This is a genomic window from Marinobacterium aestuariivivens (assembly GCF_042661465.1).
GTDB classification, from domain to species: domain Bacteria; phylum Pseudomonadota; class Gammaproteobacteria; order Pseudomonadales; family Balneatricaceae; genus Marinobacterium_A; species Marinobacterium_A aestuariivivens.
Window position 1 is genome coordinate 2,504,329 of sequence record NZ_JBHSWE010000001.1, and the last position, 112,162, is coordinate 2,616,490.

Below are 112,162 nucleotides of genomic sequence, written 5' to 3' on the forward strand. Positions count from 1 at the left end.
TTCGCCTACGCCCCGCGCCCGGCGAAGCAATAATCGGAAGTGGCAATGGTTTCCGCCATCCCCGGCGGTACATGAACGGAAGCCGCCCATGGGCGGCTTCCGTGTGTTTGGCGGCAATGTCCGGGGCCTGAATGTCAGGCGGGTCGGCAGCGGTGACAGGGTTTCCTGGCGTTACTGCAACAGTCGCAGAATCTGGTCCTTGAGCTGCACCCGGCGCAACTTCATCTGTTCGTAGTTTTCATCGGTGGTAGGGACATTGCGCATCTCGAGACCGCGCACGCTGTGATCCAGCTTGTGATATTCGCTGGCAAGTCTGGCGAAGGTCGCATCTTCCTGTTTCAGCTGCCGGATGCGGTCGGCATACTGCGGAAAGTCTTGGTAAAGGCTGTGGTTTAGGTCGGACATAAAGCGCACTCCATCGGTTGGCCCGGTCAGTGCCGTCGGGACAAAACTCCCTGTAGTTAAGTCTAGGCCATGGATGGCCTGTGAGCAGGCTTTTTGCAACAAGACGGCAGGAGCAATTTTCTGCCTAGGCCATGGATGGCGGAAGGCCGCCCCGCGGAAGGCCTTCCTGCCTGTGGTCAGGCTTTTCATGACGGAATGGCAGGGAGCCGTTTTCTGCCGGCGTCGTTAGCGGCTTGCGAGGGCGCATCTCAAATAATGGTTCGGTCTATCCCTTAGAACATAATCGTCTTTGAGCGTCGACAGGCTCCGGTTGCCGGTACCCTAAGCTATAGCTATCGCCAGCACGCTTCCCGTCGAGGCGGGGGACAGGACCATGGACAAGCGACATTTCGACCCTGACAAAATCCGCAATATCGGTATTATCGCCCATATCGATGCCGGCAAGACCACCGCCACCGAGCGCATGCTCTTCTACAGCGGTTTCGCCCACAAGCTCGGTTCGGTCGACGAGGGCACCACGATCACCGACTGGATGGAACAGGAGCGCGAACGCGGCATCACCATCGTTTCGGCCGCCATCACCACCCAGTGGCGCGATCACCAGATCAATATCATCGATACTCCCGGGCACATCGATTTCACCGCCGAGGTGCAGCGGGCGCTGCGGGTGCTCGATGGCGGCGTTGTGGTGTTCGACGGCGTACACGGCGTCGAGTCCCAGAGCGAGACGGTCTGGCGTCAGGCGGGGCGTTACCGGGTGCCGCGCATCTGTTTCATCAACAAGATGGACCGTACCGGCGCCGACTTCGATCACGCTCTCCAGACCATCCGTGAACGGCTCCATGTCGAGCCGGTACCGGTCAATATCCCGGCCGGCGCCGAGCAGGCCTTTGCCGGGGTCATCGATCTGTTCGAGATGGCGCTGATCCGCTGGCCCGATGATCTCGGCGCCGAGCCCGAGCGCGAGGCGATCCCGGACGGGATGCGGGAACGGGCCGAGTCGGCGCGACGGCAGTTGCTGGAGGCGATCTGCGAGACCGACGACGGGCTGCTGGAGCGCTACCTGGGCGAGGAACCGGTCGATGTCCAGGAGTGGCGCGGTGCGTTGCGCCAGGCCACGCTGGACAACCGACTCTACCCGGTGCTCTGTGGCGCGGCGTTGCGCAATATCGGCATACAGCCGCTGCTGGATGCGGTGGTCGACTATCTGCCCTCGCCGCTGGATCGCAAGGAGGTGGTGGGCCACCACCCCCAGACCGGCGAGGAGGAGCACTGGCCGCTGCGCCTGGATGAACCGCTCTGCGCCCTGGTGTTCAAGACGGTGACCGATCCCTATGCCGGCCAGATGGCCTATGTCCGGGTTTACTCCGGCCAGCTGAAGAGTGGCGATCAGGTATTCAATCCCCGGCTCGGACGCAAGCTGAGGGTCGGTCGGCTGGTGCGGGTCTTCGCCGACCGTCGCGAGGATATCGACAGCGTGCCGGCCGGTGAGATCGATGCAGTGGTCGGCCTCAAGGGGGCGCATACCGGCGATACGCTCTGTGCTCTGGATCATCCTCTGGTGCTCGAATCGATCCAGTTCCCGGATCCGGTCATCAATATCGCCATCGAGCCCGTGGCCACCCGCGACCGGGACGAACTCGACCGTGCCCTGCATCAGCTGATGGAGGAGGACCCGACGTTTCATGTGCATGTCGACGAGGACAGTGGTCAGACCATATTGTCGGGCATGGGCGAGCTGCATCTCGAGATCCTGATCAATCGCATCGAGCGTGAGCATCAGGTAAAGGTGCGCAGCGGGGCGCCCCGGGTCACCTACAGGGAAACGGTGACCGAGCCCGTCAGCCGGGTCGAGGGGCGCTATGTGCACCAGAGCGGCGGTCACGGTCAGTACGGCCACGTCTTTATCGACCTGCGCCCGGGCGATCCCGGATCCGGTGTCGTCTTCTCGCAGCAGATCAAGGGGGCGTCATACCGGCCGGCTTTATTCCGGCGGTGCAGAAGGGGGTCGTGGAGGCGGCGCAGTCAGGCCTGATCGGTGGCCAGGAGATGACCGATGTCGAGGTCGTGCTGGTCGACGGCTCCACCCATCCGGTCGATTCCAGCGAGCTTGCCTTCAAGAACGCCGGCTTCCAGGCCTTTCGCGAGGCGGCGAGGCGGGCGGGGCCGCGGCTGCTCGAGCCGGTGTGCAAAATCGAGGTGGTGACGCCGCAAGAAAATCTCGGTGATGTGCTGGGGCAGCTCAATGCCCGCCGCTGCGAGGTGCGCAGTACCTCACCCCGCTCAGACGGCACCCACGATATCCAGGGCATGGTGCCGCTGGCCGAGATGTTCGGTTACGCCACCGACCTGCGCTCGGTCACCCAGGGCCGGGCACTCTTCACACTGGAGTTCGATCACTACAGCCCGGTACCGGCCAAGGTGCAGGAAAAGCTCAATCTTTCGTAAAAGTAGCAATGTAGGGTGGGTTACGGTGCGCCCACAAGCCGGTGCAAGCCGACATGAAGGCGGGATGCGCACCTAACCCACCCTACGAAGAACTTTACAACCTGTTCAGATCCCAGACCTCTTCCGGGGCGCAGCTGATCGGGCCGTGCAGTTTGTTGTGCATCAGCTGCATGAACTGGTCGAGGCTCAGGTGTACCAGGTGGCGGTGGTCGCCGGCTTCGATATAGATGTCGCGGTCGCCCGCGAGGGTATCGTCCCAGACCAGTTCAAGCCCGAAGGGCTGTCCCAGGGCCGGGATCGCGCCGGGTTCGCAGTCGCGGAACAGCGGGCCCAGTTCCGATTCCTTCGCCAGTACCAGGCGTCGCCCCAGCAGTTGCTCCACCTCGCTGATGACGAGTCGGTTCATCGCCGGTATCACCGCCATGACGTAATGGTCCTGGTCGTGCAGCACCACAGCCTTGGCGACTGCGCGCAGCGGCAGGTGCGAAGCGTGAGCCGATGCCACGGCCGAGGTGGTGTAGCCGTGCTCGATCAGGTCGTAGTTTGTGGTCTTGCGGTCGAGATAGTGGGTGAGGGTTGCGGAAACAGTCATCACAGCCTCCTCGGCAATTTGCCGTTTGAGCTCTGATGCAAGTATAAGCCACGGAGGGGCTGGCTGCTTTGGGAGGCGTATGGTCAAGAGAACAGGGGCGCCAGGTGGCGCCCTGTCGATTCAGGCGTTCTGGGCGATCTCGGCCCTGGGCAGCGGCAGGCTGGGCAGGCCGCTGCCGGAGGCTTCGATACCCGCCTGCAGCAGGCCGAGCACCCGGTCGTGTTCGCCCAGGTGCTGTAGGTTGGAGGCACAAGAAAGCGCAGAGTTCGCCGTCCTTGGGCGTCTCAGGCGTTCTGGGCGATCTCGGCCCTGGGCAGCGGCAGGCTGGGCAGGCCGCTGCTGGAGGCTTCGATACCCGCCTGCAGCAGGCCGAGCACCCGGTCGTGTTCGCCCAGGTGCTGCAGCAGACGACAGAGTTCGCCGTAGGCTTCGGCGGACGGTCGCTGGGCGATGCTCTGCTCGAAATAATCGACCGCCTTGCCCCAATGCTCGTTGCGCATCGACAGTCGGCCCAGGGCCAGCAGCAGCTCGGCATTGTCCGGGTGGTCCTTGAGCCACTTCTTCGCGCTTTCGAGCTGCTTATGGGGCTGCTCGCTCTTCAGGCGACCGTAAAGGTTCACCAGAGCGTCGCTCCAGTTGCGGTTGATCTGCTCGCGCAGCACCGGCTCCGCACGATCTTCTCCACCGAGGGCCGCCAGTTGTGCCACATACTGGCAAACCAGGGGCTCGTCGCCGTTCAGGCGCGTCGGCAGCGACTGCCAGGTCTTGTTGAGGGCCTGCAGGCGCGTGGCGTCCTCGGTTTCGGCCGGCAGCTGCAGATCCCGTTGCAGCAGTTCGCTGTAGCAGCGATGCTCCAGCTCGTTCAGGCGCACCTCCGGCAGAGCCTTCTGTTTGCGCAATTCGGGCAGCAGTTCACTCAGTGCCTGCCAGTCGCTCAGCTGCACCAGGCAGTCCTGCTGCAGGCGCAGCAGCTGGGTGTGTTTCGGCGAACGCTGACGCAGCGGCTCCAGGGTCTTGCGGCATGCGTCGTACTGGCCGCGCTCGAACTGCAGCTGGGCCTGTGCCAGTTCGATCGCCATGCTGGCATCCGGCGCCTGGCTGCGGGCCTGTTCGAGCAGGTCGTCGGCGCCTTTCTCGTCACCCTGTTCATGGGCGGCGCGGGCGGCGGCAAGGTAGTTGACCAGCGGCAGCTCGGCGTGGGGCGCCGCCTGGCCGAGATAGCGCTGGGCTTTCCACCAGTGGCCATCGGCCAGGGCGTTCAGCCCCTTGAGTGTCTTGCGGTGGGCGTTGCGCAGAGCCCGGCGCTCGTTCCAGTGGCGCAGCTGGGCAGTCGGAATCCGTGCCCGGGCCAGCAGGTTCAGCGCCAGATGGGCCAGCAGGAAGCCGACCAGCGCCACCACCAGCAGGACCCAGAGGCTGGTTTCGACGGTGGTGTTGTCATAGGCGACGAGGACGTAGCCCGGATCCTGCACCATCTTTTCGCCGACCCAGGCGCCGACGAACAGGATCACCAGTAACAGCAGGAGACGTCTTTTCATGTCAGGCGGCTCCTTCCTGCTTCAGCTTGGTCATCTGCTGCAGGTAATCCTTGAGGCTGTTGAGGGAGCCGGAGATATCGGGCATTTCGGGCGCCACCTGCAGCTGCCTGAGTTCGGCGATGCCGCGCAGCAGGGCGTTGGTGGTGGCGTCCTGGGGCTCGAAATAGGTATCGATCCAGTTCTCGGCCTTGTTCAGCGCGCTGTCGAAGGCGTTCTGCTTGCGTTGCAGTAGCGCAAGCTGGGCCTGCTCCAGCATCAGGTGCAGGTTCTGTTGCAAAAAGAAATGCTGCTCCGGCGACAGCAGCGGTTCGACCGGCTCGTCGCGGTGCTGCACCACGACCAGCTGTTCGAGCTTGGTCATGGCGCTGTGCCAGGACGCGACCAGGCCCTGGCTCCAGGACTCGGATACGCCTTCGGGCGTGATCTCCTCGAGCAGGCTAGGCAATTCGCGCTGATCGGTGACCGGAATCAGCCGCAGGTTGTCGACCTGGGCATTGAGGGCGCCGAGCTGAAGGAAGGCGCCTTCGGTATCGAGTCGCGGTACGGCTTCGAGGGCGGCGATATCGGCCGCAAGCGCCTTGCGCACTTCATAGATGGAGACGTCGTCGGTCTCCTTGAGAATCTGGTCGGCGGACTTGAGCAGTTTCAGGGCGCCGTCGGCGGTCTGCTCCATCAGCACGCGCTGGTTCGCCAGCCGCAGCAGGTATTCGACCTCGGCCAGCAGCCAGTCCTTGCGGCTGGTCTGCTGCTGTGCCGTCACCTGCTGGATGCTCTGGGTCAGGCGCTGCTGCAGCTGGTCGATGTTCTGCTTGTCGGCCTGGGCCTGATTGCTGAGCGTGCTCATCTGTTGCTTGACGCTGCCCAGCTCGCGGCTGATGGCGGAACGGCTGTCAGCCAGCGTCGAGTCGACCTGCTGATCCACCTGCTGCAGGGCTTGCTGTGTCTGGCTATGCCATTGCCAGCCCTGCCAGCCCAGGTAAGCGCCGCCGCCGAGAGCGACGACGGACAGTACCAGCGCGACCTTGCCGGGCCAGGTGGACGGCGGCTTGTCATTGGCGTCTTTTGAGGATTTGGCGTTTTTGGCGCCGGGTTTGCCGCTTTCCGGGGAGGGCACCTCGGTCGCCTGGCCATCGATGATCTCGGGATCCCGATTTTCTCTCTTTTTGTTCCCAGTGTCGCTCATCAGTCTTGTTCCGAGTCGTGTTGAGTCAACAGCGCCCCGATCATATTCCGGTCATCGGGGCCGCCGGCAAGAAGAATCCGTTTGAAACCAGCGCTGGCCGCCTGGGCCGCTATGCGCCGGCTCGGTACCACCAGGGGCACTGCTGCAGCCGTGCCAGCCCGGTGTTCAAGGTTGTGCCCGTGGTTGCCAGCCGGACCAGGTTCGTGAGGCTTTCGCCGCTGGTGATCAGGATAGCGGATAAGGCGCGGGCATAAATAGTACTTTCGAGATGGGCCGGGTCCGGCGTCGGGGCGCCACGCCGGTAGAGGCTGGCATAGTCGACCCGGGCACCGCGCGAACGCAGTTCGCTGGCAAGGGTGTCGCGTCCGCTGTCGCCGCGAAGGATCAGGATGCGCTTGTCGGCCACCTGTTGCAGCGGTTCGGCCCGCAGCAGGGCTTCGGAGTCGTACCCTTCGGTACTGTGATATGCCCGGATGCCATGGGCGTCGAGGGTAGCGGCGGTTTTGGCGCCGATGGCCAGCCAGTGTACGCCGACCGGCAGCTGTGGCCAGTAGTCGTCGATCAGTTCCGCGCCGAAGCGGGCGGCATTGGCGCTGACGAAGATCACCGCATGGTAGAGATCCAGATCCAGCACGCAGCGGCGCGCCGCGGCAAAGGCCGGATCGTCTTGCGGGATCGGCTCTATCTCCAGCAGTGGCAGCAGTACCGGCTCTGCACCGAGACGACGCAGCTCTTCGGCCTGGTCTGCGGCCTGGTGACGGGGGCGGGTGACCAGCACCCGCTGCCCGGCGAGTGGCCGTTCAGCCGTCATGCTGGTCGTAGACGTCGGCGAGAATGCGATCGGCGCCGGCGGCCAGCAGCCGTTCGGCCAGTCCGATGCCCAGGGCCTCGCCGTCTGCCGGCAGGCCGCGGACTTCGTCGTACAGCACCTGGGTGCCGTCCGGGCGGGCGACCAGACCACGCAGCCAGAGTTCGTTCTGGGCTTCGTTGAGCAGCGCGAAGCAGGCGATCGGGACCGGCAACCGCCTTCGAGGCGGCGGTTCATCGCCCGTTCCGCTTCGACGCACAGGGCCGTGGGCTGATGGTGCAGTGGCGCCAGCAGCTCGCGGGTGCGGCTGTCGTCGAGTCGGCACTCGATGCCGACTGCACCCGGCCGCCGGCGGGCAGGCTGATTTCGGCCGGGATTTCGGCGCGGATGCGCGCCTGCAGCTCGAGTCGCAGAAGCCCCGCCGTGGCGAGAATGATCGCATCGAACTCGCCGTCATCGAGCTTGCGCAAACGGGTCTGGACATTGCCGCGCAGGCTGCGTACCTCCAGGTCCGGCCGGCGGGCCCGCAGCTGCGACTCGCGGCGCAGCGAGGAGGTGCCGACCACGGCGCCGGCGGGCAGGGCATCGAGGCTGTCGTAGCGGTTGGAGACGAAGGCGTCGGTGGGCTTTTCCCGCGGGCAGATCACGGCAAGACCGAGGCCGTCCGGGAACTCCATCGGCACGTCCTTCATCGAGTGCACGGCGATATCGGCACTACCGTCGAGCATGGCGGTTTCCAGCTCCTTGACGAAGAGCCCCTTGCCGCCGACCTTGGCCAGCGGGGTGTCCAGGATCTTGTCGCCGCGGGTGGTGAAACCGACCAGTTCGACTTCGATGCCGGGGTGATGGCGTTCCAGTTCGGCCTTGACGTATTCGGCCTGCCACAGAGCCAGCAGGCTCTTGCGCGTGGCGATGCGTATCTTGTCTGTATTCATCGGACTCTCTTTCGGCTGACCGATGCCGCGGTCAGAAAGCGAATTTGACCGAATTGTACCAGATTGCTCCCGCTAGCTGGACCGACAAGGATCAAGCCTCCGTCACAAGTCGCAAAGATGCTATAATCCGGCGCAATTTCAGTACCCGATGGCCCGGGCGGCAGCCCCGGGGTCGCTTCAGTCAGAGGTTTTCCCGATGAGCAACAAAACCAACCAGCAGTGGGGCGGTCGCTTCAGCGAGCCGACCGATGCTTTCGTCGCCCGTTTCACCGCCTCGGTCGAGTTTGACCAGCGCATGTATCTGCAGGATATCCAGGGCTCGATCGCCCATGCGAGGATGCTGGCGGCGGCCGGGGTGCTGACCGACAGGGAACGTGACGACATTATCCGCGGTCTCGGCGAAATTCGCATCGAGATCGAGCGCGGCGAGTTCGAGTGGTCGATCGAGCTGGAAGACGTGCACATGAACATCGAGGCGGCACTGACCAAGAAGATCGGCATTACCGGCAAGAAGCTGCATACCGGGCGTTCGCGCAACGACCAGGTGGCCACCGATATCCGTCTCTACGTGCGTGACGAGATCGATCGCGTGCTGGCCGAGATCAGCCGCCTGCAGCAGGGCCTGCTGGGCGTGGCCGAACGCGAAGCCGATACCATCATGCCGGGTTTCACCCATCTGCAGACCGCTCAGCCGGTGACGTTCGGCCACCACCTGATGGCCTGGTTCGAGATGCTGAGCCGCGACTACGATCGCTTCGTCGATTGCCGCAAGCGGGTCAATATCATGCCACTGGGCGCGGCGGCCCTGGCCGGCACCACCTATCCGATCGATCGCGAGCTCACCTGCCAGCTGCTGAATTTCTCGGCGCCGGCCGGCAACTCGCTCGATGCCGTCTCCGATCGCGATTTCGCCATCGAGTTCTGCGCCGCCGCCAGCGTGCTGCTGATGCACATGACCCGGATGTCCGAGGAGCTGGTGCTCTGGACCTCGGCCCAGTTCGACTTCATCAACCTGCCGGATCGCTTCTGCACCGGCTCGTCGATCATGCCGCAGAAAAAGAACCCGGACGTGCCGGAGCTGGTGCGCGGCAAGAGCGGTCGCGTCTATGGGCACCTGATGGCATTGCTGACGTTGATGAAATCCCAGCCGCTGGCCTACAACAAGGACAACCAGGAAGACAAGGAGCCGCTGTTCGATGCCATCGATACCGTCAAGGGCTGTCTGCGCGCCTTTGCCGATATGGTGCCGGCGCTGGAGTCCAAGGCAGACAACATGCGCGCGGCGGCGATGCGCGGCTTCTCCACCGCCACGGACCTGGCCGATTACCTGGTGCGCAAGGGCGTGGCGTTCCGCGATGCCCATGAGATCGTCGGCAAGTCCGTGGCCTTTGGTATCGCCGAGAAGCGGGATCTGAGCGAGATGACCCTGGTCGAACTGCAGCAGTTCTCCGATGTCATCGGCGAGGACGTCTTCGAAGTGCTGATGCTGGAAGGCTCGGTTGCGGCGCGCAATCACATCGGCGGCACCGCGCCGGATCAGGTGCGTGCCGCGGTCGTACGCGGCCGTGAGCTGCTCGCCGGACGCGACGACGCGGAGTAAAACCTTGGGGCAATGAGGGATTCGGTGCGGTGCACTTCGTTTACCGGCACCCTGCATTTTATCCAACTCTGTAGGGTGCTGGTGAGCGGAGCGAACCGCACCGGGTGACAGGTTAAGCGTTACGCGTAACCTGTCACCCGTCACGCTTTTCCATTGAGCGTGATATCCACCATCAGGTCGCTGGCGATGGCCTCGAGGGCCTGCTGCAGCTCGTCGAGGTTGAGATCGGATGGCGCCAGCAGACTGGCCTGGGCCCGGAACAGCTCTTCGCCGGACATCGAGCCGGATGTCAGTTCGGTGGTCAGGCGTTCGACGTTGATATGGCGTGCCGCCAGGGCCTGGGCGATTTCTCGCACGATGCCCGGCTTGTCGTGACCGACCAGGTCGAGCTGGATCGGCTGCAGCGAGGCGGCAGCGGCCGCTTCTTCGCTGCGCTCGGCGGTAACTTTAAGGCCCTTTTCGTGCAGCCCCGCGAGCGCCTTTTCAAGCGCCTCGGCGTTCCCGCTCGAAATGCTGACGATCAGGATGCCTGCAAATTTCCCACCCAGCCGGGACATGCCGGATTCCAGCCAGTTGCCGCCATGGTCCGCGATGGTCTGGGACAAAAGCTCCACCAGTCCGGGCTTGTCCGGGCCGATGACGGTCAACACCAAAGATGTCATCATAGTTGTTCTCCTGATTGAGAAGGTGAGGCTGCGCCGACAGGCGCAACCCCGGTGGTAATCGGGCTGTCCCCCACCGGCGTCACCGGTGCCCGACTCTGATATCGAACGGAGTTTGTCGGCTTTCCGGGCAGGGTGCAAGGGAGGCTGCGCTTTAAGCTCCGCAGAGACAACCGCAGGTATCCAAAGTCGCGTGCTTTCGGGCGCGGAGAATCGAGGGTTTAGGGAAGACTATGATCGCGATGCTGGGAATGCTGTGGCCGGTGTTCGCGCTGCTGATACTGGGTGTGCTGGCACGGCGCTTCGACTTTCCCGGAGAGGCTTTCTGGCCGCTGGCGGAGAAGGCCACCTATTTCGTGCTCTTCCCGGTGCTGCTGGTCTCGCGGCTCAGTCAGGCCGATATTTCCGGCGTTTCGGTCGGTGGCATCGGTGCCGCGGTACTGTTGCTGCTACTGGTCGGCACGGCCCTCTGCTATCTGGTACGGCCGCTGCTGCGTCTTGCCGGGCCGTCCTTCACGTCGCTTTATCAGGGTGGCATGCGCTTCAACACCTATGTCGGTCTGGCGACGGTTGCGGCGGTTCATGGCGACCGCGGGCTGGCGATCTCGGCAGTCATTATCGCCTTCATGATTCCGCTGCTGAATGTGCTCTGCGTGCTGGTGCTGTCGTTTCATGCCGGCGGTACGGTGGGGCCCGGGTCCCTGCTGCGCAACCTGCTGCGCAATCCGCTGATTCTTGCCTGTCTGCTCGGGATGCTGCTCAACTACAGCGGTTTCGGCATGCCGTTGCCGTTGCGACCGGTGGCCGAGTTGCTGGGGCAGATGGCGCTGCCGCTTGGGCTGCTGGCGGTCGGTGCCGGCCTGAGCCTGAGGGCCCTGCGAAGCGCGGGGCCGGCACTGGTGGCGGCATCGACGATCAAGCTGCTGCTGTTTCCGTTGCTGGCGCTGGGGCTGGTCTGGCTGCTGGCGCTGGACCCGCTCAGCGGTGCCCTGCTGGTGCTGTTCGCCACCATGCCTACGGCCAGCTCGGCCTATATCCTGGCGCGTCAGCTCGGTGGCGATGCGCCTATGATGGCGGCGATCATCACGGGTCAGACCCTGTTGTCGGTACTGACCATTCCGCTGATGCTGGGATGGCTGTCCGGTTGAAACCGTCTCTTTATGGAGACTGTTTTTAGCAAAATCATCCACTAATGGCGATTCCCTGCAATCGGGACTCAAGAAGGTGACATAACCTGCCGATAAATGTGGAAAAAGTGAGCGGGAACTGTTGCATTCCCCCGCAATCTGGAAAACTACGTGCCAATCGGTTACCGGGTGTTCAGCTCCGGCGCCGGAAATTCTTCCCAGGCACAGACTCAACCCGAGGGTGACAGCGGCATATGAAAAAAGGTCCGGATCTGATAATGGTGATCGTTCTGGTCTTTCTCGTCGGCTCGATCATGACCGGCGTTTCACAAAGCGACATCCAGTTCGCGGCGCTGGTCGAGCAGGTTTTCAACAACAGCTGATTCGCCAGTCAGGCGACGGTTCCCGCCCTATTGCGGCAGCAGGCGGCCTGCTGCCGGATCGCAGCATCGAGGCGGGACGGCTGACCGCCATCCCTGGCCCAGGCAGAAAATTGCTCCTGCATTTGCTGCACACAGGCCATCCCTGGCCCAGGCAGAAAATTGCTCCTGCATTTTCCGTACACAGGCCATCCCTGGCCTAGAACCCGTAGTGGCCTGCGTCCGTCACGATGCCCGCAAGCGGAATGTCCCAGCTTGCGACGGGCAACTTCTCGACTCTCTGAAAATCATGCGCGAGTCCGATCAGGGCCGGTCCGCGTGGTCCCTTGCGCTGCTTGAAGCTGAAGGTGCGGTCGTAATAGCCGCCTCCCATGCCCATGCGTGCACCACTGCTGTCGAAGGCGACCAGCGGCAGCAGTACCAGGTCCAGGCCCCAGGCCGGGCGTCGCGGTGCCGCCACCATCTTGGGCTCGAGAATGCGGTATATGTTGCGCTGCATCGGGGTGTTTCGGCCATAGGGCACGAACCAGAGCCGGTTGTGGCGAATCGGGTGCAGTACCGGCAGGTAGGTGCGCTTGCCCAGTTTCCAGCAGTATTCGATCAGGGGGTTGGATCGATCTCGCCGTCATTCGGCAGATAGAGCGCGATATTGCGTGCCCGGTGAAAGCGGGGCAGGGAGTCGAGCTGGCGCAGCAGGGCGCGCGCGGCCCGGCGTTGCTGGCGTGCGCTCAGGGCGCGTCGGCGGCTGCGCATCTCTCGGCGCAATTGTTGGCGTTGCTTCGGATCGTTCTGGGACATGGATACAGGATCAGAAAGGGCTCCCCGGAGTGCCGTTACCGGTCGTGGCCCTGAACCCTAAGGTTCAAGGTGGCGGCCTTGGTTTGCGTCAGGCTTTCCGCTAAACGGACATGCTCACCGGCAATCCAAAAAGCCTCCATAGGTGTGCTTATCGGCTCGAGGGACGTGACCGACTGGCGAACACCCCAGGGAGTGAGAGTCATTATACGCGCTTGCTTGCAGATGTCAGGTCTTGAAATTTATGACGACTTTGCTAGGCGCGCATCCAATTGTTTGAAAAATAAACGATTTTTTTCGCATGAAGAAATTTCAGTCGTCTTGCTCCGCATCCGGACGGGCGCTGGCCTTCAGCGACGCATCGATCTTGTGGCCAAGGCGGCGAATCTGGTCTTCGATATGCTGGCGGCCTTCTTCGCGACTCTTGAGCAGCTCATGGGCGATATTGAGCCCCGCCATCACCGCGACCCGTTCCAGGCCGACTGTCTTGCCGTTGCCGCGGATGTCGCGCATCTTCTGGTCGAGGTAATCGGCCGAGGCCATCAGCTCCGCTTCGGCGCCATCGGGGCAGGCGATCATGTATTCCTTGTCGAGCAGCCGGATCGTAACCTTGTGCGGTTCGCTATTGCTCATGCATTTTGCTCCAGTGCCTTGAGTCGCTGAATCATCGCTTCGACCTTGCTTCGGGTCTGGTCGTTCAACTGCAGAAGCCGTGCCCGTTCGTCCTTGAGCACAGCTTCCTGCTGACGCAGGCGCTCATTCTCCTGCTCCAGTCTGTGGCAGTGGTCGAGCAACTGATCGATTTTCCGTTCCAGTGCGTTGAAATAGTGGTCGCTCATGCTCGGTCCCGACAAGATGGTCAATCCGGCAATATTAACAGCCCCCCAATGGGGGTCAATCGTAGGGTGGAATGACCGCCATGGATGGCGGGAAACCTGAATTTGCAGGAGCAACATTCGGGAGAGTGCCGAAGGCCCGAATTCCACCGGGACCACCATCTCTGCACGGAGGCACCATCGTTCGGTTGTGGTCTGACTGCGGTGTTTCAACGCCATCGGTGGAATTCGCACGCTCATTCCACCCTACGTTAACCACTCACATCGTTAGAGTTCACTTGCAGGGGCTGCTAGGATAGCAGCGACAATGAAGCACCCGATTGGAATCAAGAGTAAAGATGTCAGATACCGATAACCATCCCGATTTCGACGATATCGCCAACCTGCTCGTGACCGAAGGGGTCTTCGCGGTGACGCCGTCCGAACTTCATGGCCTGCTTTGTGGCTGCCTGGCCGCCGGCGCGCGCCCGGAGCCGGCAGCCTGGCTGCAGGCGGCGGCCGATCTGCTCGATATCGGAGCCTTTGCCCAGGAAGCATCCAAGGTGGGCCTGCTCGAGCTCTATCGCCTGTCACTGGAACAGCTGGAAGCGACGGATCTTGACTTCGAGCCGCTGCTGCCCGACGACGAACAGCTGCTGGCGCAGCGCGCCGGCGCACTGGGACGCTGGTGCCAGGGCTTTCTCAGCGGCTTCGGCCACTACGGCAAGCAGACCGACAGCTCGCTGTCGCAGGAGGCGCGCGAGGCGCTGAACGATCTTGGCCAGATCGCCCAGGTCGCGGCCGATGCCGACGACAGCGACGAGAACGAGGCGGACCTGATGGAGGTCCAGGAATACGTACGGATGGCGGCGCTGATGCTGTTTGCTGAATGCAATCAGGCGCCGGAGGACAGCAACGATGCCGCCGAGGCGGCGCCCCGGACCCTGCACTGATGAAACTGAAGCGATTACCGATCGAGGCGTTCGCAGACCGCCGTCGCCAGTTGATGGCGAGCCTGCCCCAGGACAGTGTCGCCATCGTGCCCGGTGCCAGCCTGGTGCGCCGCAACCGCGATGTCGAGTACCCTTTCCGCCAGGACAGCGACTTCTATTACCTCACCGGCTTCGACGAGCCCGATGCGGTGCTGGTGCTGATTCCCGGTCGTCCCGAGGGTGAAACGGTACTGTTCTGCCAGGACCGGGACCCGGAAATGGAGATCTGGAACGGCTATCGCGCCGGCCCCGCCGGTGTCGTCGAGCGTTTCGGTGCGGACGAGGCGCATCCGGTCGGCGAGATCGACGAGCGTCTGCCGGAACTGCTCGCTGGCCGCAGGCGGATTTGCTTTTCCATCGGCGCCGATGCGTCTTTCGACCGGCAGGTCCATGGCTGGCTCAATGCAACCAGGGGCAAGGCCCGCCAGGGGTGGTGGCGCCGACCGAGCTGCTGCTGCTGGACCAGTGGCTGCATGAGATGCGGCTGTTCAAATCGCCGGCCGAAATCGAGCTGATGCGCAGCGCCGGCGAGATTTCGGCCCGCGCCCATGTCAGGGCGATGCAGTATTGTCGGCCCGGCATGGCGGAATACCAGCTGGAAGCGGAGATCGCGCATCATTTCGCGATTCACGGCTGTCGCCATCCGGCCTACGCCTCGATCGTCGGCGGCGGTGCCAACGGCTGCATCCTGCACTATACCGAGAACCGCGACGAGTTGCGGGCCGGCGACCTCGTACTGATCGATGCGGGCTGTGAGCTGGACTATTACGCCGGCGATATCACCCGCACCTTCCCGGTCGATGGCCGCTTCAGCCCCGAGCAGAAGGCGTTGTACGAACTGGTGCTGAAGACCCAGCTGGCCTGTATCGACCTGATCCGGCCTGGCGTGCGCTGGAACGAGGTGCACGACCTCTCGGTACGGCTGCTGACCGAGGGGCTGGTCGAACTCGGCCTGCTGCAGGGCGAGCCAGACGAACTGATCGAGCAGGGCGCCTACCGGGAGTTCTACATGCACCGCCTGGGGCACTGGCTTGGCATGGACGTGCACGATGTCGGCGATTACCGCGTCGACGGCGACTGGCGCCCGCTGGAGCCCGGCATGGTGATGACGGTCGAGCCCGGCCTCTATGTCTCGCCCCATAACGAGGCGGTCGAGTCGCGCTGGCGCGGTATCGGCATCCGCATCGAGGACGATGTGCTGATCACCGATAAGGGCTGCGAGGTCCTGACGGCGGCGGTGCCGAAGACCGTGGCCGAAATCGAAAACCTGATGGCGGGTGCGCGGCGCGACGGATGAAAGAGCATTACGACCTGATCATCGTCGGCGGCGGCATGGTCGGCGCCAGCCTCGCCTGTGCGCTGGCGCCGGTGGCCGACAGCCTCGAACTCGATATCGCGATCATCGAGCCGGTGCCGCTGCGGCGCAACGGGCTCGACTATCAGCCCAGTTACGATGCCAGGGCCACGGCGCTGGCCTACGGCAGTCGCAGCGCCTACGAGCGCATGGGCATCTGGACGACGCTGCGCCGGCATCTCACGCCGATCGAACAGATACATGTGTCCGACCGCGGTCATTTCGGCGCCACCCGCCTGTCGGCCGCGCAGGGCGGGTGCCCGCTCTGGGTTACGTGGTCGAGAATCACTGGCTGGGGCAGGTGCTGCTGGAGCGTCTGCAGCAGCCGGATGCCGCCCGCATAGACTACCTGTGCCCGGCCGAAGTGGCCGAGATTCGCCCCGGCAGCGAACGCATGGCGGTGACCCTGAGTCGGGACGGGCGTGTCAGCCATATCGGCGCCGACCTGGTGGTGATGGCCGACGGTGGACGTTCGGAACTGCGCGAACGCCTCGGCATCGGCTATCACTATCAGACCTACGATCAGCACGCGCTGATCGCCAATGTGAGTCCGGACCGGCCGCACCGGGGGATTGCCTGGGAGCGCTTCACCGACCAGGGGCCCATGGCTCTGTTGCCGCTTGGCGATCAGCAGGGACGTCACCGTTGTGGGCTGGTCTGGACAGTGCCCGATGAAGCGATCGACGCCCTGATGACGGTCGATGACGCCCGCTTTCTGCAGCAATTGCAGCAGCGGTTCGGCTATCGCGCCGGGCGCTTTGTCGGGGTCGGCGAGCGCCATGCCTATCCCCTCAAGCTGGTGCTCGCCGAAGAGCAGGTCCGGCCCGGGCTGGTGGTGCTTGGCAATGCCGCCCATGCGCTGCATCCGATCGCCGGACAGGGCTACAACCTGGCACTGCGCGGCCTGGTGGCGCTGGCCGACCACCTGATCGAGGCGCGCCGCAGGACCCGGCCGCTGGGCGATCTTGGCGTGCTGCAGGCCTATCACGACTGGATGCGTCGCGATCAGCAGCGCACCATCGGCTTCAGCGACCGGACCATGAAACTTTTTCCAGTACCAATCCGCTGCAGGCGATGGGGCGTGATCTGGGGCTTCAGCTGCTGGATATCTGCCCCACGGCCAAAACCCTCTTTGCCCGCGGCGCCATGGGGCTCGACAGTCCTGCGCCGCAGCTGCGTACAGGATCGACCGGAGACTTCTAATGCGCGAAAAGAATGCCGATCGGGTCGCTTTCGGTGCAGGCACCGTTGGCGGCGGCCGGGCCGCCATCACAGCCGGAGGAACCTTGAATGCAGGAGTTTGATGCCGACCTGGTAATCGTCGGTGCCGGCATGGTGGGCCTGACGGCCGCTCTGGCGCTGGCTGACAGCGATCTGAAAATTCTGCTGCTGGAGAGCCGTGAACTGGACCCTGCGGCGCAGGTGGCATCGGTCCGGGAGCAGCAGGGCGCCGGTTTCGATCCCCGGGTCAGCGCCCTGACGGTGGCCTCGCAACAGATCCTGAAATCGGTGGGGGCCTGGCCGGCCATGGCCGCGCTGCGTCTGTCTCCGTACACCGATATGGATGTCTGGGATGGCGAGGGGACCGGGCATATCCACTTCAGTGCGGCCGAGCTGCATGAGGCCTGTCTCGGCCACATCGTCGAGAACCGGGTGATTCTGGCCGGGCTCTGTGACGCCCTGGCGCAACGGCCGCAGATCGAACTGCGCTGCGGCGTCGAGGTCCGCAACCTGTCGGAAGCACGTGACGCGGGTGCCGGCCTGTATCGCGAGCTGGAATTGTCCGATGGGCACCGGCTGCGGGCCCGGCTGGTGGTTGCGGCGGATGGCGCTCTGTCGCGCACGCGGCAACTGGCCGCGCTGCCGATGTGGGAGTGGGATTATGGCCACCATGCCGTCGTCACCACGGTGCGTACCGAGGCGCCAAACCGGGCAACGGCATGGCAGCGATTCACCGACGACGGCCCGCTGGCGTTTCTGCCGCTGCAGGATGGCGGTGACGATCACCTGAGCTCGATTGTCTGGTCCACCTCGCCGGAGCATGTGCGGGAGTTGCTCGGATACGACGATGCCGACTTCTGCCGCGTGCTGGAGCGGGCCTTCGAGCACCGCCTCGGTGCGATCCTGTGGAGCGACAACCGCTACAGCGTGCCGCTGCGTCAGCGTCATGCCAGGCGTTATGTCCAGGAGGCCTTTGCCGCCATCGGCGATGCCGCCCATACCATTCACCCGCTGGCCGGTCAGGGAGTCAATCTCGGGCTGCTCGATGCGGCGGTGTTGGCCGAAGTGGTGCTGGCAGCCGTCACGCGCGGCGATGATATGGGTTCGCTGCGCATCCTGCGGCGCTTCCAGCGTCGGCGCCAGGGTGACAACCTGTCGATGGCGGCGACCATGGAAGGCTTCAAGCGCCTGTTCGACAGCCGGCAGCCTTTGCTGGTTCTCGGGCGCAACCTGGGGATGAGCTGCCTGGACCGGCTGGGACCGGTGAAAAATCACCTGGTGCTGGCGGCGATGGGGCTGGCGGGCGACCTTCCTGCCCGGGCGCATCGGCCGGTCGGCGATTGATCTTCCCCCGGTTAGGCTTTACATTGTCGGCCTGCGGCGCCCGTCGGCGTTTCCGGTAGCAATAATCGATATCAGCTGGCGCTTTAGGCAAAGCGTCTATACTGGTGAAAATTGACGTTCCGAGCTGAGTCGGGGTGACGGAATCCCCTGTGTCGATTCCCGCACTGCAGCTGTCGATCCGGTATCACCGGTCGATCATAAAACCACCTGGTCCGAGAAGGGTAGGAAGCACAAATGAGTGACATCCCAAATGAGCTGAAATATGTCGCCAGTCACGAGTGGATTCGTGTCGAAAGCGACGGTACCGTGACGGTCGGTGTCACCGACCATGCCCAGGATTTGCTGGGGGATGTGGTGTTCGTCGAACTGCCGGGTGTGGGCTCCGAACTCTCGTCCGGCGACGAGGCCGGTGTCGTCGAGTCCGTCAAGGCGGCTTCCGACATCTATGCGCCCCTGTCCGGCGAAGTGATCGAAATCAACGAAGATCTCGAGGAGTCGCCGGAGCTGGTCAACAGCGACCCCTACGGTGACGGCTGGTTCTTCAAGCTGAAGCTCAGCGATACGTCGGAGCTCGACGATCTGCTCGATGCGGATGGTTACGCCGATCTCTGCGAGTCCGAATCCTGATCGGACCCGAAGAGCGGTCGTTGGAATATTGCGCTGTCCCGGCCCGCTGGCCGGGACAGTCATTTAGAAACCGGAACTTTTGGCCACTGATATGTCCCTGAATCGCTTATCCCTGAAACCCGGAGCCGAAAAACGCCTGCGCGGGGGCATCTCTGGATCTACAGCAACGAGGTGGACAACGATCGCACGCCGCTGAAGGGGTTTGCGGCCGGCGAACAGGTGCTGGTCGAATCGGATCGAGGCAAGGCGCTCGGCGTTGCCTATATCAATCCCAATACGCTGATCTGCGGTCGTCTGGTGAGTCGCGACCCCGATTATCCGCTCAACCGCTCGCTGCTGGTGCATCGTATCAAGGTGGCGCTGTCGCTGCGTGAACTCTGCTTTTCCGATCCCTGCTACCGCCTGGTCTACGGCGAGTCGGATGGCCTGCCGGGGCTCGTGATCGACCGCTTCAACGATGTTTTCGTGGTGCAGGTCTCGACGGCCGGGATGGAGGCTGTGATCGACGAGGTGGTCGAGGCGCTGCAGAAGGTGTTCCATATCAAGGCGATCCTGCTGCGCAACGACGGCAAGATGCGCGAGATGGAAGGGCTCGAAACCTATGTCGAGCTGGTGCATGGCGACATTCCCGAGCTCTGCCCGCTGACCGAAAACGGTGTCGAGCTGCTGGCGCCGCTGCAGCGGGGGCAGAAGACCGGGTGGTTCTATGACCATCGGGTCAATCGCGCGCGGATGCAGGAGCTGGTGTCCGGCAAGCGGGTGCTCGACCTGTTCAGCTATGTCGGAGGCTGGGGCGTGCAGGCGCTCGCCGCGGGTGCCGAGATGGTCAGCTGTGTCGATGCGTCCCATTTTGCGCTGGAAGTGGCGCGGGAGAATGCCCGCATCAACGGCAAGGAGGATCGCTTCGATCCGCTGCACGGCGATGCATTCGATATCTGCAAGGCGCTGGTGGCCGAGAAGGAAAAGTTCGATCTGGTGATCGTCGATCCGCCGGCCTTTATCCAGAAGAAAAAGGATATTCGCAATGGCGAGCGGGCCTATGGGCGCATCAACAACTTCGCAATGCGGCTGCTGAAAAAGGACGGCATCCTGATCTCGGCCTCCTGTTCGATGCATCTTCAGCGCGACCGCCTGATCGATATCATTCGCAGCAACAGCCGTGAGCTGGACCGCAATGCCCAGATCTTCGAGCAGGGGCACCAGGGCGCGGATCATCCGCTGCATCCCGCGATCCCGGAAACCGATTACCTCAAGGCGTTCTTTGCCCGGGTGCTGCCCGGCAGCTAAGGAAACGGGGTGGCGGGGCCAATCCGAATTCCGAAACACCAGGAGTTCAGCTTATGCAGTACCGCACGCTTGGCCGGAGCGATCTGAAGGTCAGTCGTATCGCGCTGGGTACCATGACCTTCGGCAGTCAGAACAGCGAGGCCGAGGCCTGGGAGCAGCTGGATTACGCCGTCGGGTGCGGCATCAACCTGCTCGACAGCGCCGAAATGTATCCGGTGCCGACCGCGCCCGAATACCAGGGCGAGAGCGAGGCGATCCTCGGCCGCTGGATGAAGGCCCGCGGCAACCGCCTGCAGCTGCTGCTGGCCACCAAGGTGACGGGGCCCGGCGAGATGTGTCGTTATATCCGGCCTGATGTCGGCCTGGGCCGCCACAGCATCCGCGAGGCGATCGAGGCGAGCCTGAAACGACTGCAGACCGATTATGTCGATCTGTATCAGCTGCACTGGCCGGAGCGTCAGGCCAACTTCTTCGGCAAGTTGGGGTATGATCCGGCGACCGGGGGCAGTGACGGTGTTGCCATCGAAGAGACGCTGTCGGCGCTGAAGGAGCTGGTCGACGACGGCAGGGTGCGTTATGTCGGGCTGTCGAACGAAACGGCCTGGGGGACGATGCGCTTCCTGCACCTCGCAGAGAGGCTCGGGTTACCCCGGGTGGTCTCGGTACAGAACCCCTACAGCCTGCTCAACCGCAGTCTGGAGGTCGGGCTGGCCGAAGTGATGCTGCGCGAGCAGGTCGATCTGCTGGCCTACTCGCCGCTGGCGTTCGGCACCCTGAGTGGCAAGTACCTGGATGACGCGCGCCCCGAAGGCTCCCGGCTGCAGCTCTACCCGAACTACCAGCGCTATCTGACGGCGCAGGGCAGGCCGCCACCGCCGCCTATGTCGCGCTGGCGCGGGAATCCGGCCTCGAGCCGTCACAGATGGCCCTGGCCTACGTCAACAGCCGGCCTTTTCTCGGCAGCAACATCATCGGTGCCTCGAAGATGAGCCAGCTGCGCAGCAATATCGCTTCGCTGGAGCTCGAGTTGAGCGAGGAGGTACTGGAGCGGATCGAGGCGATCCACCGCCGCTTCACCTATCCCTGCCCGTAGGCTGGGATGAGCCCTTCCCCGGAATTCGCAGGCTCATTCCAGGCTACGTCCTGCCGGCCGACACCCATCGATCTGCAATGCGATCGATATGGCGGGTTCCCTGAATACTGCTCCTGCGTTTTCAGGATTTCCACCATCCCTGGCGGTTTCGCGATGCCCATGCAAGGTGCGAAACCTTTCGGCTGGTTGCGATGCATCGCTCTACCCACCCGTCCGTGCCTTCGATTTATCCGCGTAGTCTTGTAGGGTGCCGTTAGCGGCGCGGCCGCGTAACGCACCGAAATGCGTTATCCGTCAATCAAGGCGCCTGTTTCATGTCGCCTGCGAGTCCCGCAGACTGATTACCGGCCAGCCACGTTCGACCGCGGTGTGTCTCAGGGGCTCATCCGGATCAACGGCAACCGGATGTTCCACGAGCTCCAGCAGCGGCAGGTCGTTGTGGGAGTCGCTGTAGAAGTGGCTGCCGGCCAGGTCCTGGCCGGTTTTCTGCAGCCACTGCTGCAGCCGTACAACCTTGCCTTCGCGGAAGCAGGGTATGCCCTCGACTTGGCCGGTATAGCGCCCGGCCTCCATGGCGGGATCGGTCGCCAGCAGGGCGTCGACACCGAGCCTGCGGGCGATCGGTGCGGTGACGAAACGGTTGGTGGCGGTGATGATCAGTAGAAAGTCTCCGCGTGCCCGGTGCGCGTCGAGCAACCGCAGAGCGCCGGGCTGCATCATCGGCGCCACCTTTTGCCGCATGAAGAGGTCGTGCCACTGCGCCAGTTGCCGCGGCGAATGCCGGGAAAGCGGCTCCAGCGCGAATTTCAGGAATTCGAGTATATCCAGGCTGCCGTCCTGGTACTGCCGGTAGAAGCGGTCATTGGTTTCGCGATAGCGCTGCGGGTCGACGATGCCCTGTTCGCAGATGAACTCGCCCCAGGCATGATCGCTGTCGCCGTTCAGCAGGGTATTGTCCAGATCGAAGATGGCGAGGCTCAAGGCGGCGCTCCGAGGTTGCGGTGCGTCACAGCATATAAGCCCGGCAAGTGTCATGCAAACGCCGCGAACTGCCTGATTTGAGCGGAGTTTGCGGATGGCGCGAAGTGTGGAACAATAGCAGCAAATAGTATCAGGATAACAACAGTGATTGATTCAGACGGGTTCAGACCGAATGTCGGCATCATTCTGGCGAACTCGCTGGGTCAGGTCCTTTGGGCGAGACGGATAGGGCAGGATGCCTGGCAGTTTCCTCAGGGGGGATCAATGATGACGAGTCCCCCGAAGAGGCGATGTATCGCGAACTGCACGAGGAGATCGGCCTGTCAGCGTCCGACGTCGAGGTTGTGGCGGTCACCCGCGGCTGGCTTCGCTACCGTCTCCCCAAGCGAATGATCCGGCGTCATTCCCATCCGGTTTGTGTCGGCCAGAAACAGAAGTGGTTTTTGCTGAGAATGCTCAGCGGCGACCATGCGGTATCGATAGACCATACCAGCTCGCCGGAATTCGATGGCTGGCGCTGGGTCAGCTACTGGTATCCGCTGGGGCAGGTCGTCTCATTCAAGCGGGAGGTTTATCGCAAGGCGATGAAAGAACTGTCGCCCAAGCTGGCCCGAGTCGTCGCTCAGCATAACGGCGGGTAACGTACGGGAGCGGGCGAGAAAGGCTCTTGATGTGATAGGGTGCAGTCTGCAGGGATGCAGACTGCAGCCGCGACCGGGTGCTGTCCCGGGTCCTCGGGCTCAAGGGCCGACCCGCTGGCGCGGTCCGGCGCTCATTATTATAACGATCACAGGGGTGGGAGATGCTTGAGACGCTGCGCAAGATCGTACAGGAGGTCAGCGCAGCACCGGACCTGGATACGGTGCTGGATCTTATCGTGCGCAGGATTCAGCGCGCGATGCGCACTCAGATGTGCTCGGTATACCTGTTCGACGCCAAGAAACAGCGTTATACCCTGATGGCGACCCAGGGGCTTAACAAGGAGTCTGTCGGCAAGGTCAGTCTTTCGCCGTCCGAGGGGATCGTGGGGCTGGTCGGCGCCCGCGCCGAACCCATCAACCTCGAGGATGCCGCGAGTCACCCCGCCTTCATCTATCTGCAGGGAACCGGCGAAGAACGCTTTCACTCCTTCCTCGGCGTGCCGATCATTCATCAGCGCGACGTGCTCGGCGTTCTGGTGGTGCAGCAGAAGGAGCGCCGCCGTTTCGACGAGAACGAAGAGGCCTTTCTGGTCACGGTGTCGGCGCAGCTGGCCGGGGTGATTGCCCATGCCGAGGCCACCGGCTCCATTCATATGGTCAGCGAGAATCACCAGACGATTCTCGAGAGTCGCTTCGAGGGTGTGCCGGCCGCGTCCGGCGTTGCCATCGGCAGCGGTGTCGTCAAGACGCCGCCAGCGGACCTCAGTGCGGTGCCTGACCGGCCCGCCGGCGATATCGAGGCCGAGATCCGTCAGTTCAACCGGGCCCTGGCCGCGGTACGGCGCGACATAAGAGTCGTCGGGCGCAGCCTTTCGAAACGGTTGCGGCACGAAGAGCAGGCGCTGTTCGACGTCTATCTGCGGATGCTGGAGGATAATGCGCTGGCCGGAGAGGTGGTCGAGCGCATTCGCCGGGGCAACTGGGCCCAGGGGGCGCTGCGGGATGTGGTCAAGGCCCATGTCCGCGAATTCAATGCGATGGAAGATCCCTATCTGCGCGAGCGGGCCACCGATATTCGCGATCTCGGTCGACGGGTGCTGGCCTACATGCAGGAGGCGGCGCCGTCCCAGATCGAATACCCCGACAATACCATCCTGGTGGCCGATGAGCTGACGCCGGCGATGCTGGGCGAAGTGCCGACCGACAAGCTTGCCGGCCTGGTCTCGGTGCATGGCTCCGGCAATTCCCATGCGGCTATCCTGGCCCGTTCGATGGGCATTCCGACGGTCATGGGACTGGTGGATCTGCCCTATACCCAGCTCGAGGGGCGGACCCTGATCCTGGACGGCTATTCCGGACGGGTCTATGTCAATCCCAGCGACGAAGTGCAGGCGGCCTACCAGGAGATCGTTCGCGAGGACCAGGAGGTTGCCGCCGGCCTCGAACAGCTGCGGGACAAGCCGGCCGAAACCAGCGATGGCTTCCGCATGCCGCTCTGGGTCAATACCGGTCTGATCGCCGATGTCGAGCGCTCGCTCGAGCGCGGTGCCGAGGGCATCGGGCTCTATCGCACCGAGATTCCGTTCATGGTGCGCGACTTCTTCCCCAGCGAGCAGGAGCAGATGCAGACCTATCGTGCCCAGCTCGCAGCCTTTTCACCCCGGCCAGTGACGATGCGTACCCTGGATATCGGCGGTGACAAGGCGCTGCCGTACTTCCCGATCAAGGAGGAGAACCCCTTTCTCGGCTGGCGCGGTATTCGCGTGACCCTGGACCATCCGGAAATCTTCCTGGTGCAGGTCAGGGCCATGCTGAGGGCTGCCGAAGGGCTCGACAATCTGCGTATCATGCTGCCGATGGTGACCAGCGTGCACGAGGTCGACGAGGCCAACCGCATGATCGACCGCGCGGTCCGTGAACTGCGCGAGGAGGGGATGATCACCGAGCGGCCGCCGGTCGGGGTAATGGTCGAAGTGCCGGCGGCGGTCTACCAGGTGCGACGCTTTGCCCGGCGGGTGGACTTCATTTCGGTCGGCTCCAACGACCTGACCCAGTATCTGCTGGCGGTGGATCGCAACAACCCCCGGGTGGCCGGGCTCTATGCGCCCTATCATCCGTCGGTGCTGCGGGCGCTGGAGTACATCGCCCAGGAGGCGCACAAGGAGAATGTGCCGGTGTCCATCTGCGGCGAGATGGCCGCCGATCCCGGTGGCGCCATCCTGCTGATGGCGATGGGGTATGACGTGCTGTCGATGAATGCCACCAACCTGCCGAAGGTAAAATCGGCGATCCGGGGCATCAGCTATGCCCGCGCCAGCGAATTGCTGGACCAGATACGCAAGATGGACGACGCCGAAGAGATTCATCTGCTGCTGCGCAGTACGCTGCAGGAGCTGGGTCTCGGCCAGCTGACCCGGCCGTCCATTCCCGACGGCACCTGATAACGCTTCGGCCGGGCTCTTGTGGGAGCCCGATATCCGGGCGAATGGGGCTGTGGCGATTATTCGCTCGCAGAGCGAGCTCCCACACCGATTTTCACGCCTGCAGCACCAATCACCGGCATCCTGAAACGATGGTCGCGGAATCCGGTCGGTCCATTCGCGTTGAAGCTCTGCTCGAAGAAGCGAGTGTTGCCGTCGTAATCCTGCAGGATCACGCTGGTGGCCCGGGTGCCGTATTCAGGTAGCTGGATAAAGCAGGAGGACAGGGCCCGCTCCCGTTCCAGGCCGATGCCGGTCTCCGGCAGGTCGGGGTCTGCGGCGAGGTTGCGGTCGGCCAGCAGTTCGGCCAGTGCCCGGGCTTCCAGGCCGGGGATATGCAGGGCGTCGGCCAGTGCGCGGCGAGCCTGTTGCAGCTTGGGCCAGGGTGTATCGAGCAGGGCGTTGCTCAGGCCGTAGAGGCCGGGCCGCAGTTGCTCCGGTCCATGGCCCCGGTTGGACAGATAATAGAGCCCCCGGGTGTCGCCGAGCAGCAGGTTGAAGCCGCCGAAGGCCGGGCCCTCCCTCTCGAGCTGTCGGCTCTGAGCCTCAGCGGTGTCTCCGTTCAGCAGAAAATCCCGTGTCAGGTGTCCGCGCGAGCGCAGGCCCGTTTCGCGGTGGCGGCCGTCACGATAGTTGGTGACGGCGCTCAGGCGCCCGTCGCGGTGCAGGCCCAGCCAGGTACCGCCCAGCTCGAGATCGCGACCGGCGAGAAGGCCCGGGTGTTCCGGCCAGGGAGCCAGGGGCTGGGTCGGCCGCCGGTAGAACTCGTCGCGGTTGGCGACGAGCACCAGGTTGTAGTGCGGATGGGTGCGGTAGGCAAAGGTAATCAGGCACATGGGGTGCTGTCGGTTCCGGTTATCTCATTTCATTGCGGGGTCAATCGCGCGGGCTTATCGGCTACTATAGTCGCCTTTGACTCTATCATGACAGTTGCAGGGATGCCCCTTATGCTACTCACCCTACTGATGTATCTGGTGCTCGGTGCCGCCGCTGGCGTGACGGCTGGCCTGTTCGGCATCGGCGGCGGTCTGCTGATCGTTCCTGTATTGGTATTCTCTTTCGGCCTGCAGGGCATATCGCCCGAAGTGCTGACCCATATGGCGGTGGCGACGTCGCTGGCGACCATCGTTGTAACCTCGGCCAGCTCTATACTGGCGCACCACAGGCTCGGCGCCGTGCGCTGGACGCTGTTCCGGCCGCTGGCGCTGGGCATCCTGATCGGTGCCTTTCTCGGCGTCAAGACCGCCGGGCAGCTCGAGGGCGAGGTGCTGCAGATGCTGATCGGCTGTTTCGCGCTGGTCGTAGCGGTGCAGATGGCCGTCGGTGTCAAGCCGTCGCAAACCCCGGGAACCGAGCCCTCCACGCCTTCACTGGGCGTTGCCGGCGGTGTCATCGGCTGGGCATCGGCGATCTTCGGCATCGGCGGCGGTACCCTGACGGTGCCCTACCTGACCTGGCGCCATGTGCGGATTCAGGAAGCGGTCGCCACATCGGCGGCCTGTGGCCTGCCGATCGCGCTGATGGGCGCGTTCACCAACGTCATTGAGGGGTGGGGGCACGAGGGGCTGGTCGAATGGAGTCTGGGCTTTGTCTATCTGCCAGCCTTTGCCGGTATCGTCCTGACCAGCCCGTTTTTCGCCCGGCTCGGCGCGCGCTGGGCCCACAGTTTGCCGGCGCCAGTACTGCGGCGGATTTTCGCGGTCTTCCTGGCACTGGTGGGGCTGCGCTTTATCGTCGGGAACCTGCTGTGATCCGGGCAGTCTGTTCTGGCTGACCGCTAACCTGTAACGAACGAGGAGTCCCCGATGTGGGTGCATGATATCGATCCGGTGGCCCTGGATCTGGGATTTATCCAGGTCCACTGGTATGGCCTGATGTATCTGGTCGGCTTCGCGGCGGCCTGGTGGCTGGGTACGTACCGCGCCAACCGTCCGGGGTCCGGCTGGAGCGCCCAGCAGGTCTCAGATCTGGTGTTCTGGGGCGCGGTCGGGGTGGTGATCGGAGGGCGCAGTGGCTATGTGCTTTTCTATCACTTCGATTATTTTCTCCAGAACCCGCTCTGGCTGTTTCATCTATGGGAAGGAGGAATGTCCTTCCATGGCGGGCTGATCGGGGTGCTGGTGGTGCTCTGGCTGTTCGGGCGGCATCACCGCAAGGGCTTTTTCGAAATGGGGGATTTCGTCGCGCCGCTGATTCCGATCGGGCTCGGTGCGGGGCGTATCGGCAACTTTATCGGCGGCGAACTCTGGGGGCGGGCGACCGATCTGCCCTGGGGCGTGATCTTCCCGCGCGCCGGCGACGGCGTACCCCGCCATCCGTCGCAGCTGTACGAGTTCGTGCTCGAAGGCGTCGTGCTGTTTGCGGTGCTCTGGTGGTTCTCGTCCAAACCGAGGCCGCGGATGGCGGTCTCGGGGCTCTTCCTGCTTCTATATGGCACCTTTCGTTCGCTGGTGGAGCTGGTACGCGAGCCCGATGAGCACCTGGGTTTCGTCGCCTTCGACTGGCTGTCGATGGGCCAGCTGCTGTCGCTGCCGATGATCCTTGCCGGTGCGTTTCTGCTGACTTGGGCCTACCACCGCGGCACGGTGAACTGTAGGTTGGAATGAGCGCAGCGAATTCCGACTTCCTTCCCCGGAATTCGCAAGCTCATTCCAGGCTACGGCGCTTGCATACAGTCGTGAGCGGATTTCGGTATAGAATAGCCCCTGGCCCAGACGTTCAAACGGAGTAGAGATGCAACAGTACCTGGATCTGATGCGCGATATTATTGCCAACGGCACCGACAAGGGGACCGTACCGGTACCGGTACCCGATCGCTGTTCGGGCGCCAGTTGCGTTTCGATCTGTCGGCCGGCTTTCCGCTGCTGACGACCAAGAAGGTTCATCTCAGGTCGGTGGTCTACGAGCTGCTGTGGTTTCTCAGCGGCAGCACCGATAATCGCTGGCTGCAGGAACGTGGCGTCAGCATCTGGGACGAGTGGGCGCTGGAAAACGGCGATCTGGGACCCGTTTACGGCAAGCAGTGGCGCTCCTGGGCCTGCCCGGACGGCCGCACCGTCGACCAGATTGCGGAACTGGTCGAGCAGATCCGTCGCAATCCGAATTCGCGCCGGCTGATCGTCAGCGGCTGGAATCCGGCCGACCTGCCGGACGAGGCCCTGAATCCCCAGGACAATGTGCGCAACGGCAAGGCGGCGTTGCCGCCCTGCCATACACTGTTCCAGTTCTATGTCGCCGACGGCCGGCTCAGCTGCCAGCTTTATCAGCGCAGCGCCGACTACTTCCTCGGCGTACCCTTCAATATCGCCTCCTATGCGCTGCTGACCCATATGCTGGCGCAGCAGTGCGATCTCGAGGTTGGCGATTTCGTCCACACCTTCGGTGACGTACACTTGTATCAGAACCATCTGAATGACCCTGCGATCGTCGAGGAGCAGCTCTCGCGTACGCCGCGAACGCTGCCGAAGCTGCGGATGTATCGCAAACCGCCGTCGCTGTTCGAGTATGAATTCGAAGACTTCGAATTCGTTGGGTATGACCCGTACCCGGGTATCAAAGCCCCGGTTGCGGTCTGAGGAGTCGAAATGAAACTTGCAGTTATCGTGGCACAGGCCCGAAATCGAGTGATCGGAATCGACAACCGGCTGCCATGGCATTTGCCTGCCGATCTTAAGTATTTCAAGGAAGTCACCTCCGGAAAGCCTGTCATCATGGGACGCAAGACCTTCGAGTCGATCGGGCGTCCGTTACCGAATCGGCATAATATCGTGGTGACCCGCGACAGCGGTTGGCATCATGAAGGTGTGAGAACCGCCTCGTCGCTACCGGAGGCCGTCGAAATGGCCAGGGCCTATGCCGAAGAAGCAAATGTTGATGAGGTCATGGTGATCGGTGGCGCCCAGATTTATGCTCAGGCATTGCCTCTTGCGGACATGCTTTATGTCACCGAGGTACAGTTGGAACCGGAAGGCGACGCCGTCTTTCCCGAACTGCTCGCGAGCGAGTGGGCGGAAATCGAGCCGCCAATCTACAGGGGGCGGACGAGCAAAACAGTCACGCATTCCGTATTCTGAAGTGGCGCCGAATCCGATAGCCGGTGCTCGAACCAGCCAGTTGGTGTCGAAGTCGGGCTGGTCCGATTTTGTTTGCTAAAAAGGACTTACCCTATGACGATCCGATCGTTGTTGTCTGTGCTGGCCGACGGGCAGTTTCATTCCGGGCAGGAGCTCGGGGCGCAGCTCAAGGTCAGCCGTAGTGCGATCTGGAAGCAGATTCGAAAGCTCGAGGATTTCGGCATCGAGATCTACAGCGTCAAGGGGCGAGGCTACCGCTTGCCCGGCGGGCTCGATCTGCTCGATGCCGATCTGTTCCAGGACGGTCTCGACGAGACCGTGGCAACGCAGCTCGGCGACGTGCGTTTCGAGCTGTCGATTCCCTCGACCAACCTGCTGGCGATGCAGCAGCTGCAGCAGCAGACCGGTCATGGTCACCTCTATGTCGCCGAGCAGCAGACGGCCGGTCGTGGCCGGCGCGGCCGCCACTGGGTGAGCCCCTTCGCCCGCAATCTCTATTTTTCGCTGGTCTGGCGATTTCCCCAGGGCGCCGCGTCGCTGGAGGGTCTGAGCCTGGCGGTGGGTCTCGGCCTGTCCCGGGGGCTCAGGCGCCTCGGGCTCGAGGGGTCGAGCTGAAGTGGCCCAATGACATGCTCTGGCAGGGGCGCAAGCTGGCGGGGGTGCTGCTGGAAATGAGCGGCGAAGCGTCCGGAGACTGTCAGGTGGTCACCGGGGTGGGGCTCAATATCGCCATGCCGGACGAGCTGGCCGCCGATATCGGTCAGCCCTGGGTCGACCTGCGACAGATCTGCGGCGTCAATCCGTCCCGCACCGCAGTGCTCGCGGCGCTGGTCAACGAACTGGTGCCGGTGATGACGGAATTTTCCCGTTACGGCTTCGAGCCGTTCCGTGACGAGTGGCACGCCCTCGATGCCTGCCGTGATCAACGGGTGTCGCTGAACTTCGGCCTCAATGCGGTCGAGGGGTCTGCCGCGGTGTCTCCGACAGTGGCGCCCTGATGCTCGAAACGGCGGCGGGCCTGGAGAGCTTTCATGGTGGCGAGGTGAGTCTCAGGCGCCTGTCATGATTCTGGACATCGATGTCGGCAACACCTTTCTCAAGTGGCGCTGCTCGGAGCCGGGCGGTATTGCGGTTCGCGGGCGTCTTCTGACCGAGCGGCTGAATGACGGCATGCCCGCCGGCTGGCCGGAAAATGTCGACCGCGTGCGTGTCGCCAGTGTGGCCGGTCCCGTTGTGGCAGCCCTGATCAGTGACTATTGCCGGAAACGCTGGGGGCTCGAGCCCGAATTCGCCCGGGCCGGTCGTCAGGCCTCAGGCGTGACCAACAGCTATTCCGAGCCGCATCGCATGGGTGTCGACCGCTGGCTGGCGATGCTGGCCGCGTACAATCTCGGGCAGGGAGGCTGCTGTGTGGTCGACTGTGGCAGTGCCATCACCATCGATTTCGTTGCGGCCGACGGCCACCATCTGGGGGTACATCGTGCCGGGGTTGCGGCTGATGGCGAAAAGCCTGCTGGCCAATACCGCCGAGGTGGTCGCCGATCGCCAGCTGGAACGGTTCGATCTGGCGCCCGGCAGCGATACCTCCAGTGCGGTGTTTCATGGCATCAACTTCGTGTTCGACGCCATCCAGCGGCAACTGCTGGAGCGGCTGGATCGCGACCATCCCTGCTGCCGGTTGCTGATCACCGGCGGAGATGGCGAGCTGTTCCGGCGTCTGGCCGGTCGCGGTGATTTTCTGCCTGAACTGGTGATGGACGGCCTGGAGTGGGTGTAGTCATGCTGCGCTGGCTGTTTCTGCTGCTGTTGCTGGCCAATACGGTGGTACTGCTCTGGGCGGCGCTGGTCAGGCCGGACCGGGTGTCGGAGGTAATCGAGCCGTTGCCGCGGGAGGGCGTTGAGCTGCGCCTGCTGTCGGAGCTGGCGCCGTCGGCCCTGCAGCGGCTTGAGCAGGTTCCGGACCCGGCCACGCAGGGGCTTTGTCTTGTCTATGAGGGTTTCGCCGACGGTTCGGGGGCGCGGCAGGCGGCCCGGCTGATGCGCAGCAATGGATTTGAGCCGCAGTTGCTCACCGAGCGCCGGTCCGAGCCCGAAGGCTTCGAAATCCTGCTGTCGGTGCCTACGGATACGAACGCTCGTATCGCGCTGATCGAGCGCCTGGAGGCGCTCGATGTGGTGCCGGAGAGCCGGCCCGGCGAGGCGGTGCTGCTGCTCGGCCGCTACCGGGATCTGGCGGTCGCATCCGAGGCGATGGCACGCTTCGCGGAGGCCGGGCTGGAACCGGAAATGCGCGAACGCGAACGCCTGGTCGAGCACTTCAAACTGCTGCTGCCGGCTGTTTCTGATCGTAATTTGTTCAATAAAATCAATCGTGTTCTGGAAAAAGCCCATCCCTCGATAAAAATTGAGAAAAAAGTTTGCGAAGGGGTTGCAAGCCCCGGGGGTGATCAGTAATATACGCCCCACTTCGACGCTGAGCCGGTATAGCTCAGCTGGTAGAGCAACTGACTTGTAATCAGTAGGTCCGGGGTTCGACTCCTCGTGCCGGCACCAGGCGAAAGCGGCGAAGTGACAAAATGATGGTGAGGTTCCCGAGTGGCCAAAGGGATCAGACTGTAAATCTGACGCGCGAGCTTCGGTGGTTCGAATCCACCCCTCACCACCATCTCCTCCTTGGTTATATTCCGGGAAGGAAACGGCATTAGGCGGGTATGGTATAGTGGCTATTACCTCAGCCTTCCAAGCTGAAGAGGCGGGTTCGATTCCCGCTACCCGCTCCAGCTGGTGTTATGCTCATGTAGCTCAGGGGTAGAGCACACCCTTGGTAAGGGTGAGGTCGGCGGTTCAAATCCGCCCATGAGCTCCAATTCAGACGAAGGGTAGATATAGAAATATGTCTACCCTTTGTCGTATTTGCCGCTCCGAAATTCTTTAACGTTATCAGGGACAATTCTGGTGGCCAAGCAAGCATTTGAACGTAGCAAGCCGCACGTTAACGTCGGCACCATCGGTCACGTCGACCACGGTAAAACCACTCTGACCGCGGCGCTGACCCGTGTTTGCTCCGAAGTCTGGGGCGGCGCTGCCGTTGCCTTCGACGGTATCGACAACGCACCGGAAGAGCGTGAGCGTGGTATCACCATCGCGACTTCTCACGTCGAGTACGAATCTCCGATCCGTCACTACGCGCACGTTGACTGCCCGGGGCACGCCGACTACGTCAAGAACATGATCACCGGTGCGGCGCAGATGGACGGCGCTATCCTGGTATGTGGCGCAACCGACGGCCCGATGCCGCAGACCCGCGAGCACATCCTGCTGTCCCGTCAGGTTGGCGTTCCGTACATCGTCGTGTTCCTGAACAAGGCCGACCTGCTGGCTGAAGACTGCGGCGGCGTCGATTCCGACGAGTACGCAGAGATGCTGGAACTGGTCGAAATGGAACTGCGCGAGCTGCTGGACCAGTACGACTTCCCGGGCGACGACACTCCGATCATCGCCGGTTCCGCGCTGATGGCCCTGAACGGCGAAGACGAGCACGAGCTGGGCACCACGGCCGTCAAGAAGCTGGTCGAAACCCTGGACTCCTACATTCCGGAGCCGGAGCGTGCGATCGATCAGCCGTTCCTGATGCCGGTCGAGGACGTCTTCTCGATCTCCGGTCGTGGTACCGTTGTGACCGGTCGTGTCGAGCGTGGCATCATCAAGGTCGGTGATCCGATCGAGATCGTCGGTATCCGCGACACCCAGACCACCACCTGCACCGGTGTCGAAATGTTCCGCAAGCTGCTGGACGAAGGTCGTGCAGGCGAGAACATCGGCGCGCTGCTGCGTGGCACCAAGCGTGACGACGTTGAGCGTGGTCAGGTCCTGGCCAAGCCGGGCACCATCACGCCGCACACTCAGTTCGAAGGCGAAGTCTACGTACTGAGCAAGGAAGAAGGCGGTCGTCATACTCCGTTCTTCAAGGGCTACCGTCCGCAGTTCTACTTCCGTACCACCGACATCACCGGTGCCTGCGAACTGCCGGAAGGCGTCGAGATGGTCATGCCGGGCGACAACGTCCAGATGTCCGTGACCCTGATCAACCCGATCGCGATGGAAGAAGGTCTGCGCTTCGCCATCCGTGAAGGCGGTCGTACGGTCGGCGCCGGCGTGGTATCCAAAATTATTGCATAAACAGTAATTTGGGTATTGCCAGCCTATAGGGATGCGCCTATAATACGCGTCCCTATTAAGCAGTAGGCCAGTGGCTCAATTGGCAGAGCAGCGGTCTCCAAAACCGCAGGTTGGGGGTTCGAGTCCCTCCTGGCCTGCCATTTCCAATCGGGAATGGCGTCAAAACTAGCGCAAGCTTGTCTTAGCTGAGGCTACAAATAGTGAACTCTAAAGCAGTCCCCGAAGAATCAAAGTTCGATGGCCTCAAGTGGCTTGTCGTAGTCCTGATCGTCGCGGCTGGCGTGGTGGGTAATTCACTCTATTCCGATCAGTCGCTCTTCTACCGTGTAGTGGCGCTGTTGGTGCTGGCCCTGGTGGCCGGTTTTGTTGCCTTGACGACTGCGAAGGGTAAGTCGTTTTTCAATCTGTTCAAGGAAGCCAAGACCGAAATCCGCAAGGTGGTCTGGCCGACGCGTCAGGAAACCCTGCAGACGACCCTGATGGTCGTGGTGGTGGTGCTGATCGTCGGGTTGCTGCTCTGGGGGCTGGACTCCCTGCTCGGCTGGTTTGTTTCTGGCGTAATCGGTTAAGAGGTTTATAAGGTATGGCAATGCGTTGGTATGTCGTGCATGCGTACTCCGGTTACGAGAAGCGTGTGATGAACTCGCTGAAAGAACGGATCGAACTGTACGGCATGCAGGAAAAGTTCGGCGATGTCCTGGTTCCCACCGAAGAGGTGGTCGAGATCCGCGACGGCAAGAAGCGCAAGTCCGAGCGCAAGTTCTACCCCGGCTATGTGCTGGTTCAGATTGATATGGATGACGATGCGTGGCACCTCGTGAAGGATACGCCCCGCGTTCTCGGTTTTATCGGCGGCACAGCCGACAAGCCGGCGCCCATTACCGAGCGTGAAGCGCAGGAGATTCTGCGTCGCGTCGAGAGTGGCGTCGACAAGCCGCGGCCGAAGACTGTCTTCGAGCCGGGCGAAATGGTTCGTGTCGTGGATGGTCCCTTTGCCGACTTCAATGGTGTGGTCGAAGAGGTCAACTACGAGAAGAACAAGCTCCAGGTGGCGGTGCTGATTTTCGGTCGCTCCACCCCTGTCGAGCTGGAGTTCGGGCAGGTCGAAAAGGCCTGATTGCCCGCGCAGAGATTCGGATGACCCTGGTCGTTTAGGTGCGGCCGGGGTTTTCCATTGTCGTAAATGGGGAGCCGCAAGGCGCTTGAACCCAGAAGGAGTAGCTTAATGGCTAAGAAAATCAATGCTTATATCAAGCTGCAGGTAAAAGCGGGCCAGGCAAACCCGTCTCCGCCTGTAGGTCCTGCGCTGGGTCAGCACGGCGTCAACATCATGGAGTTCTGCAAGGCGTTCAACGCCGCGACCCAGGGTATCGAGCCCGGTCTGCCGACTCCGGTTGTTATCACCGTATACAGCGACCGTAGCTTCACTTTTATCACCAAGACCCCTCCGGCGTCCATCCTGCTGAAAAAAGCAGCCGGTATCAAGAGCGGCTCCAGCCGCCCGAATACCGAGAAGGTCGGCACCGTGACGCGTGCTCAGCTGGAAGAGATCGCCACTACCAAGATGCCGGACCTGACTGCCGGTGACATGGATGCGGCTGTTCGTACCATCGCGGGTTCTGCCCGTGCCATGGGTCTGAAAGTGGAGGGTGAGGAATAATGGCTAAGCTGTCCAAGCGTCAGAAAGCGATCCGCGAAAAAATCGACGGCACCAAGCTGTACGCGATCGACGAAGCTGTGGCTCTGCTCGCCGAGCTGTCCACCGTCAAGTTCAAGGAATCCGTTGACGTCGCCGTCAATCTGGGTGTGGATCCGCGTAAGTCCGACCAGGTCGTTCGTGGTTCCACCGTGTTGCCGCACGGTACCGGCAAGACCGTTCGCGTTGCCGTTTTCGCCCAGGGCGAGAATGCCGAGAAGGCGAAGGCAGCCGGCGCCGACATCGTCGGTTTCGACGATCTGGCCGAGTCCATCAAGGGCGGCGATCTGGATTTCGGTGTCGTGATCGCGACTCCGGACGCCATGCGTGTCGTCGGTCAGCTGGGTCAGATCCTGGGCCCGCGCGGCCTGATGCCGAACCCGAAGGTCGGCACCGTGACTGCGGACGTCGAGACTGCCGTCAAGAACGCCAAGGCCGGTCAGGCACGCTTCCGTACCGACAAGAACGGTATCATTCACGCGGGTGTCGGCCAGGTTGGCTTCGAAGCCAACGCGGTGAAGGAAAACATCGAAGCGCTGATCGCCGACCTGAAGAAGCTGAAGCCGGCTTCTGCCAAGGGCGTTTACGTGAAGAAAGTGACCCTGTCCACCACCATGGGCCCGGGTCTGTCGATCGATCAGGCTTCCCTGAGCGCTTAAATCGACAATTGAAGGTTTTTTGAGGGTCTTCGTGACCTCTGAGACAGAGACGAAGGCCGTCAAAGACCGCAGGTGGTGTGCACAAGCCAGTGTGCTGTCGGTTTGATGTGCATCTTAATGGGATCACCAGCCTGCGCAGACGGTGAGATTCAGACCTTGGATCTATACCACCGTACTCGTGCCCCTCAAGTATGGGGCAAGCCCCTGAGGGGAGGTCTCTTGCGGAGGCGCTCCCTGCGGGGTGGTTGGTAAACAGTCGTAAGACTCAATCCAGGAGTAAATCGTGGCATTAGGACTCGAAGACAAAAAGGCGATCGTTGCCGAAGTCCAGCAGGCCGCTGCCAATGCTCTGTCCGCCGTCGTGGCGGATTCCCGCGGTGTTACCGTGGAGAAGATGACAGAGCTGCGCAAACAGGCGCGTGACAACGGTGTATGGCTGAAAGTCGTCCGTAACACCCTGGCGCGTCGTGCGGTTGAAGGGACTGCCTATGAGTGTCTGTCCGACACTTTCGTTGGCCCGACCATCATTGCTTTCTCTCAGGAACACCCGGGCGCCGGCGCTCGCATCCTGAAAGACTTTGCCAAGGGCAATGACAAGTTCGAGCTGAAGGCGGCCGCCTTCGAAGGTAGCGTGGTTGACGTTGCGATGCTGGCAAGCCTGCCGACATACGACGAAGCCATCGCCAAGCTGATGAGCTGCATGAAAGAAGCTGCAGCTGGCAAGCTGGTACGCACCATCGCTGCAGTTCGCGACCAGAAAGAACAGGAAGCTGCCTGATCCTGTCAGGTGCTTTTTTGAACGATTTAACGAGCAATCGCTCCAGATTATCAGGAACTGAATCATGTCTCTGACTAAAGAAGATATCATCAACGCTATCGCTGAAATGTCCGTAATGGACGTTGTTGAACTGGTTTCCGCGATGGAAGAGAAGTTCGGCGTTTCCGCCGCTGCTGCCGTCGTAGCCGGTCCGGCTGCCGAAGGCGCTGCCGCTGCTGAAGAGCAGACCGAGTTCGACGTTGTTCTGACCGCCGCTGGCGAGAAGAAAGTCAACGTCATCAAGGCTGTTCGTGCCGCTACCGGCCTGGGCCTGAAAGAAGCCAAGGAAATGGTTGACGGTGCACCGTCTACCGTTAAGGAAGGCATCAGCAAGGATGACGCTGAAGCACTGAAAAAAGCTCTGGAAGAAGCTGGCGCTTCCGTCGAGCTCAAGTAACGGCGTCTATGCATTCGAGCGGCTTAAGGCTGTTCAAAATGCTATGGCTGGTGGCAGATTGCCACCGGCCTTTTTCCGTTATTTATAGATAGCGATCACAGCTCTTGCGGAAAGTCATGCCCTGGGACGACATGGCTTTCCGCAAAGGCTGTAAAAGGCTGTAAATAGCGGTGATACAGACCGGAAGATCCTTCTGGGCTGCTTCGCAACTTGGTGCACAAGCTGGGGAACACTGATGGCTTATTCATATACTGAGAAGAAACGCATCCGCAAGGACTTTGGCAAATTGCCACAAGTCATGGATGTGCCTTACCTGCTGGCTATCCAGCTCGATTCCTATCGCCGTTTCCTGCAGTTCGGTGGAGACGCGGTCGAGCGTCGTGAAGAAGGCCTGCATGCTGCATTCAATTCGGTATTCCCGATTCAGTCCTATTCCGGCAATGCGGCGCTGGAGTATGTCGGCTATCGCCTCGGTGAGCCCGTTTTCGATGTAAAAGAATGCCAGATGCGTGGTGTGACCTATGCAGCGCCGCTGCGCGTCAAGGTTCGCCTGGTGATCTACGATCGCGACTCCAGCACCAAAGCGGTCAAGGACATCAAGGAGCAGGAAGTCTACATGGGCGAAATGCCGCTGATGACCGATAACGGCACCTTCGTCGTCAACGGCACCGAGCGTGTTATCGTCTCCCAGCTGCACCGTTCCCCGGGTGTGTTCTTCGATCACGACAAGGGCAAGACCCACTCCTCCGGCAAGCTGCTGTACTCGGCGCGGATCATTCCCTACCGCGGCTCCTGGCTGGACTTCGAGTTCGATCCCAAGGACAACCTCTTCGTACGTATCGACCGTCGCCGCAAGCTGCCGGCGACCGTTTTGCTGCGCGCCCTGGGCTACCAGGCCGAAGAGATCCTCGAGATCTTCTTCAACAACACCAACTGGAGCCTTGGTGACGACAGCATCCGCATGGAGCTGGTGCCGGAACGCCTGCGTGGCGAGACCATGTCGTTCGAAATCAAGGATCCCGAAGGCAACGTCGTGGTCGAAGCCGGCCGCCGCATCACCCCGCGCCACATCAGCAAGATGGCGCAGGCCGGCATGACCGAGCTGGAAGTGCCGATGGAGTACCTCTGTGGCAAGGCGATGGCGAAAGACGTCGTCGATCCGGCCACCGGCGAGCTGATCTGCCAGTGCAACGCCGAAATCACCGAAGACCTGGTCGGCAAGCTGCGCCGTGTCGGCATCGACAGCTTCGAAACGCTGTACACCAACGACCTGGACTGCGGTTCCTTCATGTCCGAAACGCTGCGGATCGACAATACCCGCAACCAGCTCGAAGCCCTGGTCGAAATCTACCGCATGATGCGCCCGGGCGAGCCGCCGACCAAGGAATCCGCCGAGGCGCTGTTCGAGAACCTGTTCTTCACCGACGAGCGCTACGACATGTCGGCCGTCGGCCGCATGAAGTTCAACCGCCGACTGGGCCGTGACGAGATCACCGGTCCCGGCGTGCTCGACAAGGACGACATTCTGGCGGTGATGCAGACCCTGATCGAGATCCGTAACGGCAACGGCGTCGTCGACGATATCGACCACCTGGGCAACCGCCGCATCCGTTCCGTCGGCGAGATGGCCGAGAACCAGTTCCGCGTCGGTCTGGTCCGTGTCGAGCGTGCCGTGCGCGAGCGCCTGTCGATGGCCGAGTCCGAGAACCTCATGCCGCAGGACCTGATCAACGCCAAGCCGGTGGCGGCCGCGATCAAGGAGTTCTTCGGTTCCAGCCAGCTGTCCCAGTTCATGGACCAGAACAACCCGCTGTCCGAGATCACGCACAAGCGTCGTGTCTCCGCACTGGGCCCGGGCGGTCTGACCCGTGAGCGCGCCGGCTTCGAAGTCCGCGACGTTCACCCGACCCACTATGGTCGCGTCTGCCCGATCGAGACCCCTGAAGGTCCGAACATCGGTCTGATCAACTCGCTGGCGGTCTATGCCCGCACCAACGACTACGGCTTCCTCGAAACGCCGTACCGTCGCGTCATCGACGGCCAGGTCACCGACGAGATCGACTACCTTTCGGCGATCGAGGAGAACAAGTACGTCATCGCCCAGGCATCCGCGGCGATGGATGCGGACAACCGCTTCGTCGACGACCTGGTCGCCGTGCGTCACCTGAACGAATTCACCGTCATGTCGCCGGACAAGATCCAGTACATGGACGTCTCGCCGCGCCAGGTCGTTTCCGTGGCCGCGTCGCTGATTCCGTTCCTCGAGCACGATGACGCCAACCGCGCCCTCATGGGCTCCAACATGCAGCGTCAGGCCGTGCCGACCCTGCGTGCCGACAAGCCGCTGGTCGGTACCGGCATGGAGCGCAACGTGGCCCGCGACTCGGGTGTCTGCGTGGTCGCCAAGCGTGGCGGTGAAATCGAGTCCGTCGATGCCGGCCGTATCGTGGTGCGCGTGCGCGACGAAGAGGTTCAGGCGGGCGACGCCGGTGTCGATATCTACAACCTGACCAAGTATGTGCGCTCCAACCAGAACACCTGCATCAACCAGCGCCCGATCGTGCGCCCGGGCGATGCGGTGGCGCGCGGCGACATCATGGCCGACGGTCCGTCCGTCGACATGGGCGAGCTGGCGCTGGGTCAGAACATGCGTATCGCGTTCATGCCCTGGAACGGCTACAACTTCGAGGACTCCATCCTCATCTCCGAGCGCGTGGTGCAGGAAGACCGTTTCACCACCATCCACATACAGGAACTGACCTGTGTGGCGCGTGATACCAAGCTGGGGCCGGAGGAGATCACCTCCGACATCCCGAACGTCGGCGAATCCGCGCTGGCCAAGCTGGACGAGTCCGGCGTGGTGCACATCGGTGCCGAAGTCGGCCCCGGCGACATCCTGGTCGGCAAGGTCACGCCCAAGGGCGAAACCCAGCTGACGCCGGAAGAGAAGCTGCTGCGCGCGATCTTCGGCGAAAAGGCGTCCGACGTGAAGGACACCTCGCTGCGCGTCAAGACCGGTACCGTCGGCAAGGTCATCGATGTCCAGGTCTTCACCCGTGACGGCGTGCAGAAGGACGAGCGTGCGCTGTCGATCGAGAAGAGCGAACTGAACGCCATCCGCAAGGACCTCAACGACGAATTCCGTATCGTCGAGCAGGCGACCTTCGAGCGTCTGGCCAAGGTGCTGGTCGGTCTCAAGGCCGAAGGCGGCGCAGGGCTGGGCAAGGGCGAGGAAATCACCACAGCTTTCCTGGCAGGGCTCAAGCACAGCGAGTGGTTCAAGATCCGCGTCTCCGACGAAGCCGTCGCCGAGCAGCTGGAACTGGCGCGCAAGCAGCTGGAAGAGCGCCGCGAGAACCTCGACAAGCGTTTCGAGGACAAGAAGCGCAAGCTGCAGACCGGTGACGACCTGGCGCCGGGCGTGCTGAAGATCGTCAAGGTCTACGTCGCCACCAAGCGTCGCGTGCAGCCGGGTGACAAGATGGCCGGCCGCCACGGTAACAAGGGTGTCATCTCGGTCATCATGCCGGTCGAGGACATGCCGTACGACGAGAACGGCGAGCCGGTCGATATCGTGCTCAACCCGCTGGGCGTACCGTCACGCATGAACGTCGGTCAGATCCTCGAGACCCACATGGGTGCCGCCGCCAAGGGGCTGGGTCGCCGCATCAACGAGATGCTGGAAACAGAGCGTGCCAAGGCCGAGCAGGCGCAGGAGGTCCGCGACTTCCTGGATCAGGTCTACAACGGCGACCTGGGGGCCGGCAAGGCGTGCCGCATCGAGTCCCTCGAGACCTTCAGCGATGACGAGATCCTGACCCTGGCCGAGAACCTCAAGGGCGGTGTGCCGCTGGCAACCCCGGCCTTCGACGGTGCCAAGGAAGTCGAACTCAAGGCCCTGCTGCGCATGGCCGGCCTCGACGACAGCGGACAGGTGACACTGTTCGACGGTCGCAGCGGCGAGCAGTTCGATCGCAAGGTGACCGTGGGCTACATGTACATGCTCAAGCTGAACCACCTGGTGGACGACAAGATGCACGCCCGTTCCACCGGCTCCTACAGCCTGGTCACCCAGCAGCCGCTGGGCGGCAAGGCGCAGTTCGGTGGTCAGCGCTTCGGTGAGATGGAGGTGTGGGCCCTGGAGGCGTACGGCGCTGCGTACACCCTGCAGGAGATGCTCACCGTCAAGTCCGACGACGTCAATGGTCGTACCAAGATGTACAAGAACATCGTCGACGGCGACCATCGGATGGAGCCGGGCATGCCGGAGTCCTTCAACGTGCTGATCAAGGAGATTCGTTCCCTCGGTATCGATATCGAGCTCGAGAACGATTAAGGATTAACAGAATCATCCGGCGGGTGCCGCGTGTACCCGCCCGCTACTCCGCGAGGGGCCACCGAATATGAAAGATTTGCTGAATCTTCTTAAGTCCCAGGGACAGTCTGACGAGTTCGACTCGATCAAGATCACCCTGGCCTCACCGGATATGATCCGCTCCTGGTCATTCGGTGAAGTGAAAAAGCCTGAAACCATCAACTACCGCACCTTCAAGCCGGAGCGCGAAGGCCTGTTCTGCGCCAAGATCTTTGGCCCGGTCAAGGACTACGAGTGCCTCTGCGGCAAGTACAAGCGCATGAAGCACCGCGGCGTGATCTGCGAGAAGTGCGGCGTCGAGGTCACCCTGGCCAAGGTGCGCCGTGACCGCATGGGTCACATCGAGCTGGCCAGCCCGGTTGCGCACATCTGGTTCCTGAAGTCGCTGCCGTCCCGCATCGGCCTGATGCTGGATATGACGCTGCGCGACATCGAGCGCGTGCTGTACTTCGAATCCTTTGTCGTGATCGACCCGGGCATGACCACGCTGGAGCGCGGTCAGCTGATGAACGACGAGCAGTACTTCGAAGCGCTGGAAGAGTTCGGCGACGACTTCGACGCCCGCATGGGGGCCGAAGCCGTACAGCAGCTGCTGTCCTCCATCGACCTGGAAGAGACCATCCAGCAGCTGCGCGAAGAGATTCCGGCGACCAACTCGGAAACCAAGATCAAGAAGCTCTCCAAGCGTCTGAAGCTGATGGAGTCCTTCTACAAGTCCGGCAACGATCCGGCCTGGATGATCATGACCGTGCTGCCGGTGCTGCCGCCGGATCTGCGTCCGCTGGTGCCGCTGGACGGCGGTCGTTTCGCGACCTCCGACCTGAACGACCTGTACCGTCGCGTGATCAACCGCAACAATCGCCTGAAGCGTCTGCTGGACCTCAACGCGCCGGATATCATCGTGCGCAACGAGAAGCGCATGCTGCAGGAATCGGTCGATGCGCTGCTGGACAACGGCCGTCGCGGCCGTGCCATCACCGGCTCCAACAAGCGCCCGCTGAAGTCCCTGGCCGACATGATCAAGGGCAAGCAGGGTCGTTTCCGTCAGAACCTGCTCGGCAAGCGCGTCGACTACTCCGGCCGTTCCGTTATCGTGGTCGGTCCGTACCTGCGCCTGCACCAGTGCGGTCTGCCGAAGAAAATGGCGCTGGAACTGTTCAAGCCGTTCATCTTCTCCAAGCTGGAGCTGCGTGGCTATGCCACCACCATCAAGGCGGCGAAGAAGATGGTCGAGCGCGAAGAGCCGCTGGTCTGGGACATCCTCGACGAAGTCATCCGCGAGCACCCGGTGCTGCTGAACCGTGCGCCGACGCTGCACCGTCTGGGCATCCAGGCGTTCGAACCGGTACTGATCGAAGGCAAGGCGATCCAGCTGCATCCGCTGGTCTGTGCCGCCTACAACGCCGACTTCGACGGTGACCAGATGGCGGTCCACGTACCGCTGACCATCGAGGCGCAGCTGGAAGCCCGCGCGCTGATGATGTCGACCAACAACATCCTGTCGCCGGCCAACGGCGAGCCGATCATCGTGCCGTCCCAGGACGTGGTACTGGGTCTGTACTGGATGACCCGCGAGCGCGTCAATGCGCTGGGCGAAGGCATGGTGTTCTCCGATATCGAGGAAGTGGCCCGTGCCCACGGCGCCAAGCAGGTCGACCTGCAGGCGCGCATCAAGGTGCGTATCCACGAAGTAATTCGTGATATCGAAGGCAATGTCGAAGAGCGTACCGAGCTGAAGGAAACAACCGCCGGTCGTGCGCTGCTGTTCGCCATCGTGCCGAACGGTCTGCCGTTCTCCCTGGTCAACCAGGCGATGAAGAAGAAGGCGATCTCCAAGCTGCTGAACGAAGCCTATCGTCGCTGCGGTCTGAAGGACACCGTCATCTTCGCCGACCAGCTGATGTACACCGGTTTCCGTCAGGCGACCGTGTCCGGCTCGTCCATCGGTGTCAACGATTTCGTGATTCCGGGTGAAAAGGTCGTCATCATCGATGAGGCGGAAGCCGAGGTGAAGGAGATCGAACGCCAGTTCGCCGACGGTCTCGTGACCCAGGGCGAGAAGTACAACAAGGTCATCGATATCTGGTCCCGTGCCAACGAGGTGCTGGCCAAGAAGATGATGGACAACCTCAAGACCGAGCCGGTCATCGACCGCGACGGCAACGAGACCACCCAGGAGTCGTTCAACTCCGTCTACATGATGGCCGACTCCGGTGCCCGAGGCAGCGCGGCCCAGATCCGTCAGCTGGCCGGTATGCGTGGTCTGATGGCGAAGCCGGACGGCTCCATCATCGAAACGCCGATCACCGCGAACTTCCGTGAGGGTCTGAACGTACTGCAGTACTTCATCTCGACCCACGGTGCCCGTAAGGGTCTGGCGGATACCGCCCTGAAGACCGCGAACTCCGGTTACCTGACCCGTCGTCTGGTCGACGTGGCGCAGGACCTGGTCATCACCAACGACGACTGCGGCACCGAGAACGGCCTGCTGCTGACCCCGCTGATCGAAGGCGGCGACGTCGTGGTGCGCCTGGGCGACCGCGTGCTGGGCCGTGTCGTCGCGCGCGACGTGCTGGATCCGAGCGGCAAGGACGTGCTGATCGAAGCCGGCACCCTGATCGACGAGGCCTGGGTCCACCGCCGGAGAACGACGAGCGCTACTCCTCGATCGACGAGGTCCTGGTGCGCTCGGCGATCACCTGTAACGAAACTCACGGCATCTGCTCGGCATGCTACGGTCGTGATCTCGGTCGCGGTCACCGCGTCAACCGCGGCGAGGCGATCGGTGTTATCGCCGCCCAGTCCATCGGTGAGCCGGGTACCCAGCTGACCATGCGTACCTTCCACATCGGGGGCGGCATCCCGGGCCGCGGCGGTCGACAGCATCCAGGTCAAGAACGGCGGCGAGATCCGTCTGCACAACCTGAAGTACGTGGAACGTCTGGACGGCAACATCGTCGCCACCTCCCGTTCCGGCGAGCTGGGCGTGACCGATGAGCACGGCCGTGAGCGCGAGCGCTACAAGCTGCCGTACGGTGCCGTGATCAAGGTCAAGGACGGTTCCCAGGTCAATGCCGGCGACATCGTCGCCAACTGGGACCCGCACACCCACCCGATCATCACCGAGAGTGCCGGCCGCATCCAGTTCCACGGCATGGACGATGGCATCACCATCAAGCGCCAGACCGACGAGCTGACCGGTCTGTCCACCATCGAGGTGCTCGAGGCGAAGGACCGTCCGCAGTCCGGCAAGGACATCCGTCCGATGATCAAGCTGGTCGACGAGAACGGCAAGGACAGGATGCACCCGGGTACCGACCAGCCGGTGCAGTACCTGCTGCCGGCCAAGGCGATTCTGAACCTGGCCGATGGCGCTTCGGTGGCCGTGGGTGACGTTCTGGCGCGTATTCCGCAGGAAGGCAGCGTCAACAAGGACATCACCGGTGGTCTGCCGCGAGTGGCCGACCTGTTCGAGGCGCGCAAGCCGAAAGAGTCCGCGATTCTGGCGGAGATCTCCGGTACCGTTACCTTCGGCAAGGAAACCAAGGGCAAGCGTCGCCTGGTGATCACGCCGGCCGACGGCGATCCGTTCGAGATCATGATGCAGAAGTGGCGCAACCTGAACGTCTTCGAGGGCGAGCAGGTGGAAAAGGGCGAGGTCATCTCCGACGGCCCGTCCAACCCGCACGACATTCTGCGCATCCTCGGCGTCGGCGAGCTGGCCAAGTACATCGTCGCCGAGATCCAGGACGTCTACCGTCTGCAGGGCGTACTGATCAACGACAAGCACATCGAGGTGATCGTTCGCCAGATGCTGCGCAAGGTCGAGATCATCAGCGGCGGCGATACCACCCTGATCCCGGGCGAGCAGGTCGAATACAGCCAGGTGGCGGAGGAAAACGCCGCGATGGAAGCCGACGGCAAGATTCCGGCGAAGTTCGAGCGGGTGCTGCTGGGCATCACCAAGGCATCCCTGGCGACCGAGTCCTTCATCTCCGCGGCCTCCTTCCAGGAGACGACCCGCGTGCTGACCGAAGGGGCGGTAACCGGCAAGAAAGACTACCTGCGTGGTCTGAAGGAAAACGTGGTTGTTGGCCGACTGATTCCGGCCGGTACCGGTCTTGCGTACCACAGCGAGCGGAAACGCAAGCGTGCTGCCCAGGGCCAGACCGGTGCGGCGACCGTCAGCGCGGAAGAAGTGCAGCAGGCACTGACCGAAGCACTGAATGCCTCGCTGTCCGACTCGGAATAGGATGCTCTGCGGGCAGCGTGCCCCCGGGGCGCTGCTTTTAGAGTAAATATTGGTCAATAATTGACGGTCGGGGCCGGAATTGATTAAAATTCCGGCCCCTTTGTGCTGGAACCCGGCGCCGGGCGGCCTACAATGCGTAGGCTGGCAGGCGATCCTGGCTCCGGCTTTTGGTGCTAATCCATTAAAGAACCTGGAGTTTGCTTAATGGCAACTATCAACCAGCTGGTACGTGCACCGCGCAAGCGTACTGCTGAAAAAAGCGACGTTCCCGCACTGCAGGCCTGCCCGCAGCGCCGTGGCGTTTGTACCCGTGTGTACACCACTACACCGAAGAAGCCGAACTCGGCGCTGCGCAAGGTTTGCCGTGTGCGTCTGACCAACGGTTATGAAGTGACCTCCTACATCGGTGGTGAAGGCCACAACCTGCAGGAACACTCTGTCGTGCTGATCCGCGGCGGCCGTGTAAAGGACCTGCCGGGTGTGCGTTACCACACTGTACGTGGTGCTCTGGACTGCTCCGGCGTCAACGACCGTAAACAGGGTCGTTCGAAGTACGGTACCAAGCGTCCCAAATCTTAATCGTCGTCAATACGGCGAGGCTTTGTAGCGCGATTCGCCCACGCGAATCCGGGCTGCCGGGCTAGACCGGACACGGTAAGAGTAAGGTCAGGTGAAACCGCTCGGGCGGGATATCCTGAATGAACCTGAAGACCTTTTTTGAATTGAGGGCTTATCAATGCCTAGAAGACGCGTAGCTGCGAAGCGCGAAATCCTGCCGGATCCGAAATTCGGTAACAAAACCCTGGCAAAATTCATCAACCACCTGATGGTCAGCGGCAAGAAATCTGTTGCCGAGAAGATCGTTTACGGTGCCCTGGACAAGATCCAGGAGCGTACCAAGGCAGACCCGCTGGAAGTGTTCGAAAAAGCACTCGAGACCGTTCAGCCGATGGTTGAGGTGAAATCCCGTCGTGTCGGTGGCGCCACCTACCAGGTTCCTGTTGAAGTTCGTCCGTCCCGTCGTAACGCCCTGGCGATGCGCTGGCTGGTCGAGTATTCCCGCAAGCGCGGTGAGAAGTCCATGGCCCTGCGCCTGGCCGGTGAACTGATCGATGCTTCTGAAGGTCGTGGTGCAGCTGTCAAGAAACGTGAAGACGTGCATCGTATGGCCGAAGCCAACAAGGCTTTCGCTCACTATCGCTTCTAAACTTCAGAGGATAGAGTCGTGGCTCGTAAAACACCTATTGCCCGTTACCGTAACATCGGTATCTGTGCGCACGTAGACGCCGGCAAGACCACCACTACCGAGCGTGTACTCTTCTATACCGGTCTGTCTCACAAGATCGGTGAGGTGCACGACGGTGCCGCTACCATGGACTGGATGGAGCAGGAACAGGAGCGTGGTATCACCATCACCTCCGCTGCGACCACCTGTTTCTGGAGCGGGATGAACCAGCAGTTCGATGAGCACCGCGTCAACATCATCGACACCCCGGGGCACGTTGACTTCACCATCGAAGTAGAACGTTCCCTGCGTGTTCTCGACGGTGCCGTCGTGGTTCTGTGTGCGTCCTCAGGCGTGCAGCCCCAGACCGAAACCGTATGGCGCCAGGCCAACAAGTACGAAGTGCCCCGCATGGTGTTCGTCAACAAGATGGACCGCGCCGGTGCCGACTTCTACATGGTCGTCGACCAGCTGAAGAAGCGCCTGGGTGCCGTACCTGTGCCGATCAACATGCCGATCGGTGCCGAAGACGAATTCAAGGGCGTTGTCGACCTGATTCGCATGAAGTCCATCATGTGGAACGAAGCCGATCAGGGCATGACCTATGATCTGGCCGAGATCCCGGCCGATCTGCAGGCCAGGGCCGAAGAACTGCGCGAGCAGATGATCGAAGCCGCCGCCGAAGCGTCCGAAGAGCTGATGGACAAGTACCTCGAAGGCGGTGAACTGTCTGAAGACGAGATCAAGGCCGGCCTGCGCGCCCGTACCCTGAACAACGAAATCGTGCCGATGCTGGCCGGTTCCGCGTTCAAGAACAAGGGTGTTCAGGCAATGCTGGACGCCGTCATCGAATACTTGCCGTCGCCGAAGGAAGTCAAGGCGATCGAAGGTACCCTGGATGACAGGGACGAAACCCCTGCGACCCGCGAAGCCGACGACGAGGCGCCGTTTGCCGCGCTGGCGTTCAAGATCGCAACCGACCCCTTCGTCGGTACCCTGACCTTCGTCCGCGTCTACTCCGGCGTTCTGAATTCCGGCGACAGCGTCTTCAACTCTGTCAAGCAGAAGAAAGAGCGTATCGGCCGTATGGTGCAGATGCACGCAAACAGCCGGGAAGAGATCAAGGAAGTCCGTGCCGGCGACATCGCCGCGATGATCGGTCTGAAGGACGTCACCACCGGTGACACCCTCTGCGACCTGGACAACAAGATCATCCTCGAGCGCATGGAGTTCCCGGAGCCGGTTATCTCCGTCGCCGTCGAGCCGAAGTCCAAGGCCGACCAGGAGAAGATGGGTATCGCGCTGGGCAAACTGGCCCAGGAAGACCCGTCCTTCCGCGTCGAAACCGATCAGGAATCCGGTCAGACCATCATCTCCGGTATGGGTGAGCTGCACCTGGACATCATCGTCGACCGCATGCGTCGCGAGTTCAAGGTCGAAGCCAACATCGGCAAGCCGCAGGTGGCCTACCGTGAGAAGATCCGCAAGCCTGTCGAAGCAAACCACAAGTTTGCCCGTCAGTCCGGTGGTCGTGGTCAGTATGGTCACGTCGTTGTTGAGTTCAGCCCGTCCGACGAGGAAGGTCTGGAGTTCATCAACGAGATCGTAGGGGGTACTATTCCGAAGGAATACATTCCGGCGATCCAGAAAGGTATCGAAGAGCAGATGAAGAACGGCGTCATCGCGGGCTACCCGCTGATCGGCCTGAAGGCTCGTCTGTACGACGGTTCCTTCCACGAGGTTGACTCCAACGAGATGGCGTTTAAAATCGCAGCTTCTCAGGCGTTGAAGAAGTACGCCCAGGAAGCGAGCCCATGCCTGCTGGAGCCGATGATGAAAGTGGAAGTCGTGACTCCGGAAGAGTACATGGGCGACGTCATGGGCGACCTGAACCGTCGTCGTGGCCTCGTTCAGGGCATGGAAGACACCACCTCTGGCAAGGTTATCCGTGCTCAGGTGCCGCTGGGCGAAATGTTCGGTTATGCAACCGATCTGCGTTCCGCAACTCAGGGTCGTGCGACCTACTCAATGGAGTTTGATGACTACGCCGAAGCGCCCCAGAACATCGCTGAAGCTGTTATCAACCAGAAATAATTACGCCTAATTGATCAAGAGGTATTCATTGTGGCTAAGCAAGCATTTGAACGTAGCAAACCGCACGTTAACGTCGGCACCATCGGTCACGTTGACCACGGTAAAACGACTCTGACTGCGGCTCTGACCCGCGTTTGTTCCGAAGTCTGGGGCGGCGCTGCCGTTGCTTTCGACGGTATCGACAACGCACCGGAAGAGCGTGAGCGTGGTATCACCATCGCGACTTCTCACGTCGAGTACGAATCTCCGATCCGTCACTACGCGCACGTTGACTGCCCGGGACACGCCGACTACGTCAAGAACATGATCACCGGTGCGGCGCAGATGGACGGCGCTATCCTGGTATGTGGCGCAACCGACGGCCCGATGCCGCAGACCCGCGAGCACATCCTGCTGTCCCGTCAGGTTGGCGTTCCGTACATCGTCGTGTTCCTGAACAAGGCCGACCTGCTGGCTGAAGACTGCGGCGGCGTCGATTCCGACGAGTACGCAGAGATGCTGGAACTGGTCGAAATGGAACTGCGCGAGCTGCTGGACCAGTACGACTTCCCGGGCGACGACACTCCGATCATCGCCGGTTCCGCGCTGATGGCCCTGAACGGCGAAGACGAGCACGAGCTGGGCACCACTGCCGTCAAGAAGCTGGTCGAAACCCTGGACTCCTACATTCCGGAGCCGGAGCGTGCGATCGATCAGCCGTTCCTGATGCCGGTCGAGGACGTCTTCTCGATCTCCGGTCGTGGTACCGTTGTGACCGGTCGTGTCGAGCGTGGCATCATCAAGGTCGGTGATCCGATCGAGATCGTCGGTATCCGCGACACCCAGACCACCACCTGCACCGGTGTCGAAATGTTCCGCAAGCTGCTGGACGAAGGTCGTGCAGGCGAGAACATCGGCGCGCTGCTGCGTGGCACCAAGCGTGACGACGTTGAGCGTGGTCAGGTCCTGGCCAAGCCGGGCACCATCACGCCGCACACTCAGTTCGAAGGCGAAGTCTACGTACTGAGCAAGGAAGAAGGCGGTCGTCATACTCCGTTCTTCAAGGGCTACCGTCCGCAGTTCTACTTCCGTACCACCGACATCACCGGTGCCTGCGAACTGCCGGAAGGTGTCGAGATGGTCATGCCGGGCGACAACGTCCAGATGTCCGTGACCCTGATCAACCCGATCGCGATGGAAGAAGGTCTGCGCTTCGCCATCCGTGAAGGCGGTCGTACCGTCGGTGCCGGCGTTGTATCCAAGATCCTCGCCTAAGATCAGATTCTGATCTAAAGCGTTGAAAAGGCCCTCTTCGGAGGGCCTTTTTTGTTATGGGTGACAGGTTGCGCGTAGGAGCGCCGCCCCGGTGCGAATAGATCCGGCACGGTGCCGAATCCTGTTCGCCGCGGGGCGCGGCTCCTACGGGCTGTTTATTAATTAACCTTTCCCCTTGACGCTGTTGACACAGCTGAGTAGAATTTGCGTCCCCTCGTAGTAGGGGAGGCCGGCTATTGCCGTTCAAAAACTTTGATTAAGTGTGATCGAAATGCAGAATCAGAAAATTCGAATTCGTCTGAAGGCGTTTGATCATCGCCTGATCGACTCTTCCGCTCTGGAGATCGTAGAGACTGCAAAGCGGACAGGCGCTCAGGTGCGTGGTCCGATCCCACTTCCAACCCGCAAAGAGCGTTACACCGTACTGATTTCTCCGCACGTCAACAAAGACGCCCGCGACCAGTATGAAATCCGTACTCACAAGCGTGTTCTGGATATCGTCGAGCCGACAGAAAAAACTGTCGACGCTCTGATGAAGCTGGACCTTGCTGCGGGCGTAGAAGTGCAGATCAGCCTCGGCTAATTCAGCACTGCGCATACTCATTTTAATGAAGCGCTGTTTGTGGAATGCCCTGGAAAGGGTAGCCGTAGTGGGTAACAGCCCCGTACACAACTGGCAAGAGGTTTAAAAATCATGGCTGTAGGTCTTATCGGACGTAAAGCGGGTATGACCCGTGTCTTCACTGAAGATGGCGTATCCGTGCCAGTCACCGTCATCGAGGTCGAGCCGAACCGTGTGACCCAGGTGAAATCCGTCGATGCAGACGGTTATGCCGCCGTTCAGGTCACTACCGGTGGCCGCAAAGCGAACCGGCTGAGCAAGCCGGAAGCGGGTCACTATGCTAAGGCCGGTGTTGAAGCCGGTCGCGGTTTGTGGGAGTTCCGCCTGTCGGGTGACGAAGAAATCAACGTCGGCGACGCGCTGACTGTTGAGCGCTTCGAAGCAGGTCAGAAAGTAGACGTTACCGGTGAATCCAAGGGTAAGGGCTTCCAGGGTGCGATCAAGCGCTGGAACTTCCGTACTCAGGATGCCACCCACGGTAACTCTCTGTCTCACCGTGCTCCGGGTTCTATCGGACAGTGTCAGACTCCTGGTCGTGTCTGGAAAGGCAAGAAAATGGCGGGTCACATGGGTGCTGAGCGCGTAACCGTTCAGACTCTGGAAGTCGTTCGCGTTGACGCTGAACGCAACCTGCTGTTGATCAAAGGTGCCGTGCCGGGTGCAACCGGCGGTGACGTAATCGTTAAACCGGCTGTCAAAGCTGGCGCCTAAGGGAGGTTGACATGAATCTGAATCTCGCTGGAGCTAACGGTTCGGTTGAAGTTTCCGACCTGGCTTTTGGTAAAGAATTCAACGAAGCGCTGGTTCACCAGGTAGTTAACGCTTACCTGGCCGGCGCTCGTCAGGGCACTAAAGCCCAGAAAACCCGTTCGGAAGTATCCGGCGGTGGTGCCAAACCGTGGCGTCAGAAGGGTACTGGCCGTGCACGTGCCGGTACTATTCGCAGCCCGCTGTGGCGCACCGGTGGCGTAACTTTCGCTGCCAAGCCGCGTGAACACGCTCAGAAAGTGAACAAGAAGATGTACCGCGCCGCGCTGCGCTGCATTTTCTCCGAGCTGGTTCGTCAGGACCGCCTGGTCGTCGTCGAGGACTTCGCTGTCGAGTCTCCGAAAACCAAGCTGTTCGTGGCCAAGTTGAACGAGCTGGCGCTGAACAACGCGCTGCTGATCACTGAAGACGTCGAGCAGAACCTGTACCTGGCTTCTCGTAACGTTCCGCACGTTGACGTGCGTGACGCTGCAGGCATTGACCCTGTCAGCCTGGTGGGCTTCGAGAAGGTGCTGGTGACTGTACCTGCTCTGAAGAAAATCGAGGAGGTACTGGCATGAACCAGGCTCGCATTTATCAGGTGCTGATGGGGCCGCACATCTCCGAGAAGGCGACTATCGTGGCTGAGGGTTCTCAGCAGGTCGTTTTCCGTGTGGCGAAAGATGCTACCAAGCCGGAAATCAAAACCGCTGTTGAAGTGCTTTTCAACGTCAAGGTGAAAGGTGTCAACATCGTCAACGTCAAGGGCAAAACCAAGCGCACCGCGCGTGGCCTTGGCAAGCGGAGCGACGTTCGCAAGGCCTATGTCTGCCTGGCGGAAGGTTCCGAAATCGATTTCCTGGCTGGCGAATAAAAGGGGTTAAATCATGGCAGTTATGAAGACTAAGCCGACCTCTGCTGGACGTCGTCATCTGGTCAAGGTTGTCAACCAGGAGCTGCACAAGGGCAAGCCGTTCGCAGCGCTGGTCGAGAAGAAGAGCAAGTCCGGCGGTCGTAACAACGCCGGTCGCATCACCACCCGTCACATCGGTGGTGGTCACAAGGCTCATTACCGTCTGGTCGACTTCCGTCGCAACAAGGACGGTATCCCGGCAACGGTCGAGCGTCTGGAATATGACCCGAACCGTTCCGCGCACATCGCTCTGCTGAAATACGCCGACGGTGAGCGTCGTTACATCATCGCACCGAAAGGCCTCAAGGCCGGTGCGGTTGTGAATTCCGGCATCGGTTCCGACATCAAGGTCGGCAACACGCTGCAGCTTCGCAACATCCCGGTGGGTTCCACGATCCACTGTATTGAACTGAAACCCGGTAAGGGTGCACAGCTGGCACGTTCCGCGGGCACTTCTGCTCAGCTCGTGGCGCGTGAAGGAGCTTATGCCACTCTGCGTCTGCGCTCCGGTGAGATGCGCAAGGTGCTGGTCGAGTGTCGCGCGACTCTCGGTGAGGTTGGCAACAGCGAACACAGCCTGCGTCAGCTGGGTAAAGCCGGTGCCAAGCGCTGGCGTGGTGTTCGTCCGACCGTTCGCGGTGTCGCAATGAACCCTGTCGATCACCCGCATGGTGGTGGTGAAGGCCGTACGTCCGGCGGTCGCCATCCGGTTACTCCGTGGGGTGTTCCGACTAAAGGTCATAAGACCCGTAAGAACAAGCGTACCGACAAGCTGATCGTACGCCGTCGTTCTGCCAAGTAACTAATCTGAGGATACAGCTGTGCCACGTTCACTGAAGAAAGGTCCCTTTATTGACCTTCACCTGCTGAAAAAGGTAGAAGCTGCAATCGAGAGCAACGACCGTCGTCCGCTGAAGACCTGGTCGCGTCGCTCTACGATCTTCCCGAACTTTGTGGGTTTGACGATTGCAGTTCATAACGGTCGCCAGCATGTGCCGGTGTTTGTCACCGAAGACATGGTTGGCCACAAACTGGGTGAGTTCGCTGCAACTCGCACTTACCGTGGACATGCGGCCGATAAAAAGGCCAAGAAGAAGTAACGGGGGATAAGAGATGGAAGTTGCCGCTAAATTAAAAGGCGCCCGCCTGTCCGCCCAGAAAGCTCGCTTGGTCGTTGACCAGATCCGCGGTAAGTCTGTGGGTGAAGCTCTGAACATCCTGGCGTTCAGCCCCAAAAAAGGTGCGGCGATTGTCAAGAAGGTACTGGAGTCTGCTATCGCGAATGCGGAGCACAACGAAGGTGCCGACATTGATGATCTGCGCGTTTCCACTGTCTTCGTCGACGAAGGCATGAGCATGAAACGCATCAAGCCGCGTGCGAAAGGTCGCGCTGACCGTATTCTGAAGCGCACCTGCCACATTACCGTCAAGGTAGCCGACTAAGCGCTGAGCTAGGAGAGTTCGAAATGGGTCAGAAAGTACATCCGACCGGTATTCGCCTTGGCGTCGTAAAAGACCATACCTCGACCTGGTATGCCGACAAGGGCGAATACGCCAGCAAGCTGCTGAACGACCTGCAGGTGCGCGAGTACCTGGAGAAGCAGCTGAGCAATGCGTCTGTTAGCCGTATCGAGATCGAGCGTCCGGCACAGAACGCCAAGATCACCATTCACACCGCCCGTCCGGGTATCGTGATTGGCAAGAAGGGCGAAGACGTCGAGAAGCTGCGTAACGCAGTCTCCGCGATGATGGGTGTGCCCGTGCACATCAACATCGAGGAAGTTCGCAAGCCCGAGCTGGACGCCAAACTGGTTGCCCAGAGCGTTGCGGGTCAGCTGGAGCGTCGCGTCATGTTCCGTCGCGCCATGAAGCGCGCGGTACAGAACGCCATGCGGATCGGTGCCAAGGGCATCAAGATCCAGCTGGGCGGCCGTCTGGGTGGCGCCGAGATCGCGCGTACCGAGTGGTACCGTGAAGGTCGTGTTCCGTTGCACACCCTGCGTGCGGACATCGATTACGCTACCTACGAAGCGCACACCACCTACGGTGTGATCGGCGTTAAAGTCTGGATCTTCAAGGGCGAGGTTCTTGGCGGCATCGAGCAGGTGCGTGCCGAGAAGAACGCGCCCAAGAAGAAAGCTAAGTGAGGTAGACGTCAATGCTGCAACCTAAACGACTGAAATTCCGTAAGGTGATGAAGGGTCGCAACCGCGGCCTGGCACAGCGCGGCAGCAAGGTGAGCTTCGGCGAATTCGGCCTGAAAGCCACCGGCCGTGGCCGCATCACCGCACGTCAGATCGAAGCTGCGCGTCGTACCATGACCCGTCACGTCAAGCGTGGCGGCAAGATCTGGATCCGCGTCTTCCCTGACAAGCCGATCACCACCAAGCCGCTTGAAGTACGTATGGGTAAGGGTAAGGGTAACGTCGAGTACTGGGTAGCCCAGATTCAGCCGGGTAAAGTGCTGTTCGAAATGAGCGGTGTTCCGGAGACTCTGGCTGCCGAGGCATTCGCGCTTGCCGCTGCCAAGCTGCCTGTTCCCACAACCATTGTTAAGCGGACGGTGATGTGATGAAAGCGACCGAACTGCGTGATAAGTCCGTAGATGAGCTGCAGCAGGAACTGCTGGGGCTCCTGAAGGATCAGTTCAATCTGCGCATGCAGAAGGCAACTGGTCAGCTGGCGCAGAACCACCTGTTGAGCCAGGTTCGTCGCGACATTGCTCGTGTGAAGACTGTACTGAACGAAAAGGCAGGTGACTAAGTATGAGCGCTGAAAAACGTACTCGAACTGTGACCGGTAAAGTTGTCAGCGACAAGATGGACAAGTCCATCACGGTGCTGGTTGAGCGTAAGGAAAAACACCCGATTTACGGTAAATACGTAAAACGTTCTACCAAGCTGCACGCTCATGACGAAAAGAACGAGTGTCAGGTCGGTGACTGGGTAACCATCGCGGAAACCCGTCCGCTGTCCAAGACCAAAACCTGGTCGCTGGTTCGTATTGAAGAGCGCGCAGCGAAGGTGTAATATATTGCGCCTTTGCTCCATTTGACGATCCGCCTGTTCGGGCCAGGTAAGGCCGGGCAGGCGGAACGATATTATTTTTGGAGTAGACCATGATTCAGACTGAATCGATGCTTGATGTCGCTGACAACAGCGGTGCCAAGCGAGTGCAGTGCATTAAGGTCCTGGGCGGCTCTCATCGTCGCTACGCCCGCATCGGTGACATCATCAAGGTGACTGTCAAGGAAGCGATTCCGCGTGGCAAGGTGAAAAAAGGCCAGGTTCTGAAGGCTGTCGTAGTGCGTACCCGTAAGGGTGTGCGTCGTCCCGACGGTTCCCTGATCCGCTTTGATACCAACTCAGCGGTTCTGCTGAACCAGAACGATGCCCCTATCGGTACTCGTATCTTCGGCCCGATTACGCGTGAACTTCGCTCCGAGAAGTTCATGAAGATCATTTCCCTGGCGCCTGAAGTGCTCTAAGACCCGGTCGCAGTTTGACCGAGTACTTTGAAAACGCCAATCCCGAGAGGGCTTGGCGTTTTTGAGCATGAGAGGGTAGCAGGAAACGAATTAGGTATAACATGCGCAAGATTCGACGCGACGATGAAGTCATCGTCATCGCAGGTAAAGACAAGGGCAAGCGCGGCAAGGTGCTGCGTGTGCTGGCCAACGATCGCCTGATCGTCTCCGGCATCAACATGGTGAAGAAGCACACCAAGCCGAACCCGATGGCGGGCAAGGCGGGTGGCATCGTTGAGAAGGAAGCCTCGCTGGCCACTTCCAACGTGGCGATCTTCAATCCGCAGTCCGGCAAGGGCGACCGCGTCGGCTTCAAGCTGCTCGAGGACGGCACCAAGGTGCGCATCTACAAGTCCAACGGCGAAGTCATTGGCGGATAAGGGGGTTGTTGTCATGTCTAGACTGAAAGCGCTTTACAACGAAACCGTTCGGCAGCAGCTCAAAGAAGACCTGCAGGCTCCGAGCGTCATGGCTGTCCCCCGCGTCACCAAGATCACCCTGAACATGGGTGTCGGTGAGGCCCTGGGCGACAAGAAACAGCTGGAAAACGCTGTGGCCGACATGCAGGCCATCGCCGGTCAGAAACCGGTCGTCACCCTGGCGCGCAAGTCCATCGCGGGCTTCAAGGTGCGTGAAGGCTGGCCGATCGGCTGCAAGGTCACGCTGCGCGGTCAGCAGATGTGGGAATTCCTCGACCGTCTGGTCGACATTTCCATTCCGCGTATCCGTGACTTCCGCGGTCTGAACCCGAAATCCTTCGACGGTCGCGGCAACTACAGCATGGGTGTCAAAGAGCAGATCATTTTCCCCGAAATCGATTACGACAAGGTGGACAAGCTGCGTGGGATGGATATCACCATCACCACCACTGCCAAGACCAATGAAGAGGGTCGTGCCCTGCTGGCTGCCCTGAACTTCCCGTTCAAGAAGTGATAGGGGGATATCGTGGCTAAACAATCCATGAAGGCACGTGAAGTCAAGCGTGCGAAGACCGTAGCCAAGTACGCTGCCAAGCGTGCCGAGCTCAAAGCAATCATCAACAGCCCGTCTTCTTCCGAAGACGAGCGCTGGGATGCCCTGGTCGCGTTGCAGAAGCTGCCGCGTGACGCAAGCCCGGCCCGTCAGCAGCGTCGCTGCCAGCTGACCGGTCGTCCGCACGCTGTTTACCGCAAGTTCGGCATCTGCCGTAACAAACTGCGTGAAGCAGCCATGCGTGGCGATGTGCCGGGTCTGAAAAAGGCCAGCTGGTAAGTCACCGCTGGTTTTACGGTAAGCATGGTGGTCAGGGCAGGGCGCAGCGCGCCCTGCTACCGCACCAAGCTGCACATGAGAGGAAGTTAAACGCATGAGCATGCAAGATACACTGGCGGATATGTTCACCCGTATCCGCAACGGCCATATGGCGCAGAAGCAGGCCGTATCCATGCCGTCTTCCAAGCAGAAGATTTCCATTGCGAAAGTGCTGAAGGAAGAGGGTTACATCGCCGACTACGCCGTAGAAGGTGATGTGAAGCCGGTTCTGAACGTCGAGCTGAAATACTTCGAAGGCAAGCCGGTTATCGAAGAGATCAAGCGCGTAAGCCGTCCGGGCCTGCGTATCTACAAAGCCGCCAACGACCTGCCGAAAGTGGCCGGTGGTCTGGGTGTCGCGATCATCTCTACCAATAAAGGTGTGATGACCGATCGCGCTGCGCGTACCGCTGGTGTCGGTGGTGAAGTGATCTGCACGGTATTCTAAGGGGTTAATTATGTCTCGAGTAGGTAAAAAACCCGTTGCTGTACCGGCAGGCGTAGATCTGAAGATTGACGGTCGCACCATCAGCGCCAAGGGCAAGAACGGCCTTCTGACCCTGGACGTTCACCCGAGCGTCGAAGTCAAGCAGGAAGAAAGCAATCTGCTGTTCGCTCCGGCTGACAACAGCAAGCTGGCCAACGCCCTGTCCGGTACCGTTCGTTCCCTGGTGAACAACATGGTCGTCGGTGTCAGCGAAGGCTTCAAAAAGACCCTGGAACTCCAGGGTGTCGGTTACCGTGCGGCTGTCAAAGGCAACACCGTTAGCCTGACGCTGGGCTTCTCCCACCCGATCGAGTACGTACTGCCTGAAGGTATTGCTGCCGAGTGCCCGAACCAGACCACAGTCGTGATCAGCGGTGCTGACAAGCAGCGCGTGGGCCAGGTGGCAGCAGAGGTGCGTGGCTTCCGTCCGCCTGAGCCGTACAAGGGCAAGGGTGTTCGCTACGCTGACGAATATGTTCGCCGTAAAGAAGCGAAGAAAAAGTAAGGCAGGGTTATGAACGCTAAGAAACAAGCTCGTATCCGTCGTGCACGCCGCTCCCGCCTGAAAATGCGCGAGCTGGGCACTGTACGTCTGTGCGTCAACCGTACTCCGCGTCATATCTACGCACAGGTTATTTCCGCTGACGGTGGCAAGGTTCTGGCCTCTGCCTCGACCGTCGAGAAAGATCTGCGCGAAGGCGCTACCGGTAACGTCGAAGCGGCTCAGAAGGTAGGTTCGCTGATCGCTGAGCGCGCGAAAGAAGCTGGTGTCACCAAGGTTGCATTTGACCGTTCCGGCTTCAAATACCACGGTCGTGTGAAAGCACTGGCTGACGCAGCCCGTGAAAACGGCCTGGAATTCTAAGGGGGTCGATAATGGCAAATCACGAACAGAAAGACGGCGATCTCCAGGAAAAGCTGGTTCAGGTCAACCGCGTCGCTAAAGTGGTTAAAGGCGGTCGAATCTTCGGTTTCACCGCTCTGACTGTCGTCGGTGACGGCAATGGCCGCGTTGGTTTCGGTCGTGGCAAGGCGCGCGAAGTGCCGGTCGCTATCCAGAAGGCAATGGAACAGGCTCGTCGCAACATGATCCGTGTCGAACTGAACGGCGGTACTCTGCAGTACCCGGTCAACGCTCGTCACGGTGCTTCCAAGGTCTACATGCAGCCGGCGTCTGAAGGTACCGGTATCATCGCCGGTGGCGCGATGCGTTCCGTTCTGGAACTGGCTGGTGTCCACAACGTCCTGGCCAAGTGCTACGGCTCAACCAATCCGGTGAACGTTGTTCGCGCGACCATCAAGGGTCTGCAGAACATGAACGCTCCGGACGACATTGCTGCCAAGCGCGGCAAGACCGTAGAAGAGATCCTGGGGTAATCGACAATGGCTAACACTTTGAAGGTATCTCTGGTACGCAGCCCGATCGGCACTCTGCCGAAGCACAAGCTGTGTGTAAAAGGTCTCGGCCTGCGTCGCATCGGTCACACTGTTGAAGTGGAAGACACGCCGGCGGTCCGTGGCATGATCAACAAAGTCAACTACATGGTTCGTGTAGAAGGCGAGTAAGAGGAGTTCGTCACATGCGTCTGAACACTCTGAGCCCTGGTGCTGGTTCCAAGCAGGCTCCGAAACGCGTTGGTCGTGGTATCGGTTCCGGTCTGGGCAAAACCGGTGGCCGCGGTCACAAAGGTCAGAAGTCCCGCTCCGGCGGTTCCGTCAAGCCGGGTTTTGAAGGCGGCCAGATGCCGCTGCAGCGCCGACTGCCGAAGTTCGGCTTCAATTCCCGTAAAGCCCGCTATGTTGCCGAGGTTCGTCTCAACGAACTGAACGCAATCCAGGCGGAGGTAATCGATCTGGCCGCGCTGAAAGCGGCGGATCTCGTTAACCACGACATCAAAGTGGCTAAAGTGATCCTGTCTGGTGAGATCGGCAAAGCAGTTACCGTATCCGGTCTGAAAGTGACCAAGGGTGCGCTGGCTGCGATCGAGGCTGCAGGCGGCAAAGTCGAGGCGTAAATGGCTAAACAAGGACAGATACCGGCGGGCATGCAGAGCGGACTGGGCGAACTTTGGGGTCGCCTGAGGTTCGTCCTGCTGGCGATCATTGTGTACCGCATCGGGGCTCATATCCCGGTGCCGGGGATCAATCCGGATCGTCTGGCCGCGTTGTTTGAACAGAATCAGGGGACCATTCTCAGTCTCTTCAACATGTTCTCGGGTGGTGCGCTGGAACGAATGAGTATCCTCGCACTGGGTATCATGCCGTACATCTCTGCATCCATTATCATGCAGCTGATGACGGTGGTGAGCCCGCAGCTCGAGCAGCTGAAGAAAGAGGGTGAGGCGGGTCGCCGTAAAATCAATCAGTACACCCGTTACGGAACCGTTGTTCTGGCGACCATCCAGTCGTTCGGCATGGCGGTGGGCCTGGCCAATCAGGGCGTCGCCTTCAGCGCGGACATCAGCTTCTATTTCGTTGCTGTGGTCACGCTGGTTGCGGGTGCCGTCTTCCTGATGTGGCTTGGCGAGCAGGTGACTGAGCGTGGTATCGGCAACGGTATCTCGATTCTGATCTTCTCCGGTATCGTGGCCGGTCTGCCCAGTGCGATCGGTCAGTCCTTTGAAGCGGCACGTCAGGGTGATCTCAACATCCTGGCGCTGCTGGCGATTGCGGTAATGGCCGTGGCGACCGTCGGCTTCGTGGTGTTCATGGAACGCGGCCAGCGCCGTATCACCATCAACTACGCGAAGCGTCAGCAGGGTCGTCGCGTCTACGCGGCGCAGTCGAGTCATTTGCCGCTGAAGGTCAATATGGCCGGGGTCATCCCGCCCATCTTTGCTTCCAGCATCCTGCTGTTCCCGGCCTCGGTTGGCCAGTGGTTTGGCCAGACCGAAGGCATGGAATGGCTGCAGGATATCGCGCTTGCGCTCGGTCCGGGCCAGCCGCTCTATATTCTGCTGTTTGCCATCTGCATCGTGTTCTTCTGCTACTTCTACACGGCGATTGTCTTCAATCCCCGCGACGTGGCAGACAACCTGAAGAAATCAGGTGCATTTATCCCGGGAATTCGTCCTGGTGAGCAGTCCGCACGCTATATCGATACTGTGCTGGGCCGTCTGACTCTGTTCGGTGCGCTGTACATCACCGCGGTATCGCTGATGCCGCAGTTTCTGGTGGTGGCCTGGAACGTGCCGTTCTACTTCGGCGGTACCTCACTGTTGATCGTGGTAGTGGTGGTCATGGACTTTATGGCTCAGGTGCAGTCGCATCTGATGTCTCACCAGTATGAGTCTCTGATGAAGAAATCTAACCTCAAAGGCGGTGGCGCGGGATTCCTGCGCTGATATCGTCACTTGGAGTGGATCATGAAAGTACGCGCATCTGTAAAAAAGATCTGCCGTAACTGCAAGATCGTACGTCGCAACGGTTCCGTGCGCGTGATCTGCAAAGTAGAACCGCGTCACAAGCAGCGCCAGGGTTAATTTCCCGGCGAAAAGGGCGTGGAGGGTGCGTTGCCTTGATTTATTTTTGATCAGGGTGTAGTATTGCGCGCCTTCCACGAACGTAAGAATTAGTATGGCGCTCATTTGGAAGTCAATGAGTGCCCGAAGACGGAGTAAATTGAATGGCCCGTATAGCTGGCGTCAATATTCCTGACAATAAGCATGCGGTAATTTCTCTTACTTACATTTACGGGATTGGCCGCACTACCGCCCAGAAGATCTGCGACAACCTCGGAATCGCTCCGAGCACAAAAATCGCCGATCTGACCGAAGAGCAGCTCGATAACGTTCGTGGCGAAGTTACCAAGCTGTCTGTAGAGGGCGATCTGCGCCGTGAAGTCAACATGAGCATCAAACGTCTCATGGACCTCGGGTGCTTCCGTGGCCTGCGTCACCGCCGCAATCTGCCGGTACGTGGTCAGCGCAGCAAGACCAATGCGCGTACGCGCAAAGGTCCGCGCAAGCCGATCCGTAAGTAAGTGGTAAGCGATAGGAATTTCCGATATGGCAAAGCCAGGTAATCGCACACGCAAGAAGGTTAAAAAGCAGGTAGTGGATGGCTTCGCGCACATCCATGCCTCTTTTAACAACACTATCATCACCATTACCGATCGCCAGGGTAACGCGCTTTCCTGGGCAACTTCCGGTGGCTCAGGCTTCCGTGGTTCCCGTAAGAGCACCCCGTTCGCTGCACAGGTTGCAGCCGAGCGCGCCGGTCAGGCGGCTCTGGAGTATGGTTTGAAAAATCTCGACGTGTTTGTCAAAGGTCCTGGACCGGGTCGCGAGTCGGCAGTGCGTGCACTGAACGCTTGTGGCTACAAAATTGCAAACATCACGGACGTGACGCCGATTCCGCACAACGGATGCCGTCCGCCGAAAAAACGTCGCGTATAAACTGGAGACGGTAAAATGGCCCGATATCTTGGACCTAAGTGCAAGCTGTCTCGCCGTGAAGGTACAGATCTGTTCCTTAAGAGCGGCGTTCGTGCACTGGACAGCAAATGCAAAGCAGAAGCTGTTCCGGGGATGCACGGCGCGCGCCGGGGACGTCTGTCCGACTACGGTCTGCAGCTGCGCGAAAAACAGAAAGTACGTCGTATGTACGGCGTTCTGGAACGTCAGTTCCGCAACTACTACAAAGAAGCGGCTCGCCGCACTGGTGCAACCGGTGAAAACCTGCTCCAGCTGCTGGAAAGCCGTCTCGACAACGTCGTGTACCGCATGGGCTTCGGCTCGACTCGCGCGGAGTCCCGTCAGATCGTTGCTCACCGCCAGATCACCGTTAACGGTCAGGTTGTGAACATTGCATCGTACCAGGTGAAAGCCGGTGACGTGGTCGCAGTTCGTGAGAAGGCCAAGAACCAGCTGCGTATCAAGAGCGCTCTGGAGCTGGCTGCTCAGCGTGCCCCCGTTGAGTGGGTTGAGGTAGACGCAGGCAAAATGGAAGGCACTCTGAAAGCCGTTCCTGAGCGTAGCGAGCTGTCCGCCGACATCAACGAGCACCTGATCGTCGAGCTGTACTCCAAGTAATTCTTGAACACTTTATTGGTGGAACTATGCAGCGTTCTGTAAACGAGTTTCTAAGCCCGCGTCACATCGACGTACAGGAAATCAGCAAGACTCGCGCTAAGGTGACTCTCGAGCCGCTGGAGCGTGGTTTTGGCCACACGCTGGGTAATGCGCTGCGCCGTATTCTGCTCTCTTCCATGCCGGGCTTTGCCTTCACGGAAGTCGAGATCGATGGCGTGCTGCACGAGTACAGCACGGTTGAAGGCGTTCAGGAGGATGTCATCGAGATCCTGCTGAACCTGAAAGGTGTCTCGGTTGCCCTTCACAACGGTGAAGAAGCGACCCTGACCCTGAGCAAGTCCGAGCCGGGTCCTGTGACAGCTGGTGATATCCAGCTGACCCAGGATGTAGAGATTGCCAACCCGGAACACGTGATCGCTCACCTGAACGAAGGTGCGAGCCTGAACATGCAGCTGAAGGTAACCCGCGGTCGCGGTTACGTTCCGGCTGATGCTCGCATCGGGGACGAGGAGGAAACTCGTGCTATCGGTCGCCTGCAGCTGGACGCTACTTACAGCCCGGTACGCCGCGTTTCCTACGTTGTAGAAAGCGCGCGTGTCGAGCAGCGTACAGACCTGGACAAGCTGGTAATCGACATCGAATCCAACGGAACCATTGATCCGGAAGAATGCATTCGTCGTGCTGCTACCATTCTGCAGCAGCAACTGGCGGTATTCGTGGATCTCGAAGATGCGGCTGATCAGGCCAAGGTCGAACCGGCCGAGCCGGAAATCGATCCTGTTCTGCTGCGCCCGGTTGATGATCTGGAACTGACTGTACGTTCCGCCAACTGTCTGAAAGCAGAACAGATCTACTACATCGGTGACCTGATCCAGCGTACCGAAGTTGAGCTGCTGAAGACTCCGAACTTGGGCAAGAAGTCGCTGACCGAGATCAAGGACGTCCTGGCATCCAAAGGTCTGTCTCTGGGTATGCGTCTTGAGAACTGGCCACCGGCCAGCCTTAAGAACGACGATAAGGTCGCGTCCTAAGGCAGCGAGTTGAACTGACTAAGTTGGTAAGGACTTAACAAATGCGTCATCGTAAATCTGGTCGTCATTTTAATCGTACCAGTGCGCACCGCAAAGCGATGTTCAAAAACATGGCAGTGTCTCTGTTCGAACACGAACTGATCAAGACCACACTGCCGAAGGCGAAAGAACTGCGCCGCTTTGCCGAGCCGCTGATCACCCTGGCCAAGACTGACAGCGTGGCTAACCGCCGCCTGGCTTTCTCTCGTACCCGCAGCAAAGAAGCCGTAGGCAAGCTGTTCAACGAGCTGGGTCCGCGCTATGCAACTCGCCCGGGCGGTTACGTCCGCATTATGAAATGCGGCTTCCGTGCCGGCGACAATGCTCCGATGGCATATGTAGAACTGGTTGACCGTCCGGCCGGCCTGACTGCAGCTGACGAGTCTGCTGAAGACTAAATTCTTCAGCTAAGCGCAAAAACACAAAACCCGACCTTTTGGTCGGGTTTTTTTGTGCGCCCGGCACGGGCGCACTCCTGGAGGTGCATGTCCTCCCGTAAGCTGGCCACAGCGAACGAAGTGAAGCGCAACTGCGCAAAGGTGACTGACCGTGGGAAGGAAGCGTGGAGCGTAAATCGTGAGCCGATGAACAAGAATCGGATATGAGGCGCCGCCGAGCAGGGCGAGCGGGCAAGAAGCCGCGACAGCCCTGCCCCAAACGGCCAGCGATGAAACCGGCCTTGCGCGACAAGAGTCGGAGGACGCAGGGCGAGACCTGCTGAGGCAGGTGCTCGCGAGAGAAAACATGCAGCGTGCCTGGAAACGCGTGAAGGCAAACAAGGGTGCCGCAGGCGTTGATGGTCTGGATATAGCCCAGACCGGGACGTGCCTGAAACAGGCATGGCCAAGCATCCGACAGCAACTGCTGGACGGCACGTACAGGCCCCGGCCTGTGCGGCGTGTGGGCATCCCGAAGCCAGACGGAAGTGAACGTGAGTTGGGTATTCCCACTGTGACCGACCGTCTGATACAGCAGGCACTGTTGCAGGTGCTGCAACCGTTGATCGATCCGACCTCCAGCGAGCACAGCTACGGGTTTCGCCCCGGTCGCCGGGCGCGGGACGCGGTGCTGGCCGCGCAGCGCTATGTCCAGCAAGGTTGCCACATCGTGGTCGATGTTGACCTGTCGAAGTTCTTCGACCGGGTCAATCACGACATCCTGATCGACCGACTCAGTAAGCGCGTGAAGGACGCCGGGGTGATCCGGCTGATTCGTGCCTATCTGAACGCGGGGATTATGGATGGCGGCGTGGTGATCGAGCGGGTGGAGGGCACGCCGCAAGGCGGTCCGCTCTCACCGCTGCTGGCCAAGGTGTTGCTCGATGAGGTGGATCGTGAGCTTGAGCGTCGAGGGCACTGCTTTGCCCGTTACGCTGATGACTGCAATGTATACGTGCGCAGTCAGAAGGCGGGCGAGCGGGTGATGCGCCTGCTGCGGCGTTGCTACGATAAACTGCGCCTGAAGATCAATGAATCCAAAAGTGCGGTGACCCGCGTGTTCAGCCGCAAACTCCTTGGCTATGCCCTGTGGCAGGGTCGGGATGGCGAGGTGCGGCGCGCGGTATCGGAAAAGGCGCTGAAGGCGTTCAAGCAAAGGGGCAGGCAACTGACCCGACGAAACGGCGGACGTAGCATGGCCGAGGTGGTCGAGAAGCTGCGACGCTATCTGTTGGGTTGGAAAGGCTACTTCGGCTTGGCACAGACGCCGCGCATCTGGCGCAGTCTGGATGGCTGGATACGTCGCCGCCTGAGGGCCCTCCAGTTCAAGCAGTGGCGCCGTGGCAAGACGATCTACCGGGAGCTGATCGGCCTGGGGCTGCCCCGTGGGTGGCGCAATCGGTAGCGGCGCTGAGCCGCCGTTGGTGGCATAACAGCCTCTCGGCGGGGCACCATGTGCTGACGATTGCCTACTTTGACCGGCTGGGGGTGCCGCGTCTCTCATGACCTCAACTTCTCGAACCGCCCGGTGCGGACCCGCATGCCGGGTGGTGTGGCAGGGGAACGGTCAGCAGTGCTGACCGCCCCTATGCCGATGTGGGTGCGTCAGGCATGGCGCGTAGCGATTCGGAAGGGTATCAGAGGTTGCGTTTATTAAAGGGCTCTGAAAACCTCTTGAATTCTGGATCTTTTTCATAGGTCTTTAGGAAATGCGCCCGATAGGCCTCCCGGAATGCCACCGGATCTTCATAGCTGTCCTCGGCTTTGAACCAGTTCTCTGGAGGGAGCAACTTATCAGGTAGTTTTGTTTTTCCATATCCAATCTTGACTCCGTGTGCACGCTTGAGCGATTCCAGATCCAATCCTTTCGCTTTACTCAAATCCGCATCACGCAATGAAGCCCGGTCAAACTTGCACTTGTCAAGCACCGCACCCTCAAATTTACAGCCACCCAGAAAGGCGTGAGTGAGGTCGGACTTTTCTAGTTTCGCGTTTCGAAAATCAGCATTTTCGAAATCTACTGCTTGGAAATTCATGCCCTTCAAATCTTTCCACTGTAAATTAGCACCACTCAAATTCAAACAGAAACAATTGTCTCTTTCGTAGGCGCGTTGTTCTTGTGATATATACCCAATTATTTCCAAAGCGGTCTGAACATCGATAAACCACTTCTTACATGTCAGTTCATCATTCTTGTTACAATCTGCCGATAACTCGCGTAACGAATTGAATCGGATATAGGCGCATAATGCGGTACATACTTGTATTTGATAGCGTTTACTGTCTTCCAGAATATGCTTGAGCGCATAAAGACCGCCAATGCGGACTTCGAAGTTCGGTTGCTCTTCCTCTATTTGAATTGAAGAATCATCCGGGGATTTATGCGTAATGCGGCGCACTGAATAGAGTTGGTCTGCAGCCTTTGCAAAACGGTTCGCGATCACTCTATTTTCTGCAGTGATTGCCTGATCGGACGCAATTTTTAAACGCCAAATTACAAAAGGTGCACCCAGATATGCGGCAAGAGTAAGACCAATGTTGCGAATCAGACCTCCATGGCCAGGCGGTGTGAGCATTGCTATAAGAAAATGGACTGCGAGAACTACTGCGCCAAAGAGATAAATAACGGTAATAGACTTTGGCGGTGGCTACAGCGATTCAAACAACCTGCTGGGTTCCAGTTTCTTATAAATATCAATAAAAATATTAAGCAGCTTCATCTCAGAATCCTCCAGAATGAATCAGTGTATTCGAGATGCCTCGGTTTCAGGTCGTAGTGCCGAATATTGTCGCGCCGCTGCATTGCCTTGGTCTAAAGACTCCATCGCTTCTCAGCGTAGCACAATGTGGTGGCGGGAATACAAAGAGGCCCCCGCTCTAGGGATGGGGCGCGATCTTCACATGAGGCTCATTGAGGATCCTATCTGGTTTATATCTCTGTTTTATAAAGAGTTATCCATTACTTATATCGCCAATGTTATTTATCGCGATGAAAATGTGACAATGATATTTCCCGCGGCCCGGTTTCACCCACATGACCGTCAAGCTCTTGGCCCGATCTCCATTTGCGTCATTGACAATCCCGTCTATATTTATGTCTGAGGTGGATTAGCCGCCTCACTCCATGATTCGTATACCTGTGATCACCTCCAGGAGGTAGCCACTATGCGTCATATCGAAGCGAAAAAGCCTATGGCGACAACAATTTCTGACGCGAAAGCCGCTTTCGCTGCAGGCAGACTTGATCGATACAAACCGCTTGCCACGACCGGTACTGAAGCGGTGAAATCCACCTGTACGGCCTCTTGGGGGCCTGCCATGCGCCGCTAAATCCTCAAGATCTAGGGAGGGAACCCTGCATACCGGAATGCAGTCTATGCGGGTGTCCCTCGTTTCCAGATGGAGTCAATCCGAAAGATGGCAGGCATTGCCAGTCTCTTATTGGCCAGGGAGTCAGTGGTATGGAATCAGCGAGAGAGGCGACACTCGTTCCACTCCAGGGGCCGGTCGAAATGGTCGTGCTGCAGGGTACCGGCTTTTGCAACCTCAATTGTGACTACTGCTATCTCTCGGAGGAAAGCCGGCACAACAAGGCGAAGATGCCACTGTCGACCATTCTGACGACCTTCGAAAAGCTGTTGGCCAGTTCTTGTCTCGACCTAGCAGATCAACTTCGTGTGAGCTGGCATTCGGGAGAGCCACTGGTTTTATCCCCAGCCTACTATCGAGCAGCGATGGAAGGCATTCTCGAGCTTCAGGCGAAGCACGGGTACACAAGCCCATCCATTACCTTCGATATCCAGACAAACGGCACGCTGATCAATCAGGAATGGTGCAACTTGTTGAAGGAGTATCGCTACTATCTGAGTATCGGTATCAGTTGCGACGGACCTGCCTTTCTCCATGACCGGCATCGAAAGACTTGGCGCGGCATTCCCAGCCATGACCGAACCCAACGCGGCATGTGTCTGCTAGCAGATAATGACATTCCCTTCGATATCACTGCTGTAGTGTCACCTGAAGGACTGGATTATCCTATCGAGTTTATCGAGTTTTTTATTCCGTTCGTAAATCATATTCGCGAATTCCACTTCAATCTTCATGATGAATTCTTCATCGATGCGAACGTGGAGGAGAAAGTCTGGCAATATTGCGAACGCTATGAGTCTTTTCTCCGAGCTCTGCTTTATCGCTGTGGGGAAAGCAATCATTCAAGCACGCCAAGAATTCGCAACTTTTCGTCTTTTTACAATCGACTTTTCGTTAGCCAAGCTGAAAGGCCTGGTTACGATGCTCGTAATATGAGTAAACCTTTCAAAACGCTCAGCATTGAGGTCAACGGTGATGTGACAACTTTTTATGCCGGCCTGACTGTGGATGAATGCAAGGATTTGAAAAATCTTTACGGTGACGGTCGTGGTATGGTGATAGGAAATATTCTCACCGACACACTGGAAGAGATTACAAGAAATTCGAAGTTAGAGCGGATTACTGACGATTTTGAATACAGTCACCGGGCGTGCGAATCTCAATGTGAATACTTCGAACTCTGTTCGGGGGGTACAATCTCATCAAGTATCGGCGTTTTGGTCGATTTGATGCCACGGAAACGCCCGAGTGCAAGGTGCACGTGAAAACCTTTGCCGACACCTTGCTGGGCCACATTGACGAACATTTGTCTCGGCCATGAGTGCCCTGATCGAGCTGCCACTGGATCCGGGCTTCGTGAGCGGGAATACCCCGGATACCATCAGGGCCAGGTTACGGCAGATCGTGCGCAGCCTGAAGTTTGCTTGGGATGAGAACAGCTGTCTTTTGCGGATTCTTGGCCCGGATACGGGTTATCACGCGGCTGATCCGGATCTGCCTGGGTTACTCAAGACACAGGATCCGCCCATGGACCTGAACGACCTCTTCCATTATCGGTCGCGACAAGAACACTATGATCTATGTTTCGAGGATTGCTGGTCCGGTTACTTTATTGCCGATGAGCTGGCAAAGAGCAAAGATGATTTGGTTCTGATCCACCTGGATGACCATACGGACATGATGCCTAGCTTTTTGCTTTACACCGATGAAGGTCTTGTCAATCCAGCCTCCGGCCGTCCTTTCGATCCCCAACGCTCGGAGGACTGGACGAATGCGATCAATGCCGGGTGCGTGAGCATAGGCGATTTCATAACCCCATTGCTCTATGCCAACCGCAAACTGCACGTGCGCCACCTGAATAATGTTTCGGCAAGCAGTGCTCAGCCTCGCAAACTCTTGCGGGCGTCCTGCTTCTACCCCGAGATTCCAGAGTTCCGTTTTGCATCCCTGAAACAGGAAGAGGGCGATCTGCAACATGCCGACGGCAGTTACTTGGCGGGAACTGATCCGGAACGAGTACTTGCGAATCTTCCCCGCGGCCAGATAATCCTACATATAGACCTGGATTATTTTATCAACGACTTCAACGGCAATGTCGGTGCTGCCGCCACTGCATCACATAGCGAAATGCGCCAGTTGGCCCTGCTCAAATTGAACCTTTTTTTGAGGCCATGATACAGCGGGTACCCCAGCTCGATCGCTGTATCATTGCCACCTCCCCAGGTTTCTGCTGTGCGTCGCACTGGGAGTGGTTACTGGAAAGACTTCAGGCGGGTCTAGAGCGAAAACTGTCCACAGTCTAGTGTTGGTATCCAATCATGGCAGGCATCTATATTTTAGCAACACGCCAGGACGCCCGAAAAATCGTCGACTGGATGTCATACGAAGGACAGATCTCTGAAGCCGAGATTGCCGCCATCGTTGATTATCCGGATCTGGTTGATGATCAGGGTGTTCATTCTTCGAACATTCCGGTTATCGGTTTCAAGCAGTTGTGCTCACGACTCTCGGCCGAGGATATGGTGGTGGTAGTCGGTCAGCAGTTCAAGCATGCCGTCAGCGAACTGTTCGCCCGGGGTATTAACAATGTCTTCGACGGTCAGGCGGCTTTAGCCAGCCACGATCTGAGTCATCGTTTCATCCATATCGCCGCTCCCTATCACATAGGCGCTAATTATCCAGAGTTACTTGACGATAGCCACGTCCATTTGCGCCGCTATACTGCCGAACCTCTCGACGTAAATCGGATTCCGGGCCACAAGCTGTTTGTCGTTAACAGTGTGCCAAAATCCGGCACGGCATGGATGATGGCCATGCTGGAAAGAATGCTTGGCGTAAAAGCAAAGCAGCAGATCACCTTGTCACATGTCATGGATATCATACAGGATGGGAGTAAACCCAATGTTCATGGCGTCGTGGTTCTGGTCCGCGATTTGAGAGATGTGGTGGTTTCCTGGTTCCATGACCTGGCGCGGAGCGATCTACGCAACGGCTTTTGCGAGCCACGCTATACCGATATCACGGAATTTTACTTCGGACACCTGATTGGTCTGCTTAGCGCTAGCCGCCGTTATGCCTTCGGTAACCTCGCCGATTGGTTAAACCTGGTCACCTGTAATGGCTTTCCGATTGTGCGTTACGAAGATCTTGTCCGCGATACGTCGTACCGGTTACGCAAGGTCATGAACTTCTGGAAGGTTCGCGTACCGGAGCAGACGATCGCCGATGTGGCCAGACGGCTGTCCTTTGACAAAATGCCGCAGACCTTGGCAACGCAGCAGGGATATGTTTCGGATCTGGTGAAAACTGGTCACCTGCGTAAAGGTTTGGTCGGAGTCTGGAAAACAGAGCTTCCGCCGCGGGTGGCGGAGGACATCGAGCGACGGTTTTCTGCCTATCAGCAATGGCTGGGGTACGACCGGTAACAAGGGGAATGCCGCATGCTGCTGGATGCCCGAGACTTTAACGTCACGCTTGAGCGTTCGGTTGATCTGGCCATTGTCGGTGCCGGTCCCGCCGGTTTAGTGCTGGCGCGCGAATTGGCCGACCGTGCATCCGTGATGGTGATCGAAAGTGGTGGCCTTGGAGCGGACCCACAGGTCGATGCCTTGCAGCAAGGGGAATCCATCGGCCTCGATTATCCGTTGACCGAAACCCGTGCTCGCGGTTTTGGCGGGTCTGCGTCCCTGTGGGCCGGCTACTGTGCTTTGTTCGACCGCCACGATTTTCTAGAGCGTCCTTGGGTGGCCGGCAGTGGATGGCCGTTTGGAATTGAGGCGCTCGAGCCATATTATCCTCGAGTTGCCAAGCTGCTCAATCTTGGCGACGCAAATTTTGATGCCCGTGCCATCGCCGCGCAGGCCGGGAGTCCGTTGCCGATCGATAGCCCTCAAGTGATACCGACTGTATGGCGCTTTGGCATGCCTATCCAGCGATTTGGAGAGCCGTTGCTTCAGGCATTTCAGTCGGCTACGGCAATCACCGTCCTCAGCCATGCCACCGTCGTCGATATCCGCCTCAACTCGGGTCATCAGGTCGTAACCGAGCTGGTCGTGCGCACTCTCAACGGTCGACAAGGCCGTATCCGGCCCAAAGTCGTGGTTCTTGCTTGTGGCGGTTTGGAGACGCCTCGTCTCCTGCTAAACGCCGACAGCCAGGTCAGCGGAGGGCTGGGGAATAGCAGCGACCTCGTAGGCCGCTACTTCATGGAGCATCCGCACTTTGCCATCACATCTTTCGAATTAACGCAGCCGGGTATGTTTGCCCATTGGGCCGAGCGCGGGCGTGTGAACGCGGGACTGGAATACCTGTCGTGCCTGGGGCTCTCCGCTGAGGTACAGGAGGCATTGGGCGTGCTAAATGCGCGGCTGCACCTGTACAGAACACCGAGCATGACAGAAACGGACACCCCCGGGCTGGCCTCTTTATGGAGCAAGCACCCAATCCCGCTTCGCGTGTGACGCTATCGCAGCGCAAGGACGCGCTGGGCATGCGACGCTTGCAGCTTAACTGGCAGCTGAACGAGCTGGATCGGCACAGCTTTCTTGAAACGGCACGTGCTATCAGTGCCCAATTCGCACAGAAATACTATGCACGGATTCGCCATCCGATCCAGGACTCTCGCCGACTCAAGCTGCAACCTCTCCATTCCAATCACCAACTGGGCACTACTCGCATGGCCGAATCGAGCTCTCAGGGTGTGGTTGACCTGAATTGCCGAGTACATGGCATCCACAACCTTTATATTGCCAGCGGCAGTGTTTTCCCGACGGTGAGTTGGGCGAACCCGACGTTTACACTGATGGCGTTGAGCTACCGCTTGGCGGAGCATCTGCGTACCGAGTTAAAGTCAAGCCACATATCCGCGGAATCGAATACGGGCATGCTGTCCGAACATTATCAGAAGGCCAGGGGTAGCCATCATGGGCAACGGTTATTCACATATTGGAGTGTCGACCCACAATATGGAGGCAACCATCGAGTTTTATGAACGGGTGTTGGGTTTCAAGCGTGTTGTGGATAACCTGACACGTATCAATGAAGGCGGGACTCTGCGCCAGGTCTACTTCGATGTGGGCGATGCCCAGTACATCGTGTTCATGGAGCCGAAAGCGGTTGAGGGCATCTCCGATGATTATGATACGGGTATCAACGGCGCACTGGGATTGCCTGGCGGTATGTATCACCTTGCTTTTAGGGTTCGCACTCTCGACGCCCTGGAGTCCCGGCGGCAACAGCTGGAGGCTCGCTCGATTGAGGTATCACCGATAATCGACTTGGGACACGCCAGCTCGATTTTTTTCACAGACCCGAACCGGTTGCAACTAGAGCTCTCCTGCCAGACGCGTCCTTTTGACGAGTCGGACCTGCACCAGGAATCAACCGCCAGACTTGCGCGATGATCAGGCCCGCCCCCTTGACTTACAGCCAACCATTGGCGCAATCCGAGGAGGATCAAGCGCGGCTTCGCGCCGAACTCGGTGAAACCGGTTTTGCTCCATTTTGCGGCACCATCACTGGCGCGCCGCTCGACTTTCTCTACCAAGAATCCGTCCGGCAGTTCACAACAGCGCATTTGGCCATTGGCAATGAATTGTTGCAGTATCGCTCTCGCCTAGCGAGTCTCGGCCCTATCGGCGAAGGCTTTCTGTTGAGTGAGCCGTTGGGCAGTTTGTTGTATTCAGCCTTTGGTCAACGCTATCGGCTCAGCCCCCAGAGCAGCTGTTACACCTACTATCGTGAGGGGGACTTTCTTGCAGCCCACAGGGACGACGCCGACGGCTGCAGCGTCACGGTACTGGTGTATTTAGTCGCTGAATCTCCGCATCCGGAACTGCCTGAGTCGGGACTCTATCTCGATATATTCCAGGATGACAACGACCGGCCAGGAAACCGGCTTTGCCGTATCCAAACAATGGCCGGCGGGGTGGTGATAGGGCGTGGTTCGCAAGTTTGGCATGCCCGTAACCCGCTGTTGCGGCAGGAACGGGTCGATTTGTTAGCAGCCTGTTTTACACCCGCCGTGTAGTTTCAAATGCGAAGCGCCGCGGGCATCCACCGCAACGGCGTACCCGTATCGCCGCTGTGCTTCGGTTCGCTGCCCAAATCAACAGGCTGCGAGACTCACCGTGCTGAGACTTAACCCGCCGCAGACTGCGGCCGTGCCTCGAGCAGCGGCTTCAAAAACCGCCCGGTGTGCGAATGTTCGCAGGCCGCGACCTCCTCCGGGGTGCCGGTGGCGATGATTTCGCCGCCGCCGGTGCCGCCTTCCGGTCCCAGGTCGACGATCCAGTCGGCCGTCTTGATCACGTCCAGGTTGTGCTCGATCACGACGATGCTGTTGCCGTGATCGCGCAGGCGGTTGAGGACGTTGAGCAGCTGCTGGATATCGTAGAAGTGCAGACCGGTGGTGGGCTCGTCGAGAATATAGAGGGTCTTGCCGGTATCGCGCTTCGACAGCTCCTTGGCCAGCTTGACGCGCTGGGCCTCACCTCCCGAAAGCGTCGTCGCCGCCTGGCCGAGACGGATATAGGACAGGCCGACGTCGATCAGTGTCTGCAGCCGGCGCGCCAGCGCCGGGATCGCATCGAAGAACTCCCGGCCTTCCTCGACCGTCATCTCCAGTACTTCGTGGATGCTGCGCCCCTTGTACTTCACTTCCAGCGTCTCGCGGTTGTAGCGCTTGCCCTTGCAGACGTCGCAGGGCACGTAGATATCAGGCAGGAAGTGCATCTCGACCTTGATGACGCCATCGCCCTGACAGGCCTCGCAGCGTCCGCCCTTGACGTTGAAACTGAAGCGGCCCGGCTTGTAGCCGCGCGAGCGTGCTTCCTGGGTGCCTGAGAACAGCTCGCGGATCGGCGTGAAGATTCCGGTATAGGTGGCCGGATTCGAGCGCGGCGTGCGGCCGATCGGGCTCTGGTCGATATCGATCACCTTGTCGAAATGCTCCAGACCTTCGACGGCGCGGTGCTCGGCGGCATCGAGGGTGGTGGCATGATTCAGCTCGGTGGCGGCGACGGGATAGAGCGTCGAGTTGATCAGTGTCGACTTGCCGGAGCCGGAGACGCCGGTGATGCAGGTGAAGAGGCCGACCGGTATCTCCAGGTCCACCTCCTTGAGGTTGTTGCCGCGGGCGCCGGTCAGGCGCAGCAGCCGTTTCGGGTCGACCGGGTGGCGCCGGGCCGGTACCTCGATCCGGCGGGTGCCGCAGAGGTACTGGCCTGTCATCGATTCGGGATTCGCCATGACCTCGGCCGGGGTGCCCTGGGCGACGACCTGGCCGCCGTGGACGCCGGCACCGGGACCGATATCGATGACATAATCGGCCAGGCGGATGGCATCCTCGTCATGCTCGACGACGATCACGGTGTTGCCGAGATCGCGCAGGTGCTCCAGCGTCTGCAGCAGGCGTTCGTTGTCGCGCTGGTGCAGGCCGATCGAAGGCTCGTCGAGGATGTACATGACCCCGACGAGTCCGGCGCCGATCTGGCTGGCCAGGCGGATGCGCTGGGCTTCGCCGCCCGAGAGGGTGTCGGCATTGCGGTCCAGCGACAGGTACTCCAGGCCGACATTGACCAGAAACGACAGCCGCAGACGGATCTCCTTGAGGATCTTGTCGGCGATTTCGCCCTGCTTGCCGGTCAGGTTGAGGCCCTCGAAGTAGCGGTGGCTGTCACCGATCGCCAGTCGGGTGATTTCCGGCAGCGTTCGCTCGTCGATATAGACGTGACGGGCTTCCCGACGCAGACGGCTGCCGTGACAGGACGGGCAGGATTGCATGTTGAGGTACTTGGCCAGGTCCTCGCGCACCATCTCCGACTCTGTCTCGCGATAGCGCCGTTCGAGATTGTTCAGTACCCCTTCGAACGGGTGCGCCTTCTCGATGGTATCGCCGCGGTCGTTGACGTAACGGAAGGGTATGCTTTCCTTTCCGCTGCCGTTCAGGATCAGCTTGCGATGCCGCTCCTCCAGCTTGAAGAAGGGGGTATCCATGTCGAAGCCGGCATGGCGGCCCACCGCCTGCAGCTGCTGGTAGTAATAGAGGCTGCGGCGGTCCCAGCCGCGGATGGCTCCTTCGGACAGCGTCAGGCTGGGGTCATGGACCACCTTGTGCGGATCGAAATACTGCCGCACGCCCAGGCCGTCGCAGCTGGGACAGGCGCCGTGGGGGTTGTTGAACGAGAACAGCCGCGGTTCCAGCTCCTGGATGCTGTGGCCGCAGACCGGGCAGGCGAAGCGGGCCGAGAAGATCAGGTCCTCGCCGTCGCCATCCATCCAGGCCACCTTGGCCAGACCGTCGGTCAGCTCAAGCGCGGTCTCGAAGGATTCGGCCAGGCGGGTGGCGAGATCCTCGCGCACCTTGAAGCGGTCGATCACCACCTCGATGTCGTGCTTGCGATTCTTGTCGAGGTCAGGCGCGCTGTCCAGATCGGTGACGATGCCGTCGATGCGCGCCCGCACGAAGCCCTGGGTGCGCAGCTCGTTCAGCACATGCAGGTGTTCGCCCTTGCGGCCCTGTATCACCGGTGCCAGCAGCATCAACTTGCTGCCTTCCGGCATGGCCATCACCTGATCGACCATCTGACTCACGGTCTGGGCCGCCAGGGGCAGGTCGTGGTCCGGACAGCGCGGCTCGCCGGCGCGGGCGTACAGCAGACGCAGGTAGTCGTAGATCTCGGTGATGGTCCCCACCGTCGAGCGGGGGTTGTGCGACGTCGATTTCTGCTCGATCGAAATCGCCGGCGACAGCCCCTCGATATGATCGACATCGGGCTTCTCCATCACCGAGAGGAACTGGCGGGCATAGGTCGACAGCGACTCGACGTAGCGGCGCTGGCCCTCGGCATAGAGGGTATCGAACGCCAGCGACGACTTGCCGGAACCGGAAAGCCCGGTAATCACCACCAGCTTGTCGCGGGGGATTTCCAGGTCGATGTTTTTCAGGTTATGCGTGCGTGCGCCGCGTACCAGAATCTTGTCCATAGAGCGTCCCGACGGAATGACCAAAGCCCCTGATTATATAGTGTTCGCCGGCCAGCCAACACCGGGCTGAAAGGGATTGCACAGTCGGTGCGGTGAGGCAAGAAAAAGCGGCTTTCTGGAGAAGCCGGGAGCGGCTTGTGATATCCTTCACGGCTAACGTAAAAGCCTGTCGATGGACGCGGCAGGCCACGCAGAATTGAGTGGAGAATCCGATGGCACGCGGTATCAACAAGGTAATACTGGTAGGTAATCTCGGCGGCGATCCGGAAGTGCGCTACATGCCCTCCGGCAACGCGGTCACCAACGTCACCCTGGCAACCAGCGAGAGCTGGAAGGACAAGCAGAGCGGCCAGATGCAGGAGCGCACCGAATGGCACCGGGTGGTGTTCTTCAACAAGCTGGCGGAGATTGCCGGCGAGTATCTGCGCAAGGGCTCGCAGGTCTATGTCGAGGGATCGCTGCGCACCCGCAAGTGGCAGGACCAGAGCGGTCAGGACCGCTACACCACCGAAATCGTCGCCAGCGAAATGCAGATGCTCGGCGGCCGTGGCGGTTCCGGCGGCGGTGACAACTACAACCAGGACACGGGCGGCGGCTATTCACAGCAGCCGCGTCAGCCGCGTCCGCAGCAGCAGGCGCCTCAGCAGGGTGGCTACCAGCAGGCACCGCAGCAGGGTGGCTATCAGCAGCCCCAGTCCCAGCCGCAGCAGCCGCAACAACAGCCGCAGCAGCCGGCGCCGGGCTTCGACGATTTCGACGACGATATCCCGTTCTGAGTCTGAAGCACCTCCGGTTTCGAATGAGAAAGGCCCTGCATGATGCAGGGCCTTTTGCCATCTGTATGGTGGCCGGTGCTGCATCCGTGGTTCAGGTGCCCGCCACCGGAGCCGCCGCCCTGAACACCAGTACGAGACCGGTCAGAATGGCAGCCATTCCGGCCAGGCTCCCCGCCGACAGCGCATTGCCCAGAAACAGGTAATCCATCGCCGCGGTGGCCACCGGCACCAGGTAGAACAGGCTGGTGACATTGACCAGGCTGCCGGTCTGGATAAGGCGGTAGAGCAGCAGTTGCGCGACCACGGAGATCACCAGCCCGAGCCAGAGCAGCGGCACCAGGAAGCCGGCTGTCAGCTCGAACTCGAACGGCTTGAACGGCAGCAGCAGCAGGCAGAGTACCAGGCTTGCGCCGTACTGCAGCAACAATACCTCGCCCGGCGACTGCTTGAGACCTTTCTGCATGATCGCGCCTGCCGTCATGCAGAGCAGGGCCCCGAGTGCGAAGCCCAAGCCGCCGGCGGACAACCGTGTCATCACGAGGCTTTGATAGACCACCAGCACCAGTCCGGCGAGCGCCAGCACCAATCCGGCCAAGCGTGCGGCCTGTAATCGCCGCTCCGTCAGCACCAGAGTCAGAATCGGCTGGATACCCAGAAGTGTCGCCAGCATGCCCGGCGTCATCCCCTCTTCAAGCGCCGAGAAATAGCAGATCGAATAGCCGCCGATCAGCAACAGCCCAGTCAGTCCGACCCGGACGCGGCTGCCGGCCCGGGGGCGAGGCGCCGTCGATACCAGATTCCCACCAAGCCCAGCACCACGATGGCTAGGACGAAGCGGAAGATCAAAAAGGCGAAAGAGGATGCATGGTCCAGGCCCCAGCGGGTGAAAATGGCGCCGCTGGCCCAGAGCAACACGAAAAGCGATGTCGAGCCATAGGCGGCCCAGACGTTTCTGTCGTCGTTCATGGATGTCACACCTTTCAAGATTGTCTGCGGACTCCGTCGTCGTTCCGGTACCCGGCAGGGATCGGGAAGACGGATTGGCCGGAGTCCCCGGCTTGAGTTCAGGCCCCGGGGGGCGGTGCGACCGGTGGGGGAGAGCAGTGGCGCATGCGCAGTACGGCCGTCGCCGGCGGTCTGGCCGGACGGTGGGTCGCACTGTAAGTCGCTGCTGCTCTGTACATGGATCGGGTCCAGCAATAGGGGTGGAGAGGCTTCACCGACGATCCGTGATCGTCGACGGGCCCAGGCAAGTTAGCACCGGATCGGCCGGGCCGCAAGGGATCGGTTTCGCGCCATGCACGGCGTCGTTGGCATCGGTATCTGAATTTAAGTTGATTGAACGTTTAATTAAAATAGATTAAGGTGGTTATATCCTGTACTGATAAAACCGGCAAAACGGGTCTGCCGCGGTCGCCTGAGAGGCTGATATCGGCGTTACCCGGGGAGAGGCAAGATGTCGCAACAGAGCTATGACTACATCATCGTGGGTGCCGGTTCGGCCGGCTGTGTACTGGCCGACCGTCTGACGGAAAGCGGCGAGCACCGGGTATTGCTGATCGAGGCCGGAGGCAGCGACAGGAGCATCTTCATCCAGATGCCGACGGCGCTGTCCTATCCGATGAACACGCCGAAATACAGCTGGCCCTTCGAGTCGGAGCCTGAGCCGGGTATCGACAGCCGCCGGCTGCATTGCCCGCGCGGTCGCGTACTGGGCGGTTCCTCGTCGATCAATGGCATGGTCTATGTGCGTGGACATGCCTGCGACTTCGACGAGTGGGAGCAGCAGGGTGCGAAAGGCTGGAGCTATCAGCGCTGCCTGCCGTATTTTCGCCGCGCCGAGACCTGGAAAGGTGGCGCCGACGACTACCGTGGCGGCGAGGGGCCTCTGGCTACCTGCAATGGCAACGACATGCGTCTGAACCCGCTGTACCAGGCCTTTATCGACGCGGGTGAAGAGGCGGGCTATCCGAAGACCGACGACTACAACGGCTACCGGCAGGAAGGCTTCGGCCCGATGCACATGACGGTGAAGGATGGCGTGCGCTGGTCGACGGCCAATGCCTACCTGCGCCGTGCCCTGGGGCGGCCGAACCTCGATCTGGTAGCGAAGGCGCAGACACGCCGAGTCCTGTTCGAGGGCAGGCGTGCGGTTGGGGTCGAGTACGAGGTCGGTGGTCAAAGGAAGCGCGTGACGGCCGGACGCGAAGTGCTGCTGGCATCGGGCTCCATCGGCTCCCCGATGCTGCTGCAGCTGTCCGGGATCGGGCCGCGCCGGTGCTGGAAGACGCCGGCGTGCCGTTGCTGCACGAGCTTCCCGGCGTCGGCGAGAACCTGCAGGATCATCTCGAGGTCTACTTCCAGTACCGTTGCAAGCAGCCGATTTCGCTGAACAGCAAACTGGGCCTGATCAGCAAGGGACTGATCGGCAGTCGCTGGATGCTGTTCAAGACGGGGCTCGGCGCAACCAACCACTTCGAGTCCTGCGCCTTTATCCGTTCCCGGGCCGGGCTTAAATGGCCCGATATTCAGTATCACTTCCTGCCGGCGGCGATGCGCTACGACGGTCAGGCGGCGTTCGACGGGCACGGTTTCCAGGTTCATGTCGGTCCGAACAAGCCGAAGAGCCGCGGACGGGTTCGCATCGTCTCGGCGGATCCGCATGCCAACCCCAGCATTCTGTTCAACTATCTGCAGCACAAGCAGGATATCGAAGACTGGCGCGCCGTGATCCGGCTGACCCGCGAGATCATCGCCCAGCCGGCTTTCGATGCCTATCGCGGCGACGAGATCCAGCCGGGTGCCGATATCCAGTCGGACGAGCAGATCGATGCCTGGGTGCGACAGAACGTCGAAAGTGCCTACCACCCCTCCTGTACCTGCAAGATCGGTGCGGACGACGACCCTATGGCGGTGCTCGATGCCGAGTGCCGGGTCAGGGGTATCGAGGGTCTGAGGGTGGTGGATTCATCGGTATTTCCGACGATCACCAACGGCAATCTCAACGCGCCGACCATCATGGTCGCGGAAAAGGCCGCCGACCTGATTCTGGGCCGGTCGCCGCTGCCGGAAGCCGGAGTACCGGTCTGGATCGATGCCGAATGGCAGCAGCGTCAGCGGCTCAACCCGCCGCAGCGCGGCGAAGCGCGCGACTGCGCCTGATCAGAGATTCTCGTGCAGCAGCCACTGCAGTGTGCGATGAGCCTGCCGTCGGGCGGTCGTCGCATCGGCGGCCAGGGTGCCCAGAGCGCAGTTGATCCAGAGGCCGTCGATCATCGAGGCCATGGTCAGCGCGGCGTCGCCGGCCTCGTCGGCCGGCAGCAACTGACGGAAGTTGTACAGCAGGTTGGAGCGCAGCCGTGCACCGCGGACGCGCGACAGCCGGCTCAGGCTCTCGTCGTGGGGCGTTTCGGCCCAGAACGCCAGCCAGCAGGTGACGACCTCAGGAGCGAACTGGGTATCGGAGAAGTTGCCGTCGATGATGGCGGCAATGCGCGCCCTCGGGGTACTGGCCTGGCGCCAGGCCTCGTAGATGTCTTCGCTCAGCTGGCGCATCAGCTGACGCATGGTCTCGGCCAGCAGGTCCGCCTTGCCGTCGAAGTAATGATGGATGATCCCGGGGGAAACGCCGGCGATCTTGCTGATCCGCGCGACGGTGGTGTTGGCGTAACCGTACCGGTGAATGGCCGCGGCGGTGGCTTCGATCAACTGCTTGCGCCGAATCGGCTGCATTCCGACCTTGGGCATGTCCTGTCCTTAACGTCTGTAGGCGGGTCATGATCGTTGTTTTCGGCAGGAGCTTCAACAGTGAGGCTCCGCCCGCCTGAATATCACAGGTCGCAAATGGAATGGCGCAGGCCGCAACCGGAGCAGCGCTGAAAGGAGTCATGCACGATATTTAAATTGATTAAACGTCCAATTAACTAAAAATAACTAAGGATGTCTTTCCGGGACAAGACCGACCGCCTTTTCCATTGCCGTGGCCTCCGGGCCCAGGGTCGTGTCGAACTCCCTCAACATCCGGAGGACCCAACATGAATACCATACTCTCATGCGCCATCATCGCGACCCTGCTGATGGCAACCCTGATCCTGCTGCGCTGGGGGCGATTGCGCTGCCAGGGGAAATGCCCACCTCGCTGTTCGCCTTCATGGCAATTCTTTTCACCTCCGGTCTCGATGTCGGCCTGGTGATGTTTCCCCTCGGTGAATTCCCGGTCTATGCCGACGAGGCGGCCTATGCCTTCACCAACCCGCTGGCGATCGAGTTCGGCTTCTGGGGCTTCCTGGTCTGGGCGTTCTATTTCCTCACCACCTTCTACTTCGTCATCGTCGAGCCGCGACTGAAGCTGTTCGAGATCCCGCTGATCAAGTTCGTCAACAACCTGGTGATCATCGGTACCTGCGCCTTCACCGGTTTTCTGTTTCTCAGCTACCTGCCCGATTACGCCCAGGGGATATCCGAACCGCTGCGTTACGGCCTGACCGCCGCGGTGGTGCTGCTGGCGGTGTTTTCCAGCTCGGATGTGCGCTATGTAAAGTGGCTCAGCATCGGCTCGACCTGGCTGTTCTTCGCGCTGATAGGACTGCTGGCGCTGAATGCCGGTATGGGAGCCTCGGCCTTCTCCGATAGCCTGGTCAGTCTGTCGGGCTATTTCGGCAACCTGCACCGCTTCGTCACGCCGCTGAGCGACTACCATGCCTTCTATCTGTTCTGGTGGTTTTCCTGGAGCATCATGATCGGTCAGTTCGTTGCCCGTTTCGTCGGCGGTCTCCGGGCCTGGCAGCTGTGCCTGGCGATGCTGGTCATCCCGTCGATCCCGATCGCCATCTGGTTCTCGGTGCTTTACTTCTATTTCGAGCAGGCACTGGCGATGAGTGCGGCCCTGAAGCTGGCGATGCTGGTGGTTGGCGTGATCTTCGTGATCAACTCGCTCGATTCGTTGATCCGGCTCTACACCACCAACCTCGGCGTCAGTGTCGAACGCTTCGGCTTCTATCCCTATATCGTCGGCAACTGGCTGCTGATGTACGGGCTGGTACTGCTGTTCCAGTTCACGCCGCTGAAGATCGAGTGGATCGGGCTGGTGGTGATCGGACTTTACGCGACGATCAGTGCGCTGTTGATGCGCAACAACGCCCGGCTCGCGCTGTCGCGCGCCCAGGAACCTGTCTGACTTAGCCGATCGTAGCGAGGGAAAGTCCGACAGACTCCTAGGGTACCTGCGGCTGGCGGGGGCTGATCGACTCCGCCAGCAGGCATATCAGCCAGCAGCTGAGCATGAAGGGGGCCGTGAAGGCGGGTACCCCGGCGACGGACAGCAGCGGCTGCAGCAAGGTCGCCAAGGCGGCGCCGGCAAGGATCAGCAGCGGCTGGTGGCCGAAGCGCTGAGCCAGGGCAATGGCGGCCAGGGCACCATTGAAACCATAGAGCCCCAGCTGCAGGTCGAGACCGGATACGGGCAGCTGTGTCGCCACCAGGGTGCCGCACAGGGCGCCGGCCAGGGCCGAGGCGCAGTCCCGTCGCGAGGCCCAGGCCAGGGCTACGAGTACCAGCAGGGCTGGCAGCGGCGAGGTCAGGAAGATCACCTGCCCCAGTCCCTGGATCACAGCTGTTGCCGGCAGGGGCAGCAGTTCCAGTGAAGTGGCGGTTGGCAGCGGCGTTGCCGGTGCCAGCGGGAACAGCGGTGCGACGGCCAGGGCGCACCAGCTCAGCAGCACGAACGTCGAGGTGTACGGAGGGAGACTCCAGCGTCGGATCTGCCACTCCATCAGCGGTGCGCTTAGCACCGAGAACAGGGCGACCAGTAGCAGCGAGACGGGGGTCAGGCCCAGCAGGGTGCCGAGACCCAGGCCGATCAGGGCGCCGTTGTAACCGTAATGCCCCGCCCGGATGCGATCCGCCTCGTAGCCGCAGAGACCTGCGCTGAACTGCGCGATGATGCAGCCGGTGAGCCCCGCCATCAGCAGAAACGGCGATTCCAGGCCGATGGCCAGCAGCAGCAGCAGGCCGCAGCAGCGGCTGGTCTGAAAGAAGATCTGACTGAAGCCGTGCAGGAGTGCGTCAAGCCAGTAGCGAGCGGAGTAGGGTTTATCCACAGCAGTGATGCTCACAAGGTAGCGTAGGAGCCCGGTCCCCCGGGCGAATAGAATCGAGACGTAGGTTGGGTGAAGGCCGGAACGGCCGTAACCCAACAATGGTGTCAGACTGGCACCGAAACCTGGCTGGCCGTGACCTGATAACCAGGTGCAGGTCTTTACCAATCGATCTGTACTGCGATCGATATGGCGGGTTTCGCGATGCTTGAGCCTCGCGGAAACCGTCAATCCCGCTGCCAGACATCGCTGCACCCACCCTCCGGTCCGGGGGATTTGGACGGTTGGGTGCAACCTTCCGCATGCGATTCGCCCGATAACCTGCCCGCCGACACAAATTAACCGAATTGCTAAAGGGTTTCGATCCTCAGCAGATTGGTCGAGCCGGGGGAGCCGAAGGGCGCGCCGGCGGTAATCACGACGGTATCGCCCGGGTGGGCCATTTCGCGCTTGCGGGCCTCCTCGAGGGCGGTACGGGCGATCTCGTCGACGCTGTTGAAGCGGTCGCTGACCTGGGAGTAGACGCCCCAGGCGACGGTCAGCTGGCGGGCTGTCTTCAGGTTCGGTGTCAGCGTCAGGATCGGCGCTTTGGGGCGCTCGCGCGAGGCGCGCAGGCTGGTGGCGCCGGAATTGGTGAAGCAGACCAGTACCGCGACCGGCAGGATGCGGCTGATTCGGCGGATGGCGCAACTGATCGCGTCGGATACGGTGGCCCGGGAAGGGGCCGGCCGGCGTCGAGCTGAGCCTGGAAGCCGGGATCGGACTCGGTGGTGCGGATGATGCTGCTCATCATCCGCACCGCTTCGAGCGGATAGTCGCCCGAGGCGGTTTCGGCCGACAGCATCACCGCATCGGTGCCTTCCGAAACGGCGTTGGCGACATCGGTCACTTCGGCGCGGGTCGGTGCCGGCGAGAAGCGCATCGACTCCAGCATCTGGGTCGCGACCACGACGGGCCGGCCGAGTTCGCGACAGCACTGGATAATGCGTTTTTGAATGCCGGGCACGTGCTCGGCCGGCACCTCGACGCCCAGATCGCCGCGGGCAACCATGATCGCGTCGGACAGCTCGGCAATCGCCTCGATCTGGTCGACGGCGGTCGGCTTCTCGATTTTGGCCATCAGAAAGGCCCGGTCGCCGATAAGCTTGCGGGCTTCCTCGATGTCGGCCGGACGCTGCACAAAGGATAGCGCAACCCAGTCGACTCCGAGGCCGAGGCCGAACTCCAGGTCACGGCGGTCCTTTTCGGTCAGCGGACTCAGCTCGAGCACTGCTTCCGGAACGTTGACCCCCTTGCGGTCCGACAGCTCGCCGGCATTTTCGGCTTCGGCGAGGATGTTGTCCCGGTTGGCCTCGAGGACGACCAGGCGTACCCGGCCATCGTCGATCAACAGCGACATGCCGGGACGAAGGGCAGCGATGATCTCGGGGTGGGGAAGATTGACCCGCTGCCCATTGCCCGGCGTCGGATCCAGGTCCAGGCGGATGCGGTCACCCGCGGCCAGCTGGATCCTGCCGTCGGCAAAAGTGCCCAGGCGTAGCTTCGGTCCCTGCAGGTCCATCAGGATGCCAAGCGGATAGCCCTGCTGCTGCTCGACTTCACGGATCCAGCGATAACGCTCTGCATGGTCGTCGTGGCTGCCGTGGCTGAAATTGAGACGGAAGAGGTTGACCCCGGCTTCGACCAGGGCGCGGACGTCCTCCGGGCCCCGGGTGGCGGGGCCAAGGGTTGCGAGAATCTTGGTTTTCTTATCGGGCGCCATACGGGATTCCTCGAAGAAAGGCGAAATGGATTATGGGCGACTGATTAGAACGCGGCTATATGAATTTCTGTCGGTCTGTCATACCAGTATGGACCGGAAGTCGTGCCATTGTCGGGTCCGGCTTGGGGGCTCATGGTATGACCGGGGCCGCGAAGCGCGGAAACAGTGCTCGGCGCTGAACCTGCGGGCCGGATTCAGGGCTCAGAACTGTCGTCGCCGAAGGGATAAAAAACAGGTTCGGGGCACTCGGTTGCAGCGTCAACGGAAAACGCGGCAACCGGCAGACCGGCCCCGAACCCAAGCAGTCACACTCAATCAGATCCTTGTGGGTTGATTCAGCGCAGCCGTGAACGCTTTCTCGATGCGTTGACTGCGGGAGCCTGGTCGCCGGGCGAAAGGCGGTGCGGTCGGTCTCATTCGCCCGCAGAGCGAGCTCCCACAGGGGTAGCTCAAGGGGTTATTCCCCCGGATGCTGTGGTTGGACATGTGCTCCAAACCCTTGATCATGCCGGAATGATCCCAGCCGGCGCCGCCGAGCGCGGTGCAGGTGCTGAAAATCTGCTGCGCCGTGGCGGTGTTCGGCAGGTTCAGTGCCAGCTCCCGGGCACCGGACAGTGCCAGGTTCAGGTCCTTCTGGTGCAGCGCGATGCGGAAGCCCGGTTCGAAAGTGCCCTTGACCATGCGCTCGCCGTGCACCTCGAGGATCTTCGACGAGGCGAAACCGCCCATCAGGGCTTCGCGTACCTTGGCAGGATCCGCGCCGGCCTTCGACGCGAACAGCAGCGCTTCGCCGACGGCCTGGATGTTCAGCGCGACGATGATCTGGTTGGCGACCTTGGTGGTCTGACCGTCGCCGTTGCCGCCGACCAGGGTGATGTTCTTGCCCATCGTCTCGAACAGCGGCCTGGCGCGTTCGAAAGCCGCTTCCGAGCCGCCGACCATGATGGTCAGGGTCGCGGCCTTGGCGCCGACTTCGCCGCCGGAAACCGGAGCGTCCAGGTACTCGGCGCCGGTGGCCTTGATGCGTTCGGCGAAGCCCTTGGTGGCGATCGGTGAGATCGAACTCATGTCGATCACGACCTTGCCGGCGCCGACGCCTTCGGCGACGCCGTTCTCACGGAACAGCACGTCCTCGACCTGGGGGTGTCCGGCACCATCAGAATGATGAATTCGGCCTCCTGAGCGACCTCTTTCGGGTTGGCCAGGGCGATGCCGTTGTCGCCCAGCAGGTCGGCCGGAGCGGGGTCGAAGTGTTCCGAGAAGAACAGGGTATGGCCGGCGTTCTGCAGGTGCTGAGCCATCGGCTTGCCCATGATGCCGGTGCCGATAAATCCGATTTTTGCCATTGATTAGCCTCCGTAACGGGTAACTCCCCGTAGGAGCTGCGCCTCGCAGCGAATATCGATGGCACTCTGCCAAAAGATTCGCACCGGGGCGGCGCTCCTACGGGTGTGTGGTTCAAACGATGTTGTGATCTTTCATCCAGTGCAGACCGGCTTCGGTGCTGGTGGCCGGCTTGTATTCGCAGCCGATCCAGCCGTCGTAGCCGAGCTGGTCGAGGAAGCCGAAGATGAAGCGGTAGTTCAGCTCGCCGGTCCCCGGCTCGTGACGGCCCGGGTTGTCGGCCAGCTGCACATGCTGGATTGCCGACAGGTTGGCTTCCAGCGTCGGGCAGATATCGCCCTCCATGATCTGCATATGGTAGATGTCGTACTGCAGCGCCAGGTTGTCGCTGCCAACCTTGTCGCGAATGCGCAGCGCCTGAGCGGTGTTGTTGAGGAAGAAGCCCGGAATGTCGCGGGTATTGATCGCCTCCATCACCAGGCGGATGCCGGCCTGCTCGAGCTTGCCGGCGGCGTACCGGAGGTTCTCGACCAGGGTCTCTTCGGCGACTGCGTCGCTGACGTCCGCAGGCTTGATACCGGCCAGGCAGTTGACCTGGCCGTTGCCGAGCACCCGGGCATAGCGGATGGCCTGGTCGACACCTGAACGGAATTCCTCGATGCGGTCCGGGTGGCAGGCGATGCCGCGCTCGCCGCCGGCCCAGTCGCCGGCCGGCAGGTTGAACAGCACCTGGGTCAGGTTGTGGGCGTCGAGCTTCGCCTTGATCTCGTCAACGTCGAAATCGTACGGGAACAGGTACTCGACACCCTCGAAGCCGGCCTTGGCGGCCGCCTCGAAGCGGTCGAGAAAGTCGTGCTCGGTGAAGAGCATCGACAGGTTGGCGCAAAAGCGGGGCATTGCATTCACCTCAATGTCTGATTGCGCGTAGGAGCTGCGCCTCGCAGCGAATGGGCCACGGAGCCAAAATATTCGCACCGGGGCGGCGCTCCTACGGTGGTTAAAACCTCAATCCAGCAGCGAAATCGCCGTCGGGGCGTCTTCGCCGCGCTCGGCCAGGTCCTCGAACTCGTTGATGGCGTTGATCTCGGTGCCCATCGAGATATTGGTCACCTTCTCGAGGATCACCTCGACGACGACCGGCACCCGGTGGGCCTGCATCAGCTCCTTGGCCTGGTTCAGCGCCGGCAGGATCTGGTCCGGCTCGCGCACGCGGATCGCCTTGCAGCCCAGCCCCTCGACGACGGCGACGTGGTCGACACCGTAGCCTTCGAGTTCCGGCGCGTTCTGGTTGTCGAACGCCAGCTGGACGCAGTAGTCCATGTCGAAGCCGCGCTGCGCCTGGCGGATCAGCCCCAGGTAGGAGTTGTTCACCAGCACGTGGATGTAGGGCAGGTTGAACTGGGCGCCGACCGCCAGCTCCTCGATCATGAACTGGAAGTCGTAGTCGCCCGAGAGCGCCACCACCGGCCGCTTGGGATCGGCTTTGACGACGCCCAGCGCGGCCGGGATGGTCCAGCCGAGGGGCCGGCCTGGCCGCAGTTGATCCAGTGGCGCGGCTTGTAGACGTGGAGGAATTGCGCGGCGGCAATCTGCGACAGTCCGATGGTGCTGACATAACAGGTGTCCTTGCCGAAGGCCTTGTTCATCTCCTCGTAGACGCGCTGCGGCTTGACCGGGACATTGTCGAAGTGGGTCTTGCGCTGCAGCCTGCGCTTGCGTTCCTGACACTCCTCGAGCCACGGGCGGCGATCCGCCAGCTTGCCGGCCTGCTTCCACTCGCGGGCGACGTCGATAAAGAGCTCCAGCGCGGCACCGGCATCGGATGCAATGCCGTAGTCGGGCATGAAGACGCGGCCGATCTGGGTCGGCTCGATGTCGACGTGGATGAAGGTCCGGTTCTCGGTGTAGACCTCGACGGAGCCGGTGTGGCGGTTGGCCCAGCGGTTGCCGATGCCGAGCACCAGATCCGAGGCCAGCATCGTCGCGTTGCCGTAGCGGTGCGCGGTCTGCAGGCCGCACATGCCGACCATCTGCGGGTGGTCGTCGGGGATGGTGCCCCAGCCCATCAGGGTCGGGATCACCGGGATGCCGGTGAGTTCGGCGAACTCGACCAGCTTGTCGGAGGCGTTGGCGTTGATGATGCCGCCGCCGGCGACCAGCAGCGGCCGCTCGGCCGCGTTGAGCATCTGCAGCGCCTTCTCGACCTGTTTGCGGGTGGCGGTCGGCTTGACCACCGGCAGCGGCGCGTAGGTGTCGATGTCGAACTCGATCTCGGCCATCTGCACATCGAACGGCAGGTCGATCAGCACCGGGCCCGGACGGCCGGAGCGCATCTCCTGGAACGCCTTCTGGAACACCCAGGGCACCTGGGCGGGTTCGAGCACGGTGGTGGCCCACTTGGTGACGGGCTGGGCGATGCTGGCAATATCGACGGCCTGGAAATCCTCCTTGTGCAGGCGGGCACGGGGGCCTGGCCGGTGATGCAGAGGATCGGGATGGAGTCGGCGGACGCCGAGTAGAGACCGGTGATCATGTCGGTGCCGGCCGGACCCGAGGTACCGATACAGACGCCGATGTTGCCGGGGTTGGCGCGGGTGTAGCCCTCGGCCATGTGGGAGGCGCCCTCGACGTGGCGCGCCAGCACATGGTCGATGCCGCCGAGTGATTTCATCGCGGCATACATCGGGTTGATCGCTGCGCCCGGCAGGCCGAAGGCGGTGTCGATGCCTTCACGCTTCAGAACCTCGACGGCTGCCTCGATCGCTCTCATCTTGGCCATTTTTTGTGCCCCTTTAGTGATAAAGATTGTGTACAAAAATTATTTGATTGATTCTAGGCATTAGCTGACCCGAAGGTCAATACCCTTGTTTTATGACGTCAATCCTTTCGCGTCTGCAAAAAAACAAACTAAAACAGCATGTTATGTGAACTATTTTTTCGTGCGGTAAAATAATGTATACAAAAAAATAAATAAATTGTTTGAGTTTTTCCCGCCCTAAGCTATAGATGGAGGGGTTTGGTGGTATCTCTAAAGTACATGTAAGGGTTTTTTGTACTGGTTTTTACCTATTTATGAATACATAGAGATTCGCCCGCTGCATTGCGTGAGAATGGCCTTCGCTGTCGGTAACGGCCCGGGGGCAGGCACGCACCATGACCAGAGATTTTGGCGATTGGTTGTGCGGATCGAGCGATCGCGCGACGGATGGCCCTGCAGTTTTATTTACCAACTGAGGAGATGTGCTATGACGATTCTGAATCTTGAGAAGGCACTGGATATCACGATAGCGGCCCTGAAAAAGGGACGGGAGCTGTCGGCGGCGCCATTGACTGTCGCGGTACTGGATCCGGCCGGTCAGCTGATTTCGCTGCAACGGGAAGATGGCAGCAGTTTGCTGCGACCGGACATCGCGACCGCCAAGGCCTGGGGGCGGTCGCCCTTGGCAAGCCCTCGCGTGCACTGGCGGCTGATGCCGAACAGCGCCCGGCCTTTATCGGTGCGGTCAACACGCTTGCCCAGGGGCGGCTGGTGCCGGTGCCGGGCGGAGTGCTGATACGCGATGGCGACGCCCGCATTATCGGGGCTGTCGGTATCAGCGGCGATACGTCGGATATCGATGAGCTCTGCGCCGTTGCCGGTGTCGAGGCCGCGGGTCTGCAGGCCGACAACGGTCTCTGAGGGGCTGCCCCCAAAAAAAGGTTCTTCGCAAACTAGAGTGAAAACAGGCCACCAAACTGTAGGATGGGTGAAGCCGCAATGGCACTTTGTTTACTGTGCGCAGCGAATTTGTTACGGCGTAACCATCAAGGGCTCCGGCTTGTGCGGTGCTGAACTGACACCTCACGATGGGTTACACGACGCCTTGGCTGCCTCAGGGGCGGATGTACCGTGCCCAAGCGTCGTTCCACCCATCCTACGAATTACGCCTTTTCCGTTAAAGCGCGATGAACCAAAAAATTGCGAAGCCCCTGGCCGAGTCCCGGGGCTCGTCGATTCAACTGTCCGCGAGTTCGACCCTGATGGGGCTTCCATCGGCGATAAGACGCAACTGGGCGGGGGTGGCGGCGGTATGCCCGAACAGGTTTACCGGACTGGCTGCCCGTGGTTCCTGGTCGAGGCTGGCGGGTGTGGGGCCAAAGAATATGCAGAAAGCGTTGCCCGGCGGCCAGTAGGCCAGATCGCCTGTGCCGACTTCGTCCCGGGCCTCGGGCGCTTCGTCCAGCGCCAGCGGAATACGGAAATAGATCTCGTCACCCCAGACATTGACATGGCCGTCGATCGGAAGGCATTCCAGAATGGCGTCAGCTGTCGCCGAGTCGTTGAGGCTGGCCTCGAAGCTGAGATTGCCGGCGTGGATTCTTATCTTTGTCATTAAAGCATACCCATAATTGTGAACAGTTATGGGTACAAAAACAGAAATCGGACCCTGGCGTCAAGTCATTCATGGCTGTCATGGCGGAGCCGGGCCGTTCAGGTGTCCTCTGCCTTCTGGACTTCACAGCCCTTGAGAACCAGGTCGGTGATCAGGCGGGCGGCGCTGTCGTAATCCTTCGCAGTCAGCTTGCGGCGACCGGTGATCTGTATGATCTGCCAGTCGAAATCGGCGTAGGTCTGGGTCGAGGCCCAGATGGTGAACATCAGGTGGTGAGGGTCTACCGGTGCCATTAGGCCCTCTTCGATCCATTGGCGGATCCGCTCGATACTGCGTTCGGCTTCGGCCTTCAGCTGCTCGAGACTGCCGGACGACAGGTGTGGTGCCCCGTGCATGATCTCGCTGGCAAAGACCTTTGAAGCATCCGCATGCTCGCGGGAGATGCGGATCTTGGCCTTGATGTAGGCCTCGAGTGCCCGCGCCGGCTCATGCTCGGAATGAAATGAGCTGTAGGCCTGCAGCAGCGGATCGATGATGCTCTCCAGTACGGCGCGGTACAGCGCTTCCTTGGATTTGAAGTAATAGTAGATATTGGCTTTGGGCAGGCCGGCCTGGTCGGCGATGTCGCTGGTCTTGGTCGCGGCGAAGCCCTTGTCGGCAAACACCTGGCAGGCGGTCTTGATGATCAGGCGTTTGTTGCGTTCGCGAATCGTGGCCATCGGGGCCTGCTCCTTGCCATCGCCTGTTGCTGCCCCTTGATTGCAAGCCTGCACCTGCGGTGTCGGCTTCATAACAAGACAGGGGAGTGACCGGGCCGGGTTGAGTCGGAGCGCAATGTTACCACTGGGCTCTTCGGCGGCTCAAGGCGCAGCCAGGCCGGGGCTGGAGCGAGCAAATCCCGGAGCGCAGTGCGCTCCGGGAGTCGAAAGGGTCTGTCCCCTCGCGCCCTGGTCAGTTCTGAGGCGCGCCCAGTATCGATTTGCCGGATGCGGTTTCGTTCTGCTCCACGCTGGTGCGGGCCTCGGGGCGGCCTTCGCCGGTCTGCGGCGCCTTGGCGGTGGTCGATGGCTCGGCGGCCGTTGCCTGCGCCGGAGCGCTCTCGGTCTTGCTGTTTTCCATCGGCAGGAAAAGGTTCAGCAGGATGGCACTGAAGGCACCGATGGTGACCGGCGAGCCGAAAATATTCTGTACCCATTTCGGCAGGGCCTGCAGCACCTCCGGTACGCCGGCCACACCCAGGCCCAGGCCGATCGAGATGGCGATGATCAGCATGTTGCGGCGGTTGAGGTCGCTCTGGGCGAGGATTTTCACGCCGGCGGTGGCGACGGTACCGAACATGATCAGGGTGGCGCCGCCGAGTACCGGCTTGGGCATCTGCTGCAGTACGCCGCCAATGACCGGGAACAGACCCAGCAGTGCGAGGATGCCGGCAATATAGAAGGCCACGCGACGACTGGCGACGCCGGTGAGCTGGATGACGCCGTTGTTCTGGCTGAAGGTGGTCATCGGCAGGCTGTTGAGGGCGGCCGCGATCGAGGAGTTGATACCGTCCGCCAGGACACCCGACTTGATGCGGCGGATATAGACAGGGCCGCTTACCGGCTGGCGGGAGACCATCGAGTTGGCGGTCAGGTCGCCGGTGGTCTCGATTGCGGTCACGACGTAGATGACGGCCAGCGAAATAAAGGCGGCAAGGTCAAAGGAGAAACCGTATTTGAAGGGCTGCGGTATGGTCACCAGCGGCAGCGTCGAGAGGCCGCTGAAATCGACCCGGCCCAGGGCCCAGGCGACGACGAAGCCCACGCTTAGGCCGACGATCACCGCACTCAGGCGCAGCATCGGATGCCGGAACCGGTTCAGTACGATGATGGTGCCCAGTACCAGGCCGCCAAGCATCAGGTTTTCCAGTGATCCCAGGTCATCGGCGCCAAAACCGCCGGCAAAGTCGGTCATGCCGACCTTGATCAGCGACAGGCCGATGATGGTGATCACGGTCCCGGTTACCACGGGCGTAATAACGCGTTCGAGTTTGTGGATAAAGCGGCTCAGGAAAACCTCGACGAAGGCGGCGAGAAAGCAGACGCCGAAGATGGTCGCCAGGATCTCGTCCGGTCCGCCGCCGGCATTCTTGACGATAAAGCCGACACTCAGAATGGTGCTGAGAAACGCAAAGCTGGTGCCCTGAACGCAGAGTAGCCCGGATCCGACGGGGCCGATGCGTCGGGCCTGGATAAAGGTGCCGATACCGGAAACGACCAGTGCCATGCTGACCAGGTAGGGGACCTCGCTGCCGAGTCCCAGAACGCCGCCGACGATCAGCGTGGGCGTGATGATGCCGATAAAGCTCGCGAGCACATGCTGGAGTGCGGCGAAAAAGGAAGGGCCCGGCCCGGGCGTGTCTTCCAGCTGGTAAATCAGGTCATGGTTGACGGACGTGTTTGCCTCGGTCCGTTCGTGCTTTGCAGTCATGGTAAGTGCCTACCCTGTTATTGTTATCGGTTCAGTATGGCGTGACGGCGGGCGTCGCGCCTGTCGATGGGGTTGTGACATTGCTGACCATTTAGTCAGGTGTGGTTCACTATAGGGGGCGGTTAAAATACTGTCTATAGTTTTTGTTTAAAATGTACACAAAAAAATAGTGAAAAGTATTCATTACAAAAGCAAGCGGCCCGGGGGATTCCCGGGCCGCTTGTCCTGACGCTGGCGGCTGTTGGACTAAACTCTCCTGGCCGCTATAGGTGTGCGCAACGTTGGGTTTCGCGGCTTCGGCGCTCTACTGACATCCGCTCCTGCAATGCCAGCATTCCCGCGGGGCGGCCTTCCGCCGTCCATGGCGGTCTACTCAACCTGCGATCTGTCACGCGTCACGCGTCACGCGTCACGCCGTTCGCGGCTCAGTCGGTGCTGGCGCCGGCGGCGATCCAGGCGCCTATCAGGTCGCGTTCTTCCTGGGTCATGTTGGTGATGTTGCCCAGCGGCATGATATTGCTGGCAACGGTCTGGGCATGGATGCGAGTGGCCAGCTGCTGGATCTGGGCCGGTTCATCCATGATGACGCCGGCCGGTGCCGTGGCGAAGGCGGGGCTGGTAGGGGTGGCCGAATGGCAGGTGGTGCAGCGTTGCTGGATCACGTTGAAGACGGTATCGAACTCCACCGAGCGGGCAGCGGCAGCCTGAGCGTCATTCTGTGCAACGGCCGGTGCCTGCACGCCGGAATCCGGTTTGGTGACGAAGGCCAGGGCGACCATGCCCAGCGCTGCGGCCGGCAGGGTCCAGGCCCATTTCTGGCTTTCGTGGCGGGTGTTGAAGTAATGACGAACCAGGACGCTGAGGACCGCCAGTGCGGCGAGGATGGCCCAGTTCGCGGTGCTGCCGTAGGTGCTCGGGAAATGGTTGCTGATCATGATGAACAGCACCGGCAGGGTCAGGTAGTTGTTGTGGCGTGACCGCAGCAGGGCCTTGGCCGGCAGGGCCGGATCCGGTTCACGGTTCTGCTCGATGGCGCCGACCAGGGCGCGCTGGCCCGGCATGATGACGCGAAAGACATTGCCGACCATCATGGTGCCGATAATGGCACCGACATGGATAAAGGCACCGCGACCGCTGAATACCTGACTCAGGCCCCAGGCGGCGCCGATAATCAGTACGAACAGCAGTGCACCGAGCAGTGCCGGCTGCTTGCCGAGCGGCGAGTCGCAGAGAAAGTCATAGATGAGCCAGCCGGCGATCAGGGAGCCGATGCCGATGCCGATGGCGGCGGCGGGGCTGAGATCCGATCCCGGTGCGACCAGGTAGAGGTCCGCATTGAGATAGAAGACGATGGCCAGCAGAGCGACGCCGCTGAGCCAGGTGGCATAGGCCTCCCACTTGAACCAGTGCAGCTGTTCCGGCATCTTCGGCGGCGCCAGCTTGTATTTCTCGAGATGGTAGATACCTCCGCCGTGGATGGCCCAGAGGTCGCCCGACAGGCCTTCGCGGGGCTTGCTGCGGTCAAGATGGTTTTCCAGCCAGACAAAGTAGAAAGATGCGCCGATCCAGGCGATGCCGAAGATCATGTGCATCCAGCGCACGGTCAGGTTGAGCCATTCGGTGATATGCGGATCCATAATTCGCTCCTCAGCTGCACCGGCCCGATGCCGGGGGCCAGTGACTGAACCTGGGTTATTCCTTTCAGTGCACGAATCCGCGTACTGTTCCCGGGCCCCAAATGCTTCTAGTCGTTGTTCGGTTGTCAGTTCTGTTCAGTGACCGGTCAGACTGTCCCCAGCCCTCCGGCTTCCATGTCCGACAGTGGGCATTCCAACCCAGTCGGTACGGTGAGGCATCCGCTGCCTCACCGGGTCGAACCGCCCGTGGGCGGTTCGCCAAGTCGTCAAGCCTGCGGGTCGAGCACGATCTCCTCGCTGGCGTCGAAGAAGATCTCATCGCAGTTGTTGCCCGGTCCCGCCCGGTCGACGACCAGAAACTCGTCCTGGTCGGTCAGTGCCAGTATCGGATGGTGCCATACGCCGCGATGATAGTTGACCCCTGGCTGCCGTCACTGATGAAGGCGCGCAACTGGGACGGTTCGACCGAATCGCCCGGCGGTGCCACCAGGATCAGGAACGGATTGCCCCGCATCGGAATGAAGGCCTGGCTGCCCAGCGGATGGCGTTCCATCATGCGCACCGAAAGGGGCATCGGCAGCTTGTCAGCACGGAAAATGCTGATGATCGGGCTGCCGTCGCTGCCGGTTTCGACCTCCGCGAGGCGGTGATAGCGGCGCGTCGAGCCGTTGTTGATCATGAAATAGTCATGACCCTCGCTGGCGATGACGTCGCCGAACGGCTTGAAGGCCTCGATGTTGAGGGGTTCAACTCGCAGTTTGTGCATCGCGGGACCTCAGTTCTTCTCGCTGATGGTGCCGAGCAGGCGCAGTCGGCTCACACCGCCATCGGGGAAGATGTTCAGGCGCACATGGGTGACCGGTCCGAGGTCCTTCAGTTGGGCCTCGAAAGTATGCTCCTGGTGCATTTCCAGCTTCTGCGAGGGCAGCAGCTCGCGCCAGTACAGGCTGCGGGTTTCGATCTGGGCATCGGTGCCGCCTTCGACATAGGCCGCCTGGATCGAGCAGCTGTCCGGGTAGTTGCCCTTGAAGTGCAGGGTGTCGACGACGATGCGCTTGATCTCGCCCGGGTGGCCCAGGGCGACGATGACCCAGTCGTTGCCCGGGGTGCGGCGGCGTGCGGTTTCCCAGCCATCGCCCATGTTGATACCACGACCCGGGTTCAGGATGTTGCCCATGCGGCCGAAATGCTCGTCGCTGCAGGCCAGGGCGCGGCCACCGTTGAGGGAGGCGGCCAGGTCGATCAGCTCGCCGGCACTCTGGCGGCTCCAGTCACGGAACGGAATGCCGTAGACACGCAGGCGCGCCACGCCGCCGTCCGGGTATATATTGAGGCGCAGGTGGGTCCAGGCGCGGTCGTCTTCGATGCCGTGCAGGTGGTGGCTGTTGCCGGCCAGGTCGACCGACGACAGGATCTCGACCCATTCGGTATCTTCGTTCGGATCGCCCTCGACGCAGTAGCAGGCATCGATGGAAGCCGACGGCGGGAAGTTGCCGGTGAAGTGACTGGTATCGATATCGAAGCCCTTGATGGTGCCGGGCACGCCGAGGCGGATGATAGCGTGGTCGTAGCCCTCGAAGCGCTTGCGGCGCGACTCCCAGCCGTCCATCCACTTGCCGTTGTCGTCGAACACGCCTTCCTTCCAGACGGCCGGCTCCGGGTTGAACAGGCGGTTGACGTCTGCGAACCAGTCATCGGTCACATAGATCGCTTTGGTGCCCAGGCGGGCATCGGCCAGGTTGATGTACTTCTCGAAATTCTGTGTCTGATTGCTCATCTTCTTCTTTCCTTAACGGCTGTCGTCGGGCGCTCAGAGGGCCTGCAGGCGGAACAGCGCGATCTTGTTGATTTCGGCCAGTGCCCGTTCGAACTCCTGTTCGGGACTGTTGTGAATGCGTTCTTCGAATGCTGCCAGGATCTGGTGCCGGTTGCTGCCCTTGACCGCCATGATGAACGGAAAGCGGAATTTGTCCTTGTAGGCGTTGTTCAGCTCGGTGAAGCGCTCGAACTCTTCGGCATTGCATTCGTGAATGCCGGCGCCGGCCTGCTCGGAGGTCGAGGCGGCCGTCAGCTCGCCGCGCACCGCGGCCTTGCCGGCCAGGTCCGGGTGAGCATTGATCAGCGCCAGCTGGCGTTCGCTATCGGCGGCCATCAGCTGGTTCGACATCAGGGCGTGCAGCGCCTCGATCTCGTCATGTTCGGCACCGAGACCGCTGTCGAAGGCCTGTTCGGCGACCCAGGCCGAATGCTCGTAGATATCGCCGAAGATCTCGACGAAGGCTTCGCGGCTCAGGGTGCTCGGGGTGCAGGTCTGGAAACGGCTCACAGGCTGCCCTCCGGCGTGTACGGATGCTGTTCGTGCCAGTGGCGGGCGATGTCGACCCGGCGGGTGAACCAGACCTTGTCATGGCTGCGGGCATAATTGATGAACTTCTCCAGTGCCGCCATGCGTGCCGGGCGACCCAGCAGGCGGCAGTGCATGCCGATCGACAGCATCTTCGGCGCGTCCTGGCCCTCTTCGTAGAGGACGTCGAAGGCATCCTTCAGGTACTGGTAGAACTGCTCGCCGCTGTTGAAACCCTGTACCTGGGTGAAGCGCATGTCGTTGGTATCCAGAGTATAGGGGATGACCAGGTGACCCTTGCCGTTGTTGTCGACCCAGTAGGGCAGGTCGTCGTCGTAGGCATCGGAGTCGTACAGGAAACCGCCTTCCTGCATCACCAGGTTGCGGGTATTAGGGCTGAGGCGGCCGGTGTACCAGCCCAGCGGACGCTCGCCGGTAAGCTTGGTCAGGATCTCGATGGCGCGTTGCAGGTGGTCGCGTTCCTCGGATTCGTCCATGTACTGGTAATCGATCCAGCGGTAGCCGTGGCTGCAGATCTCGTGGCCGGCTTCGACCATGGCGCGGATCACCTCGGGGTGGCGTTCGGCGGCCATGGCGACGGCGAAGATGGTCAGTGGAATGTCGTATTTCTTGAACAGGCGCAGCAGACGCCAGACGCCGGCACGGCTGCCGTACTCGTACAGCGACTCCATGCTGATATTGCGCTCGCCCTGGAGCGGCTGGGCCGACACCATCTCGGACAGGAAGGCTTCGGACTCCTTGTCGCCGTGCAGGATGCAGCGTTCGCCGCCCTCTTCGTAGTTCAGCACGAAAGAGATGGCGACGCGGGCATTGCCCGGCCAACGGGGGTGGGGCGGGTTGGCACCGTAACCGATCAGGTCGCGTGGATAGTCGTTGCTCACAGGGCAGCTCCTCGTCGATCTTGCAGCGAATGGGGTGGACGCCTGCCACCGGTGTACGCCTCGGGAGCAGGGATTTGTTTTATTGTATACAAAAAATAGAATTCATTGTAAATAACATTTGTCGATTATTGGACAGCCTTTTCAGGTTCGTGCTCCCGTAAAGGGCATTGGACGTCGTAGTTCTCCGCCTCCGGGCGGCCAGTTCCTGCGTTGAAACCGGTCTCGAAATTGTGGGTGCAAAAGTTGAGGGTATTTTTGTGTACAAAAAAAGCTAAAAATGTTTAGATTGTCTCGACAGCCGTGGCGGGCACCCTGGCGCGGCATCCACTGATTGATTCGGACAGACAGAGGAGGAGAGGCGGAACGGAGCGGGTTGCAGCCCCAGGACTGGCAGCCGGGAACCGGAAGAACCTCTTGAACTGATGGGATATTTGACGACGCATGTACTCGATGCCGCCCATGGCCGTCCCGGCAGCGGTATTCAGATCGAACTTTACCGTATCGGACCGGAGCGCGAACTGATCGCGACGGCGACGACCAACGATGACGGCCGTTGCGACAGCCCTGTGCTGGAAGGCGAAGCTTTTGTTCCGGGGGTCTACGAGCTGATCTTCGATGCTGGCGACTACTACCGCCGGCTGGGTGTCGAACTGCCGCGGCCCGCTTTCCTGGATCAGGTGGTGTTGCGCTTCGGTATTGCGGATCGGGATGAGCACTACCATGTGCCGCTGCTGATTTCCCCTTACAGCTATTCGACCTATCGCGGCAGCTGATTGCGCGGTGCCGTTGAGAAAAACCCGCAGGTAAAAGCCCTGCGGGTTTTTTTGTATTTGTGCAAGGGTGACGCGTTGCGAACCCACGGTATCGTAGGGTGCTGGTAAGCGAAGCGCACCGCACCGATTGGTGAAACGATGCGGTTCGCCAGGGGGCAGCGCGTAGGTTGGAATGAGGCCCGAAGGGGCGAATTCCGACATCTGATAGCACCGGTGGAATTCGCAAGCTCATTCCACCCTACCATTCAACCCGCACCACCCTCGCTTTTGCGCGTACCCCGTCACCTGTTACGTGTCACCCGTAACCTTTTTACGCCCTGCTCAGCACCGCGGCGGTGCCGGCGCTGGCGAAAATACCGGCGGTGACCCGGTTGAACCAGGCGCGACTGCGGCCCGAGGTGATGAAGCGGGCGGCGCCGCGGGCGGTCAGGCCGTAGCCAAGCTTGCAGACAAGATCCGCGGCAGCCCAGGTCAGGATCATCAACAGCAACTGCGGCAGCAGGGCCCGGTCGGCGGCAATGAACTGCGGCAGGAAGGCGGCGAAGAACAGAATGTCTTTCGGGTTGCTGGCACCCAGGGCGAATGCGCGCCAGAACATCGCCCTGAACCCCGGCACCTGCTGTTCACCGGGCAGGGCGCCTGCGCCGACCTGGCCGGCTTCGCGCCAGCTGCGCCAGGCCAGGTAGAAGAGGTACAGGGCGCCGGCGAATTTCAGCACCGTGAAGAGCCGTTCCGATGCCAGCAGCAGCGCGCCGAGACCCAGAGCCGAAGCGCTCAGCAGCAGCACCGAGGCGCTGACACCACCGAGAAAGGCCGGTGCGGAGCGCAGGATGCCGTAGTTGAGGCTGTTGCTCACCATCAGCAGCGACAGTGGCCCCGGGATCAGAATGACCACGAAGATGGCAGTGGTGTAGAGCAGCCAGGTATCCAGAGGCATGGGCGAGAGTCTCCTTGTCGGAACGAAAAAGCCGCAGGGGCCTGCAGGCCCCTGCGGGGCAGGGATTCGGCCGGATCGTCGTATCCGGCCGAAGGCTTGAAACGTGGTTACAGGAACACGAACTTGGCCACGAAGATGGCGCAGAGCACGTACATGGCCAGCGACAGCTTGTTGGCCTTGCCGGTGAAGACCTTCATCACCGCGTAAGTGATGAAACCCATGGCGATGCCGTTGGCGATCGAGAAGGTCAGCGGCATCATCACCACGGTGACGATGGCCGGGATCATGTCGGTGTGATCCTTCCAGTTGATGGTGTGCAGACCGCCCATCATCAGCATGGCGACGTAGATCAGCGCGCCGGCCGTGGCATACGCCGGGATCATGCCGGCCAGAGGTGCCAGGAACATGGCAGCGGCGAAGAGGATGCCGCAGACCACGGCGGTCAGGCCGGTGCGGCCGCCGGCCGCGATACCCGAAGCGCTCTCGACATAGCTGGTCACCGGCGGGCAGCCGACGAAGGCGCCGATGACGCTGGAGCTGCTGTCCGCTTTCAATGCCTTGCTCATGTTCTCGATATAGCCGTCCTCGCGGATGAGGTTGGCGCGGTGCGCCACCGCCATCAGGGTGCCGGCGGTATCGAACATGTTGACGAAGAGGAAGGCCAGAATGACGCTGATCATGGCGACGTCGAAGGCGCCGGCGATATCCATTGCCAGGAAGGTCGGTGCCAGGCTCGGGGGCATCGAAACCAGCCCGTGATATTCGACGAGGCCCAGGCCCCAGCCGATGGCGGTGACCGCCAGGATGCTGATCAGCACCGCACCGAAAACGCGGTGGTGCGACAGGACTGCGATCATCAGAAAGCAGAGCGCCGCCAGCAGCACGCCGGGCTGGTTGAAGGAGCCCATGGTCAGCAGGGTGGCGGGGCTGTCGACGACGATGCCGGCGGTTTTCAGCCCGATCAGGCCGAGGAAGAGGCCGACACCGGCACCCATGGCAAAGCGCAGGCTCATCGGGATGCTGTTCAGCAGCCACTCGCGAATTTTCCAGAAACTCAGGATCACGAACAGCACACCGGACAGGAAGACCGCGCCGAGGGCGATCTGCCAGCTGTAGCCCATTTCGCCGACGACCGTGTAGGTGAAGAAGGCGTTGAGGCCCATGCCCGGCGCCAGACCGACCGGCCAGTTGGCATAAAGGCCCATCAGGAAGCAGGCCAGGGCGGCGCCGATACAGGTGGCAACGAAGGCCGCGCCGTGGTCGACGCCGGCATCGGCCATGATGTTGGGGTTGACGAAAATGATGTAGGCCATGGTCACGAAGGTCGTGAGGCCCGCAATCACTTCGGTTTTGATACTGGTCCCGTGTTCGCTCAGTTTGAAAAAGCGATCGAGAAAACCAGAGGCCTGGGGCTCATTGATGGAATGAGCGGCATGTTGTTCTTGTTCAATGCTCGCCACAACTCGTACTCCTCGCAAATGTGATTGGTATTAAGAGCCTTGCGTTCCCGTTTCGATGGTTTTCGCTTCCCTGTGAGCCCTTCGGCAATACCCGGTTGATTCATTGGCTGTATTGTCGGATTGTATACATAAAAGTCAATGGTTATTGTCTTCTCCGTCAGGTTTCAGGCGTTTTTTGGAAACAGGAAATCTGTCCCGTTGGCGGCGTCAGTGCTGGATCCGCAGTAACCCTTGCAGGGTCTGGGAGAGGCTTTTTTGGAAAAGGCTCTCCGGTGGCGGGCAGCGGCACTGAGCGGGATTTCTGTAGTCAGAATTGTTCCGCCCATACGTGTACAATTGTTTGTTGCTTATGTACTATTCAGAGCATTCGAATAGCTAGCTCCGTCTTTGCCCGGCTTCAATTCCGCCGGTACGGGTCGGGCCGATAACCGATAGTGGTCAGGTTTATGAACGATCGTTTGCAGAACATCATTGGCCGGGACGACAGCGCCCGCAGTGGCAAATCCGGCACCCAGGACGATGTGGTCTATGCCCATATCTTCGATGCCATCCTCGAGCAGCGTCTTGCGCCGGGCACCAAACTGAGCGAAGAGGCCCTGGGCGAGATTTTCGGGGTCAGCCGTACCATCATCCGCCGCGCGCTGTCGCGCCTGGCCCACGAGCAGGTCGTGCTGCTGCGTCCCAATCGCGGCGCCGTCGTCGCCGAGCCCAGCCTCGAGGAGGCCCGGCAGATCTCGTTCGCGCGACGTATTGTCGAGCGGGCGATTACCGAGCTGGCGGTGGACAATGCCACCCCCGAGCAGATCGCCAACATGCAGCGTCTGGTCGATGAAGAGCAGGCCTGCCTCGAGAAAGGTGACCGCGGTACCGGTATCCGCCTGTCCGGCGAGTTCCATCTGCAGCTGGCGCTGATGGCCAACAACGCGCCGTTGCTGAACTTCCAGCGCAGCCTGGTTTCCCAGACCTCGCTGATCATCGCCCGCTACGAATCCGGCAACCGTTCGCACTGCTCCTACGACGAGCACAATCAGCTGATCAAGGCAATTCAGCAGCGGGACAAGGAAAAGGCGGTGGAGCTGATGATGCATCACCTGGACCATATCGATCACAAGCTGAACTTGCAGGATGACGGTGCGTCGGGCGATCTGCACGCGGTATTCTCGCACCTGATCAAGGATCGCAAGGAGCCCAAGGCCCGCAAGAAGCGCACCGGCTGAACGACGCGCGGTGGCGCCACCTAATGCGTAGGATGGGTGGAACGGCGTGAGGCGACCGGATATCCGATCTTGTCCCGGTCTGGGCGCCGTGCAACCCATCTTCGGAGTACTGTCCAGAACCGTAGGCTCTGCGGCATTGATGGGTTGCGCCGGATCGAGGCCGCTGCGTACCGACACCCGGTGCCAGTGCGGCTTCACCCATCCTACGTTAACTATCCGGCCCAGCTGTATCATTATCTCGCCTCAATCGCGGCGGTGAACCGACTCGCCGGCGGCGAAGGTTTCGCGCACGGTGCGATCGTCGCCCAGCATCATCAGTACGAACAGCCGTTCGTCCAGCGTCTTCGCCTGCGCCATGCGGTACTGCATCAGCGGCGTGGCGTTATAGTCCAGCACCACGAAATCCGCCTCGTTGCCTGATGCGAAGCTGCCGATGCGGTCTTCCAGGCGCAGCGCACGGGCGCCGCCCAGGGTGGCCAGGTACAGCGACTTGAACGGGCTCAGCTTGGCGCCCTGCAACTGCATCACCTTGTAGGCTTCGTTGAGCGTCTGCAGGATCGAGAAGCTGGTGCCGGCGCCGACGTCGGTGCCCAGGCCCACGCGCACTTTGTGCTGCTCCATTTTCGGCAGGTTGAACAGGCCGCTGCCGAGAAAGAGGTTGGAGGTCGGGCAGAAGGCGATCGCGGACCCTGTTTCCGACAGGCGCTTGCACTCGTCGTCGCACAGGTGGATGCCGTGGGCGAAGACCGAGCGCTCGCTCAGCAGGTTGTAGTGGTCGTAGACGTCCAGGTAGCCGCTGCACTGCGGGAACAGCGACTTGACCCATTCCACCTCGTCACGGTTTTCCGACAGGTGGGTATGCATGTAGAGGCCTTCGTACTCCTGCAGCAGTTGCCCGGCGGCGGCCAGTTGCTCGTCGGTGCTGGTTGGCGCGAAGCGCGGCGTCACCGCGTAGTGCAGCCGGCCCTTGCCGTGCCAGCGCTCGATCAGCTCGCGGCTGTCGCGGTAGCCGGATTCGGCGGTGTCGGTCAGGTACTCCGGCGCGTTGCGATCCATCAGCACCTTGCCGGCGATCATGCGCAGGTTGCGTTGCTCGGCGGCGCTGAAGAAGGCATCGACCGAACCCTTGTGCACGGTACCGAACACCAGCGCCGTGGTGGTGCCGTTGCGCAGCAGCTCGGTGAGGAACACTTCGGCCACTTCGGCGGCATGGGCCGGATCGCTGAAGGCGTTTTCGGCCGGAAAGGTGTAGTTGTTGAGCCAGTCCAGCAGCTGCTCGCCGTAGGAGGCGATCATGCCGGTCTGCGGATAGTGGATATGGGTGTCGACGAAGCCCGGCATCAGCAGTGCGTCGGGATATTCGGTCACCTCGGTGCCGGCCGGAAGGTTGGCCAGCAGCACGCCGGCATCGCCCACCGATTCGACCCGGCCGTCGGTGACGACCAGCAGGCCGTCTTCGAAATATTCGTAGGACGCTTCCACGCCCACCTCGGCGGGGTCGCCAATGCTGTGGATGATGGAGGCGCGGTAAGCCTTGCGTGCAGAAGTCATGCAGTCACTCTCGTCGAAATATGAGACCCCGTGCTGTCAGCGGATGTGACACCGCGGCGGGGTCGAATGCGTTGCGTCAGGCCGGGCGGCAGATGCTCAGCCGCTGGTCGTCCGTCTCGGGTTTCTTCTGTTCGCCGAAGTCGGCGTTGTAGTGGGCGATCACCTCGCCGGCGACGGCGATGGCGATCTCGGCCGGCAGTTTGCCCTTGACCTGGGGAATCCCCATCGGGCAGATCATGCGCTCGAGCTGCGTTTCACTGATGCCGCGGGCCTTGAGACGGTGCTCGAAGCGCTTGCGCTTGGTCCGGGAGCCGATCAGGCCGAAGTAGTCGAAGTCGTTGCGCCCGAGGATGCGCTCCGACAACTCCTGGTCGAGCTGGTGGTTGTGGGTCAGCACGATGAAGTAGCTGTGCGGCGGCATCTCGTCGACTTCGTCGACCGGGAATTCGTTGACCACCTTTTCGACCCCGTGCGGGATCTCGTCGGGGAACTCGTTGTCCCGCGAGTCGATCCAGCGTACCTTGCAGGGCAGGCTGGCCAGCAGCGGCGCCAGGGCGCGGCCGACGTGGCCGGCGCCGAACAGGGCGATCTGGATCGCCGGCTGCAGCACCGGCTCGAACAGCAGCGTGGTGGCGCCGCCGCAGCACTGGCCGAGACTGGCGCCGAGGGAGAACTTCTCGAGGCGTACCTCGCTGTCGCCGTCGGCGAGCATCTGGCGGGCGATCTTCATCGCCTTGTGCTCGAGGTGGCCGCCGCCGATGGTTTCGAAGGTACGATCGGCGGTGACGACCATTTTCGAGCCGCTGTTGCGCGGTGTCGAGCCGCGCTCCTCGAGAATGGTCACCAGCACGCAGGGCTCGCCCTTGTCGCGCAGCTTGTTCAGTGCACTGATCCAGTCAACCCTGTTCATCGTCTAGTCTCCGGGTCTCAAACGGTTTCCAGTACGGCGTCCTGTGCCATGGCATGTTTTATCTGTTCGATGCCCCAGAGCACGCGTTCCGGCGTCGCGGGCGCGTCGATCAGCGGCGCGTGGCGGTAGTCGCCGACGCTGGCGACCGCATCCTGCAGCGCGCACCAGACCGAGATGCCGAGCATGAACGGCGGCTCGCCGACGGCCTTGGAGTGGAACACGGTGTCTTCCTTGTTTTTGCGGTTCTCGACCAGGCGTACGCGGAAGTCCGCCGGCATGTCCGCCACCGCCGGGATCTTGTAGCCCGCCGGGCCGTTGGTGGTCAGCTTGCCCTGCTGGTTCCAGACCAGTTCCTCCATCGTCAGCCAACCCATGCCCTGGACGAAGCCGCCCTCGACCTGGCCGATATCGATCGACGGGTTCAGCGAGGCGCCGACGTCGTGCAGGATGTCGGTGCGCAGCACGCGGTATTCGCCGGTCAGGGTGTCGACCAGTACTTCCGAGCAGGCCGCGCCGTAGGCGTAGTAGTAGAACGGGCGGCCGCGCGCCTGGTCGCGATCGTAGTAGATCTTCGGCGTGCGGTAGAAGCCGGTGCTCGACAGCGACACCTGGTTGAAATACGCCAGCTGGATCAGCTCCTCGAACGGCAGCACCTTGTCGCGGATGCGCACATGGTTGTTGCGGAACTCGACATCCTCCTCGGTCACGTTGAAGTGACGGGCGGCGAACTCCACCAGGCGCGTGCGGATGGTGATGGCCGCGTTCTGGGCCGCCTTGCCGTTCAGGTCGGCGCCGCTGGAGGCGGCGGTCGGCGAGGTGTTCGGCACCTTGTCGGTGTTGGTCGCGGTGATCTGGATGCGATCGATGTCGACCTGGAACTCCTCGGCCACCACCTGGGCGACCTTGGTGTTCAGGCCCTGGCCCATCTCGGTGCCGCCGTGGTTCAGGTGGATGCTGCCATCGGTATAGATGTGGATCAGCGCGCCGGCCTGGTTGAGGAAGGTGGCGGTGAAGCTGATGCCGAACTTCACCGGTGTCAGCGCGATGCCCTTCTTCAGGACCGGGCTTGCGCGGTTGAATTCGGCGATCTCGCGGCGGCGCTGCCGGTAGGCGCTGCTGGCCTCGAGCTCGGCGGTCAGCTCCTGGATCTGGTTGTCCTCCACGGTCTGGTAGTAGTGGGTGACGTTGCGGTCTTCCTTGCCGTAGTAGTTGTGCTTGCGTACCTCCAGCGGGTCCTTGCCCAGGGTGCGGGCGATATGATCCATGATGTATTCGATCGCCACCATGCCCTGGGGCCGCCGAAGCCGCGGTAGGCGGTGTTCGAGGCGGTGTTGGTCTTGCAGCGGTGGCCGGTGACGGTGGCGTCGCCGAGGTAGTAGGCGTTGTCCGAGTGGAACATCGCGCGGTCGACGATCGAGCCCGACAGGTCCGGCGAGTAGCCGCAGTTGCCGGCCAGTACCAGGTCAATGCCGTGCAGGCGGCCGTCGTCGTCGAAGCCGACGTCGTATTCGGCATAGAACGGATGGCGCTTGCCGGTCAGCATCATGTCGTCGACACGCGGCAGGCGCATCTTGGTCGGCTGACCGGTGAGACGCGCGATCACGGCGCAGATGCAGGCCGGGCCCGCGGCCTGGGTTTCCTTGCCGCCGAAGCCGCCGCCCATGCGGCGCATGTCGATGACGACCTTGTGCATCGGCACGTCGAGTACCTCGGCGACCAGCTTCTGCACTTCGGTGGGATTCTGGCTCGAGGTGTAGACGATCATGCCGTCGTCCTCGGTCGGAATCACCGAGGAGATCTGGGTCTCGAGATAGAAGTGTTCCTGACCGCCGATGTGCAGCTTGCCCTGCAGGCGATGCGGCGCGCCGGCCAGCGCCCCGGCGGAATCGCCGCGCTTGTGCTGGTGGCTGTCGAGCACGAAATGCTTCTTCTTCAGCGCGTCCTCGACCGACAGTACCGGTTCCAGGTCCTCGTATTCGATGACTGCGGCCATTGCCGCCTTGCGGGCGGTCTCGAGGCTGTTGGCGGCCACCGCGATCACCGGCTGGCCGACATACTCGACCTTGCCGTCGGCGAGCAGCGGGTCGCCCGGCGCCACGGCGCCGATGTCGAGCTGGCCCGGCACATCCTGGCTGGTGATGGCGATGCGCACGCCCGGGATCTGGTAGCAGGGCGCGGTGTCGATCTTCAGGATGCGCGCATGCGGGCGATCGCTGAGACGGGCGTAGACATGCAGCTGGTTCGGGAACTCGAGCCGGTCGTCGATGTAGACGGCTTCGCCGGAGACATGCTTGGCGGCGCTCTCGTGCGGAATCTTGCGGCCGACGCCGGTTTTCAGGTCCTGGCGCACCAGTTCCATCATCTCGTCCTGGGTTCTGGTGGTCTTGTTGTGGTTAGACATGAGCGGTCACCCGTATAGCTTGCTCAGGGGCACTGAGTTCCATTTTGTACTTGCGCAGCAGGTTGCCGGCGATCAGCAGGCGGTATTCCTTGCTGGCGCGAAAATCGGAGATCGGCGTGAAGTCCTGCGCCAGTGCTTCGATGGCAGCTTCGAGGGTTTCGTCGTTCCAGGCCTGGCCGCGCAGCGCCTGTTCGCAGTGGCGCGCGCGTTTCGGTATCGCCGCCATGCCGCCGAAGGCAATGCGGGCGTCGCTGACGCGGCCATCCTCGATCTGCAGGTCGAAGGCGCCGCAGACGGCGGAGATGTCATCGTCCAGACGCTTGGAAATCTTGTAGACGCGGAAGCTGTCGCGACCCTGTGCCCGAGGCACGATGATCTTCTCGATGAACTCCGATTCCTGCTGCACCGTGACGCGGTAGTCGACGAAATAGTCCTCCAGCGCGACGGTGCGGGTGCTGTTGCCCTTGCGCAGGACGATCTGCGCGCCAAGGGCAAGAAGGGCGGGTGGCGAATCGCCGATCGGTGAGGCATTTCCGATATTCCCGCCAAGGGTACCCTGGTTGCGGATCTGCAGGGAGGCAAAGCGATGCAGCAGCTCCCCGAAATCCGGATATTCACGTGCCAATACTTCGTAGCAGTCGGTCAGCGGCACCGCGGCGCCGATCTCGATACGATCGTCGAAGATTTCGACGGTTTTGAGTTCCCTGACGTTGCCGACGTAGATCATCACCGGCAGCCGGCGCTGCATCTGGGTCACCTCCAGCGCCAGGTCGGTGCCGCCGGCCAGCAGGCGGGCGTCCGGGTGGCTGCAGTAGAGGTCGGCCAGGTCGGCCACGGTCAGCGGCGAGAAGCTGCGGTTGTCGGCGGCGCTCAGCTCGCAGGTGCTGTCCGGCTGGATGGCGCGCAGCTGGGCAACGGTGGCCTCGTACTGGCGATCGAACTGGTCCTGCATCGGCGCGTTGCAGCTCTTCTCGGCGGCCTCGATGATCGGGCGGTAGCCGGTGCAGCGGCAGAGGTTGCCGGCCAGCGCTTCTTCGGTCGCGGCCCTGTCGTAGCCCTTGCCGTTTTTCTGCAGCGCGAACATCGACATCACGAAGCCGGGGGTGCAGAAGCCGCACTGGGAGCCGTGGCAGTCGACCATGGCCTGCTGCACGCTGTGCAGCTGGCCGTTGTACTTCAGGTCCTCGACGGTGATCAGCTGTTTGCCGTTCAGGGTCGAGAAGAAGGTCAGGCAGGAGTTGAGGGTGCGGTAGCGGATCCGGTCGTCCACCAGTTCACCCACTACCACGGTGCAGGCACCGCAATCGCCCGAGGCACAGCCTTCTTTGGTACCGGATTTGCCCAGGTGCTCGCGCAGGTAGTTGAGAACCGTGACATTCGGGTCGAGATCGCGCTCTACCCGCAGTTCCTGGTTAAGTAAGAACCTGATCAAGGAAAACCTCCTGCTTGTACTTGTCGTCGGTCAAGATCGTGTAGCCTGACTTTAGGGTGAATCTGACTTTTGAGTCAAGAAAAAGCTGACTTTAGAGTCAGAAAAATTTTCAAGCCGCCAGCGATGCAGCCAGGCCCCCGTGGTCGTGGCAGGGTGGTGCGGTGAGTCGAAGCATGCACCGGTAGTCGAGCCGGGTCCTCAGTGGCTGTTCAGAGTATAGATCCGTGCGCTGGTCGTCGCGCCAGTCGTGGCCTGGCGGACCGTTTGCTCCGGCCGGGCAGGCGCAGATATTCTGGAAGTCGTCGCGAAAAAGTTATATACAGTGGCGCTCTGTATTGTCGATCCGGGTTCTGTGATAAGGTGAATTTCATTCATTACAGGTGCGGTTTTTACCGGATTTCAGCTCCCAGTGGAGGGTTGCACGGGCATTATGGCCAGTGATTCTTACAATCGGCCGGTCAGGATACTGATCACCGGGGCCAATGGTCAGGTCGGACGTGAGCTGGTCAGCCAGGCGGGTGCTGATACCTTCTTCGAGGTCGTCGGTCTGACGCGCAGGCAGCTGGATATCACCCACGAGCAGGACATTGCCCGTCGTCTCGACGAGTATCGGCCCGACTACGTCATTAACTGTGCGGCTTTCAACCGTGCCGATGCGGCGGAAAAGCAGCGTCAGCACTGCTTTCGACTCAACGCCGAAGCGGTGCAGCGGCTGGGACGTGCCTGTGCCGAGCGCAATATTCCACTGCTGCACCTGTCCACCGACTATGTATTCGACGGCCATTATGCCAGCGGTTACAGCGAGAACGATGCGGTGCGCCCCCTGGGTGCCTATGGTGAGAGCAAGTGGCAGGGGGAGGAATTGCTGCGTCGCACCCATCCCCGCCATATCATCCTGCGTGTGAGCTGGGTGTTCAGCGGCGGCGGGCACAACTTCCTGATCCGCTCGCTGGAACAGGCGCGCCGGGATACGGAGCTTGCGGCCGTCGACGACCGGCGTGGCTGCCCCACGGCAGCTGCGGATGTGGCGCGGGTACTGGTCGCGATCCTCAAGCAGCTGAGCTGCGGCGCCGATGCCTGGGGCACCTACCATTACTGCGGTGCCGAAGTGACCACGCGTTATGCCTTCTGCGAAGCGATCATCGCCACCGCCAGCCAGTACGAGGCGCTGAAGGTCGAGCGGCTGGTGCCGGTCTCGAGCAAGGACTTTCCCACCGAGGCGGAGCGCCCGGCGACTTCGGTACTCAAGTGCAAGAAACTGCTCAGTACCTTCGGTATCCGCCAGCGCCCCTGGCGCAATGAACTGGTCGATGTGATCCGCCATCACTACGAGCGGTTCTGACGCTCTGGGTGCACCTCGGTTCGCCTGAACGTAGGGTGGCAATGAGCGAAGCGAATTCCACCGGTGGTGTCAGAACGTAGGGGAACCAAAGGCTCGAACAGAGTGCAGGCTGATATTCCCGGTGGAATTCGGGCCTTCGGCACTCATTCCACCCTACATGTCGATCGGATTCCGGAGGAAGATGTAATCTAACCCCAGGGGTCGGGTCATGGCGGATGGCGACCCAGGCGATGTAGCCGACGGTGGCCAGCGCGCCGAAAAACGCCAGCGTGCGCGTGCCCTTGCTCCGACCTCTTTTAAGCGCGATCATGCCGAGCACGATGTACGCGACCAGCGCCAGCAGCTTGGCGGTCAGCCAGCCGTTGACGAAGGGGTACTGCCGCAGCAGCAGCATCAGGCCGACGGCGCTGAGCAGCAGTACCGTATCGATGAGATGGGGTACGATGCGGACCCAGCGCCTGTTGAGCAGGCGTGAGCCGAGCAGCATCCAGTAGCCGCGCAACATGAAGAGGCAGATGCTCAGGGTCACCGCAGTCAAGTGAAGGTGTTTCAGGGCCATGTACATGGTGATTGTGCTCGCTTCCTTGGATATTCGAAACGGTGGCCATTGTTGCGTACAAGTGGGTGCCATGCCAGGAGTTTCAGGAGTAATAAATGTCGCAAAGTAAAAGTGCAGCCGAATTCGTCGCGCTCAATATTGCCGTACTGACGGTTTCGGATACCCGTACCGAGGACACGGATACCTCCGGCAAGGCGCTGGTGGAACGGTTGGAGCAGGCCGGTCACCGGCTGCAGGCCCGGACGATCGTAAAGGATGATGTCTATCAGTTGCGGGCTCAGGTATCGCAGTGGATTGCCGATCCCCGGATCCATGTCGTTATCAGCACCGGCGGCACCGGCTTCTCCCACCGGGATTCGACTCCGGAGGCCCTGGCGCCGCTGTTCGACAAGCAGATCGAAGGCTTCGGCGAGCTGTTTCGCAGTCTGTCGTTCGACGAGATCGGCACTTCGACGATTCAGTCACGGGCGCTGGCGGGGCTGGCCAACGGCACCCTGATCTTCTGCCTGCCGGGGTCGACCGGTGCCTGCCGCACCGGCTGGGACCGCATCATTGCCGAGCAGCTCGACAACCGCCAGCGCCCGTGCAATTTCGTCGAGATGCTGCTGCGCCATGCACAACTGGAAGGCTGACGTATGCAGAGCTGCGATACGACGCCGGGGCTGATCCCGGTCGAGGAGGCGATCGAGGCGCTGCTGGCGGATACGGTGCCGCTGAGCGGGCGGGAAACCGTCGCACTGGCCGATGCCCTGGGCCGGGTGCTGGCCGAGGCGCCGCGGGCGGCGGTGGATGTGCCGCCGGCTGACAACAGCGCCATGGACGGCTATGCCTGTCGCCTCGAAGATGTCGAAGGGTCCGAATGGCTGCCGGTGAGTCAGCGTATCGCGGCGGGGCAGCCGCCTGTGCCTCTTCAGCCCGGCACTGTGGCACGCATCTTTACCGGTGCCGAGATCCCTCCGGGGGCCGACGCCGTGGTGATGCAGGAGCGGGCCGAGACCGATGGCGGCCGGGTGCGTTTCCCGGGGGTACCCGGGAGCGGGCAGAATATCCGCCCGCGCGGTCAGGATATC

The 112,162-nt window shown here is 61.0% G+C and carries 109 protein-coding genes, 5 tRNA genes, 1 other RNA gene and 15 pseudogenes (2 of these 130 running past the window's edge); 90 read left to right on the forward strand and 40 right to left on the reverse strand.

Annotated features, from left to right (window positions below):
* A protein-coding gene (locus ACFQDL_RS12930) for a 2Fe-2S iron-sulfur cluster-binding protein (RefSeq protein WP_379909373.1) crosses the window boundary here: on the forward strand, positions 1-33 show its final stretch. 1,014 nt of this gene lie to the left of the window's left edge; only the last 33 of its 1,047 coding nucleotides appear in the window; its start codon lies off the left edge, out of view; it ends in the stop codon at positions 31-33.
* 138 nt (positions 34-171) lie between these two features.
* On the opposite strand, the gene ACFQDL_RS12935 is transcribed toward ACFQDL_RS12930, so the two are convergent.
* Positions 172-405: a YdcH family protein gene (locus ACFQDL_RS12935; RefSeq protein ID WP_379909375.1), complete on the reverse strand. Its 234-nt coding sequence runs from the start codon at positions 403-405 to the stop codon at positions 172-174.
* A 373-nt stretch (positions 406-778) separates the two neighbouring features.
* Between ACFQDL_RS12935 and fusA (ACFQDL_RS12940) the strand changes: the two are divergent.
* Positions 779-2,853: pseudogene (fusA, locus tag ACFQDL_RS12940) on the forward strand (elongation factor G).
* 94 nt (positions 2,854-2,947) lie between these two features.
* Here fusA (ACFQDL_RS12940) and ACFQDL_RS12945 read toward each other — a convergent pair.
* From ACFQDL_RS12945 to hemC, 5 genes and pseudogenes are all read right to left on the reverse strand, one after another.
* Positions 2,948-3,445, reverse strand: coding sequence for an aminoacyl-tRNA deacylase (locus tag ACFQDL_RS12945; protein ID WP_379909376.1), 498 nt, complete (start codon positions 3,443-3,445; stop codon positions 2,948-2,950).
* Positions 3,446-3,729: 284 nt separating this feature from the next.
* Positions 3,730-4,983, reverse strand: coding sequence for a heme biosynthesis protein HemY (locus ACFQDL_RS12950; RefSeq protein WP_379909377.1), 1,254 nt, complete (start codon positions 4,981-4,983; stop codon positions 3,730-3,732).
* Between the two features lies 1 nt (position 4,984).
* Positions 4,985-6,166 carry a uroporphyrinogen-III C-methyltransferase gene (locus ACFQDL_RS12955; protein ID WP_379909378.1) on the reverse strand — a complete coding sequence of 394 codons (1,182 nt, stop codon included), beginning with the start codon at positions 6,164-6,166 and terminating at the stop codon, positions 4,985-4,987.
* A 109-nt stretch (positions 6,167-6,275) separates the two neighbouring features.
* Entirely contained in the window at positions 6,276-6,977 is a 702-nt protein-coding gene (locus tag ACFQDL_RS12960) for a uroporphyrinogen-III synthase (RefSeq protein WP_379909379.1), read from the reverse strand.
* A pseudogene (hemC, locus tag ACFQDL_RS12965) lies at positions 6,967-7,909 on the reverse strand (hydroxymethylbilane synthase). Before hemC ends, ACFQDL_RS12960 begins: the two are co-directional and overlap by 11 nt.
* Positions 7,910-8,105: 196 nt before the next feature.
* Here hemC and argH point away from each other — a divergent pair.
* Positions 8,106-9,509: an argininosuccinate lyase gene (gene argH / locus ACFQDL_RS12970; RefSeq protein WP_379909380.1), complete on the forward strand. Its 1,404-nt coding sequence runs from the start codon at positions 8,106-8,108 to the stop codon at positions 9,507-9,509.
* Between the two features lie 140 nt (positions 9,510-9,649).
* On the opposite strand, the gene ACFQDL_RS12975 is transcribed toward argH, so the two are convergent.
* On the reverse strand, positions 9,650-10,174 hold the full coding sequence (locus ACFQDL_RS12975; RefSeq protein WP_379909381.1) for a glycine cleavage system transcriptional repressor: 525 nt from the start codon (positions 10,172-10,174) through the stop codon (positions 9,650-9,652).
* A 230-nt stretch (positions 10,175-10,404) separates the two neighbouring features.
* Between ACFQDL_RS12975 and ACFQDL_RS12980 the strand changes: the two genes are divergently transcribed.
* Both ACFQDL_RS12980 and ACFQDL_RS12985 read left to right on the forward strand, forming a co-directional pair.
* On the forward strand, positions 10,405-11,319 hold the full coding sequence (locus tag ACFQDL_RS12980; protein ID WP_379909382.1) for an AEC family transporter: 915 nt from the start codon (positions 10,405-10,407) through the stop codon (positions 11,317-11,319).
* A 233-nt stretch (positions 11,320-11,552) separates the two neighbouring features.
* Positions 11,553-11,681: a hypothetical protein gene (locus ACFQDL_RS12985; RefSeq protein WP_379909383.1), complete on the forward strand. Its 129-nt coding sequence runs from the start codon at positions 11,553-11,555 to the stop codon at positions 11,679-11,681.
* 196 nt (positions 11,682-11,877) lie between these two features.
* Here ACFQDL_RS12985 and ACFQDL_RS12990 read toward each other — a convergent pair.
* The 4 genes and pseudogenes from ACFQDL_RS12990 to ACFQDL_RS13005 form a co-directional block, all read right to left on the reverse strand.
* Positions 11,878-12,476, reverse strand: a pseudogene (locus ACFQDL_RS12990) (5-formyltetrahydrofolate cyclo-ligase).
* A 17-nt stretch (positions 12,477-12,493) separates the two neighbouring features.
* A non-coding RNA gene (gene ssrS / locus ACFQDL_RS12995) (6S RNA) lies at positions 12,494-12,671 on the reverse strand.
* Positions 12,672-12,785: 114 nt separating this feature from the next.
* Positions 12,786-13,106, reverse strand: a complete 321-nt coding sequence (locus ACFQDL_RS13000; protein WP_379909384.1) for a cell division protein ZapA — start codon at positions 13,104-13,106, stop codon at positions 12,786-12,788.
* On the reverse strand, positions 13,103-13,312 hold the full coding sequence (locus tag ACFQDL_RS13005; RefSeq protein ID WP_379909385.1) for a TIGR02449 family protein: 210 nt from the start codon (positions 13,310-13,312) through the stop codon (positions 13,103-13,105). Before ACFQDL_RS13005 ends, ACFQDL_RS13000 begins: the two co-directional genes overlap by 4 nt.
* Before the next feature lie 335 nt (positions 13,313-13,647).
* Between ACFQDL_RS13005 and ACFQDL_RS13010 the strand changes: the two genes are divergently transcribed.
* The 8 genes and pseudogenes from ACFQDL_RS13010 (at position 13,648) to ACFQDL_RS13045 (ending at position 21,206) form a co-directional block, all read left to right on the forward strand.
* Positions 13,648-14,241 (forward strand): UPF0149 family protein, encoded by a 594-nt coding sequence (locus ACFQDL_RS13010; RefSeq protein ID WP_379909386.1) that lies wholly within the window; start codon positions 13,648-13,650, stop codon positions 14,239-14,241.
* Positions 14,241-15,577: pseudogene (gene pepP, locus ACFQDL_RS13015) on the forward strand (Xaa-Pro aminopeptidase). Before ACFQDL_RS13010 ends, pepP begins: the two are co-directional and overlap by 1 nt.
* Positions 15,574-15,978, forward strand: a complete 405-nt coding sequence (locus tag ACFQDL_RS13020; protein WP_379909387.1) for a Rossmann-fold NAD(P)-binding domain-containing protein — start codon at positions 15,574-15,576, stop codon at positions 15,976-15,978. Before pepP ends, ACFQDL_RS13020 begins: the two are co-directional and overlap by 4 nt.
* Positions 15,891-16,952, forward strand: coding sequence for an FAD-dependent monooxygenase (locus ACFQDL_RS13025; RefSeq protein ID WP_379909388.1), 1,062 nt, complete (start codon positions 15,891-15,893; stop codon positions 16,950-16,952). Before ACFQDL_RS13020 ends, ACFQDL_RS13025 begins: the two co-directional genes overlap by 88 nt.
* On the forward strand, positions 16,925-18,199 hold the full coding sequence (locus ACFQDL_RS13030) for an FAD-dependent monooxygenase (protein WP_379909389.1): 1,275 nt from the start codon (positions 16,925-16,927) through the stop codon (positions 18,197-18,199). The genes ACFQDL_RS13025 and ACFQDL_RS13030 overlap by 28 nt, the downstream gene beginning before the upstream one ends.
* A 234-nt stretch (positions 18,200-18,433) precedes the next feature.
* On the forward strand, positions 18,434-18,826 hold the full coding sequence (gcvH, locus tag ACFQDL_RS13035) for a glycine cleavage system protein GcvH (RefSeq protein WP_379909390.1): 393 nt from the start codon (positions 18,434-18,436) through the stop codon (positions 18,824-18,826).
* 91 nt (positions 18,827-18,917) lie between these two features.
* Positions 18,918-20,113: pseudogene (locus ACFQDL_RS13040) on the forward strand (class I SAM-dependent rRNA methyltransferase).
* A 53-nt stretch (positions 20,114-20,166) separates the two neighbouring features.
* Positions 20,167-21,206, forward strand: a pseudogene (locus ACFQDL_RS13045) (NADP(H)-dependent aldo-keto reductase).
* A gap of 312 nt (positions 21,207-21,518) precedes the next feature.
* Here the strand turns inward: ACFQDL_RS13045 and ACFQDL_RS13050 are convergent.
* On the reverse strand, positions 21,519-22,187 hold the full coding sequence (locus ACFQDL_RS13050) for a histidinol-phosphatase (RefSeq protein ID WP_379909391.1): 669 nt from the start codon (positions 22,185-22,187) through the stop codon (positions 21,519-21,521).
* A gap of 144 nt (positions 22,188-22,331) precedes the next feature.
* On the opposite strand from ACFQDL_RS13050, the pseudogene rppH reads away from it, so the two are divergent.
* A pseudogene (gene rppH, locus ACFQDL_RS13055) lies at positions 22,332-22,828 on the forward strand (RNA pyrophosphohydrolase).
* Between the two features lie 161 nt (positions 22,829-22,989).
* Positions 22,990-25,269, forward strand: coding sequence for a phosphoenolpyruvate--protein phosphotransferase (gene ptsP, locus ACFQDL_RS13060; protein ID WP_379909392.1), 2,280 nt, complete (start codon positions 22,990-22,992; stop codon positions 25,267-25,269).
* Positions 25,270-25,328: 59 nt separating this feature from the next.
* Here the strand turns inward: ptsP and ACFQDL_RS13065 are convergent, their stop codons facing one another.
* Complete coding sequence (locus ACFQDL_RS13065; RefSeq protein ID WP_379909393.1) at positions 25,329-26,144, reverse strand: NRDE family protein; 816 nt, start codon at positions 26,142-26,144, stop codon at positions 25,329-25,331.
* Positions 26,145-26,255: 111 nt separating this feature from the next.
* Here ACFQDL_RS13065 and ACFQDL_RS13070 point away from each other — a divergent pair, with 111 nt between their 5' ends.
* The 56 genes and pseudogenes from ACFQDL_RS13070 to ltrA all read left to right on the forward strand — a co-directional run bounded on the left by ACFQDL_RS13070 (position 26,256) and on the right by ltrA (position 65,859).
* Positions 26,256-27,059, forward strand: a complete 804-nt coding sequence (locus ACFQDL_RS13070) for a sulfite exporter TauE/SafE family protein (RefSeq protein WP_379909394.1) — start codon at positions 26,256-26,258, stop codon at positions 27,057-27,059.
* Positions 27,060-27,113: 54 nt separating this feature from the next.
* Positions 27,114-27,914, forward strand: coding sequence for a prolipoprotein diacylglyceryl transferase (gene lgt, locus ACFQDL_RS13075; RefSeq protein WP_379909395.1), 801 nt, complete (start codon positions 27,114-27,116; stop codon positions 27,912-27,914).
* A gap of 127 nt (positions 27,915-28,041) precedes the next feature.
* Positions 28,042-28,883 (forward strand): annotated as a pseudogene (locus ACFQDL_RS13080) (thymidylate synthase).
* A gap of 9 nt (positions 28,884-28,892) precedes the next feature.
* The gene (locus tag ACFQDL_RS13085; protein WP_379909396.1) at positions 28,893-29,381 is read left to right on the forward strand and encodes a dihydrofolate reductase; all 489 of its coding nucleotides are present in this window, start codon (positions 28,893-28,895) and stop codon (positions 29,379-29,381) included.
* Between the two features lie 93 nt (positions 29,382-29,474).
* Positions 29,475-29,996, forward strand: a complete 522-nt coding sequence (locus ACFQDL_RS13090; RefSeq protein WP_379909397.1) for an HTH domain-containing protein — start codon at positions 29,475-29,477, stop codon at positions 29,994-29,996.
* Positions 29,997-30,010: 14 nt separating this feature from the next.
* Positions 30,011-30,379 carry a lipoate--protein ligase family protein gene (locus ACFQDL_RS13095; protein ID WP_379909398.1) on the forward strand — a complete coding sequence of 123 codons (369 nt, stop codon included), beginning with the start codon at positions 30,011-30,013 and terminating at the stop codon, positions 30,377-30,379.
* On the forward strand, positions 30,379-30,447 hold the full coding sequence (locus ACFQDL_RS13100; protein ID WP_379913066.1) for a hypothetical protein: 69 nt from the start codon (positions 30,379-30,381) through the stop codon (positions 30,445-30,447). The genes ACFQDL_RS13095 and ACFQDL_RS13100 overlap by 1 nt, the downstream gene beginning before the upstream one ends.
* Positions 30,444-31,115, forward strand: coding sequence for a type III pantothenate kinase (locus tag ACFQDL_RS13105; protein ID WP_379909399.1), 672 nt, complete (start codon positions 30,444-30,446; stop codon positions 31,113-31,115). Before ACFQDL_RS13100 ends, ACFQDL_RS13105 begins: the two co-directional genes overlap by 4 nt.
* 45 nt (positions 31,116-31,160) lie before the next feature.
* Entirely contained in the window at positions 31,161-31,835 is a 675-nt protein-coding gene (locus ACFQDL_RS13110) for a hypothetical protein (protein WP_379909400.1), read from the forward strand.
* Positions 31,836-31,858: 23 nt separating this feature from the next.
* A tRNA-Thr gene (locus ACFQDL_RS13115) sits at positions 31,859-31,934 on the forward strand.
* Positions 31,935-31,962: 28 nt separating this feature from the next.
* Positions 31,963-32,046: transfer RNA gene (locus ACFQDL_RS13120), tRNA-Tyr, on the forward strand.
* Between the two features lie 40 nt (positions 32,047-32,086).
* Positions 32,087-32,161, forward strand: a tRNA-Gly gene (locus ACFQDL_RS13125).
* 11 nt (positions 32,162-32,172) lie between these two features.
* Positions 32,173-32,247 (forward strand) — tRNA-Thr (locus ACFQDL_RS13130).
* Between the two features lie 89 nt (positions 32,248-32,336).
* Positions 32,337-33,560 (forward strand): elongation factor Tu, encoded by a 1,224-nt coding sequence (tuf, locus tag ACFQDL_RS13135; RefSeq protein WP_379909401.1) that lies wholly within the window; start codon positions 32,337-32,339, stop codon positions 33,558-33,560.
* A gap of 64 nt (positions 33,561-33,624) precedes the next feature.
* A tRNA-Trp gene (locus tag ACFQDL_RS13140) sits at positions 33,625-33,700 on the forward strand.
* A 60-nt stretch (positions 33,701-33,760) separates the two neighbouring features.
* The gene (secE, locus tag ACFQDL_RS13145; RefSeq protein WP_379909402.1) at positions 33,761-34,129 is read left to right on the forward strand and encodes a preprotein translocase subunit SecE; all 369 of its coding nucleotides are present in this window, start codon (positions 33,761-33,763) and stop codon (positions 34,127-34,129) included.
* Between the two features lie 14 nt (positions 34,130-34,143).
* Positions 34,144-34,677 (forward strand): transcription termination/antitermination protein NusG, encoded by a 534-nt coding sequence (gene nusG / locus ACFQDL_RS13150; RefSeq protein ID WP_379909403.1) that lies wholly within the window; start codon positions 34,144-34,146, stop codon positions 34,675-34,677.
* Positions 34,678-34,785: 108 nt separating this feature from the next.
* Positions 34,786-35,220, forward strand: a complete 435-nt coding sequence (gene rplK, locus ACFQDL_RS13155; protein WP_188863125.1) for a 50S ribosomal protein L11 — start codon at positions 34,786-34,788, stop codon at positions 35,218-35,220.
* Complete coding sequence (gene rplA, locus ACFQDL_RS13160; RefSeq protein WP_379909404.1) at positions 35,220-35,915, forward strand: 50S ribosomal protein L1; 696 nt, start codon at positions 35,220-35,222, stop codon at positions 35,913-35,915. Before rplK ends, rplA begins: the two co-directional genes overlap by 1 nt.
* A gap of 283 nt (positions 35,916-36,198) precedes the next feature.
* On the forward strand, positions 36,199-36,693 hold the full coding sequence (rplJ, locus tag ACFQDL_RS13165; protein WP_379909405.1) for a 50S ribosomal protein L10: 495 nt from the start codon (positions 36,199-36,201) through the stop codon (positions 36,691-36,693).
* A gap of 64 nt (positions 36,694-36,757) precedes the next feature.
* Complete coding sequence (gene rplL / locus ACFQDL_RS13170) at positions 36,758-37,129, forward strand: 50S ribosomal protein L7/L12 (RefSeq protein ID WP_379909406.1); 372 nt, start codon at positions 36,758-36,760, stop codon at positions 37,127-37,129.
* Between the two features lie 235 nt (positions 37,130-37,364).
* Positions 37,365-41,465, forward strand: a complete 4,101-nt coding sequence (gene rpoB, locus ACFQDL_RS13175) for a DNA-directed RNA polymerase subunit beta (RefSeq protein ID WP_379909407.1) — start codon at positions 37,365-37,367, stop codon at positions 41,463-41,465.
* 67 nt (positions 41,466-41,532) lie between these two features.
* Positions 41,533-45,756 (forward strand): annotated as a pseudogene (gene rpoC / locus ACFQDL_RS13180) (DNA-directed RNA polymerase subunit beta').
* Between the two features lie 204 nt (positions 45,757-45,960).
* Positions 45,961-46,335, forward strand: coding sequence for a 30S ribosomal protein S12 (rpsL, locus tag ACFQDL_RS13185; RefSeq protein ID WP_379909408.1), 375 nt, complete (start codon positions 45,961-45,963; stop codon positions 46,333-46,335).
* Between the two features lie 157 nt (positions 46,336-46,492).
* Positions 46,493-46,963: a 30S ribosomal protein S7 gene (gene rpsG / locus ACFQDL_RS13190; RefSeq protein ID WP_379909409.1), complete on the forward strand. Its 471-nt coding sequence runs from the start codon at positions 46,493-46,495 to the stop codon at positions 46,961-46,963.
* A gap of 18 nt (positions 46,964-46,981) precedes the next feature.
* A complete protein-coding gene (gene fusA / locus ACFQDL_RS13195) occupies positions 46,982-49,075 on the forward strand; it encodes an elongation factor G (protein WP_379909410.1) in 2,094 nt (697 codons plus the stop codon).
* Between the two features lie 30 nt (positions 49,076-49,105).
* Positions 49,106-50,329, forward strand: a complete 1,224-nt coding sequence (tuf, locus tag ACFQDL_RS13200) for an elongation factor Tu (protein WP_379909411.1) — start codon at positions 49,106-49,108, stop codon at positions 50,327-50,329.
* 271 nt (positions 50,330-50,600) lie between these two features.
* Positions 50,601-50,912, forward strand: a complete 312-nt coding sequence (rpsJ, locus tag ACFQDL_RS13205; RefSeq protein WP_010324105.1) for a 30S ribosomal protein S10 — start codon at positions 50,601-50,603, stop codon at positions 50,910-50,912.
* Between the two features lie 111 nt (positions 50,913-51,023).
* Positions 51,024-51,662, forward strand: coding sequence for a 50S ribosomal protein L3 (gene rplC, locus ACFQDL_RS13210; protein WP_379909412.1), 639 nt, complete (start codon positions 51,024-51,026; stop codon positions 51,660-51,662).
* A gap of 11 nt (positions 51,663-51,673) precedes the next feature.
* Complete coding sequence (gene rplD / locus ACFQDL_RS13215) at positions 51,674-52,279, forward strand: 50S ribosomal protein L4 (protein WP_379909414.1); 606 nt, start codon at positions 51,674-51,676, stop codon at positions 52,277-52,279.
* Positions 52,276-52,572, forward strand: a complete 297-nt coding sequence (rplW, locus tag ACFQDL_RS13220; protein ID WP_379909415.1) for a 50S ribosomal protein L23 — start codon at positions 52,276-52,278, stop codon at positions 52,570-52,572. The genes rplD and rplW overlap by 4 nt, the downstream gene beginning before the upstream one ends.
* Positions 52,573-52,585: 13 nt before the next feature.
* Complete coding sequence (gene rplB, locus ACFQDL_RS13225) at positions 52,586-53,413, forward strand: 50S ribosomal protein L2 (protein WP_379909416.1); 828 nt, start codon at positions 52,586-52,588, stop codon at positions 53,411-53,413.
* A 19-nt stretch (positions 53,414-53,432) separates the two neighbouring features.
* Positions 53,433-53,711 (forward strand): 30S ribosomal protein S19, encoded by a 279-nt coding sequence (gene rpsS / locus ACFQDL_RS13230; RefSeq protein WP_379909417.1) that lies wholly within the window; start codon positions 53,433-53,435, stop codon positions 53,709-53,711.
* A gap of 13 nt (positions 53,712-53,724) precedes the next feature.
* The gene (rplV, locus tag ACFQDL_RS13235) at positions 53,725-54,054 is read left to right on the forward strand and encodes a 50S ribosomal protein L22 (protein WP_379909418.1); all 330 of its coding nucleotides are present in this window, start codon (positions 53,725-53,727) and stop codon (positions 54,052-54,054) included.
* Between the two features lie 23 nt (positions 54,055-54,077).
* Positions 54,078-54,758: a 30S ribosomal protein S3 gene (gene rpsC, locus ACFQDL_RS13240; protein WP_379909419.1), complete on the forward strand. Its 681-nt coding sequence runs from the start codon at positions 54,078-54,080 to the stop codon at positions 54,756-54,758.
* Positions 54,759-54,769: 11 nt separating this feature from the next.
* Positions 54,770-55,183 (forward strand): 50S ribosomal protein L16, encoded by a 414-nt coding sequence (gene rplP / locus ACFQDL_RS13245; RefSeq protein WP_379909420.1) that lies wholly within the window; start codon positions 54,770-54,772, stop codon positions 55,181-55,183.
* Complete coding sequence (gene rpmC, locus ACFQDL_RS13250; RefSeq protein WP_188863075.1) at positions 55,183-55,374, forward strand: 50S ribosomal protein L29; 192 nt, start codon at positions 55,183-55,185, stop codon at positions 55,372-55,374. Before rplP ends, rpmC begins: the two co-directional genes overlap by 1 nt.
* Before the next feature lie 2 nt (positions 55,375-55,376).
* A complete protein-coding gene (gene rpsQ, locus ACFQDL_RS13255; protein ID WP_188863074.1) occupies positions 55,377-55,640 on the forward strand; it encodes a 30S ribosomal protein S17 in 264 nt (87 codons plus the stop codon).
* Between the two features lie 89 nt (positions 55,641-55,729).
* Positions 55,730-56,098, forward strand: a complete 369-nt coding sequence (rplN, locus tag ACFQDL_RS13260) for a 50S ribosomal protein L14 (protein ID WP_379909421.1) — start codon at positions 55,730-55,732, stop codon at positions 56,096-56,098.
* Positions 56,099-56,199: 101 nt separating this feature from the next.
* Positions 56,200-56,517 carry a 50S ribosomal protein L24 gene (gene rplX, locus ACFQDL_RS13265; protein WP_379909422.1) on the forward strand — a complete coding sequence of 106 codons (318 nt, stop codon included), beginning with the start codon at positions 56,200-56,202 and terminating at the stop codon, positions 56,515-56,517.
* Positions 56,518-56,530: 13 nt separating this feature from the next.
* Positions 56,531-57,070 (forward strand): 50S ribosomal protein L5, encoded by a 540-nt coding sequence (rplE, locus tag ACFQDL_RS13270; RefSeq protein WP_379909423.1) that lies wholly within the window; start codon positions 56,531-56,533, stop codon positions 57,068-57,070.
* 12 nt (positions 57,071-57,082) lie between these two features.
* The gene (gene rpsN / locus ACFQDL_RS13275) at positions 57,083-57,388 is read left to right on the forward strand and encodes a 30S ribosomal protein S14 (RefSeq protein WP_379909424.1); all 306 of its coding nucleotides are present in this window, start codon (positions 57,083-57,085) and stop codon (positions 57,386-57,388) included.
* A gap of 94 nt (positions 57,389-57,482) precedes the next feature.
* Complete coding sequence (rpsH, locus tag ACFQDL_RS13280) at positions 57,483-57,875, forward strand: 30S ribosomal protein S8 (protein ID WP_379909425.1); 393 nt, start codon at positions 57,483-57,485, stop codon at positions 57,873-57,875.
* 10 nt (positions 57,876-57,885) lie between these two features.
* Positions 57,886-58,419 (forward strand): 50S ribosomal protein L6, encoded by a 534-nt coding sequence (gene rplF, locus ACFQDL_RS13285; RefSeq protein WP_379909426.1) that lies wholly within the window; start codon positions 57,886-57,888, stop codon positions 58,417-58,419.
* A 9-nt stretch (positions 58,420-58,428) separates the two neighbouring features.
* Positions 58,429-58,779 carry a 50S ribosomal protein L18 gene (gene rplR, locus ACFQDL_RS13290; RefSeq protein WP_379909427.1) on the forward strand — a complete coding sequence of 117 codons (351 nt, stop codon included), beginning with the start codon at positions 58,429-58,431 and terminating at the stop codon, positions 58,777-58,779.
* 11 nt (positions 58,780-58,790) lie between these two features.
* Positions 58,791-59,291, forward strand: coding sequence for a 30S ribosomal protein S5 (rpsE, locus tag ACFQDL_RS13295; protein WP_379909428.1), 501 nt, complete (start codon positions 58,791-58,793; stop codon positions 59,289-59,291).
* A gap of 6 nt (positions 59,292-59,297) precedes the next feature.
* Complete coding sequence (rpmD, locus tag ACFQDL_RS13300) at positions 59,298-59,480, forward strand: 50S ribosomal protein L30 (RefSeq protein WP_379909429.1); 183 nt, start codon at positions 59,298-59,300, stop codon at positions 59,478-59,480.
* 14 nt (positions 59,481-59,494) lie between these two features.
* The gene (gene rplO / locus ACFQDL_RS13305) at positions 59,495-59,929 is read left to right on the forward strand and encodes a 50S ribosomal protein L15 (protein ID WP_379909430.1); all 435 of its coding nucleotides are present in this window, start codon (positions 59,495-59,497) and stop codon (positions 59,927-59,929) included.
* The gene (gene secY, locus ACFQDL_RS13310) at positions 59,930-61,258 is read left to right on the forward strand and encodes a preprotein translocase subunit SecY (protein WP_379909431.1); all 1,329 of its coding nucleotides are present in this window, start codon (positions 59,930-59,932) and stop codon (positions 61,256-61,258) included.
* A 21-nt stretch (positions 61,259-61,279) separates the two neighbouring features.
* Complete coding sequence (gene rpmJ, locus ACFQDL_RS13315; RefSeq protein WP_007021200.1) at positions 61,280-61,396, forward strand: 50S ribosomal protein L36; 117 nt, start codon at positions 61,280-61,282, stop codon at positions 61,394-61,396.
* A 143-nt stretch (positions 61,397-61,539) separates the two neighbouring features.
* A complete protein-coding gene (rpsM, locus tag ACFQDL_RS13320; RefSeq protein ID WP_379909432.1) occupies positions 61,540-61,896 on the forward strand; it encodes a 30S ribosomal protein S13 in 357 nt (118 codons plus the stop codon).
* Positions 61,897-61,921: 25 nt separating this feature from the next.
* Positions 61,922-62,311 carry a 30S ribosomal protein S11 gene (gene rpsK / locus ACFQDL_RS13325; protein ID WP_188863061.1) on the forward strand — a complete coding sequence of 130 codons (390 nt, stop codon included), beginning with the start codon at positions 61,922-61,924 and terminating at the stop codon, positions 62,309-62,311.
* Between the two features lie 15 nt (positions 62,312-62,326).
* On the forward strand, positions 62,327-62,947 hold the full coding sequence (rpsD, locus tag ACFQDL_RS13330) for a 30S ribosomal protein S4 (protein ID WP_379909433.1): 621 nt from the start codon (positions 62,327-62,329) through the stop codon (positions 62,945-62,947).
* Positions 62,948-62,973: 26 nt separating this feature from the next.
* On the forward strand, positions 62,974-63,978 hold the full coding sequence (locus ACFQDL_RS13335) for a DNA-directed RNA polymerase subunit alpha (RefSeq protein WP_379909434.1): 1,005 nt from the start codon (positions 62,974-62,976) through the stop codon (positions 63,976-63,978).
* Positions 63,979-64,019: 41 nt separating this feature from the next.
* Positions 64,020-64,415: a 50S ribosomal protein L17 gene (gene rplQ / locus ACFQDL_RS13340; protein WP_379909435.1), complete on the forward strand. Its 396-nt coding sequence runs from the start codon at positions 64,020-64,022 to the stop codon at positions 64,413-64,415.
* Between the two features lie 346 nt (positions 64,416-64,761).
* Positions 64,762-65,859, forward strand: coding sequence for a group II intron reverse transcriptase/maturase (gene ltrA / locus ACFQDL_RS13345; protein ID WP_379909436.1), 1,098 nt, complete (start codon positions 64,762-64,764; stop codon positions 65,857-65,859).
* 232 nt (positions 65,860-66,091) lie between these two features.
* Here the strand turns inward: ltrA and ACFQDL_RS13350 are convergent, their stop codons facing one another.
* Complete coding sequence (locus ACFQDL_RS13350) at positions 66,092-67,030, reverse strand: pentapeptide repeat-containing protein (RefSeq protein ID WP_379909438.1); 939 nt, start codon at positions 67,028-67,030, stop codon at positions 66,092-66,094.
* 160 nt (positions 67,031-67,190) lie between these two features.
* On the opposite strand from ACFQDL_RS13350, the gene ACFQDL_RS13355 reads away from it, so the two are divergent.
* The 9 genes from ACFQDL_RS13355 to ACFQDL_RS13395 all read left to right on the forward strand — a co-directional run bounded on the left by ACFQDL_RS13355 (position 67,191) and on the right by ACFQDL_RS13395 (position 73,851).
* Positions 67,191-67,556, forward strand: a complete 366-nt coding sequence (locus ACFQDL_RS13355) for a hypothetical protein (RefSeq protein WP_379909439.1) — start codon at positions 67,191-67,193, stop codon at positions 67,554-67,556.
* A 63-nt stretch (positions 67,557-67,619) separates the two neighbouring features.
* Positions 67,620-67,784 (forward strand): hypothetical protein, encoded by a 165-nt coding sequence (locus ACFQDL_RS13360; RefSeq protein WP_379909440.1) that lies wholly within the window; start codon positions 67,620-67,622, stop codon positions 67,782-67,784.
* Positions 67,785-67,915: 131 nt separating this feature from the next.
* The gene (locus ACFQDL_RS13365) at positions 67,916-69,088 is read left to right on the forward strand and encodes a radical SAM protein (RefSeq protein WP_379909441.1); all 1,173 of its coding nucleotides are present in this window, start codon (positions 67,916-67,918) and stop codon (positions 69,086-69,088) included.
* Between the two features lie 52 nt (positions 69,089-69,140).
* Positions 69,141-69,998: a hypothetical protein gene (locus ACFQDL_RS13370; RefSeq protein ID WP_379909442.1), complete on the forward strand. Its 858-nt coding sequence runs from the start codon at positions 69,141-69,143 to the stop codon at positions 69,996-69,998.
* Positions 69,999-70,141: 143 nt separating this feature from the next.
* Positions 70,142-71,248, forward strand: a complete 1,107-nt coding sequence (locus ACFQDL_RS13375) for a sulfotransferase domain-containing protein (protein ID WP_379909443.1) — start codon at positions 70,142-70,144, stop codon at positions 71,246-71,248.
* A gap of 15 nt (positions 71,249-71,263) precedes the next feature.
* Complete coding sequence (locus ACFQDL_RS13380) at positions 71,264-72,283, forward strand: NAD(P)-binding protein (protein WP_379909444.1); 1,020 nt, start codon at positions 71,264-71,266, stop codon at positions 72,281-72,283.
* A gap of 29 nt (positions 72,284-72,312) precedes the next feature.
* Entirely contained in the window at positions 72,313-72,813 is a 501-nt protein-coding gene (locus tag ACFQDL_RS13385; protein ID WP_379913068.1) for a GMC family oxidoreductase, read from the forward strand.
* Positions 72,746-73,225 (forward strand): VOC family protein, encoded by a 480-nt coding sequence (locus tag ACFQDL_RS13390; RefSeq protein ID WP_379909445.1) that lies wholly within the window; start codon positions 72,746-72,748, stop codon positions 73,223-73,225. The genes ACFQDL_RS13385 and ACFQDL_RS13390 overlap by 68 nt, the downstream gene beginning before the upstream one ends.
* Positions 73,222-73,851 (forward strand): 2OG-Fe(II) oxygenase family protein, encoded by a 630-nt coding sequence (locus ACFQDL_RS13395; protein WP_379909446.1) that lies wholly within the window; start codon positions 73,222-73,224, stop codon positions 73,849-73,851. Before ACFQDL_RS13390 ends, ACFQDL_RS13395 begins: the two co-directional genes overlap by 4 nt.
* Before the next feature lie 110 nt (positions 73,852-73,961).
* Here ACFQDL_RS13395 and uvrA read toward each other — a convergent pair whose 3' ends face one another.
* Positions 73,962-76,808 (reverse strand): excinuclease ABC subunit UvrA, encoded by a 2,847-nt coding sequence (gene uvrA / locus ACFQDL_RS13400; RefSeq protein WP_379909447.1) that lies wholly within the window; start codon positions 76,806-76,808, stop codon positions 73,962-73,964.
* A 212-nt stretch (positions 76,809-77,020) separates the two neighbouring features.
* Between uvrA and ssb the strand changes: the two genes are divergently transcribed.
* Positions 77,021-77,584, forward strand: coding sequence for a single-stranded DNA-binding protein (gene ssb / locus ACFQDL_RS13405; protein WP_379909448.1), 564 nt, complete (start codon positions 77,021-77,023; stop codon positions 77,582-77,584).
* Between the two features lie 91 nt (positions 77,585-77,675).
* On the opposite strand, the gene ACFQDL_RS13410 is transcribed toward ssb, so the two are convergent.
* Positions 77,676-78,317: an EamA family transporter gene (locus ACFQDL_RS13410; RefSeq protein WP_379909449.1), complete on the reverse strand. Its 642-nt coding sequence runs from the start codon at positions 78,315-78,317 to the stop codon at positions 77,676-77,678.
* Positions 78,318-78,325: 8 nt separating this feature from the next.
* Positions 78,326-78,550: a hypothetical protein gene (locus ACFQDL_RS13415; RefSeq protein WP_379909451.1), complete on the reverse strand. Its 225-nt coding sequence runs from the start codon at positions 78,548-78,550 to the stop codon at positions 78,326-78,328.
* A 490-nt stretch (positions 78,551-79,040) separates the two neighbouring features.
* Between ACFQDL_RS13415 and betA the strand changes: the two are divergent.
* Positions 79,041-80,746: pseudogene (gene betA / locus ACFQDL_RS13420) on the forward strand (choline dehydrogenase).
* On the opposite strand, the gene betI reads toward betA, so the two are convergent.
* A complete protein-coding gene (gene betI, locus ACFQDL_RS13425) occupies positions 80,747-81,331 on the reverse strand; it encodes a transcriptional regulator BetI (protein ID WP_379909452.1) in 585 nt (194 codons plus the stop codon). It abuts the pseudogene before it with no gap.
* Positions 81,332-81,618: 287 nt separating this feature from the next.
* Here betI and ACFQDL_RS13430 point away from each other — a divergent pair, with 287 nt between their 5' ends.
* Both ACFQDL_RS13430 and ACFQDL_RS13435 read left to right on the forward strand, forming a co-directional pair.
* Positions 81,619-81,777, forward strand: coding sequence for a hypothetical protein (locus ACFQDL_RS13430; protein WP_379909453.1), 159 nt, complete (start codon positions 81,619-81,621; stop codon positions 81,775-81,777).
* The gene (locus tag ACFQDL_RS13435; RefSeq protein WP_379909454.1) at positions 81,735-82,760 is read left to right on the forward strand and encodes a BCCT family transporter; all 1,026 of its coding nucleotides are present in this window, start codon (positions 81,735-81,737) and stop codon (positions 82,758-82,760) included. The genes ACFQDL_RS13430 and ACFQDL_RS13435 overlap by 43 nt, the downstream gene beginning before the upstream one ends.
* A 37-nt stretch (positions 82,761-82,797) precedes the next feature.
* Here the strand turns inward: ACFQDL_RS13435 and ACFQDL_RS13440 are convergent, their stop codons facing one another.
* The 6 genes and pseudogenes from ACFQDL_RS13440 to gcl form a co-directional block, all read right to left on the reverse strand.
* The gene (locus tag ACFQDL_RS13440) at positions 82,798-83,682 is read right to left on the reverse strand and encodes an urea transporter (protein ID WP_379909455.1); all 885 of its coding nucleotides are present in this window, start codon (positions 83,680-83,682) and stop codon (positions 82,798-82,800) included.
* Positions 83,683-84,029: 347 nt separating this feature from the next.
* Positions 84,030-84,362 carry a pyruvate kinase alpha/beta domain-containing protein gene (locus ACFQDL_RS13445; RefSeq protein ID WP_379913070.1) on the reverse strand — a complete coding sequence of 111 codons (333 nt, stop codon included), beginning with the start codon at positions 84,360-84,362 and terminating at the stop codon, positions 84,030-84,032.
* Positions 84,254-85,441 (reverse strand): pyruvate kinase, encoded by a 1,188-nt coding sequence (pyk, locus tag ACFQDL_RS13450; RefSeq protein ID WP_379909456.1) that lies wholly within the window; start codon positions 85,439-85,441, stop codon positions 84,254-84,256. The genes ACFQDL_RS13445 and pyk overlap by 109 nt, the downstream gene beginning before the upstream one ends.
* 315 nt (positions 85,442-85,756) lie before the next feature.
* Positions 85,757-86,860 (reverse strand): annotated as a pseudogene (locus tag ACFQDL_RS13455) (2-hydroxy-3-oxopropionate reductase); the annotation flags it as partial.
* A gap of 39 nt (positions 86,861-86,899) precedes the next feature.
* A complete protein-coding gene (gene hyi, locus ACFQDL_RS13460; RefSeq protein ID WP_379909457.1) occupies positions 86,900-87,682 on the reverse strand; it encodes a hydroxypyruvate isomerase in 783 nt (260 codons plus the stop codon).
* A 108-nt stretch (positions 87,683-87,790) separates the two neighbouring features.
* Positions 87,791-89,564: pseudogene (gene gcl, locus ACFQDL_RS13465) on the reverse strand (glyoxylate carboligase).
* A gap of 466 nt (positions 89,565-90,030) precedes the next feature.
* Between gcl and ACFQDL_RS13470 the strand changes: the two are divergent.
* A pseudogene (locus tag ACFQDL_RS13470) lies at positions 90,031-90,464 on the forward strand (GlcG/HbpS family heme-binding protein).
* Positions 90,465-90,780: 316 nt separating this feature from the next.
* On the opposite strand, the gene ACFQDL_RS13480 reads toward ACFQDL_RS13470, so the two are convergent.
* The 8 genes and pseudogenes from ACFQDL_RS13480 to puuE all read right to left on the reverse strand — a co-directional run bounded on the left by ACFQDL_RS13480 (position 90,781) and on the right by puuE (position 98,510).
* Positions 90,781-91,158 (reverse strand): cyclophilin-like fold protein, encoded by a 378-nt coding sequence (locus tag ACFQDL_RS13480; protein ID WP_379909459.1) that lies wholly within the window; start codon positions 91,156-91,158, stop codon positions 90,781-90,783.
* 98 nt (positions 91,159-91,256) lie between these two features.
* Complete coding sequence (locus ACFQDL_RS13485) at positions 91,257-91,877, reverse strand: TetR/AcrR family transcriptional regulator (RefSeq protein ID WP_379909460.1); 621 nt, start codon at positions 91,875-91,877, stop codon at positions 91,257-91,259.
* A 232-nt stretch (positions 91,878-92,109) separates the two neighbouring features.
* Positions 92,110-93,627: a nucleobase:cation symporter-2 family protein gene (locus ACFQDL_RS13490; RefSeq protein WP_379909461.1), complete on the reverse strand. Its 1,518-nt coding sequence runs from the start codon at positions 93,625-93,627 to the stop codon at positions 92,110-92,112.
* A gap of 425 nt (positions 93,628-94,052) precedes the next feature.
* Positions 94,053-95,264: a urate hydroxylase PuuD gene (locus ACFQDL_RS13495; protein WP_379909462.1), complete on the reverse strand. Its 1,212-nt coding sequence runs from the start codon at positions 95,262-95,264 to the stop codon at positions 94,053-94,055.
* Between the two features lie 266 nt (positions 95,265-95,530).
* Positions 95,531-96,030, reverse strand: a pseudogene (locus tag ACFQDL_RS13500) (ureidoglycolate lyase).
* 9 nt (positions 96,031-96,039) lie between these two features.
* The gene (gene alc / locus ACFQDL_RS13505) at positions 96,040-97,041 is read right to left on the reverse strand and encodes an allantoicase (protein ID WP_379909463.1); all 1,002 of its coding nucleotides are present in this window, start codon (positions 97,039-97,041) and stop codon (positions 96,040-96,042) included.
* A 33-nt stretch (positions 97,042-97,074) separates the two neighbouring features.
* Positions 97,075-97,590: a 2-oxo-4-hydroxy-4-carboxy-5-ureidoimidazoline decarboxylase gene (gene uraD, locus ACFQDL_RS13510; protein WP_379909464.1), complete on the reverse strand. Its 516-nt coding sequence runs from the start codon at positions 97,588-97,590 to the stop codon at positions 97,075-97,077.
* Positions 97,587-98,510: an allantoinase PuuE gene (puuE, locus tag ACFQDL_RS13515; RefSeq protein ID WP_379909465.1), complete on the reverse strand. Its 924-nt coding sequence runs from the start codon at positions 98,508-98,510 to the stop codon at positions 97,587-97,589. The genes uraD and puuE overlap by 4 nt, the downstream gene beginning before the upstream one ends.
* 422 nt (positions 98,511-98,932) lie before the next feature.
* Between puuE and uraH the strand changes: the two genes are divergently transcribed.
* Positions 98,933-99,283 (forward strand): hydroxyisourate hydrolase, encoded by a 351-nt coding sequence (gene uraH, locus ACFQDL_RS13520; RefSeq protein WP_379909466.1) that lies wholly within the window; start codon positions 98,933-98,935, stop codon positions 99,281-99,283.
* A gap of 310 nt (positions 99,284-99,593) precedes the next feature.
* Here the strand turns inward: uraH and ACFQDL_RS13525 are convergent, their stop codons facing one another.
* Positions 99,594-100,220 carry a LysE family translocator gene (locus ACFQDL_RS13525; RefSeq protein WP_379909468.1) on the reverse strand — a complete coding sequence of 209 codons (627 nt, stop codon included), beginning with the start codon at positions 100,218-100,220 and terminating at the stop codon, positions 99,594-99,596.
* 107 nt (positions 100,221-100,327) lie between these two features.
* A complete protein-coding gene (locus ACFQDL_RS13530) occupies positions 100,328-101,671 on the reverse strand; it encodes an NCS2 family permease (protein ID WP_379913074.1) in 1,344 nt (447 codons plus the stop codon).
* 455 nt (positions 101,672-102,126) lie between these two features.
* Here ACFQDL_RS13530 and ACFQDL_RS13535 point away from each other — a divergent pair, with 455 nt between their 5' ends.
* The gene (locus ACFQDL_RS13535; protein ID WP_379909469.1) at positions 102,127-102,897 is read left to right on the forward strand and encodes a GntR family transcriptional regulator; all 771 of its coding nucleotides are present in this window, start codon (positions 102,127-102,129) and stop codon (positions 102,895-102,897) included.
* Between the two features lie 243 nt (positions 102,898-103,140).
* Here the strand turns inward: ACFQDL_RS13535 and guaD are convergent, their stop codons facing one another.
* From guaD to xdhA, 5 genes and pseudogenes are all read right to left on the reverse strand, one after another.
* Positions 103,141-104,448: a guanine deaminase gene (guaD, locus tag ACFQDL_RS13540; protein WP_379909470.1), complete on the reverse strand. Its 1,308-nt coding sequence runs from the start codon at positions 104,446-104,448 to the stop codon at positions 103,141-103,143.
* A gap of 76 nt (positions 104,449-104,524) precedes the next feature.
* Complete coding sequence (gene xdhC / locus ACFQDL_RS13545; RefSeq protein WP_379909471.1) at positions 104,525-105,358, reverse strand: xanthine dehydrogenase accessory protein XdhC; 834 nt, start codon at positions 105,356-105,358, stop codon at positions 104,525-104,527.
* A gap of 17 nt (positions 105,359-105,375) precedes the next feature.
* On the reverse strand, positions 105,376-106,623 hold the full coding sequence (locus ACFQDL_RS13550; protein ID WP_379913076.1) for a molybdopterin cofactor-binding domain-containing protein: 1,248 nt from the start codon (positions 106,621-106,623) through the stop codon (positions 105,376-105,378).
* A pseudogene (locus tag ACFQDL_RS13555) lies at positions 106,624-107,759 on the reverse strand (molybdopterin cofactor-binding domain-containing protein); the annotation flags it as partial.
* A complete protein-coding gene (xdhA, locus tag ACFQDL_RS13560) occupies positions 107,752-109,191 on the reverse strand; it encodes a xanthine dehydrogenase small subunit (RefSeq protein ID WP_379909472.1) in 1,440 nt (479 codons plus the stop codon). The pseudogene ACFQDL_RS13555 and the gene xdhA, both read right to left, overlap by 8 nt.
* Before the next feature lie 430 nt (positions 109,192-109,621).
* Here xdhA and rfbD point away from each other — a divergent pair, with 430 nt between their 5' ends.
* Positions 109,622-110,533 carry a dTDP-4-dehydrorhamnose reductase gene (rfbD, locus tag ACFQDL_RS13565; RefSeq protein ID WP_379909473.1) on the forward strand — a complete coding sequence of 304 codons (912 nt, stop codon included), beginning with the start codon at positions 109,622-109,624 and terminating at the stop codon, positions 110,531-110,533.
* Here rfbD and ACFQDL_RS13570 read toward each other — a convergent pair.
* Positions 110,454-111,098: a SirB2 family protein gene (locus ACFQDL_RS13570; protein ID WP_379909474.1), complete on the reverse strand. Its 645-nt coding sequence runs from the start codon at positions 111,096-111,098 to the stop codon at positions 110,454-110,456. The genes rfbD and ACFQDL_RS13570 overlap by 80 nt on opposite strands.
* Positions 111,099-111,187: 89 nt before the next feature.
* Between ACFQDL_RS13570 and moaB the strand changes: the two genes are divergently transcribed.
* Positions 111,188-111,724 carry a molybdenum cofactor biosynthesis protein B gene (moaB, locus tag ACFQDL_RS13575; protein ID WP_379909476.1) on the forward strand — a complete coding sequence of 179 codons (537 nt, stop codon included), beginning with the start codon at positions 111,188-111,190 and terminating at the stop codon, positions 111,722-111,724.
* 3 nt (positions 111,725-111,727) lie between these two features.
* A protein-coding gene (locus tag ACFQDL_RS13580) for a molybdopterin molybdotransferase MoeA (RefSeq protein WP_379909477.1) crosses the window boundary here: on the forward strand, positions 111,728-112,162 show its start. The gene runs 786 nt beyond the window's last position; the window shows 435 of its 1,221 coding nt (coding positions 1-435); it begins with the start codon at positions 111,728-111,730; its stop codon lies beyond the right edge, outside the window.

Coding starts and splice junctions, on each gene's coding strand:
- ACFQDL_RS12950 (WP_379909377.1), bottom strand. CDS start 4,983: ATGAAAAGACGTCTCCTGCTGTTACTGGTGATCCTGTTCGTCGGCGCC.
- rplW (WP_379909415.1), top strand. CDS start 52,276: ATGAACCAGGCTCGCATTTATCAGGTGCTGATGGGGCCGCACATCTCC.
- rplL (WP_379909406.1), top strand. CDS start 36,758: ATGTCTCTGACTAAAGAAGATATCATCAACGCTATCGCTGAAATGTCC.
- ACFQDL_RS13485 (WP_379909460.1), bottom strand. CDS start 91,877: ATGGCCACGATTCGCGAACGCAACAAACGCCTGATCATCAAGACCGCC.
- ACFQDL_RS13415 (WP_379909451.1), bottom strand. CDS start 78,550: ATGAACGACGACAGAAACGTCTGGGCCGCCTATGGCTCGACATCGCTT.
- guaD (WP_379909470.1), bottom strand. CDS start 104,448: ATGACTTCTGCACGCAAGGCTTACCGCGCCTCCATCATCCACAGCATT.
- rpsJ (WP_010324105.1), top strand. CDS start 50,601: ATGCAGAATCAGAAAATTCGAATTCGTCTGAAGGCGTTTGATCATCGC.
- gcvH (WP_379909390.1), top strand. CDS start 18,434: ATGAGTGACATCCCAAATGAGCTGAAATATGTCGCCAGTCACGAGTGG.
- rpsM (WP_379909432.1), top strand. CDS start 61,540: ATGGCCCGTATAGCTGGCGTCAATATTCCTGACAATAAGCATGCGGTA.
- ACFQDL_RS13490 (WP_379909461.1), bottom strand. CDS start 93,627: ATGACTGCAAAGCACGAACGGACCGAGGCAAACACGTCCGTCAACCAT.
- betI (WP_379909452.1), bottom strand. CDS start 81,331: ATGCCCAAGGTCGGAATGCAGCCGATTCGGCGCAAGCAGTTGATCGAA.
- rplV (WP_379909418.1), top strand. CDS start 53,725: ATGGAAGTTGCCGCTAAATTAAAAGGCGCCCGCCTGTCCGCCCAGAAA.
- moaB (WP_379909476.1), top strand. CDS start 111,188: ATGTCGCAAAGTAAAAGTGCAGCCGAATTCGTCGCGCTCAATATTGCC.
- ACFQDL_RS13370 (WP_379909442.1), top strand. CDS start 69,141: ATGAGTGCCCTGATCGAGCTGCCACTGGATCCGGGCTTCGTGAGCGGG.
- ACFQDL_RS13090 (WP_379909397.1), top strand. CDS start 29,475: ATGACGATCCGATCGTTGTTGTCTGTGCTGGCCGACGGGCAGTTTCAT.
- ACFQDL_RS13395 (WP_379909446.1), top strand. CDS start 73,222: ATGATCAGGCCCGCCCCCTTGACTTACAGCCAACCATTGGCGCAATCC.
- rplA (WP_379909404.1), top strand. CDS start 35,220: ATGGCTAAGCTGTCCAAGCGTCAGAAAGCGATCCGCGAAAAAATCGAC.
- rplX (WP_379909422.1), top strand. CDS start 56,200: ATGCGCAAGATTCGACGCGACGATGAAGTCATCGTCATCGCAGGTAAA.
- ACFQDL_RS13030 (WP_379909389.1), top strand. CDS start 16,925: ATGCAGGAGTTTGATGCCGACCTGGTAATCGTCGGTGCCGGCATGGTG.
- rpmD (WP_379909429.1), top strand. CDS start 59,298: ATGGCTAACACTTTGAAGGTATCTCTGGTACGCAGCCCGATCGGCACT.
- rfbD (WP_379909473.1), top strand. CDS start 109,622: ATGGCCAGTGATTCTTACAATCGGCCGGTCAGGATACTGATCACCGGG.
- ACFQDL_RS13375 (WP_379909443.1), top strand. CDS start 70,142: ATGGCAGGCATCTATATTTTAGCAACACGCCAGGACGCCCGAAAAATC.
- ACFQDL_RS12975 (WP_379909381.1), bottom strand. CDS start 10,174: ATGATGACATCTTTGGTGTTGACCGTCATCGGCCCGGACAAGCCCGGA.
- ACFQDL_RS12935 (WP_379909375.1), bottom strand. CDS start 405: ATGTCCGACCTAAACCACAGCCTTTACCAAGACTTTCCGCAGTATGCC.
- ACFQDL_RS13430 (WP_379909453.1), top strand. CDS start 81,619: ATGAATACCATACTCTCATGCGCCATCATCGCGACCCTGCTGATGGCA.
- ACFQDL_RS13525 (WP_379909468.1), bottom strand. CDS start 100,220: ATGCCTCTGGATACCTGGCTGCTCTACACCACTGCCATCTTCGTGGTC.
- ACFQDL_RS13105 (WP_379909399.1), top strand. CDS start 30,444: ATGATTCTGGACATCGATGTCGGCAACACCTTTCTCAAGTGGCGCTGC.
- ACFQDL_RS12960 (WP_379909379.1), bottom strand. CDS start 6,977: ATGACGGCTGAACGGCCACTCGCCGGGCAGCGGGTGCTGGTCACCCGC.
- ACFQDL_RS13355 (WP_379909439.1), top strand. CDS start 67,191: ATGAATCAGTGTATTCGAGATGCCTCGGTTTCAGGTCGTAGTGCCGAA.
- rplE (WP_379909423.1), top strand. CDS start 56,531: ATGTCTAGACTGAAAGCGCTTTACAACGAAACCGTTCGGCAGCAGCTC.
- rpsQ (WP_188863074.1), top strand. CDS start 55,377: ATGAGCGCTGAAAAACGTACTCGAACTGTGACCGGTAAAGTTGTCAGC.
- ssb (WP_379909448.1), top strand. CDS start 77,021: ATGGCACGCGGTATCAACAAGGTAATACTGGTAGGTAATCTCGGCGGC.
- ACFQDL_RS13360 (WP_379909440.1), top strand. CDS start 67,620: ATGCGTCATATCGAAGCGAAAAAGCCTATGGCGACAACAATTTCTGAC.
- ACFQDL_RS13000 (WP_379909384.1), bottom strand. CDS start 13,106: ATGAGCAATAGCGAACCGCACAAGGTTACGATCCGGCTGCTCGACAAG.
- ACFQDL_RS13570 (WP_379909474.1), bottom strand. CDS start 111,098: ATGTACATGGCCCTGAAACACCTTCACTTGACTGCGGTGACCCTGAGC.
- ACFQDL_RS13550 (WP_379913076.1), bottom strand. CDS start 106,623: ATGGATCATATCGCCCGCACCCTGGGCAAGGACCCGCTGGAGGTACGC.
- rplD (WP_379909414.1), top strand. CDS start 51,674: ATGAATCTGAATCTCGCTGGAGCTAACGGTTCGGTTGAAGTTTCCGAC.
- ACFQDL_RS12980 (WP_379909382.1), top strand. CDS start 10,405: ATGATCGCGATGCTGGGAATGCTGTGGCCGGTGTTCGCGCTGCTGATA.
- ACFQDL_RS13385 (WP_379913068.1), top strand. CDS start 72,313: ATGCGACGCTTGCAGCTTAACTGGCAGCTGAACGAGCTGGATCGGCAC.
- rpsK (WP_188863061.1), top strand. CDS start 61,922: ATGGCAAAGCCAGGTAATCGCACACGCAAGAAGGTTAAAAAGCAGGTA.
- rplR (WP_379909427.1), top strand. CDS start 58,429: ATGAACGCTAAGAAACAAGCTCGTATCCGTCGTGCACGCCGCTCCCGC.
- rplO (WP_379909430.1), top strand. CDS start 59,495: ATGCGTCTGAACACTCTGAGCCCTGGTGCTGGTTCCAAGCAGGCTCCG.
- ACFQDL_RS13365 (WP_379909441.1), top strand. CDS start 67,916: ATGGAATCAGCGAGAGAGGCGACACTCGTTCCACTCCAGGGGCCGGTC.
- rplQ (WP_379909435.1), top strand. CDS start 64,020: ATGCGTCATCGTAAATCTGGTCGTCATTTTAATCGTACCAGTGCGCAC.
- ACFQDL_RS13480 (WP_379909459.1), bottom strand. CDS start 91,158: ATGACAAAGATAAGAATCCACGCCGGCAATCTCAGCTTCGAGGCCAGC.
- ACFQDL_RS13020 (WP_379909387.1), top strand. CDS start 15,574: ATGAAAGAGCATTACGACCTGATCATCGTCGGCGGCGGCATGGTCGGC.
- rpsH (WP_379909425.1), top strand. CDS start 57,483: ATGAGCATGCAAGATACACTGGCGGATATGTTCACCCGTATCCGCAAC.
- hyi (WP_379909457.1), bottom strand. CDS start 87,682: ATGCCCCGCTTTTGCGCCAACCTGTCGATGCTCTTCACCGAGCACGAC.
- secY (WP_379909431.1), top strand. CDS start 59,930: ATGGCTAAACAAGGACAGATACCGGCGGGCATGCAGAGCGGACTGGGC.
- lgt (WP_379909395.1), top strand. CDS start 27,114: ATGTGGGTGCATGATATCGATCCGGTGGCCCTGGATCTGGGATTTATC.
- uraH (WP_379909466.1), top strand. CDS start 98,933: ATGGGATATTTGACGACGCATGTACTCGATGCCGCCCATGGCCGTCCC.
- rpsL (WP_379909408.1), top strand. CDS start 45,961: ATGGCAACTATCAACCAGCTGGTACGTGCACCGCGCAAGCGTACTGCT.
- rpsE (WP_379909428.1), top strand. CDS start 58,791: ATGGCAAATCACGAACAGAAAGACGGCGATCTCCAGGAAAAGCTGGTT.
- ACFQDL_RS13495 (WP_379909462.1), bottom strand. CDS start 95,264: ATGGATCCGCATATCACCGAATGGCTCAACCTGACCGTGCGCTGGATG.
- uvrA (WP_379909447.1), bottom strand. CDS start 76,808: ATGGACAAGATTCTGGTACGCGGCGCACGCACGCATAACCTGAAAAAC.
- ACFQDL_RS13435 (WP_379909454.1), top strand. CDS start 81,735: ATGGCAATTCTTTTCACCTCCGGTCTCGATGTCGGCCTGGTGATGTTT.
- ACFQDL_RS12955 (WP_379909378.1), bottom strand. CDS start 6,166: ATGAGCGACACTGGGAACAAAAAGAGAGAAAATCGGGATCCCGAGATC.
- rpsD (WP_379909433.1), top strand. CDS start 62,327: ATGGCCCGATATCTTGGACCTAAGTGCAAGCTGTCTCGCCGTGAAGGT.
- rplC (WP_379909412.1), top strand. CDS start 51,024: ATGGCTGTAGGTCTTATCGGACGTAAAGCGGGTATGACCCGTGTCTTC.
- ACFQDL_RS13335 (WP_379909434.1), top strand. CDS start 62,974: ATGCAGCGTTCTGTAAACGAGTTTCTAAGCCCGCGTCACATCGACGTA.
- rplK (WP_188863125.1), top strand. CDS start 34,786: ATGGCTAAGAAAATCAATGCTTATATCAAGCTGCAGGTAAAAGCGGGC.
- ACFQDL_RS13535 (WP_379909469.1), top strand. CDS start 102,127: ATGAACGATCGTTTGCAGAACATCATTGGCCGGGACGACAGCGCCCGC.
- ACFQDL_RS13010 (WP_379909386.1), top strand. CDS start 13,648: ATGTCAGATACCGATAACCATCCCGATTTCGACGATATCGCCAACCTG.
- ACFQDL_RS13005 (WP_379909385.1), bottom strand. CDS start 13,312: ATGAGCGACCACTATTTCAACGCACTGGAACGGAAAATCGATCAGTTG.
- ACFQDL_RS13065 (WP_379909393.1), bottom strand. CDS start 26,144: ATGTGCCTGATTACCTTTGCCTACCGCACCCATCCGCACTACAACCTG.
- rplB (WP_379909416.1), top strand. CDS start 52,586: ATGGCAGTTATGAAGACTAAGCCGACCTCTGCTGGACGTCGTCATCTG.
- rpoB (WP_379909407.1), top strand. CDS start 37,365: ATGGCTTATTCATATACTGAGAAGAAACGCATCCGCAAGGACTTTGGC.
- ACFQDL_RS13350 (WP_379909438.1), bottom strand. CDS start 67,030: ATGCTCACACCGCCTGGCCATGGAGGTCTGATTCGCAACATTGGTCTT.
- pyk (WP_379909456.1), bottom strand. CDS start 85,441: ATGGCGCCCGATAAGAAAACCAAGATTCTCGCAACCCTTGGCCCCGCC.
- alc (WP_379909463.1), bottom strand. CDS start 97,041: ATGAGCAATCAGACACAGAATTTCGAGAAGTACATCAACCTGGCCGAT.
- argH (WP_379909380.1), top strand. CDS start 8,106: ATGAGCAACAAAACCAACCAGCAGTGGGGCGGTCGCTTCAGCGAGCCG.
- ACFQDL_RS12945 (WP_379909376.1), bottom strand. CDS start 3,445: ATGACTGTTTCCGCAACCCTCACCCACTATCTCGACCGCAAGACCACA.
- ACFQDL_RS13110 (WP_379909400.1), top strand. CDS start 31,161: ATGCTGCGCTGGCTGTTTCTGCTGCTGTTGCTGGCCAATACGGTGGTA.
- ltrA (WP_379909436.1), top strand. CDS start 64,762: ATGCAGCGTGCCTGGAAACGCGTGAAGGCAAACAAGGGTGCCGCAGGC.
- rpsC (WP_379909419.1), top strand. CDS start 54,078: ATGGGTCAGAAAGTACATCCGACCGGTATTCGCCTTGGCGTCGTAAAA.
- rpsG (WP_379909409.1), top strand. CDS start 46,493: ATGCCTAGAAGACGCGTAGCTGCGAAGCGCGAAATCCTGCCGGATCCG.
- rplP (WP_379909420.1), top strand. CDS start 54,770: ATGCTGCAACCTAAACGACTGAAATTCCGTAAGGTGATGAAGGGTCGC.
- ACFQDL_RS13380 (WP_379909444.1), top strand. CDS start 71,264: ATGCTGCTGGATGCCCGAGACTTTAACGTCACGCTTGAGCGTTCGGTT.
- ACFQDL_RS13070 (WP_379909394.1), top strand. CDS start 26,256: ATGCTACTCACCCTACTGATGTATCTGGTGCTCGGTGCCGCCGCTGGC.
- ptsP (WP_379909392.1), top strand. CDS start 22,990: ATGCTTGAGACGCTGCGCAAGATCGTACAGGAGGTCAGCGCAGCACCG.
- xdhC (WP_379909471.1), bottom strand. CDS start 105,358: ATGAACAGGGTTGACTGGATCAGTGCACTGAACAAGCTGCGCGACAAG.
- ACFQDL_RS12985 (WP_379909383.1), top strand. CDS start 11,553: ATGAAAAAAGGTCCGGATCTGATAATGGTGATCGTTCTGGTCTTTCTC.
- ACFQDL_RS13390 (WP_379909445.1), top strand. CDS start 72,746: ATGGGCAACGGTTATTCACATATTGGAGTGTCGACCCACAATATGGAG.
- rplF (WP_379909426.1), top strand. CDS start 57,886: ATGTCTCGAGTAGGTAAAAAACCCGTTGCTGTACCGGCAGGCGTAGAT.
- ACFQDL_RS13095 (WP_379909398.1), top strand. CDS start 30,011: ATGCTCTGGCAGGGGCGCAAGCTGGCGGGGGTGCTGCTGGAAATGAGC.
- rpmC (WP_188863075.1), top strand. CDS start 55,183: ATGAAAGCGACCGAACTGCGTGATAAGTCCGTAGATGAGCTGCAGCAG.
- rpmJ (WP_007021200.1), top strand. CDS start 61,280: ATGAAAGTACGCGCATCTGTAAAAAAGATCTGCCGTAACTGCAAGATC.
- ACFQDL_RS13085 (WP_379909396.1), top strand. CDS start 28,893: ATGAAACTTGCAGTTATCGTGGCACAGGCCCGAAATCGAGTGATCGGA.
- nusG (WP_379909403.1), top strand. CDS start 34,144: ATGGCAATGCGTTGGTATGTCGTGCATGCGTACTCCGGTTACGAGAAG.
- rplN (WP_379909421.1), top strand. CDS start 55,730: ATGATTCAGACTGAATCGATGCTTGATGTCGCTGACAACAGCGGTGCC.